Annotated in this window: 111 protein-coding genes, 2 tRNA genes and 1 pseudogene (1 of these 114 running past the window's edge); 64 read left to right on the forward strand and 50 right to left on the reverse strand. The window is 60.4% G+C overall.

The features are described 5' to 3' along the window. Positions 1–723, reverse strand: the 5' portion of a protein-coding gene (gene mepA, locus C7U61_RS00760) for a penicillin-insensitive murein endopeptidase (protein ID WP_106996248.1). Its footprint begins 312 nt before the window's first position; the window shows 723 of its 1,035 coding nt (coding positions 1–723); it begins with the start codon at positions 721–723; the stop codon falls past the left edge of the window. A 138-nt stretch (positions 724–861) separates the two neighbouring features. Beyond that, positions 862–1,431, reverse strand: a complete 570-nt coding sequence (locus tag C7U61_RS00765) for an isochorismatase family protein (protein ID WP_106996885.1) — start codon at positions 1,429–1,431, stop codon at positions 862–864. 36 nt (positions 1,432–1,467) lie between these two features. Between C7U61_RS00765 and C7U61_RS00770 the strand changes: the two genes are divergently transcribed. From C7U61_RS00770 to pncB, 7 genes are all read left to right on the forward strand, one after another. Beyond that, on the forward strand, positions 1,468–2,103 hold the full coding sequence (locus tag C7U61_RS00770) for a TetR/AcrR family transcriptional regulator (RefSeq protein WP_106996249.1): 636 nt from the start codon (positions 1,468–1,470) through the stop codon (positions 2,101–2,103). A gap of 109 nt (positions 2,104–2,212) precedes the next feature. Next, the gene (locus C7U61_RS00775) at positions 2,213–4,066 is read left to right on the forward strand and encodes an extracellular solute-binding protein (protein WP_106996250.1); all 1,854 of its coding nucleotides are present in this window, start codon (positions 2,213–2,215) and stop codon (positions 4,064–4,066) included. 171 nt (positions 4,067–4,237) lie between these two features. Beyond that, positions 4,238–5,329 carry a microcin C ABC transporter permease YejB gene (locus C7U61_RS00780; RefSeq protein ID WP_106996251.1) on the forward strand — a complete coding sequence of 364 codons (1,092 nt, stop codon included), beginning with the start codon at positions 4,238–4,240 and terminating at the stop codon, positions 5,327–5,329. Beyond that, complete coding sequence (locus C7U61_RS00785; protein ID WP_106996252.1) at positions 5,329–6,483, forward strand: ABC transporter permease; 1,155 nt, start codon at positions 5,329–5,331, stop codon at positions 6,481–6,483. The genes C7U61_RS00780 and C7U61_RS00785 overlap by 1 nt, the downstream gene beginning before the upstream one ends. Continuing rightward, positions 6,480–8,117, forward strand: a complete 1,638-nt coding sequence (locus tag C7U61_RS00790) for an ABC transporter ATP-binding protein (protein ID WP_106996253.1) — start codon at positions 6,480–6,482, stop codon at positions 8,115–8,117. The genes C7U61_RS00785 and C7U61_RS00790 overlap by 4 nt, the downstream gene beginning before the upstream one ends. 11 nt (positions 8,118–8,128) lie before the next feature. Continuing rightward, entirely contained in the window at positions 8,129–9,088 is a 960-nt protein-coding gene (locus tag C7U61_RS00795) for a glyoxylate/hydroxypyruvate reductase A (RefSeq protein WP_106996254.1), read from the forward strand. A 177-nt stretch (positions 9,089–9,265) separates the two neighbouring features. Then, on the forward strand, positions 9,266–10,570 hold the full coding sequence (gene pncB, locus C7U61_RS00800; protein ID WP_106996255.1) for a nicotinate phosphoribosyltransferase: 1,305 nt from the start codon (positions 9,266–9,268) through the stop codon (positions 10,568–10,570). Between the two features lie 95 nt (positions 10,571–10,665). Here pncB and C7U61_RS00805 read toward each other — a convergent pair whose 3' ends face one another. Further along, the gene (locus C7U61_RS00805) at positions 10,666–11,583 is read right to left on the reverse strand and encodes a hypothetical protein (RefSeq protein ID WP_245410714.1); all 918 of its coding nucleotides are present in this window, start codon (positions 11,581–11,583) and stop codon (positions 10,666–10,668) included. A 218-nt stretch (positions 11,584–11,801) separates the two neighbouring features. On the opposite strand from C7U61_RS00805, the gene C7U61_RS00810 reads away from it, so the two are divergent. After that, complete coding sequence (locus tag C7U61_RS00810; RefSeq protein WP_106996257.1) at positions 11,802–13,988, forward strand: mechanosensitive ion channel family protein; 2,187 nt, start codon at positions 11,802–11,804, stop codon at positions 13,986–13,988. 5 nt (positions 13,989–13,993) lie between these two features. On the opposite strand, the gene C7U61_RS00815 is transcribed toward C7U61_RS00810, so the two are convergent. Then, the gene (locus C7U61_RS00815; protein ID WP_106996258.1) at positions 13,994–15,052 is read right to left on the reverse strand and encodes a LacI family DNA-binding transcriptional regulator; all 1,059 of its coding nucleotides are present in this window, start codon (positions 15,050–15,052) and stop codon (positions 13,994–13,996) included. A 153-nt stretch (positions 15,053–15,205) separates the two neighbouring features. Here C7U61_RS00815 and C7U61_RS00820 point away from each other — a divergent pair, with 153 nt between their 5' ends. Next, complete coding sequence (locus C7U61_RS00820) at positions 15,206–15,499, forward strand: hypothetical protein (protein ID WP_106996259.1); 294 nt, start codon at positions 15,206–15,208, stop codon at positions 15,497–15,499. A gap of 33 nt (positions 15,500–15,532) precedes the next feature. Here the strand turns inward: C7U61_RS00820 and C7U61_RS00825 are convergent, their stop codons facing one another. From C7U61_RS00825 to C7U61_RS00840, 4 genes are all read right to left on the reverse strand, one after another. Next, a complete protein-coding gene (locus C7U61_RS00825; RefSeq protein WP_106996260.1) occupies positions 15,533–16,261 on the reverse strand; it encodes an SDR family NAD(P)-dependent oxidoreductase in 729 nt (242 codons plus the stop codon). Beyond that, positions 16,258–17,379 (reverse strand): alkene reductase, encoded by a 1,122-nt coding sequence (locus C7U61_RS00830; protein WP_106996261.1) that lies wholly within the window; start codon positions 17,377–17,379, stop codon positions 16,258–16,260. The genes C7U61_RS00825 and C7U61_RS00830 overlap by 4 nt, the downstream gene beginning before the upstream one ends. A 135-nt stretch (positions 17,380–17,514) precedes the next feature. Beyond that, on the reverse strand, positions 17,515–18,321 hold the full coding sequence (locus tag C7U61_RS00835; RefSeq protein WP_106996262.1) for an alpha/beta hydrolase: 807 nt from the start codon (positions 18,319–18,321) through the stop codon (positions 17,515–17,517). 85 nt (positions 18,322–18,406) lie between these two features. Continuing rightward, entirely contained in the window at positions 18,407–19,288 is an 882-nt protein-coding gene (locus tag C7U61_RS00840; protein ID WP_106996263.1) for a LysR family transcriptional regulator, read from the reverse strand. A 99-nt stretch (positions 19,289–19,387) separates the two neighbouring features. On the opposite strand from C7U61_RS00840, the gene C7U61_RS00845 reads away from it, so the two are divergent. The 4 genes from C7U61_RS00845 to C7U61_RS00860 all read left to right on the forward strand — a co-directional run bounded on the left by C7U61_RS00845 (position 19,388) and on the right by C7U61_RS00860 (position 22,201). Beyond that, positions 19,388–20,137, forward strand: coding sequence for a sulfite exporter TauE/SafE family protein (locus tag C7U61_RS00845; RefSeq protein ID WP_106996264.1), 750 nt, complete (start codon positions 19,388–19,390; stop codon positions 20,135–20,137). 119 nt (positions 20,138–20,256) lie between these two features. After that, positions 20,257–20,802, forward strand: coding sequence for an isochorismatase family protein (locus C7U61_RS00850; protein WP_245410715.1), 546 nt, complete (start codon positions 20,257–20,259; stop codon positions 20,800–20,802). A 71-nt stretch (positions 20,803–20,873) separates the two neighbouring features. Beyond that, the gene (locus tag C7U61_RS00855) at positions 20,874–21,323 is read left to right on the forward strand and encodes an Rrf2 family transcriptional regulator (protein WP_106996266.1); all 450 of its coding nucleotides are present in this window, start codon (positions 20,874–20,876) and stop codon (positions 21,321–21,323) included. After that, positions 21,320–22,201 (forward strand): NAD(P)/FAD-dependent oxidoreductase, encoded by an 882-nt coding sequence (locus tag C7U61_RS00860; RefSeq protein ID WP_106996267.1) that lies wholly within the window; start codon positions 21,320–21,322, stop codon positions 22,199–22,201. The genes C7U61_RS00855 and C7U61_RS00860 overlap by 4 nt, the downstream gene beginning before the upstream one ends. Positions 22,202–22,241: 40 nt before the next feature. Here the strand turns inward: C7U61_RS00860 and C7U61_RS00865 are convergent, their stop codons facing one another. Beyond that, on the reverse strand, positions 22,242–22,697 hold the full coding sequence (locus C7U61_RS00865) for a helix-turn-helix domain-containing protein (RefSeq protein WP_106996268.1): 456 nt from the start codon (positions 22,695–22,697) through the stop codon (positions 22,242–22,244). A gap of 109 nt (positions 22,698–22,806) precedes the next feature. Between C7U61_RS00865 and C7U61_RS00870 the strand changes: the two genes are divergently transcribed. After that, positions 22,807–24,117: an MFS transporter gene (locus tag C7U61_RS00870; RefSeq protein WP_106996269.1), complete on the forward strand. Its 1,311-nt coding sequence runs from the start codon at positions 22,807–22,809 to the stop codon at positions 24,115–24,117. Between the two features lie 82 nt (positions 24,118–24,199). Here C7U61_RS00870 and C7U61_RS00875 read toward each other — a convergent pair whose 3' ends face one another. Both C7U61_RS00875 and C7U61_RS00880 read right to left on the reverse strand, forming a co-directional pair. Then, positions 24,200–25,138 carry an NmrA family NAD(P)-binding protein gene (locus C7U61_RS00875; protein ID WP_181315761.1) on the reverse strand — a complete coding sequence of 313 codons (939 nt, stop codon included), beginning with the start codon at positions 25,136–25,138 and terminating at the stop codon, positions 24,200–24,202. Positions 25,139–25,394: 256 nt separating this feature from the next. Next, positions 25,395–26,228 carry a helix-turn-helix transcriptional regulator gene (locus tag C7U61_RS00880; protein ID WP_106996270.1) on the reverse strand — a complete coding sequence of 278 codons (834 nt, stop codon included), beginning with the start codon at positions 26,226–26,228 and terminating at the stop codon, positions 25,395–25,397. A 93-nt stretch (positions 26,229–26,321) separates the two neighbouring features. On the opposite strand from C7U61_RS00880, the gene C7U61_RS00885 reads away from it, so the two are divergent. Further along, entirely contained in the window at positions 26,322–27,218 is an 897-nt protein-coding gene (locus tag C7U61_RS00885) for an SDR family oxidoreductase (protein WP_106996271.1), read from the forward strand. 156 nt (positions 27,219–27,374) lie between these two features. Here C7U61_RS00885 and C7U61_RS00890 read toward each other — a convergent pair whose 3' ends face one another. Together C7U61_RS00890 and C7U61_RS00895 are read right to left on the reverse strand one after the other, a co-directional pair. Beyond that, the gene (locus tag C7U61_RS00890) at positions 27,375–29,429 is read right to left on the reverse strand and encodes an AAA family ATPase (RefSeq protein ID WP_106996272.1); all 2,055 of its coding nucleotides are present in this window, start codon (positions 29,427–29,429) and stop codon (positions 27,375–27,377) included. A gap of 286 nt (positions 29,430–29,715) precedes the next feature. Beyond that, positions 29,716–30,303: a TetR/AcrR family transcriptional regulator gene (locus C7U61_RS00895; protein ID WP_210202916.1), complete on the reverse strand. Its 588-nt coding sequence runs from the start codon at positions 30,301–30,303 to the stop codon at positions 29,716–29,718. Between the two features lie 245 nt (positions 30,304–30,548). On the opposite strand from C7U61_RS00895, the gene C7U61_RS00900 reads away from it, so the two are divergent. The 3 genes from C7U61_RS00900 to C7U61_RS00910 are packed head-to-tail and all read left to right on the forward strand — an operon-like array spanning position 30,549 to position 33,258. Next, complete coding sequence (locus C7U61_RS00900) at positions 30,549–32,117, forward strand: FAD-dependent monooxygenase (protein ID WP_106996274.1); 1,569 nt, start codon at positions 30,549–30,551, stop codon at positions 32,115–32,117. 29 nt (positions 32,118–32,146) lie between these two features. Beyond that, on the forward strand, positions 32,147–32,683 hold the full coding sequence (locus tag C7U61_RS00905) for a dihydrofolate reductase family protein (protein ID WP_106996275.1): 537 nt from the start codon (positions 32,147–32,149) through the stop codon (positions 32,681–32,683). 41 nt (positions 32,684–32,724) lie between these two features. Further along, on the forward strand, positions 32,725–33,258 hold the full coding sequence (locus tag C7U61_RS00910; protein WP_245410716.1) for a TetR/AcrR family transcriptional regulator: 534 nt from the start codon (positions 32,725–32,727) through the stop codon (positions 33,256–33,258). A gap of 17 nt (positions 33,259–33,275) precedes the next feature. Here C7U61_RS00910 and C7U61_RS00915 read toward each other — a convergent pair. After that, positions 33,276–33,365 (reverse strand) — tRNA-Ser (locus tag C7U61_RS00915). Positions 33,366–33,597: 232 nt separating this feature from the next. Between C7U61_RS00915 and C7U61_RS00920 the strand changes: the two genes are divergently transcribed. Beyond that, positions 33,598–33,915, forward strand: coding sequence for a hypothetical protein (locus C7U61_RS00920; RefSeq protein WP_106996277.1), 318 nt, complete (start codon positions 33,598–33,600; stop codon positions 33,913–33,915). On the opposite strand, the gene C7U61_RS19335 is transcribed toward C7U61_RS00920, so the two are convergent. Beyond that, positions 33,885–34,232 carry a hypothetical protein gene (locus tag C7U61_RS19335; protein WP_146143939.1) on the reverse strand — a complete coding sequence of 116 codons (348 nt, stop codon included), beginning with the start codon at positions 34,230–34,232 and terminating at the stop codon, positions 33,885–33,887. The two genes, C7U61_RS00920 and C7U61_RS19335, sit on opposite strands and share 31 nt — an antisense overlap. A 49-nt stretch (positions 34,233–34,281) precedes the next feature. On the opposite strand from C7U61_RS19335, the gene C7U61_RS00925 reads away from it, so the two are divergent. The 8 genes from C7U61_RS00925 (at position 34,282) to deoA (ending at position 42,242) form a co-directional block, all read left to right on the forward strand. After that, complete coding sequence (locus tag C7U61_RS00925; protein WP_106996278.1) at positions 34,282–35,277, forward strand: BMP family ABC transporter substrate-binding protein; 996 nt, start codon at positions 34,282–34,284, stop codon at positions 35,275–35,277. A gap of 80 nt (positions 35,278–35,357) precedes the next feature. Further along, on the forward strand, positions 35,358–36,869 hold the full coding sequence (locus C7U61_RS00930; RefSeq protein ID WP_106996279.1) for an ABC transporter ATP-binding protein: 1,512 nt from the start codon (positions 35,358–35,360) through the stop codon (positions 36,867–36,869). Between the two features lie 7 nt (positions 36,870–36,876). After that, entirely contained in the window at positions 36,877–37,980 is a 1,104-nt protein-coding gene (locus tag C7U61_RS00935; RefSeq protein ID WP_106996280.1) for an ABC transporter permease, read from the forward strand. Between the two features lie 10 nt (positions 37,981–37,990). Further along, positions 37,991–38,962, forward strand: a complete 972-nt coding sequence (locus tag C7U61_RS00940) for an ABC transporter permease (RefSeq protein WP_106996281.1) — start codon at positions 37,991–37,993, stop codon at positions 38,960–38,962. A 3-nt stretch (positions 38,963–38,965) separates the two neighbouring features. Continuing rightward, entirely contained in the window at positions 38,966–39,358 is a 393-nt protein-coding gene (locus C7U61_RS00945) for a cytidine deaminase (protein ID WP_015338405.1), read from the forward strand. Further along, positions 39,355–40,161 carry a purine-nucleoside phosphorylase gene (locus C7U61_RS00950; RefSeq protein WP_106996282.1) on the forward strand — a complete coding sequence of 269 codons (807 nt, stop codon included), beginning with the start codon at positions 39,355–39,357 and terminating at the stop codon, positions 40,159–40,161. Before C7U61_RS00945 ends, C7U61_RS00950 begins: the two co-directional genes overlap by 4 nt. Then, on the forward strand, positions 40,158–40,931 hold the full coding sequence (deoC, locus tag C7U61_RS00955) for a deoxyribose-phosphate aldolase (protein WP_106996283.1): 774 nt from the start codon (positions 40,158–40,160) through the stop codon (positions 40,929–40,931). The genes C7U61_RS00950 and deoC overlap by 4 nt, the downstream gene beginning before the upstream one ends. 3 nt (positions 40,932–40,934) lie before the next feature. Further along, complete coding sequence (deoA, locus tag C7U61_RS00960; protein ID WP_106996284.1) at positions 40,935–42,242, forward strand: thymidine phosphorylase; 1,308 nt, start codon at positions 40,935–40,937, stop codon at positions 42,240–42,242. Between the two features lie 51 nt (positions 42,243–42,293). Here the strand turns inward: deoA and C7U61_RS00965 are convergent, their stop codons facing one another. From C7U61_RS00965 to C7U61_RS00995, 7 genes are all read right to left on the reverse strand, one after another. After that, positions 42,294–42,818 carry a TIGR02281 family clan AA aspartic protease gene (locus tag C7U61_RS00965; protein WP_106996285.1) on the reverse strand — a complete coding sequence of 175 codons (525 nt, stop codon included), beginning with the start codon at positions 42,816–42,818 and terminating at the stop codon, positions 42,294–42,296. A 126-nt stretch (positions 42,819–42,944) separates the two neighbouring features. Continuing rightward, a complete protein-coding gene (upp, locus tag C7U61_RS00970; RefSeq protein ID WP_106996286.1) occupies positions 42,945–43,574 on the reverse strand; it encodes a uracil phosphoribosyltransferase in 630 nt (209 codons plus the stop codon). Between the two features lie 120 nt (positions 43,575–43,694). Beyond that, entirely contained in the window at positions 43,695–44,663 is a 969-nt protein-coding gene (locus C7U61_RS00975; RefSeq protein WP_106996287.1) for an adenosine deaminase, read from the reverse strand. Beyond that, the gene (locus C7U61_RS00980) at positions 44,660–45,880 is read right to left on the reverse strand and encodes a phosphopentomutase (RefSeq protein ID WP_106996288.1); all 1,221 of its coding nucleotides are present in this window, start codon (positions 45,878–45,880) and stop codon (positions 44,660–44,662) included. The genes C7U61_RS00975 and C7U61_RS00980 overlap by 4 nt, the downstream gene beginning before the upstream one ends. A 131-nt stretch (positions 45,881–46,011) precedes the next feature. Continuing rightward, on the reverse strand, positions 46,012–46,602 hold the full coding sequence (locus C7U61_RS00985; RefSeq protein ID WP_245410717.1) for a TadE/TadG family type IV pilus assembly protein: 591 nt from the start codon (positions 46,600–46,602) through the stop codon (positions 46,012–46,014). After that, positions 46,599–47,219: a TadE/TadG family type IV pilus assembly protein gene (locus tag C7U61_RS00990; RefSeq protein WP_106996289.1), complete on the reverse strand. Its 621-nt coding sequence runs from the start codon at positions 47,217–47,219 to the stop codon at positions 46,599–46,601. Before C7U61_RS00990 ends, C7U61_RS00985 begins: the two co-directional genes overlap by 4 nt. Positions 47,220–47,370: 151 nt before the next feature. Continuing rightward, positions 47,371–47,796, reverse strand: a complete 426-nt coding sequence (locus tag C7U61_RS00995) for a pilus assembly protein N-terminal domain-containing protein (protein WP_106996290.1) — start codon at positions 47,794–47,796, stop codon at positions 47,371–47,373. Positions 47,797–48,200: 404 nt separating this feature from the next. Between C7U61_RS00995 and C7U61_RS01000 the strand changes: the two genes are divergently transcribed. The 11 genes from C7U61_RS01000 (at position 48,201) to C7U61_RS01050 (ending at position 58,368) form a co-directional block, all read left to right on the forward strand. Beyond that, on the forward strand, positions 48,201–48,383 hold the full coding sequence (locus C7U61_RS01000) for a Flp family type IVb pilin (protein ID WP_004128206.1): 183 nt from the start codon (positions 48,201–48,203) through the stop codon (positions 48,381–48,383). 246 nt (positions 48,384–48,629) lie between these two features. Further along, on the forward strand, positions 48,630–48,812 hold the full coding sequence (locus tag C7U61_RS01005) for a Flp family type IVb pilin (RefSeq protein ID WP_106996291.1): 183 nt from the start codon (positions 48,630–48,632) through the stop codon (positions 48,810–48,812). Positions 48,813–48,903: 91 nt separating this feature from the next. Further along, positions 48,904–49,416, forward strand: a complete 513-nt coding sequence (locus tag C7U61_RS01010) for a prepilin peptidase (protein WP_106996888.1) — start codon at positions 48,904–48,906, stop codon at positions 49,414–49,416. Positions 49,417–49,566: 150 nt separating this feature from the next. After that, positions 49,567–50,382: a Flp pilus assembly protein CpaB gene (gene cpaB, locus C7U61_RS01015; RefSeq protein ID WP_106996292.1), complete on the forward strand. Its 816-nt coding sequence runs from the start codon at positions 49,567–49,569 to the stop codon at positions 50,380–50,382. Positions 50,383–50,396: 14 nt separating this feature from the next. After that, positions 50,397–51,923, forward strand: a complete 1,527-nt coding sequence (locus tag C7U61_RS01020; protein ID WP_106996293.1) for a type II and III secretion system protein family protein — start codon at positions 50,397–50,399, stop codon at positions 51,921–51,923. Positions 51,924–51,976: 53 nt separating this feature from the next. Beyond that, entirely contained in the window at positions 51,977–52,729 is a 753-nt protein-coding gene (locus C7U61_RS01025) for a CpaD family pilus assembly protein (protein WP_106996294.1), read from the forward strand. Between the two features lie 31 nt (positions 52,730–52,760). Next, entirely contained in the window at positions 52,761–54,032 is a 1,272-nt protein-coding gene (locus C7U61_RS01030; protein ID WP_106996295.1) for a CpaE family protein, read from the forward strand. Between the two features lie 77 nt (positions 54,033–54,109). Beyond that, entirely contained in the window at positions 54,110–55,591 is a 1,482-nt protein-coding gene (locus C7U61_RS01035) for a CpaF family protein (RefSeq protein ID WP_106996296.1), read from the forward strand. 8 nt (positions 55,592–55,599) lie between these two features. Beyond that, positions 55,600–56,607, forward strand: coding sequence for a type II secretion system F family protein (locus C7U61_RS01040; RefSeq protein WP_106996297.1), 1,008 nt, complete (start codon positions 55,600–55,602; stop codon positions 56,605–56,607). A 22-nt stretch (positions 56,608–56,629) separates the two neighbouring features. Next, complete coding sequence (locus C7U61_RS01045; RefSeq protein WP_106996298.1) at positions 56,630–57,607, forward strand: type II secretion system F family protein; 978 nt, start codon at positions 56,630–56,632, stop codon at positions 57,605–57,607. 116 nt (positions 57,608–57,723) lie between these two features. Next, positions 57,724–58,368 carry a LysE family transporter gene (locus tag C7U61_RS01050; protein ID WP_106996299.1) on the forward strand — a complete coding sequence of 215 codons (645 nt, stop codon included), beginning with the start codon at positions 57,724–57,726 and terminating at the stop codon, positions 58,366–58,368. A gap of 92 nt (positions 58,369–58,460) precedes the next feature. Here C7U61_RS01050 and C7U61_RS01055 read toward each other — a convergent pair whose 3' ends face one another. Further along, positions 58,461–59,291 (reverse strand): tetratricopeptide repeat protein, encoded by an 831-nt coding sequence (locus C7U61_RS01055; protein WP_106996300.1) that lies wholly within the window; start codon positions 59,289–59,291, stop codon positions 58,461–58,463. A gap of 150 nt (positions 59,292–59,441) precedes the next feature. On the opposite strand from C7U61_RS01055, the gene C7U61_RS01060 reads away from it, so the two are divergent. The 3 genes from C7U61_RS01060 (at position 59,442) to C7U61_RS01070 (ending at position 62,351) form a co-directional block, all read left to right on the forward strand. After that, positions 59,442–60,833 (forward strand): M17 family metallopeptidase, encoded by a 1,392-nt coding sequence (locus C7U61_RS01060; protein WP_106996301.1) that lies wholly within the window; start codon positions 59,442–59,444, stop codon positions 60,831–60,833. 300 nt (positions 60,834–61,133) lie between these two features. After that, a complete protein-coding gene (locus C7U61_RS01065; RefSeq protein WP_106996889.1) occupies positions 61,134–61,478 on the forward strand; it encodes a MarR family winged helix-turn-helix transcriptional regulator in 345 nt (114 codons plus the stop codon). Between the two features lie 12 nt (positions 61,479–61,490). Next, complete coding sequence (locus C7U61_RS01070) at positions 61,491–62,351, forward strand: NlpC/P60 family protein (RefSeq protein ID WP_181315780.1); 861 nt, start codon at positions 61,491–61,493, stop codon at positions 62,349–62,351. A gap of 55 nt (positions 62,352–62,406) precedes the next feature. On the opposite strand, the gene C7U61_RS01075 is transcribed toward C7U61_RS01070, so the two are convergent. Further along, a complete protein-coding gene (locus tag C7U61_RS01075; protein ID WP_106996303.1) occupies positions 62,407–63,333 on the reverse strand; it encodes a DMT family transporter in 927 nt (308 codons plus the stop codon). 124 nt (positions 63,334–63,457) lie between these two features. Here C7U61_RS01075 and C7U61_RS01080 point away from each other — a divergent pair, with 124 nt between their 5' ends. Further along, complete coding sequence (locus C7U61_RS01080; RefSeq protein ID WP_106996304.1) at positions 63,458–63,937, forward strand: Lrp/AsnC family transcriptional regulator; 480 nt, start codon at positions 63,458–63,460, stop codon at positions 63,935–63,937. Between the two features lie 18 nt (positions 63,938–63,955). Here the strand turns inward: C7U61_RS01080 and C7U61_RS01085 are convergent, their stop codons facing one another. The 12 genes from C7U61_RS01085 to C7U61_RS01140 all read right to left on the reverse strand — a co-directional run bounded on the left by C7U61_RS01085 (position 63,956) and on the right by C7U61_RS01140 (position 79,034). Further along, entirely contained in the window at positions 63,956–65,347 is a 1,392-nt protein-coding gene (locus C7U61_RS01085) for an amidase (RefSeq protein ID WP_106996305.1), read from the reverse strand. Between the two features lie 23 nt (positions 65,348–65,370). Further along, positions 65,371–66,237 (reverse strand): ABC transporter permease, encoded by an 867-nt coding sequence (locus C7U61_RS01090; protein ID WP_106996306.1) that lies wholly within the window; start codon positions 66,235–66,237, stop codon positions 65,371–65,373. Continuing rightward, complete coding sequence (locus C7U61_RS01095; protein WP_106996890.1) at positions 66,234–67,187, reverse strand: ABC transporter permease; 954 nt, start codon at positions 67,185–67,187, stop codon at positions 66,234–66,236. The genes C7U61_RS01090 and C7U61_RS01095 overlap by 4 nt, the downstream gene beginning before the upstream one ends. A 103-nt stretch (positions 67,188–67,290) precedes the next feature. Next, complete coding sequence (locus tag C7U61_RS01100) at positions 67,291–68,820, reverse strand: ABC transporter substrate-binding protein (protein ID WP_106996307.1); 1,530 nt, start codon at positions 68,818–68,820, stop codon at positions 67,291–67,293. Positions 68,821–68,976: 156 nt separating this feature from the next. Next, positions 68,977–69,894 (reverse strand): LysR family transcriptional regulator, encoded by a 918-nt coding sequence (locus C7U61_RS01105; protein WP_106996308.1) that lies wholly within the window; start codon positions 69,892–69,894, stop codon positions 68,977–68,979. A 15-nt stretch (positions 69,895–69,909) separates the two neighbouring features. After that, positions 69,910–70,908, reverse strand: coding sequence for a P1 family peptidase (locus tag C7U61_RS01110; protein WP_106996309.1), 999 nt, complete (start codon positions 70,906–70,908; stop codon positions 69,910–69,912). Between the two features lie 262 nt (positions 70,909–71,170). Further along, positions 71,171–71,365: a hypothetical protein gene (locus C7U61_RS01115; RefSeq protein WP_015338438.1), complete on the reverse strand. Its 195-nt coding sequence runs from the start codon at positions 71,363–71,365 to the stop codon at positions 71,171–71,173. A gap of 510 nt (positions 71,366–71,875) precedes the next feature. After that, the gene (locus tag C7U61_RS01120) at positions 71,876–74,803 is read right to left on the reverse strand and encodes an aminotransferase (RefSeq protein ID WP_106996891.1); all 2,928 of its coding nucleotides are present in this window, start codon (positions 74,801–74,803) and stop codon (positions 71,876–71,878) included. Positions 74,804–74,938: 135 nt separating this feature from the next. Beyond that, the gene (locus tag C7U61_RS01125) at positions 74,939–75,490 is read right to left on the reverse strand and encodes a hypothetical protein (RefSeq protein WP_106996310.1); all 552 of its coding nucleotides are present in this window, start codon (positions 75,488–75,490) and stop codon (positions 74,939–74,941) included. Positions 75,491–75,589: 99 nt separating this feature from the next. Further along, entirely contained in the window at positions 75,590–76,474 is an 885-nt protein-coding gene (gene purU / locus C7U61_RS01130) for a formyltetrahydrofolate deformylase (protein ID WP_106996311.1), read from the reverse strand. 153 nt (positions 76,475–76,627) lie between these two features. Beyond that, complete coding sequence (locus tag C7U61_RS01135; RefSeq protein ID WP_106996312.1) at positions 76,628–77,863, reverse strand: hypothetical protein; 1,236 nt, start codon at positions 77,861–77,863, stop codon at positions 76,628–76,630. Between the two features lie 91 nt (positions 77,864–77,954). Then, complete coding sequence (locus tag C7U61_RS01140; RefSeq protein ID WP_106996313.1) at positions 77,955–79,034, reverse strand: glycoside hydrolase family 5 protein; 1,080 nt, start codon at positions 79,032–79,034, stop codon at positions 77,955–77,957. A 193-nt stretch (positions 79,035–79,227) separates the two neighbouring features. On the opposite strand from C7U61_RS01140, the gene C7U61_RS01145 reads away from it, so the two are divergent. Together C7U61_RS01145 and C7U61_RS01150 are read left to right on the forward strand one after the other, a co-directional pair. Next, a complete protein-coding gene (locus C7U61_RS01145; RefSeq protein WP_106996314.1) occupies positions 79,228–80,892 on the forward strand; it encodes a GumC family protein in 1,665 nt (554 codons plus the stop codon). Between the two features lie 214 nt (positions 80,893–81,106). Continuing rightward, a complete protein-coding gene (locus C7U61_RS01150) occupies positions 81,107–83,089 on the forward strand; it encodes a nucleoside-diphosphate sugar epimerase/dehydratase (RefSeq protein ID WP_106996315.1) in 1,983 nt (660 codons plus the stop codon). 66 nt (positions 83,090–83,155) lie between these two features. On the opposite strand, the gene C7U61_RS01155 is transcribed toward C7U61_RS01150, so the two are convergent. Beyond that, positions 83,156–84,004: a glycosyltransferase family 25 protein gene (locus C7U61_RS01155; RefSeq protein ID WP_245410720.1), complete on the reverse strand. Its 849-nt coding sequence runs from the start codon at positions 84,002–84,004 to the stop codon at positions 83,156–83,158. A gap of 259 nt (positions 84,005–84,263) precedes the next feature. On the opposite strand from C7U61_RS01155, the gene C7U61_RS01160 reads away from it, so the two are divergent. From C7U61_RS01160 to ugpC, 6 genes are all read left to right on the forward strand, one after another. After that, a complete protein-coding gene (locus C7U61_RS01160) occupies positions 84,264–84,596 on the forward strand; it encodes a hypothetical protein (RefSeq protein ID WP_106996316.1) in 333 nt (110 codons plus the stop codon). Between the two features lie 206 nt (positions 84,597–84,802). After that, positions 84,803–85,960, forward strand: a complete 1,158-nt coding sequence (locus tag C7U61_RS01165) for a Gfo/Idh/MocA family oxidoreductase (RefSeq protein ID WP_106996317.1) — start codon at positions 84,803–84,805, stop codon at positions 85,958–85,960. Between the two features lie 13 nt (positions 85,961–85,973). Further along, a complete protein-coding gene (locus C7U61_RS01170) occupies positions 85,974–86,861 on the forward strand; it encodes a sugar ABC transporter permease (protein ID WP_106996318.1) in 888 nt (295 codons plus the stop codon). Continuing rightward, a complete protein-coding gene (locus tag C7U61_RS01175; RefSeq protein ID WP_106996319.1) occupies positions 86,858–87,715 on the forward strand; it encodes a carbohydrate ABC transporter permease in 858 nt (285 codons plus the stop codon). The genes C7U61_RS01170 and C7U61_RS01175 overlap by 4 nt, the downstream gene beginning before the upstream one ends. A gap of 36 nt (positions 87,716–87,751) precedes the next feature. Next, a complete protein-coding gene (locus C7U61_RS01180) occupies positions 87,752–88,981 on the forward strand; it encodes an extracellular solute-binding protein (RefSeq protein ID WP_106996320.1) in 1,230 nt (409 codons plus the stop codon). Between the two features lie 86 nt (positions 88,982–89,067). Next, on the forward strand, positions 89,068–90,201 hold the full coding sequence (ugpC, locus tag C7U61_RS01185) for a sn-glycerol-3-phosphate ABC transporter ATP-binding protein UgpC (protein WP_106996321.1): 1,134 nt from the start codon (positions 89,068–89,070) through the stop codon (positions 90,199–90,201). A 171-nt stretch (positions 90,202–90,372) separates the two neighbouring features. Here the strand turns inward: ugpC and C7U61_RS01190 are convergent, their stop codons facing one another. Genes C7U61_RS01190 through C7U61_RS01200 form a run of 3 tightly spaced genes read right to left on the reverse strand, consistent with a single transcriptional unit; the run spans position 90,373 to position 93,462 of the window. Continuing rightward, a complete protein-coding gene (locus tag C7U61_RS01190) occupies positions 90,373–91,488 on the reverse strand; it encodes a D-TA family PLP-dependent enzyme (RefSeq protein ID WP_245410721.1) in 1,116 nt (371 codons plus the stop codon). Position 91,489: 1 nt separating this feature from the next. After that, positions 91,490–92,965: a M81 family metallopeptidase gene (locus tag C7U61_RS01195; protein WP_106996322.1), complete on the reverse strand. Its 1,476-nt coding sequence runs from the start codon at positions 92,963–92,965 to the stop codon at positions 91,490–91,492. A gap of 11 nt (positions 92,966–92,976) precedes the next feature. Beyond that, positions 92,977–93,462: a hypothetical protein gene (locus C7U61_RS01200; RefSeq protein ID WP_106996894.1), complete on the reverse strand. Its 486-nt coding sequence runs from the start codon at positions 93,460–93,462 to the stop codon at positions 92,977–92,979. 275 nt (positions 93,463–93,737) lie between these two features. Here C7U61_RS01200 and C7U61_RS01205 point away from each other — a divergent pair, with 275 nt between their 5' ends. From C7U61_RS01205 to C7U61_RS01220, 4 genes are all read left to right on the forward strand, one after another. Further along, a complete protein-coding gene (locus tag C7U61_RS01205) occupies positions 93,738–94,601 on the forward strand; it encodes a MurR/RpiR family transcriptional regulator (protein WP_106996895.1) in 864 nt (287 codons plus the stop codon). Positions 94,602–94,629: 28 nt separating this feature from the next. Continuing rightward, positions 94,630–95,406: an SDR family oxidoreductase gene (locus C7U61_RS01210; RefSeq protein WP_106996323.1), complete on the forward strand. Its 777-nt coding sequence runs from the start codon at positions 94,630–94,632 to the stop codon at positions 95,404–95,406. 26 nt (positions 95,407–95,432) lie between these two features. Next, complete coding sequence (locus C7U61_RS01215) at positions 95,433–97,352, forward strand: family 20 glycosylhydrolase (RefSeq protein ID WP_106996324.1); 1,920 nt, start codon at positions 95,433–95,435, stop codon at positions 97,350–97,352. Positions 97,353–97,650: 298 nt separating this feature from the next. Beyond that, positions 97,651–97,917, forward strand: a complete 267-nt coding sequence (locus tag C7U61_RS01220; protein ID WP_106996325.1) for a DUF982 domain-containing protein — start codon at positions 97,651–97,653, stop codon at positions 97,915–97,917. A 62-nt stretch (positions 97,918–97,979) separates the two neighbouring features. On the opposite strand, the gene C7U61_RS19710 is transcribed toward C7U61_RS01220, so the two are convergent. The 3 genes from C7U61_RS19710 to C7U61_RS01230 form a co-directional block, all read right to left on the reverse strand. Next, on the reverse strand, positions 97,980–98,108 hold the full coding sequence (locus C7U61_RS19710; protein WP_015338462.1) for a hypothetical protein: 129 nt from the start codon (positions 98,106–98,108) through the stop codon (positions 97,980–97,982). A gap of 197 nt (positions 98,109–98,305) precedes the next feature. Beyond that, positions 98,306–98,390: transfer RNA gene (locus C7U61_RS01225), tRNA-Leu, on the reverse strand. A 92-nt stretch (positions 98,391–98,482) separates the two neighbouring features. Beyond that, entirely contained in the window at positions 98,483–99,913 is a 1,431-nt protein-coding gene (locus C7U61_RS01230) for a phosphomannomutase (protein ID WP_106996326.1), read from the reverse strand. 178 nt (positions 99,914–100,091) lie between these two features. On the opposite strand from C7U61_RS01230, the gene C7U61_RS01235 reads away from it, so the two are divergent. Further along, a complete protein-coding gene (locus C7U61_RS01235) occupies positions 100,092–100,520 on the forward strand; it encodes a BA14K family protein (protein WP_106996327.1) in 429 nt (142 codons plus the stop codon). Positions 100,521–100,535: 15 nt separating this feature from the next. On the opposite strand, the gene C7U61_RS01240 is transcribed toward C7U61_RS01235, so the two are convergent. Beyond that, positions 100,536–100,829 (reverse strand): SelT/SelW/SelH family protein, encoded by a 294-nt coding sequence (locus tag C7U61_RS01240; RefSeq protein ID WP_106996328.1) that lies wholly within the window; start codon positions 100,827–100,829, stop codon positions 100,536–100,538. Positions 100,830–101,052: 223 nt separating this feature from the next. Between C7U61_RS01240 and C7U61_RS01245 the strand changes: the two genes are divergently transcribed. After that, on the forward strand, positions 101,053–101,787 hold the full coding sequence (locus tag C7U61_RS01245) for a type 1 glutamine amidotransferase (protein ID WP_106996329.1): 735 nt from the start codon (positions 101,053–101,055) through the stop codon (positions 101,785–101,787). Between the two features lie 92 nt (positions 101,788–101,879). Then, on the forward strand, positions 101,880–102,335 hold the full coding sequence (locus tag C7U61_RS01250) for a GFA family protein (RefSeq protein WP_106996330.1): 456 nt from the start codon (positions 101,880–101,882) through the stop codon (positions 102,333–102,335). Between the two features lie 24 nt (positions 102,336–102,359). Here the strand turns inward: C7U61_RS01250 and C7U61_RS01255 are convergent. Further along, a pseudogene (locus tag C7U61_RS01255) lies at positions 102,360–102,524 on the reverse strand (type II toxin-antitoxin system CcdA family antitoxin); the annotation flags it as partial. Between the two features lie 2 nt (positions 102,525–102,526). Next, positions 102,527–104,359, reverse strand: a complete 1,833-nt coding sequence (gene lepA / locus C7U61_RS01260; RefSeq protein WP_106996332.1) for a translation elongation factor 4 — start codon at positions 104,357–104,359, stop codon at positions 102,527–102,529. A gap of 171 nt (positions 104,360–104,530) precedes the next feature. Between lepA and C7U61_RS01265 the strand changes: the two genes are divergently transcribed. The 4 genes from C7U61_RS01265 (at position 104,531) to C7U61_RS01280 (ending at position 107,883) form a co-directional block, all read left to right on the forward strand. Further along, positions 104,531–105,103: a helix-turn-helix transcriptional regulator gene (locus C7U61_RS01265; RefSeq protein ID WP_106996333.1), complete on the forward strand. Its 573-nt coding sequence runs from the start codon at positions 104,531–104,533 to the stop codon at positions 105,101–105,103. Between the two features lie 17 nt (positions 105,104–105,120). Next, positions 105,121–105,642 (forward strand): GNAT family N-acetyltransferase, encoded by a 522-nt coding sequence (locus C7U61_RS01270; RefSeq protein WP_106996334.1) that lies wholly within the window; start codon positions 105,121–105,123, stop codon positions 105,640–105,642. Between the two features lie 202 nt (positions 105,643–105,844). Then, positions 105,845–106,870, forward strand: a complete 1,026-nt coding sequence (locus C7U61_RS01275) for a histone deacetylase family protein (protein ID WP_106996335.1) — start codon at positions 105,845–105,847, stop codon at positions 106,868–106,870. Between the two features lie 98 nt (positions 106,871–106,968). Continuing rightward, entirely contained in the window at positions 106,969–107,883 is a 915-nt protein-coding gene (locus tag C7U61_RS01280; protein WP_181315763.1) for an EamA family transporter, read from the forward strand. Positions 107,884–107,930: 47 nt separating this feature from the next. Here the strand turns inward: C7U61_RS01280 and C7U61_RS01285 are convergent, their stop codons facing one another. Next, positions 107,931–108,515, reverse strand: coding sequence for a TetR/AcrR family transcriptional regulator (locus C7U61_RS01285; protein ID WP_106996336.1), 585 nt, complete (start codon positions 108,513–108,515; stop codon positions 107,931–107,933). 138 nt (positions 108,516–108,653) lie between these two features. On the opposite strand from C7U61_RS01285, the gene C7U61_RS01290 reads away from it, so the two are divergent. Next, a complete protein-coding gene (locus tag C7U61_RS01290) occupies positions 108,654–109,211 on the forward strand; it encodes a DUF308 domain-containing protein (protein WP_106996337.1) in 558 nt (185 codons plus the stop codon). A gap of 90 nt (positions 109,212–109,301) precedes the next feature. On the opposite strand, the gene C7U61_RS01295 is transcribed toward C7U61_RS01290, so the two are convergent. After that, entirely contained in the window at positions 109,302–109,769 is a 468-nt protein-coding gene (locus C7U61_RS01295) for a truncated hemoglobin (RefSeq protein WP_106996338.1), read from the reverse strand. Positions 109,770–110,024: 255 nt separating this feature from the next. Here C7U61_RS01295 and mbfA point away from each other — a divergent pair, with 255 nt between their 5' ends. Both mbfA and C7U61_RS01305 read left to right on the forward strand, forming a co-directional pair. After that, a complete protein-coding gene (gene mbfA, locus C7U61_RS01300; protein ID WP_106996339.1) occupies positions 110,025–111,008 on the forward strand; it encodes an iron exporter MbfA in 984 nt (327 codons plus the stop codon). 247 nt (positions 111,009–111,255) lie between these two features. Next, on the forward strand, positions 111,256–111,438 hold the full coding sequence (locus tag C7U61_RS01305; protein ID WP_106996340.1) for a hypothetical protein: 183 nt from the start codon (positions 111,256–111,258) through the stop codon (positions 111,436–111,438). 121 nt (positions 111,439–111,559) lie between these two features. Here C7U61_RS01305 and C7U61_RS01310 read toward each other — a convergent pair whose 3' ends face one another. Further along, the gene (locus C7U61_RS01310) at positions 111,560–112,159 is read right to left on the reverse strand and encodes a transglutaminase-like cysteine peptidase (RefSeq protein WP_106996341.1); all 600 of its coding nucleotides are present in this window, start codon (positions 112,157–112,159) and stop codon (positions 111,560–111,562) included. Positions 112,160–112,389: 230 nt separating this feature from the next. After that, complete coding sequence (locus C7U61_RS01315; RefSeq protein ID WP_106996342.1) at positions 112,390–113,199, reverse strand: alpha/beta hydrolase; 810 nt, start codon at positions 113,197–113,199, stop codon at positions 112,390–112,392. Positions 113,200–113,298 lie beyond the last annotated feature (99 nt).

Consider the following 113,298-nt stretch of genomic DNA (forward strand, 5'->3'; position numbering starts at 1 on the left):
GCGAAGGCGGATATGGAAATGCGAATCGTGCCCATATTCCGGCCGCAGCTTGCCGAGATTGCTCCGGTCGCCCGTCCAGGTTTCGCACATCTTCTTCTTGATGGCCGGGTTGACGAAGATGCGTTCGACTTCGGGATAGCTCGCCGCCCGCATGAGCAGGCGGGCATGCGCCGGCGTCCAGACCTTGTCATTGATCGTCAGGAACTTGTCCTTGGCGAGCATGGTGGTGAAGGGCAGGGCTTCGCGTTCTTCCGCCGTCATCTTCCGTCGCGGCATCGGCGTCAGCCAGACGTCGGCGTCGAGGCCGATCTGGTGCGAGGCGTGACCGTTGACCATCGGGCCGCCGCGCGGCTGCGAGATATCGCCGACGAGCAGACCCGGCCAGCCGTCGTTCTTGGCTGCATCGCGCGACAGCCGCTCCAGGAGGCTGATCATCTCCGGTCGTCCCCAGCGGCGATTGCGCGACAGGCGCATGGCCTGCCAAGTCGGGCCGTCGGCCGGCAGCGCGACGGCGCCCGCAAGGCAGCCTTTGGCATAGAAGCCGATCGATTGCGGCGGTCCCTGCGTCGGCAGCGTCACGGCGCCGAAGACCGCCTTTGCACTTCCGGGCGAAGGTGCGGCCTGCTGCGCCAGCGCATCGCCGGCGACAACGCCCATCCCGAACGAGGTTGCGAGGGAAAGTTTGCCGATCGTTCGAAAGGCGCGAGCCAGAAGCGAAGCCATGCATATCCTTGAAGGCGGTCGGCCCATGCCGAAGTGATTTGCTGCGAGATTATCCTGAAACGGGATGGAAGTGAATTCGCGGCAATCGCAGGTGGCTACCGGCCGCCTTTCCTCGCATGGACCTTTGCCTCGGCCGGATCAGTTCGCGAGAATTTCCGCCGTCTTGCGGATGCGCGATAGCCTCGGCAGCACTTTCGTGCAGGCGAAATCCTGCATCTCCTGCGAAAGGGTCGTTACGGCATCTTCGGCAACAATGACGGCGTAATTTGCCGCATGGGCATCGCGCACGGTGCCTTCCACCCCGAAATTGGTGGCGACGCCCGTCAGGATCAGCGTTTTGATGCCGCGGCGGCGCAGCTGCAGATCGAGTTCCGTGCCATAGAAGGCGCTCCACTGATGTTTGACGATGGCGACATCCGGTGTCAGCGCCGCTATGTCAGCGGGAGCTTCCAGCGCGGCGGGCGGCAAGCCTCCGGGGGGAAGCGGGAAGCTTTCGTCGGTCGGCTGATTGACAGCATCGATATAGTTTGCCGAAAATCCGAAGGTGACAAACACAGTCGTCCCGCCATCGGCTTTCAGCCTGTTTGCGATGGCGACCGTATTGGCAACGATCTGCTGGGCGGAGTAGGGCGCAAGCGGGCGATTGAGAACAAGGTTTTGCAGATCGATGGAAACAAGAGCGGTGGTCTTGGGATCGTAAAGTGACATCTGGAGGCTCTGAGAAAACATGAGGGTATCCTCACAATGCAAAATATGAGGGCCACCTCACAAAAATCAAGTGAAGAATTGAAGACGCGCGCACCGAAGCGGCAGCGGGGCCACGATCGCGTTGCCGTTCTGCTCGAAGCGGCGGCAAAGGTCTTTGCGCGCAGGGGTTACGATGCGGCAACGATGACGGAGATCGCCGCGGAAGCGCATTCGTCGATCGGCTCGCTCTATCAGTTCTTTCCGACAAAGCCCCTGCTCGCCGAGGCGCTGCATATCGATCGCCTGGAGCGGCTCAAGGCGGAGCTTCGCGGCCTGGCGGAGCGGAGCGCCGGCCTTTCCGCCGCCGGCAGCGGCGAGGCAATCTTCGACGCGCTCGGCGCTTTCATCGAGCAATATCCGGAGTTTCCCGTGCTAGCCGGACGCCGCGATATTCCTAGGGAGCGCAAGGCGCGCTCGCGCGCGGAGTTGAGAGAGCTGATCGCCGCCTTTCTGCACAAGGCTCATCCACCGATCGAGGATGATATCATGCTGATGGCGGGCATCGTGCTCGAATTGCTGCGTATTGCTGTCGTCGTTTCCAGCGACCCGGATGCCGCCGAGGACCGGCGCGTCTTCGCAGAACTGCGGCTGATGCTGCGCAAACGTCTTGAGGATGCTACCGCAAAAGACTGACCCCCGGGATATGGTCTTTAGCCCGTCGGAAAGAGATCAATTGTTGCGTCCTGCTTTTTGCCCTCATTTACCGTATGCTGATTCTTCAGACATCATCAGGAGATCATGAATGGCATTGTCGCGGTTGAAAGCAGGCTTGGTCGTTTCTCTTTTTTGCCTGCTGGCAATGCCTTTATCCTCGCAAGCCGAAGAGCCGCAATTCCGCATCGGCACGGCCATCCTCGGCGACCTGAAATACCAGCCCGGCTTCAAGCATTTCGATTACGTCAATCCGGATGCGCCGAAGGGCGGTGAGGTGAAGCTGTCAAGCAACGGCACCTTCGATACTCTCAATCCGGTACTGTATAAGGGCAACCCCGTTGCGGGGATAAGTTCCCTGGGTGCGGGTCTTGTCTTTGACAGCCTGCTGAAGTCGGCTGATGACGAGGTTTCCTCCTCCTACGGATTGCTCGCTGAGGGCGTTTCCTATCCGGAGGATATTTCCAGTGCTACATTCCGCCTGCGGCCCGAAGCCAAATGGGCAGACGGACAGCCAGTTATGCCCGAGGATGTCGTCTTCAGTTTCGACAAGGCGAAGGAACTCAATCCACTCTTCACCAGCTATTACAGCCATGTGACGCGCGCCGAGAAGACCGGCGATCGCGACGTGACCTTCTATTTCGACGAGAAGAACAATCGTGAACTACCGTCGATTCTCGGCCAGTTTCCGATCGTGCCGAAGCACTGGTGGGAAGGTATGGGGCCGGACGGTAAACCGCGCGATATCTCTCGCACCACGCTCGAGCCTGTCATGGGATCTGGACCGTACAAGATCGTTTCTGTCTCGCCCGGTTCCACCATCCGATACGAATTGCGCGACGACTATTGGGGCAAGGGCCTGCCCGTCAACGTCGGCTTGAACAATTTAAAGACGATCTCCTACACCTACTTCGCCGACAATGATGTGGAGTTCGAGGCCTTTCGAGGCGGCACCATCGACTATTGGCAGGATAATGTCGCAAGCCGCTGGGTCACCGGCTATGATTTCCCAGCTGCCAAGGACGGCCGCATCAAGCGCGAGGAAGTGCCCAATCCGTTGCGTGCCACCGGCGTCATGCAGGCGTTGGTGCCCAATATGCGCCGCGATCAGTTCAAGGACGAGCGTGTTCGCGAGGCATTGAACTATGCGTTCGATTTCGAAGAGCTGAACCGCACCATCGCCTTCAACCAGTACAGTCGCGTCAATAGCTTCTTTTTCGGCACGAAGCTCGCTTCGTCGGGCCTGCCGGAAGGTAAAGAACTCAGCGTTCTCAATGAAGTGAAGGACAGGGTCCCGGCTGAAGTCTTCACGACGCCTTATACCAACCCGGTCGGCGGCGATCAGCAGAAGGCCCGCGACAATCTTCGTAAGGCGCTCGATCTGTTCAAGCAGGCGGGATATGTTCTGAAGGGCAACCAAATGGTGAATGCTCAGACGGGCAAGCCCTTTTCGATCGAGATTCTGCTCGGCAGTCCCTTCGTCGAGAAATGGGTTCTGCCCTATGCCCAGAATTTGAAGAAAATCGGCGTCAACGCGACCGTTCGTACGGTCGATTCATCGCAATATATCAATCGTGTTCAGAATTTCGACTATGACATGATCTGGACCGTTTGGGCGCAAACATTGAATCCCGGCAACGAGCAGATTGATTTCTGGGGATCTGCCTCCGCCAATCGCAAGGGTTCGCGCAATTTCGCCGGCATTTCGGATCCAGGCGTCGATGCTCTCGTCAACAAGGTCATTTTCGCCAAGGACGTCGAGGAGAAGGACGCCACCGCCAAGGCGCTCGACCGTGTATTGCTCGCCCATCACTACGTGGTTCCCCTCTTTTACACGACCAGCTTCCACATTGCTTACTGGGACAAGTTCGAGCATCCAGCTCAGCTGCCCGAATATTCCATCGGCTTTCCCGATGTCTGGTGGTCCAAAAGCGCCGGAAAGTGAGCCTCTCTTGCAATGAGGGCCTTGCTGGCTCCAAATGCTCAAGGCTGATTCGCGTAGTTTCAAGCTGATATGATTGCGCCGGCCTGCATCCGGCGGAAGGGAATGTGATTTGATCGACGGACGGATTGAGGCGAGTGGGACTATATCGCCCTTCGAGGGAGCGGCGGGCTGATGGGCGCCTATATCCTGCGACGCCTCCTGCTGATGATCCCGACCATCGTCGGCATCATGGCGATTTCCTTCACCATCGTGCAGTTCGCGCCGGGCGGCCCGGTCGAGCAGGTCATCGCGCAGCTGACCGGACAGGGCGACAATGCCAATGGCCGTCTGTCCGGCGGCACCGACATGCTGGCCCAGCAATCCTTCGACGACAGCAGCTCGAAATATCGCGGCGCGCAGGGGCTCGATCCCGAGCTGATTGCCAAGCTCGACAAGCAGTTCGGCTTCGACAAGCCGCCGCTTGAGCGTTTCGGCCAGATGATGTGGAACTATATTCGCTTCGATTTCGGCGAGAGCTTCTTCCGCAACACGACGGTCATCGATCTCATCGCCCAGAAGCTGCCGGTGTCGATCTCGCTCGGCATCTGGATCCTGATCTTCTCCTACGCCATTTCCATTCCGCTCGGCATCCGCAAGGCCGTGCAGGACGGATCGACCTTCGATGTCTGGACCTCGGGCGTCATCATCGTCGGCTATGCGGTCCCGAGCTTCCTGTTCGGCATCATGCTGATCGTGCTCTTTGCCGGCGGCTCCTTCTTCGACTGGTTTCCGCTGCGCGGCCTCGTCTCGGACAATTTCGCCGATTTGAGCTGGTGGCAGAAGATCCTCGATTATCTCTGGCATCTGGTGCTGCCGCTGATTTCGCTGTCGCTCGCCGCCTTCGCCACGACGACGCTGCTCACGAAGAATTCCTTCATCGAGGAGATCAAGAAGCAATATGTCATCACTGCCCGCGCCAAGGGTCTTTCCGAGCGGCGCGTGCTCTATGGCCATGTCTTCCGCAACGCCATGCTCATCGTCATTGCCGGCTTTCCCGGCGCCTTCATCTCCGCCTTCTTCACCGGTTCGCTACTGATCGAGAATATCTTCTCGCTCGATGGCCTTGGCCGTCTCAGCTATCTCTCCGTCGTCCAGCGCGACTATCCGGTGGTCTTTGCCACGCTCTTCATCTTTTCGCTGCTCGGCCTCGTCGTCAGCCTCGTCTCCGACCTGATCTACACCTGGATCGATCCGCGCATCGATTTCGAGCGGAGGGACGTGTGATGGACGCAGCCAGCCAACAAGCGGTTCCGGCAACGGTGAAGCCGCCGCGCAAGGGGCTCTTTTCGCCGACCAATGTGCGCCGCTGGGAGAATTTCAGGGCAAACCGCCGCGGCTACTGGTCTCTCTGGATCTTTCTGGTCCTATTCGTCCTCAGCCTCGGCGCCGAATTCATCGTCAATGACCGGCCGATCCTCGTCTCCTACCAGGGCGAGATCCTGATGCCGGTCTTCGTCGATTATCCCGAGGAGAAGTTCGGCGGCTTCCTGGCGCAGACGGATTATCGCGCCCAGGATATCCAGGATGAGATCAATGCCCATGGCTGGATGATCTGGCCCCCGATCCACTATTCCTATCAGACCGCCAACTCCAATCTGCCCAAAGGGATGTCGGCGCCGACGCCGCCTTTCTGGGCGATGAGCAAGGAGACGCGCTGCTCGGGCTATCCCGGCGGTGTTGCCGATCCGAATTGCAACTGGAGCAATTTCAATTGGCTAGGCACCGACGATCAGGCGCGAGACGTGCTCGCCCGCCTGATCTACGGCTTCCGCATCTCGGTGCTGTTCGGTCTGGCGCTCACCATCTGCTCGGCCGTCGTCGGCGTCTGCGCCGGTGCGATTCAAGGCTATTTCGGTGGCTGGACCGATCTTCTGATGCAGCGTTTCATCGAGATCTGGTCGTCCATGCCGGTGCTCTATATCCTGCTGATCATCGCTTCGGTGCTGCCGCCCGGTTTCTTCATCCTGCTCGGCATATTGCTGCTCTTTTCCTGGGTCGGCCTCGTCGGTGTCGTGCGCGCCGAATTCCTGCGGGCGCGCAATTTCGAATATGTGCGCGCAGCCCGCGCACTCGGCGTCAACAACCGCACCATCATGTATCGCCACCTGCTGCCGAACGCCATGGTCGCGACGCTGACCTTCGTTCCCTTTATCCTGTCGGGCTCGATCACCACCCTGACCTCGCTGGATTTCTTAGGCTTCGGTATGCCGCCCGGCTCGCCGTCGCTGGGCGAGATGATCGCCCAGGGCAAATCCAATCTGCAGGCTCCGTGGCTGGGACTTTCGGCCTTCTTCACCATGTCGATCATGCTGTCGCTGCTGATTTTCATCGGCGAGGCCGTGCGCGACGCCTTCGATCCGAGGAAGACGTTCCGATGAGCGAAAATTCCACTCCGCTGCTGTCAGTCCGCAATCTCTCCGTCGCCTTTCATCAGGGCGGGCAGACCTCGATCGCCGTCGATGGCGTCTCCTTTGATATCCGCAAGGGCGAGGTCTTGGCGCTGGTCGGCGAATCCGGCTCCGGCAAATCGGTTTCGGCCAATTCTATCCTGAAGCTGTTGCCCTATCCGTCCGCAAGCCACCCCTGCGGCGAAATCCTGTTCAAGGGCAAGGACCTGCTCAAGGCATCGGACAATGAGTTGCGCGCCGTGCGCGGCAACGACATCACGATGATCTTTCAGGAGCCGATGACGTCCCTTAATCCGCTCCACACCATCGAGCGGCAGATCAGCGAGATTCTGGCGCTGCACCAAGGCATGGTGGGCGAGGCCGCGCGCATCCGCACGCTGGAGCTCCTGAACCAGGTCGGCATCCGCGAGCCGGAAAAGCGGCTCAAGGCCTATCCGCATGAGCTGTCTGGCGGCCAGCGCCAGCGCGTGATGATCGCCATGGCGCTTGCCAATCGCCCGGAACTCCTGATCGCCGACGAGCCGACGACCGCGCTCGACGTTACCGTGCAGGCGCAGATCCTCGAGCTGCTGCGCGAGCTCAAAGGTGCGCACGGCATGTCGATGCTGTTCATCACCCACGATCTCGGCATCGTCCGCAAGTTCGCAGACCGCGTCTGCGTGATGACCAAGGGCAAGATCGTCGAGACCGGCACCGTGGAGGACGTCTTCACCCGGCCGCAGCATGACTATACCCGCCATCTGCTGGCGGCCGAGCCGCGCGGCGAGCCGCCGGCAGGCGATGCGAACAAGCCCGTGGTCATGGAAGGCAGCGACATTCGCGTCTGGTTCCCGATCAAGGCCGGCTTCATGCGCAAGGTCGTCGATCATGTGAAGGCGGTCGATGGGATCGATCTGAAGCTCCGCGCCGGCCAGACGCTGGGCGTGGTCGGCGAATCGGGCTCAGGCAAGACGACGCTCGGCCTGGCGCTCGCCCGGCTCATTTCGTCTAAGGGGCGCATCGCCTTTGTCGGCAAGGATATAGCCGGCTATTCGTTCCGCGAAATGCGGCCGCTGCGCAACCAGCTGCAGGTGGTCTTCCAGGATCCCTATGGTTCGCTGAGCCCGCGCATGTCGGTGGGCGAGATCATTGCCGAAGGGCTCAAGGTGCATGAGCGCTCGCTTTCGGCCGATGAGCGCGACAAGCGCGTCTGCTGGGCGCTGGAGGAAGTGGGTCTCGATCCTTCCACCCGTTGGCGCTTCCCGCATGAATTCTCTGGCGGCCAGCGCCAGCGCATCGCCATTGCCCGCGCCATGGTGCTGAAGCCGCGCTTCGTCATGCTCGACGAGCCCACTTCGGCGCTCGACATGAGCGTGCAGGCGCAGGTGGTCGATCTCCTGCGAGACCTGCAGCAGAAGCACGATCTTGCCTATCTCTTCATCAGCCACGATCTGAAGGTGGTGAAGGCGCTCGCCAACGAGCTGATCGTCATGCGCTTCGGCAAGGTCGTCGAGCAGGGCGCGTCCGCCGATATCTTTCGGGCGCCGAAAGAGGACTACACCAGGGCGCTCCTCGCTGCCGCGTTCAATATCGAGGCGGTGCCGACCGCCGCCATCCAGCAATAGAGACCACCGCCATGCCGGCCAAGAGCCCCGTTCTCGTCGATCTCAAATTCGATTCCGCATCCGTTGCCAAGGCGCTCGAAACGGCCTTTGCCGATCGCGGCAGCATCAATCTGGCCGATCCTGCCAGTAAGGGTGCGGATCTCACCCATGTCGACTACGCGCTTCTATGGAAGCCGGACGCCGATCTTTTCGAGCGTGCGCCCAATCTAAAGGTGATCTTCTCGGGCGGCGCCGGCGTCGATTCGATGATGTCGATTGCCGGCCTTCCCGACATTCCGATGGTCCGCTTCGTCGATCGCAGCCTGACTGTACGCATGAGCGAATGGGTCGTGATGCAATGCCTGATGCATCTGCGCGATGCGCAGGGGCATTTTAGGAATCAGCGCCAGCACATATGGGCGCCGCAGCATGGTCCGGAAGCCGCTGACGTCACCGTCGGCGTCATGGGTCTCGGTGTTCTCGGCTGCGATGCCGCCGCGAAATTGAAGGTCATGGGCTTCAACGTCATTGGCTGGTCTCGCAGCAAGAAAGAGATCGATAGCATGGAAACCTTTGATGCCGGTGGGCTCGATGCGTTCCTAGGGCGCACGGACATCCTCGTCGGCCTGCTTCCGCTGACGCCGGAGACGGCCGGAATTTACAACGCCTCCCTCTTTTCCAAGCTGCATCGCAATGGTGCTTTGGGCAAGCCGGTCTTCATCAATGCCGGCCGCGGCAAGAGCCAGGTCGCGGCCGATATTGCTTCGGCAGTTCGCAACGGCATTCTCGGCGGCGCCTCCCTCGATGTCTTCGCCGTCGAGCCTCTGGCTGCGGACGATCCGCTCTGGGACCTGGAAAATGTCATCATCACGCCGCATGATTCCGCTGTATCGGAGGAAAAGGCACTGATGCGCCATGTCGAGGAGCAGATCGCTCGCTTCGAACGCGGTGAGCCGCTGCAGCATCTGGTAGATCGGAGCCGGGGTTACTAAGTCGATCTTCGGGTGACGGTGGTCGGGGGCCGTCGCAAATGCTACCCATTGGCCCTGGTATCAATTTTCTTTCAGCGACTGGACTTTCGCTCAACATTTTTTGATAACAAGGCGCTACAACCGCATCTCGGTACGAAAGCCGGCGGCGAGCATGACAGGAGACGGGGCAGGAACGACATGACCAAGACGGATATCGCCACCCGCGTCTATAACCATACCTGGAAGCTCGATCCGATCATCCGCAGCCTGATCGATACGGATTTCTACAAGCTTCTGATGCTGCAGATGATCTGGAAGCTCTATCCAGATGTCGACGCCACTTTCTCGCTCATCAACCGCACCAAAAGCGTTCGCCTTGCCGAGGTGATCGACGAAAAGGAACTGCGCGAGCAGCTCGATCACGCCCGCACGCTCCGCCTCTCCAAGAAGGAGGTGATCTGGCTCGCGGGTAACACTTTCTATGGACGCGCCCAGATATTCGAGCCGGAATTCCTCGCCTGGCTGTCGAATTTCCAGCTGCCGGAATACGAACTCTCGAAGCGCGACGGCCAATATATTCTCGACTTCCACGGCTCGTGGAAGGAAACGACGATGTGGGAAATCCCCGCGCTCGCCATCATCAACGAGCTTCGCTCGCGCGCGGCGCTGAAGGCGCTCGGTCCCTTCACGCTCGATGTGCTCTATGCCCGCGCCAAGGCCAAGATGTGGGAAAAGGTGGAGCGGCTTCGCGAGCTGCCGGACTTGCGCATTTCGGATTTCGGCACCCGCCGGCGCCACAGCTTTCTCTGGCAGCGTTGGTGCGTCGAAGCGCTGAAGGAAGGCGTGCCCCACGCCTTCACCGGCACGAGCAACGTGCTGCTCGCCATGGATTCCGATCTCGAAGCGGTCGGCACCAATGCCCATGAGCTGCCGATGGTCGCCGCAGCGCTTGCGAAAAACGATGAAGAACTCGGTAAGGCGCCCTACAAGGTGCTGCGCGACTGGAACCGCCTCTATGGCGGCAACCTGCTCGTGGTGCTGCCCGATGCCTTCGGCACGGCTTCCTTCCTGCGCAACGCGCCGGAATGGGTGGCCGACTGGACCGGCTTCCGCCCCGACAGCGCCCCGCCCATTGAAGGCGGCGAGAAGATCATCGACTGGTGGAAGAAGATGGGCCGCGATCCACGCCAGAAGCTGCTGATCTTCTCCGACGGGCTCGATGTCGATGCCATCATCGATACCTACAAGCATTTCGACGGCCGTGTGCGCATGAGCTTCGGCTGGGGCACCAATCTCACCAATGATTTCGCCGGCTGCGCGCCGACCGAGCTCAAGGGTCTCAATCCCATATCCATCGTCTGCAAGGTCATCGAGGCAAACGGCCGGCCGGCCGTGAAGCTCTCGGACAATCCCCAGAAGGCGACGGGGGAACCTGCGGAAGTCGAGCGCTACCTCAAGTTCTTCGGCGCGGAGGATCGCGTCGATCAGGCCGTATTGGTTTAGGACTATCTTGCGGAAGCGCAACCGCCTTCCATCCGTAATTGGATAAAAACAAAGAGATAGAGCTTTTTCGCGATTCGAAGAAAAGCGAAACGGCTCTAGTGGCGGATCGCCGCTTCCATCCGGGCGACCCGGCGAAATAGCGTCCAGCGGCCATTTTCCCAGCGATATTGATCCGGCGAAATGACATAGGGCACGTCGCTGAGATCGGCGCTGATCAGCTCCAGAAGCTGCAGGCCCTCGGTGTCGTTCTCATGCGTGAAGAACACCTTGTCGCGCGACAGGAAGGCAGCGATCGGCGCGGCACCGCCGGATTGCTCCTGCACCTGCGCCCAGAAATTCGGGAGGAAGGCGATGCTGGACTCGAACTGGCCGTCCACCTCGACATATTGAAACCGGCTGCGTTTGGCGACCTGGACGCCGGTCTTGGCAAGGAACTTCTGTAGGTTGGCCTGTGCCATCTCGGCAAGCTCCCGGACATCGATGCCCCAGTCGTCGAGTGCTCCGGCCATCACGTAGTTGACCGTCGTTTCGCCGTTGACGACGAAGAGCTTGATCAGGTTTTCGGCCTCGTCGAGATAGACGAATTGCGGCGGATTGGGCTCGTCCTTGACGGCCTGCATCATCTGCTGCCGCGCAACCTCGACGAAATCGCGCGCTTTCAGGACCGGCAGCACCTTGGCGAGCTCGCCGCTGTCGACCATGACTTCCGTCATGTTGAGATAGTGAAAGAGCGCCTGCGCGCGCGCAGGCCCGCGTTTTTCGCGCAGCGCCAGCAGCGCATTGCTGAGGAATTTCGTCATCGTATCGCCGTTGCGGCTGTGCAGCGTCAGGCTGCCGGCGGCAGGATCGTAATCGACGCGGATCAGATCGCCGAAAAACGGCAGACGTTCCTGCAGATAGGCGGCAAAGATCGCTTCATCCTGCAAGGCTTCGTCGGGAATGTTGAGATCGAGGGTTTTGGTAGCGGCCGTGCTCTCGGGCTCCTGCATGGGGAAGGCTTGGCTGGGACGCATCTCTGCGCGCTTGCTTCTGCCGAAGAGCCATTTCAGGAAATTGAACACGCACATCCCCGAGTACCGACGGTATTGTAGCAGAACCTAGCGCGGCTGCCCTTGGGGGGCAATGGCGACGGGCGGGGATCGGTGCGGCAAGTGCCTGCTTGCCCGTGTCAAAAACGCGTATAGTCTGCAGAAGCGGGCCGGATGGTCCGAAGGCGGGAAGGGCAGCGCAAATGAAGAATGTCGGGGGCGGCAGTTGGGCGATCGGTGGCCTGCTTTTTTGTCTTTTCGTATTGACCGGGCCTGCGGCGGTCTTCGCGCAGAATGCGGCCGTACCGCAGCCGGCAGCTCCGCCGCCCGATAAGGTTCGCGAGCTGATCCAGCTGCTGAACGAGCCCGATGTCAGGCAATGGCTTACCACCCAGCTCGACAGCAATCCTGCGCCCGCTGGCGACAAGCCCGCAACCGCCAGCGAGCCGGCTCCGGCCGACGGCAATCAGATGTCGGTTCTATCGGGCATGCTCGGCCACACGCGGCATCACCTCGAGCTGGTCTCCGGCGCGGCAATGACGCTGCCCTACCAGGTTATGACCGCATCGGAAAAGCTGGTGGGCGAGGGCGAGTCGGTCGGCCTTATGCGCATCACCGTCCAGATTGTCCTCCTGTTCTTCCTGGGGTTGGTGGCCGAATTCGCCGTTGCCCGCTTTATCAACACCAGGCATATGCAGCGTACTGAGAGGGCTGCCGGTACCGAGACCGAGCTGCAGGCAGCGCGCTTCCAGTTTCTGGGTGGCGTCGTGCCCGCTATCATTCATGGTCTGGTGACGCTCGTTCCGCTTCTTGCCTTCGATTGGCCGCCTGCCATCGAGAACTTCGCCATCGCTTGCGTTATCGCGATGGTATCGATCAGGCTGGCGATCTCCATTGGCAAGCTTGTCATGGAATTGATCGCGATGCGTCGCGCCAACGATGTTCTGGATGAGGACGGCGGTGTCGCCCGCATCGCCGAACGGCGGCGGGTGGCCTCCTATTGGTATCGGCGCTGCATGCTGTTTGCCATCTATTTTGCCTGTGGCTGGGCGATCATACAGGCCGCCACGTCGCTGGGCTTCTCTGCAGGTGCGCGCGATCTCATCGGCTACACGCTCGGCATCGGTCTGTTTCTCATCGCCACGGCTGCCGTGTGGTCGAGGCCGCTCCCGCCCGAAAGGCGCGGTGCGAAGACGGTTTCATGGCTGTTAACGATTTTCTTCGTGGCTCTCTGGTGTCTCTGGGTGGCCGGTTTCGATGGCCTTTTGTGGATTGGAATCTATGCGATATTGCTGCCGCGGGTCCTCTCTGTATCGACAAAGGCAATTGACGCTCTGCACGATGCGGCCGATGGCATTTTCGGCGCCGGCAAGGTCGCGGCCGTATTGCTCGACCGCGGCGTGCGCGCGCTCATCATCACTTTCGCGGCCTTGTGGCTCGGCAGGATGCTTGGGGTCGAGGCCCATGCAATGATGAGCGGCAGCGAATCGGCCGTCGGCCGTATTGCCCGCGGCATTCTCGGCGGTATCGTCATCCTTCTGGTCGCTGATCTTGTCTGGCAGCTGGCAAAAACCTACATCGACGGCAAGGTGATGCAATCCCTGCCTGCTGCCGGCGAATCCGACGAGATACGGGCGAGCCGCGCCCGGCTGCAGACGCTGCTGCCGATCTTCCGCAACATCCTTGCCGTCGTCATCGGCATCATTGCCGTCATGATGGTGCTGTCGGGTCTCGGTGTTCAGATCGGGCCGCTGATTGCCGGTGCCGGCGTTGTCGGCGTCGCCGTCGGCTTCGGCGCGCAGACGATCGTCAAGGATGTCATCAGCGGCATCTTCTATCTCTGGGACGATGCCTTCCGCATCGGAGAATATATCGAAAGCGGCCATTATAAGGGTGTGGTGGAATCCTTCAGCCTGCGCTCGGTCAAGCTGCGCCATCAGCGCGGCCCCTTGGCGACGATTCCCTTCGGCTCGCTCGGTGCCGTCAACAACATGAACCGCGATTGGGCGATCGACAAGATCATCGTCAAGGTCACCTACGATACCGATCTCGTGAAGCTGAAGCGCATCGTCAAGGATATCGGTCAGCGCCTGCTCGAAGATGAGGAGCTGAAGCCGAGTATCATTCAGACGCTGAAGATGAAGGGCGTCGAGCAGTTCGGCGATTTCGCGATCGAGATCAGACTGGCAATCACCGCCAAACCAGACGAGCTTTCCGTCATCCGCCGCAGTGCGCTGGCCTTGATCAAGCAGTCCTTCAACGAGAACGGCATCCAGTTCGCCTTCCCCACAGTGCAGGTAGCAAGCGACAAGGACGCGGCGGCGGCCGCTGCCCGGCAGCTTATCGAGATGCGGGCGGCAAACGTGGATGGCGCACAGCAGGCGAGCTAATCAGGTCATGGTTTCGGAGCCGCCGTGCTGCCGCGCACGATCAGGCTAACGCCAATCATCTCGCGCTCGGCCGGCACGGCATCGTGGAGAACGGCTTGAACCGCGCGTTGCGCGATCTCGGCAAAGGGCTGGGCCATCGTCGTCAGGCCCGGCTCCACCATGCCGCCTTCCGGCACGCCATCGAAGCCGATGACGGAGACGTCCTGCGGGACGGAAAGGCCGCGCGCGCGCAGCCAGTTGATTGCCAGAAGCGCGATATTGTCGGACATGGCAAGAATCGCCGTCGGCGGTTCCGGTGCGGAAAAAAGGTAGCTCATTCCGGCTTCGACGCTTGGCTTGTCGTTGAGGGTCTCGTAGATCGGTACGTGCTCGCGCCGGATGCCGAAGGCTTCGAGTGCCTGCCAGTAACCGAGCGCGCGATTGCGGGAGGTGGAATAGATCCCGCGTTCGATCTCGGCGATGCCGACCGGCCCGACATGGTCATCCGAAAGCTCTGTCGCAAGCACGCCGAAACGCCTGTGGCCCAGTTCCGCCAGATGCCGGGCTGCAACAGCCGCGCCTCCGACATTATCGACGCTGATTGCGGGAATCGACGGATCCTCGTCATTCAAGGCGAGAGCGATGAAGGGTAGTTGCCGCTCGCGCGTCAGTTGCACCAGTTTCTCGCCGCCTTCCACGCAGAGCAGGATGAAGCCGTCCACCAATGCGCTCTTGATGTTCCAGTCCACCGTCTGCCGGTCCTTGGCCGAAACCAAAGCCAAACCGGTGCCGCTGGCATCGCAGACCTGAGACACGGCGGCCAGCAGCGCCCTGGCCCAGGGGTCATTGAAGAAATAGGCAATCGGCTCGGCCGCGGCGACGCCGATCGCATTGACCTTTCCCGCCCGCAGCAGCCGGCCTGTCAGGCTCGGTCCCGCATAGCCGAGCCGCTTTGCCGTCTCGAGCACATGCTCACGCACCTCCTCGCGCACTACTTCGGGCCGGTTGAAAACATTGGAGGCGGTCCCCTGCGATACACCTGCCGCCTTGGCGACATCCGCGAGCTTGATGGTGCCCTTGGCCAATCGAATCCTCCTTAGGTTTCCGCAGGATACTAGCAATGAAGTTGTATCGGTTCAATTCCGCTTGACAGAGGATTTTCTAAGTGTACGATTGAACCGATTCAACAGGAATGCTTTGAAAAAATTTTGAATCGATTCAAAGTGAGGAGTAGAACGATGCTCACCAATTATCTCTTCAAGGATCTCTACGATGATCGATGGGGCGATCCCCGCAATCCGGATGCGGTCGAGCCATCCTTACCGAAGGACAAGGGTGGAGTTGGCCGGAAAGGCTTGCTGGGTCTACTGGCAAAGATTTTCCGCCGCCGCCGGAAACACCCTTCGGCTTGGTCCTTCACGATTCCGAGCGAAGTGCCGGATGCCGAGGTTAAAGCCGAGGTCCGGCAGCGCAACGGGCTTGAAGATCCGAAGTTTCTCGCAATCGCCAAGGCCCTGTCGCGGAATTGCTAGAGCTGCGACAGGAAGCGCTCGAAATATCGGGCCTCAGAAGTTTTCCTTGTAGGGGCGCAGATCAAGCTCCTGCGTCCAGGCCGAAGGATGCTGGCGGTGGATATGCCAGTAGCTCTCGGCAATGGCATCGATGTTCAGCAGCCCATCGGCATCCACATCCGGCCGGCGCGAGCGCAGCCGCTCGCCGTCGATACCGCCATCGATAATGGTGTGGGCGACGTGCAGGCCGAGAGGACCGAACTCACGTGCCATGCTCTGGCTGATCATTCGAAGACCGGCCTTGGCGGCTGCGAATTGCGCAAAGCCCGCCTTGCCGCGCAGGCTCGCGGAAGCGCCGGTGAAGATCACCGTGCCACGGCCGAGCGGCGCCAGATGCCGTGCAGCCTCGCGCCCGACCAGAAAGCCGCCGAAGCAGCAGATGCGCCAGAATTCTTCGAACTGGGCGGCCGTCAGATCGCGAAAGCCGATCGGGCGGTTGATGCCCGCGTTGAAAACGACGAGATCGGGTGGAGCGATGTCATCGCGAGCAGTGAAGGCGTGGTCGAACAGCCGGATCACCGCGGCTTCATCCGTCGCGTCCGTTTCGATTGCTTCGGCGCTGCCGCCGGACGCATTGATGGTGGCTGCCACCTGGTCGATCTTTGCCGCCGTCCGGCCGGCAATAACAACATGATAGCCCTTGTCTGCAAGAAGCCGGCAGAGTGCCGCACCCAGACCCTGCTCGGCACCTACGCCGACAATAATGGCGCTTGGCGTACTCATTCGGCGGCCTCCCTGGCGTTCAGCGTCGGATAATCGGTGTAACCCTCGGCGCCGCCGCCATAGAAGGACGGGCGATGATAGGGACTAAGGGGAGCACCGAGACGAATGCGCTCCGGCAGATCGGGATTGGCGATGAACAGGCGGCCGAAGGCGATGGCATCGGCATGGCCGGCGACAAGTGCTGCTTCAGCCGTATCCGGCCGGAAATTGCCCGCGGCGATCAGCGTGCCCGACCATGCCGGCCGGAACAATTCCGCAGCCGAGGGCACGTTCTTGTGGTCGACTTCGGCCTGGCCGGCACCGCTGGCGCGCGGCTCGATCAGATGCAGATAGGCTAGGTTCAGCCGGTCCAGCTCGCGGATGACATGGCCGTAGAGACGCAAGGGATCGTCCTCGCTGCTGTCATTGGCGATGCCGAAGGGCGAAAGGCGGACGCCGACGCGATCCGACCCCCAGACATCAGAAACCGCCTCGACTACTTCGAGCAGCAGCCGTGTGCGGTTCTCGATCGAGCCGCCATATTGGTCGGTTCGCTGGTTGGTGCGGGCCTGCAGGAACTGCTCGATCAGATAGCCATTGGCGCCATGGATCTCGACGCCGTCGAAACCGGCCTGCTTGGCATTGGCAGCGGCCTGCGCATAAACGTCGATCAAAAGCGGCATCAGGTCGATATCGATTGCCTGCGGCGTCTCGAAGGGCACGCGTTCGAAGGAGGCGGTGAAGGCTTGGCCCTTGGCGGCAATGGCGGAAGGCGCAATCGGTGGAGCACCATCGGGCTGATGCGAGGAATGGGAGATGCGGCCGACATGCCAGAGCTGCAGGAAGATCTTGCCGCCCTTGCAATGGACCGCGTCCGTCACCGCCTTCCAGCCGGCGATCTGTTCGGCCGTGTGGATGCCCGGCGTTGCCGGCATGCCCTGTCCGGCGCGGGAAATTTGCGAACCTTCGGAAATGATGAGCCCGCCCTCGCTGGCGCGCTGGGCATAATATTCCGCATTCAAGGCCGAGGGCACATTGCCGGGCTGGCTCGCCCGCATGCGGGTGAGAGGCGCCATGACGATGCGATGCGCGAGTTCATAAGGACCAATGGAAAGAGGCGAAAACAAAGTGGCTGTCATAAAATTCTCCTGCCTGGAGCCAAATTGCTCCCCGGGGCGGAAGGGCCTGTCAGCGGCGATTCGGTCTCGGGAGTTGGAATAAGATGATGATCGTCATTTATCCGAACGATCGGACTTGCGCAACCGAATCTGATCTCAGGCCGAAATCCGGGCGAGAAAGGCGAGTAGGGCGGCGTTGAACTGCCCCGGCCGCTGCAGCGGCGCGAAATGGCTGACACCCGGCAGGAGGATCAATTCCGCGCCGGAAATATGGCGCGCGAGATAATCGGAATGCTCACGCTTGATGAACTCATCGTGCTCGCTGTGCACGATGGCGACGGGCACATTGATCTCCGCGAGGTCGGCGATGGTGTAGTTCGGCTCAGTCCGCTGCATCAGACCCACGGCCTCGACGAAAGCATCGAACCCCTCTGGCGTGGCTGACAGAGCTGCGTAATCCTTCTTATGGCGAAAGAAACAGCGTTCGATGACAGGTGTCGCCACGAATTCCTTCGTGCCGCTCGGGTCCATATTGCAGGCAAAGAAGAAGACGCCGGAAACGCGCTCCGGATGGATTTTTCCAAGCACCATGCCGATACAGGCGCCATCGCTCCATCCCGCGATCGCCGCCTTGTCGATCTCCAGCCTGTCCATGACGGCGAGAACGTCGGAGGCCATGAGCTCGTAGGTGTATGGCCTCTCGTCGCGCGTGCTGCGGCCATGGCCGCGGCTGTCGACGACGACAACCCGATGGCCGGCATCGATCAGGGCCGGCACCTGATAACCCCAATTGCCGCTGTTTCCGAGCCCGCCATGCAGGAGGATCACCGGAGTGCCGCTGCCATAGGAGGCATACCAGATATGCGCGCCATCATGATCGACATGGCCTCCCACTTTGGTATCCGGCAAGGGTGCCGCTCCTTCGGCTTCGAAGCGGCGAAGCTCATCGTCGTGAAATTCCATACCCACCCCCCATTGCGCCCTCTCCTGCCGGCAGCCGTGCGGCGAGATTAGTCGATCCGGGCTCGGTTTTCCAACAGCGGAGACATCAAGGCGTTGCCAGATGCTCGAAAAGATCGCGAGCCGGCGAGGGCAGCTCTTCGAGAGAGCGGACGCAGATCGAAAGCCGGCGCGTGGCCCATTGGTCGGTGAGGCGAAGAGTTGCAATTTTCGCGGATCGGCTGCAGCGACGTGCCGCCGTTTCCGGCACGATGCCGAGGCCAATGCCTTGGCCTGCCATCCCGCAGATGCTCTCGAAGGTCCGCATGCGCACACGCATTTTCAGCCGGATGCCGAGCCGGGCGGCCTGCGCATCGATATGGTCCTGCAGCGCTCCGCCTGCAAGCCCCACGAAATGCTCGTGCAGGATTTCCGCAAAAACGATCTGCCTTGCCGCGGCAAGCGCATGATCGCTAGATATCACCACCACCAACCGGTCGATCGCGAAGGGTCGCAATACCAAGCCCGACGTATCGACTGCATCCGAAAGGATGCCGATCTCGGCCAGCCCGGCCGAAACGGCACGCGCGATCTCGATGCTCTGACGCTCCCTGACATCGATATCGGTTCGAGGGTGTCTTGCCATCCAGTCGGCAAGGCGCGGCGGCAGGTATTCGGCGATCGCGGCGGTGTTGGCGAGAAGCCGGATGGTCGCGCGCAGGCCGCTTGCATGTTCGCCAAGCTCACCGCGCATCTGTGTCAGTTGCCGCTGGATCATCCGTGCATGATGGGCCAGCGCTTCGCCGGCGGGCGTCGGATTTACGCCGCGCCGCCCGCGTTCCAGAAGCCGCACACCGCCATTTGCCTCCATGTCGCGCAGCCGCTCGCTGGCGGACGGCAGCGAAAGCCCGACATCTGCGGCTCCATGCGTGATGCTGCCGGCATCGACGACGGCGAGGAAGAGGCGAAGGTCGGTCAGATCGAAGCGCATGGAGTTCAGATTACCGCATCTCTAGCCTTCGGAATAGCCGAAGGCTCTCTTCGCATCATCCGCATTGTGCAGGTCCTTGTCCCTGCTAGTGGATGGGGCATGATGGATCATTCGATATGGCTTGTCGTCGCGATCTTCGCGACCTTCTTCGCGGCCGGCATGGTCAAGGGCGTCACCGGCATGGGGCTGCCGACCGTGGCGATGGGCGTCCTGGGTGTGCTGATCTCGCCGCTCACGGCGGCTAGCTTGCTGATCGTGCCCTCCTTCGTCACCAATGTCTGGCAGCTTCTGGCAGGTCCGAATTTCGCCAGGCTCGGCCGCCGCCTCTTCCTTTTGGCCCTCGCCATAACCGCCGGAACATTTGGCGGCTCATATCTTCTCGCCGCCGGCGATACCCGCGTGACCACAATGGCGCTGGGAGCAGCTCTTGTTATCTATGCCGGCCATGCTCTCCTTGCCCGCCAGCTTCGCGTGCCGCCACGGCTGGAGCCGCTGTTGTCACCGATCATCGGTTTGATCACCGGCCTTTTGACCGGCGCAACCGGCGTCTTCGTCGTTCCGGCTGTGCCCTATCTGCAGGCGCTGTGGCTGGAGAAGGAGGAGCTGGTTCAGGCGCTCGGCCTTTCCTTCACGGTCTCGACAGGGGCTCTCGCCGTCGCGCTCGCCTGGCACGGTGCATTCCGCATCGACAATCTCGCGCTCTCTACCCTGGCGATCGTCCCGGCGCTTGCCGGCATGTGGGCGGGCCAGATCATCCGCAATCGCGTCGGCCCTGCCACATTCCGCCGCTGCTTTCTGATCTGCCTTCTGGTGCTTGGCGCCGAGATGGTCGTCAAAGCCGCTTTTTGAGGCGGTCTCATATTGCCGGGTTGCCTTGTGGGTAGCCATATACTTCCGGGTTTGTTTCGAAAGTGAGGTGTCACCGATCGATGGAAGAAGAGCAGCGAGAGATTTCCGATAACAATCCATTGGCCGATGCACTGCTTGTCGTCGATATTCAGAATGCTTTCGTACAAGGACCGAGTGCAGTTCCCGGCCATGTGATGTTGAGGTCGGCGGTGAAGGTACTGCTCGACAAGGCCCGGTCGGCATGGGCGCCGGTGATTTTCCTGCAGAACGATGGTCCGGCGGGTGCGCTGGACGAGCCGCTTCGACCGGGGTGGAAACTCCATTTTCCACCTCTATCCGGCGAAGTGGTTATCAGGAAAACGGAAGATGACGGCTTCGAGGGCACCGATCTTGACACCATTCTGACGGCCTTCGGCGTAAAAAATCTGGTGATCTGCGGCGTGCTTTCGGAAATGTGTGTTGCCGCGACGGCGCGGGCGGCTCTTGAGCGCGGCTATGGTGTGCTGCTGCCGCACGATGCCCACGCGACCTACGATGTTCCCCCCGGGCCCGGTTCGCAGGGCGTGCCTGCCGCTATGGCGGCAAGAGCGGCCGAATGGTCGCTGGGCGACGAGATCACGATCTGCGCCTCGGCGAACGAGGTTCAATTCAGAAAAAGATCTTAACCAAAAATCCAGCCATCCCGGAATCCGGCGGCCTCTTGAACGGCACGTCGAATCGTAATAATTGAAGTTACATGAAACGCGATAGCCGACTTTCTTCCGTTCTCCATGCTCTTCTCCATATGGCCGAGCAGGATGGACCGCTGACCTCCGAAACCCTGGCGCAGTGCATGCACACCAATCCGGTCGTCGTGCGCCGCACCATGGGATTGCTGCGCGAGGTTGGCATCGTCAACTCCGCCAAGGGGCATACCGGCGGCTGGACGATCACTGCCGATCTCAAGACCGTCACGCTGCGGCAGTTGCACGAAGCGCTCGGCGAACCCGCTGTCTTCGCCATCGGCAATCGCAACGAGACGCCGGAATGTCTCGTCGAGCAATCGGTCAATTCCGTTCTTGATGATACCTTTGCCGAGGCCGAGGCCTTGCTGCTCCGGCGCTTCGAAAATGTCACGCTTGCCGATCTCGCCGCCGAATTTGCGCGGCGTCATGCGCACTGGCGCCCGGAAAGGACCCTGTCATGACCCACGACGTCATCGTCATTGGCGGTAGCTACGCCGGCATGGCGGCCGCCCTTCAGCTTCTGCGTGCCCGCCGCAGGGTGCTGGTCATCGATGCCGGCAAGCGGCGCAATCGTTTCACCGAGGAATCTCATGGCTTTCTCGGCCAGGATGGCGTCAACCCCGGCGAGATCGCCCGCAAGGCGCGCGAGCAGCTCTCCACCTATCCGACCTTGACCTGGATCGAAGGCACGGCCGAACAGGCCGAGGGCGAGAAGGACGCCTTTGCCGTCACTACGGCGGACGGCGTGCGCCATGACAGCCGGCGCCTTCTCTTCGCAACCGGCGTCTCCGATTCCCTGCCCGAGATCGAGGGGCTTGGCGAACGCTGGGGCAAGAACGTGTTCCATTGCCCCTATTGCCATGGCTATGAACTCGATCAGGGCCGCATCGGTTGCATCGCCACCGGCCCGATGTCGCTCCACCAGGCGCAATTGCTGCCGGAATGGGGAGATGTGACATTCTTCCTCAACGGCAGCTTTGCTCCGGATGAGGCTGAGCGCGCCGATCTCGCTGCCCGCGGCGTGACGATCGAGGAAACACCGGTAGCAAGGCTGGAAGGAAAGGCCGATGTGCGGCTTGCCGATGGACGCCTGCTGCCGTTTGCCGGCCTCTTCACCGCGACGCGCGTGTCGCCCTCGAGCCCGATCGCCGAGCGGCTCGGCTGCGCAATCGAAGAAACGCTGTTCGGCACCCAAATCCAGACTGACGCCATGAAGGAAACCACCGTGCCGGGCGCCTTTGCCTGTGGTGATGCCGCCCGTATCCCGCATTCAGTGTCGCTCGCCGTCGGCGACGGCGCTTGGGCGGGTGCGCAGCTGCATCGCTCGCTGGTGTTTTAATGCTGGTTTTGGAGGGCTCGGCCCTCCGAAACCGGCGTCCCTATCTATTCCCCTCCGGCACCTTCACGATAACCGTCTCGTCCGGGCCGACGGCACGCCCGTCCTGCGCCCGGATGTCGAGCTGCACCGGCTGACCCGTGGCGCGATCCACCAGCACCGAATGCTCTTCCGCCGGCGCAAAGAGATGGCGCTCGCCGAATTGGCGCAGCGCCACCATGACCGGAAAGAGATCTTTTCCCATCGCTGTCAGCCGATATTCCATGCGCGAGCCGCCTTCGCTTGTCGGCACAAGCTCCAGAATGCCGCTTGCGACGAGCGTACGCAGGCGTTCGGTCAAAATGTTCTTGGCGATGCCGAGGCTCTTTTGAAATTCACCGAAGCGCGTCAGCCCGTCGAAGGCGTCGCGTACGATAAGGAGCGACCACCAGTCGCCGATGACGTCGAGCGATCGCGCGCTCGGGCAGTAATCGCCCTTCAGACTTTTTCGGGCGACCATCGCCTTAGCCTTTTCGGTCTTTTGTCAGTAGAAATGGTTGCATGATTAAACCAATAATGTTACTCGATTGTTGGTTTCATTATTAAACCGAAGAATCGGGAGTTTTGCAATGACGATCGATCAGGACGCGCCGCCGGCCGGTAGCGCGAAGGATGCCGCGCGCCTTGATTCCGTGCGAGAAGGTGCGCTTCAGCATGCCGGACACTCAGGAAAAGCCAACTCCTCGCTTACGCGCGCCCCGATTTTCCTCTTTGCCGTCGCGAGCGGCCTTGCTGTCGCCAATGCCTATTTTGCCCATCCGCTTCTCGATGTGATGGCGGACGATCTCAAGCTGTCGCGCACCATTGCAGGCCTCATTGTCGGGGCGACGCAGCTCGGTTACGGGCTTGGTCTCATCCTGCTGGTGCCGCTCGGCGATTTGGTTGACCGACGCAAGCTCATCATCGTGCAATCGCTGCTGAGTGTTGCGGCACTTCTCTGCGTGGGCTTTTCCGCCAGTGCGATGATGCTGCTCGCCTCCATGGCCGCGGTCGGTTTTCTGGCCGTCGTGACACAGGCGCTGGTCGCCTATGCGGCGAGCCTGGCGCATCCCGCCGAGCGCGGCCATATCGTCGGCATGGTCACGAGCGGCATCGTGCTCGGCATCTTGCTGGCGCGCAGTGTCGCGGGAACGCTGACCGATCTTTCCGGCTGGCGGGCTGTCTACATTGTCTCGGCCGCGCTGACGCTGGTGATCACGCTTCTCCTTTGGCGCGCGCTGCCGAGGCAGGAGAAGCCGAAGAGCGGACTCTCCTATTTCGGTCTCATCCGCTCGCTCGGCACCCTGCTGATCGAAGAACCGGTCCTGCGCATCCGCGCCGTGATCGCCATGCTGATCTTCGCCAATATCACCATGCTGCTCGCCCCTTTGGTGCTCCCGCTGACCGCTCCTCCTTATTCGCTGTCCCATACCGAAGTCGGCCTGTTCGGCCTTGCCGGCGCGGCGGGCGCACTCGGCGCCGTCAGGGCAGGGCGCTGGGCCGATCGCGGCCATGGTCAGCGCACGACGGGCATTGCACTCGCGCTGATGCTCCTTGCCTGGCTGCCGATCTCGATGCTGGATCGCTCGATCTGCTGGCTGATCCTCGGCGTCCTCATCATCGATTTTGGCCTGCAGGCGACGCACGTCACCAACCAGGGCTTGATCTATCGTGTTCGACCGGACGCGCAGAACAGGCTGACCGCCGCCTATATGGTCTTCTACTCCATCGGCAGCGCCATCGGCTCCTCGACATCGACGATCATCTATGCCCATGCGGGTTGGACGGGCGTCTGCATCTCCGGTGCTGCCATAAGCCTTGTGACGCTGCTCTTCTGGGCGCTGACCTTACACGCAACGCCTGAGGTTGCGACGCAGAGCGTCGGTCGGAAAAATAGCTAGCTTTCCGGTGGGGAGGCGGTGCCCAGCTGCTCCTCCAACAATGAGAGCGCCCCGGCCTATTAGGATTGAAGGACCCCGCCGATCAGCCCCGGCCGGATGGCGCTTGGTCCGTATCGAAGAACTGTGCACGATGCTGGCGAACCCATTCTTCGATGCCCGTAGGCTGGAAATCCTCGAGGCCGGCCCGCGGCTTGAAGGGCTCGGCCAGCATCTCATTCGCCTCTTCCGGATGCGACGCGAAGAAGCGGAATTTCGAGGCGACGCGGCGCCCTGTTCCCGGACCCATCGCGGCATCCACATCTCGTTCGAACGCGTCGAGCGGCTGCTGGCGATAGGCAATCCGGCGACCAAGCCCCGCACGGATCCGCGTGACAAGCTCGTTTCCATCAACGCTTTCCGGGCCGGCAATGCAATAGTCGCCGGATGTAATGCCGCGTTCCAAAAGACTGACGGCAGCGCGGGCGCAATCGTCGACCGAGGTCCAGGCGATCCGCTGGGATTCGGCAATCGGTGGCGCAAAGATCCCATGCTCGACTATGTCCTTGCGCGCCGATGGCTTCAAGAGATTGTCGAGATACATTGTAGGGCGGATGATGGCGAAGGGCAGGCTTGAAGCGCGGATGACGTCCTCGACCATCGCGTTGGCGACGAAGCTCGGTTCCGCACAAGGCGCCGGGCGGCTGGCGCTCGCGAGCTTGAGGACAACGGATGTCATGCCGGATGCGAGCGAAGCCGATATCGCATTGTCGGCCTGGATTCGCATATCCTCCTGTGCGCCGATCGGGATCTGCAGCACGGCATGCACAATGCCGACGCTGGCGGCACGAAGCGAGGCGGCATCGCGAATATCCCCCTCGACAAGCTCGACGCCGAGCGCCGAAAGAGCGGAGGCGCGTCTTCGGTCTCGCACAAGCGCCCGCACCTTGAAGCCGCGCCGACGTGCGGCGCGTACGACTGCGCTGCCTTGGACGCCGGCGGCGAGATAGATAAGGATGGGCTGGGATTGATCGATAGTGGACATGGTACGGCTCCTTCGAACATGGTCTGCCGAGGGAGCATCGTCAAATGGCCACCACCGCGCAGACCCGAAACGCGCACAAGGCGCAGGGACTGTCGGGGTATCCGCGCAGGCGCGGAACAGAGCTTCTCCACGGAAGGAAGAAGGGCCTGGGCCTACCGAGACCAAGCCAGCCATTTTCGACGGCCGATATCTAGATTGGCTTTGCGGATGCTGTCAATGGAGAGATGGGCGCCGGCACGCGCGTCACGGTACTTGCCTATGGCCGGGGCAGGAGCGATCTGATCCGCTCGGCATCGTCAGGCGTCACCGGATTATAGACAACCATGCTGAGATCGGTGCGGCCATCGACCGAAAAGGCCGAATATTCAAATGCGAGCGGGCCGAGAACCGGATGGCGTATATGCTTGACGGCCTCGCTATGGACGCCGGGAAAGTCATTGTCGCGCCACATGGCCCTGAATTCCGGACTGAGCCGGCTCAATTCCTCGACGAAAGGTTCGATCTCCGCCGCAGCACCTGCCCGGGCCGCGTCGACGCGGAATGCGCCCAAGGCAAAGCGCGCCACGCTTTCCCAGTCATATTGCATGGCGCGCGCCCGCGGATGGAGAAAGATGTAGCGCAGGATATTGCGCTCCTTGGGCGGCAGCGAGCCGTAATCGATCAGCATCACGGGGGCCGCCCGGTTCCATGCGATGACATCCCAGGTGGCGGTTCGGATGAGGGCAGGGCTCGGTTCCAGCGCATCGAGCACGCGCTGCAGCCGCGGCGTCACGCCGTCATTCTTGCGGTAACGGGCTTCCGGCGGCCGGCCGAGGCCGAGCAGGAACAGATGCTCGCGCTCCACGTCGGTCAGCATCAGCGCGCGGGCAATCCGGTCGAGCACGTCGGCCGAGGGCGCCCCGCCGCGCCCCTGTTCCAGCCACGTGTACCAGGTCGGGCTGATATTGGCGCGCTGGGCCACCTCTTCGCGCCGAAGCCCCGGCGTTCGGCGCCGTTCCCCACCAAAGCCGAGGGTGGATGGGTCGAGTTTCGCGCGGCGGTCCCTGAGGTAGGCCCCGAGCAGGTTTTCCGTTTCGATGAGGTCGGTCATCCTGTTAATGTCTTTACTATGATAAACTCACTACTTTACCAGAATAACCGATAGGTCCAGATTTGTCTCCGACGAAATAAGGAGACTGTACATATGCGCGTATTCGTTACTGGAGCGACCGGAAATATCGGCTCGCATGTCGTCAAGGAGCTGATTGGAGCCGGCCATCAGGTGCTCGGCCTTTCCCGCTCGAAGGAGAAGGCGGTCGCACTTGCCGCCGCCGGAGCCCAGGTTTTGCACGGCACTATCGAAGATGCAGACATTTTGAAAAGCGGCGCCTCGCAATCGGACGGCGTTATCCATCTCGCCTTCAACCACGACTTCTCGAGATTCGTGCAGAATTGCGAGGATGACCGTCGCGTTATCGCGACGCTGGCTTCGGCGCTCGCCGGCTCGGCTCGTCCGCTGGTTATCACATCCGGTACGCCGATCGCCAACACGATTCCCGGCGAGCCGGCCAGGGAGGATAACCCGATTGCAGGTTCCGACGTGCATCCGCGGGCAGCCTCCGAGGAGGCAGGAATCCTGGCAAGCGAGATCGGTGTCAATGTCTCGGTCGTGCGGCTGCCTCAGGTGCATGATCCGGTCAGCCAGGGTCTTATCACGCCGTTGATCGATATATTTAGGCAGAAGGGCGTCTGCGCCTATATCGAAGATGGTCGCGTTCGCTGGCCGGCAGCGCATTTTTCCGATGTTGCCCGTCTCTATCGCCTCGTTGTCGAGCGCGCCGAGCCGAATGCGAAATATCATGCGGTGGCCGAGGAAGGTGTGCCGATGCGCGATATTGTCGAAGTTCTCGGCCGCCGTCTCAATTTGCCGGTGAAATCCGTCGGTAAGGAAGAGGCCCAGGACTATTTCGGCTGGCTCTCGATGTTTGCCACACGCGACATGCTGGCTTCGAGCGCCAAGACGCGTCAGAAGCTCGGCTGGGAACCCAAGGGCCCGACACTGCTCGAAGATCTCGCCGAGCTCAGGGTTGCCGCAGCGTAATGCTAGTGCCAGTAAGCTGACCCATGGCTGGTTTGCGGTCTGACTAAACGTTCGAAAACCCGGCTGGTCTCTTGGCCGGGTTTTGTCGGTTAACGACCGCTCGAATGCCTCGCCGCATTGGCTGCTCGCGTCTAGTGAGCAATGTGCTTGAAAAAACTAATTTGAAATTAGTTGCTTCAGCAGACCTTCAATAGCTCGCCAATTATCAGTGGTGGGAACCCCTCGCATACGTTCCATAATCCGCCGTTTAAATGATCGCAGCGGTATTTTTAGAGTGATGTTCTGCTGAAGTTCACGGAAAAGACGCTTTCCATCGCACCTCTCTTTCCATTCAGCGTCCCAGAGTGGTTGTAATTCCGCCTTGCGTGCTTGGCACTTGCGAACAAATTCACTTTTCCAATTTTGTTCATCAAGGCCGGAAAGTTGCCTAGAAATTCGCTCCAGCCTCGAAAACAGCACATTGGAAGTCTCATCAAAAGATTTACCTGATGTTTCTTTCGGACGTCTGCCCGGATTCTCGTAATTCATGCCTTCATAAACTTCCTTTGCCACGGCATCGTCCAAATGACCTAAAGCTAGCTGCTTTAGCAGGCGGCTTAGCTCCCCTTCGTTGGGTATAGGGGTTTTGACGATATCAGAATCTTTTAGGAGGCTCGTGAGGACGTCAACGTCGATTAGATAGTTTTCTAAGCAGCGTCGATCCCACTGTAAAACCTTGACATTTCGAGAGCTTCTTAAATCTGTTGGAGCTTCATCCTTGTCAAAAATGAAATATCGCGGCGTGAGAGCAGTTCCAGTTCTTTCAGCTTCCTGAAGCTGGCGAATCTGTCTTTCTACCTCAGTTCGGCCGCCGAGATCCTTCAATTTATGCTGGCGCAAAATTGAGCCAAAGCCGAGCTCGAGGATTTCGACATCGTCTTCTCCTTCCACGAATATTGTCGCCTTGTAGAGAAGTCCTTCGCTCTCAGAAGTTCCCAGTTGCCTTAGAGCTTCGCTTACGGCTTCGGAATCAGTTTTTCGTACTCGTGTCAGTAAAGAGCCAGATACTAGGTGAAAGAGCGCACATTCGTCGCGGCCAAAAGTGCCAGCAAGAATTTCAGGGGAATGCGAGCAAAGGATAATTTGAAGATTCTTTCGAACCGCATACGCATCCACTATAAACGAGAGCAGATCTTTGCAGACAGCGGGATTCAGATGCAGCTCAGGTTCGTCAAGCAGGGCTACACCACCTTCCGCCAACGTTCTCTCGATCAATAAGAACGTTAAAATCAAACCCTTTTCGCCACTGCTCATGGCGTCAATGTCAAATACGCGTCCGGACTCTAGATCTTTCACCAATATCGTAAGCAGGCCGTATTGATTTACGCCAGCTCCAACCAATTCTCTTCCTTTTAAAAGGCCCGTAAAGATCCGTTCAAAGTTTTGCCGTATGTGATCTCGCCCTTCCTCTGAACCGACGATTGCGGAAAATATCGTGTTCTTAAGGCGATTGTATTTCGTTTGAGGCTGCGAGTTATGCGATTCAAGTTGCTGTAAAGCATCCTGAATCCCTAATTGAATTGGTTGTTCTCCCCTAGGGAGAGCCCGATCTGCCGGGAAATAGCTAAATTTTGTCGTTTCAGGCGAAAGTGTTTCATCTATGAAGCCTACGATAGCGGCTCCTGTAGGATCTGGGGATGAGATACGACCAGATCCAAAATTTATATGGAGATCAAGGCGACAGACACCACGCATTGCATCTATTCGTTCGAGGCCTTCAGCAATTTCCTTTGAAGTATCGTCGATTGCTTTTTGCCCCACGGGAGAAGATAAATATGCCGCAAAATTTGCGGGAGATAAATTGTCGTTTATTCTGGACCTAACTAGCCGTGTTATGAGCTGAGCTTTCCCGGTTTTTATGTGTGCAATTTCGATTGGATTTAGCTGATAACCGCATTGGATTTTTACTTCTTTTTGCGGATCTCTTGCTATGGCCTCAGCTATGAGCTGCTGGGGATTATGTGGTGACGCTGCACCCATCGAAATTAGCGCCTGAGCCGATTCGTTCTGTGTGCGAGGAGCCAAAATCGCTTTCGGAAGTCGAATTGCCTCTAAGATCGTTGTTTTTCCGATTGCATTTGGGCCGACTAAAACATTTACACGGTCGGTGAATTCGACATCGATTGATTCGATTGCCCGAAAATTCTCTATTTGCAACGTTTTCAAATGCATCGAATACCCTCTCTACCTCTCAGCGCAGATTGATTCGCAATATTCCCACAGCTGAAATATGAATTGCCCCTAAAAAAATATGCAACCTTAATAAATCATTCAGCGATTTTGGCTGCCAGTTTTGACGTGAGACTGAAGTAAATTATTTGCCTAGAGCTTTAGTTGTATCCTGGTAGTCGATGTATACGGCTTTATGCCAGCGGTTTCGCTTTTATAATGAACAAGAATAGTCCTGTCCGTCGACCAACAATGCTGCGGCAATCCATAGGTATTATTGAGCAGATATTCAGATGTACGCCGTTCCGGCAAGAGCGGCGTCGACGCCGGCAAAGCCGCGCTCCATGACATCAAGCAGCGCGGCTTGAGGCTGTCCTTTCTCCCGAAAGACGCGCAGTGCCTTGGCATAGGCGACCACCAGCGTCGACATCAGCATTGCGCCCGCAAGATGCGCGTCCGCATCGGAGCGCGGCCGCCCTGCCGCATCCGACAGCATCGCCGAGAGATCATCGGCAAGCGTCACCTGCAGCCCGCGCGCATATGCCGTCAGCGTCGCGCTTTCGGCTACCATGCGCCAGAACTGGATGGGTCGCTCCGTGATCCTGAAGAGAGGGTGCTGCGTTTCCACCAGGTCGCGCATCAGCGCCTGGAACGCGCGGACTGGCGGCTCTTGGCCGCGATCGGCGAGCGCTTGCCGCACCAGCGTCCGTATTTCGGCTTCACGATCGAAGACCAGATCCTCCTTGCGGCGGAAATAGTTGAACACCGTCTTCCTGGCGACATCGGCCTCCTCGGCGATATCGGTGACGGAGACCTTGTCGAAGCCATGTTCGACGAACAGGCGCGTTGCGACGTCGGAGATCGCCTGACGCGTCATCTCCTTCTTTCGATCTCGGAGTCTGATTGGGTTTGACATGGAGATATTTATACCATAAGTAAATTTATACCGAGTGTAAAAATCGTATTGCAATTGCGAAACCGGTGAAATCTGCACAGGCTTTATGGCCGTTCATGTGACCGGAACCATCGCCGCCCGAATAGCGATGGGCATTTTGCAACCATTCGCGCCGGCTGAGAGTGATCAAGGCCGGAACCAGAGTGCCCTTTGGGTGCGCCGCTCGCTTGAGGAATTCTCTCTTGATCTATGATGTGCTGATTGCCGGCGGCGGACCCGTCGGCCTGTTTCTCGCCTGTGAACTGCGTCTCGCGGGCCTTTCCACAGTGGTTCTGGAGCAGGCGGATGACCCGCGCTCGCCCTTGAAGCGCCTTCCCTTCGGCATGCGCGGTCTCTCGGCGCCGAGCATCGAGGCCTTCTATCGCCGCGGCTTGTTGGAGGACATCGCCGCGCCGAAGCCTGCAAAGGATGCTGCACATTGGATGTATCAGTCGCGCCGGCCTGGCGGCCATTTCGCGGGCATCCAGTTCTTTCACGATAGGATCGACGCTTCGAAATGGCCCTATCGCCTGCCCAGCCCGGTCGGCACCGGCATGATGGTCGAAATGGAAAGCCTCGAAGCTGTCCTTGCGGCGCGTGCGGAGGCCATGGGCATCGAGATCAGGCGCGGCCTCGGCGTCGAGGACTTCGATCAGTCGGAGGAGGAGGTCATTGTCCGCGCTGGTGGCGAGACTTTTCGCGCATCCTGGCTCGTCGGCTGCGATGGCGGCCGCAGCGCCGTCCGCAAGGCCGGCGGCTTCGGGTTCATCGGCACCGATCCCGAATTCACCGGCTATTCTGCCGAAATCGAGATGGCCGACCCGGACAAGCTTCGTCCCGACCGCCATTACACCCCGACAGGCATGTACACTTTTTCACCGCCCGGGACGATCGCGATGGCCGATTTCGATGGAGGCGCTTTCCACCGGACCCAGCCGATCACGCTCGAGCATATGCAGGCGGTGTTGCGTCGCATTTCCGGGACCGATGTCACTGTGACGACGCTCAAGCTTGCCGCCACATGGACGGATCGCGCCTACCAAGTAACCACTTACCGCAGAGGTCGCATACTGCTTGCCGGCGATGCCGCGCATGTCCACTCCCCCTTGGGCGGTCAGGGGCTCAATCTTGGTCTGGGCGACGCGATGAACCTTGGATGGAAGCTTGCCGCCACGATTCGTGGCGATGCGCCGTCCGGGCTGCTCGATACCTATTCCAGCGAGCGACATCCCGTGGGGGCGCAGGTGCTTGATTGGTCACGCGCGCAGGTCGCGCTCATGCGGCCGAGCCGGAGCTCACGCGCGCTCGAGGCGATCCTCCGCGATTTGATCGACACGCGCGGCGCCACCTATTTCGCCGAGCGCGTCTGGGGTGTTTCCATTCGCTATGATCTTGGCGGGAGCCATCCGCTCGTCGGCCGCAACGCTCCCGAGTTCGAGTTGGCCGATGGGACGAGACTTGGCGATCTTCTGAGAGCAGGCAAAGGCCTGTTGCTGGATTTCGATGTCAGCGCATCGCTTAAAGCGCTGGCCAATTGCCGGACTGACCGGATCACCTATGTCGCCAGTGACGTCAAGGATAGGCTTGGCTTGAGTGCTCTGCTTGTGCGGCCCGACGGCGTCGTCGCCTGGGTCGGCGAAGCTGAACCGGATATTGAAGTGGCTGCCGAGGCGGCGTCACGATGGTTCGGCGAACCGATAGAGATTAGCGGCTCTCGCCTTTCATCAGCCATCCTTGACAGCGCCAGCAATCTATAATTATACATTGTATAATTATGGAGATCGAGATGATCACTGGCCATGTTTTCATTGCAACCAGCTTGGATGGGTTCATCGCTCGCGATGACGGCGATATAGAGTGGTTGCTCAGATATGACGCTTCCGGCGAAGACCATGGCTACGATGATTTCATCGAAGACATCGACGCCATCATAATGGGCCGAGGCACCTTCGATGCGGTCCGCGACATGAAGCCATGGTTCTATACCCGCCCAGTGCTCGTTCTTTCGGCCATCCTGGCGGAACAGCCGGTTCCGTCCGAGCTTGCCGGCAAGGTCCGTTTCACAGGAAAGCCGCCGCAGCAAGCCATGGCCATGCTCGAAGCGGAAGGGTGCCGCCGTGTCTATGTCGACGGCGGACGGATCATTCAGTCCTTCCTTCGGGAAGGCTTGATCAGCGATCTGGTGATCACGCGCGTTCCGATACTGCTCGGCAGCGGCCGCCCCCTGTTCGGTCCGCTCGCGCGCGACGTTCATCTCACGCATGTGAGTACTCGTCCGTTTCCTTCCGGTTTGGTGCAATCGGCCTACACGGTTGCGAAATGACCAAGCGAAGCCGAGGCAGGCCACGCGCCGATGAGAACCGCGTGTCGCCGGCAAAAATTCTTTCGGAGGCTTTGGCTCTCCTCGGCAGCGAGGGTTTTGAAAATCTGACGATGCGTGCGGTCGCCACGCGTGCGAACGTCAACCCGATGACGATCTATCACCACTTCCACGATCGGGATGGATTGATCAAAGCACTGGCAGAAAGCGTCTATGCCGATGTTGCCGCGCCTCCTGAGGGAACGGTTCGCTCTCGGATAGAGGGCTTGCTGAAGGCGTATCGGGTAAAGGTGGTGCGCTATCCAGGTCTGACCCTTGCCATCTTCAACCGGCCAGCCGTGTTCCCCGACCATGCCAGGCGGATCACCGACAATCTGACGGATCTGCTGAAAGAACTCGGCCTTTCGCCGTCGCGAACTCTGCTGTGGACGCATATTCTTGTCGATTATACGCACGGTGCAGCCCTTGCCGTGGCGACGGACGCAAATGGCGATGGCCCGCAACCGGCAACAACGGACCGGGAGCATGCGAATTATGAATGCGCAATCTCTGAACTGCTGGATCGTCTGGAGGCGTAGAGCAAACGGTGTTAAAATGGCGGACAGGGAGGGATTCGAACCCTCGGTACGCTTTCACGTACACACGCGTTCCAGGCGTGCGCCTTAAACCACTCGGCCACCTGTCCTTTGGCGTTCGCACCCGGTCAGGAAGCAAATCGTCGGAACGGCCGCGATATATACCGATGAATTCCTGGCAATCAACCCGAATCTGACAGATTTTTGACTTGTCGGCGCAAAACTCCGAATCTCCTCCCCATTGCGCTTGTTTCCCGCGCAACTTATCTAAGAAGATAGATGAGGCGGCATAAGACAGGTCGGCCCGAAAGGGCCTGACGCAGTGAGTATCCGGAGGAGTTTATGCGTTTCCTGTTGCGTTTTGCCAGCCTTGTCGCGCTGGTGGTGGCTGTGATCGCGGGCACCATCGATTCCATTCAATCCGTTGCGGCTTCCGCCGTGGTCATGACCCCGATGGGCGATGCGTGGAACGATGTCAGCCCTTCGTCGCTGGCAAGCCTTCGCTCGACGATCGCCTATTATGTTCATCCCCGCTTCTATGACCTGGCGATGCAATGGCTGCTGTTTCAGCCGGCCTTCGCGGTCTTTCTGGTGATCTCGCTGCTTCTGTGGGTAATCGCCTATAAGCGTCAGCCCGCAGCCGGACGCTTCAGCGCCTGAAAGATGGGATGCCTCCCGGCCTGTGCCATTTGGGGATTTTGGTTGCGCTGGGGGATGATTGGTAATGGGCTTGCGGCAATACCGTGGTGAGCAAAACCGACGATTGCGGCAGACCCACCGGCAGCATTTCTGATCAATAAAATTGCATTTTTAGGCCGAAATTGTTTAAAAAACGGGTCGTTTGGATGGGTTTTCACCAATTCCCACAAATCTTTACCAACTGAAAAATTTCTCGTGAATTTTTCATGCAGCCATGCAAGGATGCGCGCCAGCTTGGCCTCGGGGAGGTCGGCGGTTCCGCAGACTTGCTCGGTCAACGGGCTTGCGGGAGGACCCAACAAGATAGAAACAATAGGGCTGCACCACATGAAAAAATCCCTTTTGACCCTTTTCGCTTTGGCTGCCATGTCGGCAACGGCGCTTGCGGCCGATATCAAGCCGGCGATCGTTTACGGAACCGGCGGCAAGTTCGACAAATCCTTTAACGAAGCTGCCTACAACGGCGCCGAAAAATTCAAGAAGGAAACCGGAATCGCCTATCGCGACTTTGAGCCGACGGGCGACACCCAGGGCGAACAGGCGCTGCGCAACTTCGCCAGCAAGGGCTTCAATCCGGTTATCGCCGTTTCTTTCGCCTGGACCTCGGCTCTCCAGAAGGTTGCAGCCGAATATCCGAAGACCGAATTCGTCCTGATCGACGACAGCCTTGATCTGCCGAACGTCCGGTCGGTCAAGTTCAAGGAAAACGAAGGCTCCTACCTCGCCGGCGTCATGGCTGCCATTGCATCCAAGTCCGGCAAGATCGGCTTCGTCGGCGGCATGGACATTCCGCTGATCCGCAAGTTCGAATGCGGCTACGAGCTGGGTGCGCGTGCCACAAATCCGAAGATCGAAGTCTTCCAGAACATGACCGGCACGACCGGCGCTGCCTGGAACGACCCGGTTCGCGGCGGCGAGCTTACCAAGAACCAGATCGATCAGGGCGCGGACGTTATTTACGCGGCTGCCGGCGCGACCGGCCTCGGCGTGCTGCAGACGGCGGCCGACAACAAGAAGCTGTCGATCGGCGTCGACTCGAACCAGAACTACCTGCATCCGGGTTCCGTTCTGACCTCCGTCGTCAAGCGCGTCGACCTCGCCGTCTACAACGCCTTCAGCGATGCCAAGAACGGCAAGTTCACCCCTGGCACGCAGGAACTCGGCCTGAAGGAAGACGGCGTCACCGTCGCTATGGACGACAACAACAAGTCGCTCGTCACTCCTGAAATGCAGGCTGCCGTGGACAAGGCCCGGACCGATATCGTCGCCGGTACTATCAAGGTCCACGACTATCTGACCGACAACGCCTGCCCGAAGAACTGATATGAAATAAGGGCGTATGACGGGGCAAAAACGTCATACGCCCTTTTCTTATCCGGAAACCGGTTTCTGGAGCCCCTATAGTGAACCAAATCTCCGCCATCGAGCTCGTGGGCATCGACAAGAAGTTCGGTGCTGTCCACGCCAATAAAGATATCAACCTGACCGTCGCCAAGGGCTCGATCCACGGGATCATCGGCGAAAACGGTGCGGGGAAATCGACCCTGATGTCGATCATCTACGGATTCTATCAGGCCGACAGCGGCGAAATCCGCATCAACGGCAAGCCTATCGCCATTCGCGACAGCCAGACGGCGATCGCAGCCGGTATCGGCATGGTGCACCAGCATTTCATGCTGGTCGACAATTTTACCGTCCTTGAAAACGTCATGCTGGGCGCCGAAGGCGGCGCGCTTCTTGCCAAGGGCGTGGCGGCCGCGCGCGCCGAGCTCGGCCGGCTGGAGAAGGACTACGGCCTGGAGGTTGATCCGGACGCGCTGATCGAAGAGCTTCCCGTCGGCCAGCAGCAGCGTGTCGAGATCCTGAAGGCGATGTATCGCGGCGCGGAGATCCTCATTCTCGACGAGCCTACCGGTGTGCTGACGCCGGCAGAAGCCGACAATCTCTTCCGCATCCTTCGCGTTCTGCGCGACCAGGGCAAGACGATCATTCTCATCACCCATAAGCTGCGCGAGATCATGGCGATCACCGACACGGTGTCGGTCATGCGCCGCGGCGAGATGGTTGCCACCCGCAAGACGGCGGAAACCACTGTCGAGGAACTGGCCGAGCTGATGGTCGGCCGCCGCGTGCTGCTGCGCGTCGAAAAAGGTGCTCCCAATCCGGGCGATATCCTGCTGTCCGTGCGCAATCTCACGGTCAAGGATGGCCGCGGCGTCACCATGGTCGACAATGTCTCCTTCGAGGTCCGCGCCGGCGAGATCGTCGGCATTGCCGGTGTCGCCGGCAACGGCCAGTCGGAATTGCTGGAGGCGATCGCCGGCATCCGCAAGCCCGCCTCGGGCGAAATTCTCCTGCATGGCAAGCCGATCGGCAATGCCGATCCCGCCGCGCTACGTGAACTCGGCCTTGCTCATATTCCGGAAGATCGACACCACATGGGCCTCGTCCTCAAGTTCGAAGAATATGAGAATTCCATGCTCGGCTATCATCGCGACCGCAAATACGGGCGTGGCGGAATGCTCGATCTCGATGCCATGCGCAAGGACGCGATCGAGAAGATCGAGAAATACGATATCCGCCCGCCGAACGCGCGGCTGAAGACTGCGAATTTCTCCGGCGGCAACCAGCAGAAGATCGTCGTCGCCCGCGAGATCGAGCGCGACCCGAAGGCTCTGCTGATCGGTCAGCCGACGCGCGGCGTCGATATCGGCGCCATCGAATTCATCCATCGCCGCATCATCGAGATGCGCGACGCCGGCAAGGCGATCCTGCTGGTGTCTGTGGAGCTGGATGAGATCCGCGCGCTTTCGGACCGTATCCTCGTCATGTTCGCCGGCCACATCGTCGGTGAAAAGTCGGCCGAGGCCGGTGAACAAACACTCGGCCTGATGATGGCCGGCATTGCCGCGTGAGGCGTATATGAGCACGGCTTCCGTTCCGCTCCCCAATTGGATCACCTATGGTTTGATCCCCCTTCTCAACCTGATCGTTGCCTTCCTGATTTCCGGCCTTGTCGTCTGGTTTATCGGCGAGAGCCCGCTCGACGCGCTTGTCCTGCTGCTGCAGGGCGCGCTTGGCAGCGGCGAAGGCATCGGCTTCACCCTGTATTATGCGACGAGCTTCATCTTCACGGGCCTCTCGGTCGCCGTCGCCATCCATGCCGGCCTGTTCAACATCGGTTCGGAAGGCCAGGCCTATCTCGGCGGCCTCGGCTGCGCCCTGGTGGCGCTGACCCTCGACCATTATGTGCCCTGGTATGTGACGATGCCCTTTGCCGTCATAGGCGCGGCGATCTTCGGGGCGCTCTGGGCCTTCATTCCTGCCTGGCTGCAGGCCAAGCGCGGCAGCCACGTCGTCATCACCACGATCATGTTCAATTTCATCGCATCGGCGATGATGAACTTCCTGCTGGTGCATATACTGATCGTTCCAGGCAAGATGGCCCCCGAAACCCGCACGTTCCTTGAGGGCGGCCAGCTGCCGAAACTTGGCTGGTTGATGGATATGTTCGGCTCGACCATCGGTGCGGCACCGCTCAACGTCTCCTTCCTGATTGCGTTGGTCATGTGCTTCCTGGTCTGGGTGCTCGTCTGGCGCACCAAGCTGGGCTATGAAATGCGCACGCTGGGCCTCAGCCCTACCGCTGCGGTCTATGCCGGCATTCCCTATGCCCGCACGGTCGTCATCGCCATGCTGCTTTCCGGCGGCCTTGCCGGCATGATGGCGCTCAATCCCGTCATGGGCGCGTCCGCGCGTCTGCAGGTCGAGTTCGTGCTTGGCGCGGGCTTCGTCGGGATCGCCGTGTCGCTGATGGGCCGCAATCATCCCCTGGGCATCATCGCGGCGGCGATCCTGTTCGGCATTCTCTATCAGGGCGGCGATGCACTGTCCTTCGACATGCCGAATATCACGCGCGACATGATCGTGGTGATCCAGGGCCTCGTCATCCTGTTTGCCGGGGCCCTCGAGTACATGTTCCGACCTGCGCTCGTGCGCATCTACCAGACATTCGCCAGGACGTGAGGATCGGACGATGGACTATTATGATCTTCTCATCAGCATATTTGGCTCGACGATCCGCCTGTCGATTCCGCTGATCTTCACCGCGCTGGCTGGCCTGTTTTCCGAGCGCGCCGGCATCTTCGATATCGGCCTCGAAGGCAAGATGCTGGCTTCCGCCTTCGCTGCCGCCTGCGTCGCCTCGATCAGCGGCTCGCCCTGGGCCGGCCTGGGCGCCGGCGTTGTCGTCTCGGTTGTCGTCGGTCTGCTGCACGGCTTCGCCTCGATCACCAATCGCGGCAACCAGATCGTCTCGGGCGTCGCGATCAACTTCCTGATGGCCGGCCTGACCATCGTTCTCGGTCAGGCCTGGTTCGGCCAGGGCGGCCGCACTCCGACCTTGCCGGCCACCGCACGTTTTTCCGGCATCACGCTGCCGGGTGCCGATGCCCTTCGCGATGTTCCGTTCATCGGGCCGCTCTATGCGAATGTCATCTCGGGCAACAATATCCTGACCTATCTGGCCTTCCTGGCGGTGCCGATCTCCTGGTGGATTCTCTATCGGACCCGCTTCGGTCTGCGGCTGCGCGCCGTCGGTGAAAATCCCGGCGCTGTCGATACCGCCGGCATCTCGGTCGAATGGCTGCGCTATCGCTCGCTGATAGCAGCTGGCATTCTCTGCGGCTTCTCCGGCACCTATCTTGCCATTGCGCAATCGGCCGCCTTCATCAACAACATGTCGGCCGGCAAGGGCTATATCGCTCTCGCCGCACTGATCTTCGCAAAGTGGAAGCCGGTGCCGGTCATGTTCACCTGCCTGCTGTTCGGCTTTCTCGATGCCTTCGCCAATTTCATGCAGGGCAAGGCGGTTCCGGGCGTCGGCGAGGTGCCGGTACAGATTTTCCAGGCGCTGCCCTATATCCTCACCTGCATCCTGCTTGCAGGCTTTATCGGCGTCGCCAAGCCCCCGAAGGCCGGTGGCGTGCCCTATACCAAGGAGCGCTAGCCCATGTCGCATGATCTGTTCGAGGCCGCGCGCGGCGCGATGGCGTTCGCGCATGCTCCCTATTCGAAATTTCCGGTGGGCGCGGCGATCCGCGCCGAGGACGGCAAGATCTATACCGGCGCCAATATCGAAAACCTGTCCTTCCCGCAGGGTTGGTGCGCCGAACCGACTGCGATCGGCCAGATGATCATGGGCGGCGCCAAAAAGATCGTCGAGATTGCCGTCATCGCCGAGAAGCTGCCGCTCTGCCCGCCCTGCGGTGGCTGCCGGCAGAAGATCGCCGAATTTGCCAGCAAAGAGACACGCATCTATCTTTGCGACGAAACCGGCGTGAAGAAGACCATGACCATGGACGAGATGCTGCCCTTCAGCTTCGAAACGGAGGTGCTCGGATGAACGCGGCCGTCGATATCCTCACCGAGAAGCTTGGCGAGCTGAAGCCGCGCTATGGCATCATTCTGGGCTCCGGTCTCGGTTCTCTCGTGGACGAGGTCAAGGACGCGCTGCGCATTCCCTATGCCGATCTGCCCGGCTTCCCGCTGAGCGCGGTCTCCGGCCATGCCGGTACGCTGGTGGCGGGCAAGCTCGGCGATGTCCCCGTCATCATGCTCTCCGGCCGGGTGCATTATTACGAAAGGGGCGACGCTAATGCCATGCGGACGCCGATCGAAACCCTGAAGGCGCTTGGCGTCGATACGCTGATCCTGACGAACTCTGCCGGATCGCTGCGGGAAGAGATGCCGCCTGGATCGGTGATGCAGATCACAGATCACATCAACTATTCCGGCATGAACCCCCTGATCGGCGAGGAAAGCGACAGGCGCTTCGTCGGCATGACGAGCGCCTATGATACCGACCTCATCATGCGCATGCGCAGGGCGGCGGAAAAGGCCGAGATCAAGCTGTCGCACGGCGTCTATATGTGGTTTTCCGGCCCGAGCTTCGAAACGCCGGCCGAGATCCGCATGGCGCGCATCCTGGGTGCCGATGCCGTCGGCATGTCGACGGTGCCGGAAGTCATCCTCGCGCGTCTTTTCGGTTTGAGGGTTGCCGCTGCCTCCGTCATCACTAATTATGGTGCTGGCATGACCGGCGGCGAGCTCTCGCATGAAGACACGAAGGACATGGCTCCGGTCGGCGGCGCACGCCTTGCCGCCATCCTGAAAGAAATGATCGCTGACGAAGGAGACCCAGAATGACGGGCCATTCCCTGAGAGAAACGGCAGCCGTTGCGCTTTCCCTTCTCGATCTCACCAATCTTAGGGATGACTGCACCCCGGCTCAGATCGAGGCGCTGTGCGCCCGCGCGCAATCGCCCTATGGCAATACGGCCGCCATCTGCATCTGGCCGCGTTTCGTCGCTCAGGCGCGCGGCATTCTCGGTGTCGATCATGTCATAAAGATCGCGACCGTGGTGAATTTCCCGGCCGGCGACATGGAAGTGGCAGATGTTGCCGCCGAGGCACGCGAAGCCATTGCCGATGGTGCCGACGAGATCGATCTGGTCATCCCCTATCGCGCCTTTCTGGCGGGTAATGAGCAGGCCGTCACCGATATGGTTGCCGCGGTAAAGGTGGAATGCAAAGGCCCGGTCCTTCTGAAGACCATCTTGGAAACCGGCGAAATCAAGGATACCGCTCTCATCCGGCGCGCGTCAGAGCTCGCGATCGATGCTGGCTCCGATTTCATCAAGACGTCCACCGGTAAGGTTGCCGTCAACGCGACGCTCGAAGCCGCTGACATCATGCTGCGCGCCATTCGCGCCAGCGGCCGCAAGGTCGGCTTCAAGCCGGCCGGCGGCATCGGCTCCGTTTCCGATGCGGCTCTCTATCTCAGCCTCGCCGAGACCATCATGACGCCCGATTGGGCCATGCCGTCGACCTTCCGTTTCGGTGCGTCGAGCCTGCTCGACGATATTCTGAACGTGCTGGCCGGCGGCGAGTCCAAGACGGCATCGTCAGGCTACTGATCCATGATCCCGCAGGAGATCATCCGGCAGAAGCGCAACGGCGCTACCCTTTCGGCCGCCGATATCGATGCGTTTATCGGTGCTTTGGGTCGCGGCGAATTGGCTGAAAGCCAGATCGGCGCCTTTGCCATGGCCGTCTGGTTTCGCGGCATGACGCGCGAGGAGACGGTGGCGCTGACGCTCGCCATGGCCCGCTCCGGCGATACGCTCTCCTGGGATGGCATCGGCAAGCCGATCGCCGACAAGCATTCGACGGGTGGCGTCGGCGACAATGTCTCGCTGATGCTCGCCCCCATCGCAGCCGCCTGTGGCCTCGCCGTGCCGATGATTTCCGGCCGGGGTCTCGGCCATACCGGCGGCACGCTGGACAAGCTGGAATCCATTCCCGGCTACGGGATCACCCCGGATGCTGCCCATTTCCGCAGGGTGGTCGAGGAGGTAGGCTGCGCCATCATCGGCCAGACTGGCGCACTGGCGCCCGCCGACGGCAAGCTCTATGCAGTGCGCGATGTTACCGCGACCGTCGATTCCGTTCCGCTGATCACCGCCTCCATCCTGTCGAAGAAATTGGCGGCGGGGCTGGAAACGCTGGTGCTCGATGTCAAGATAGGCAGCGGCGCCTTCATGACTTCGCAGGAAGAAGCGGAGACGTTGGCGCGCTCGCTGGTGGAGGTGGCCAATGGCGGCGGGGTGAAAACCTCCGCTCTGATTACGGATATGAACCAGCCTCTGGCCGATGCGGCCGGCAACGTGGTCGAGCTTCGCAACTGCCTTGATTTCCTGAAAGCCAGCAAGGCAGGCACCCGGCTTGAGACGGTTGTCCTGGCCTTTGCATCCGAAATGCTCGTTCAGGCCGGTATCGCCGCGAACGCTGCCGAGGCGGAGGGCAGGGCGCGCGAGGCTCTGGCCTCGGGCAAGGCGGCAGAGATTTTCGGCCGTATGGTGCATGCGCTTGGCGGCCCCGCGGATTTGCTGGAACATCCGGATCGCTATCTAGCAAGCGCGCCGGTACAGAAGCCGGTTCTCGCCGCTGCCGATGGCTGGCTTGGCGCCTGCGATGCGCGGGGGATCGGAATGAGCGTCATCGATCTCGGTGGCGGCCGCCGCCGCCCGCAGGACAAGATCGACCATCGCGTCGGTTTCAGCGACATTCTGCCGCTCGGCACGAAGGTGAGCAGGGGCGATCGCATCGCCACCGTTCACGCAGCGAACGAGGCAAGCGCGCAGAAGGCTATAACCGATTTATCGGCAAACTATCGCATTGCGGATGCGGCGCCCGCTTCGTCGCCTGTCATTGTCGGAAGGATTTGATGTCAAGGCGGCCGTGGGCCGCTTGGCAATCTCGTAAGATCGCCTTCTATCCTATTGCTTCAGAAGCAGGGTGCCATTCTGCACACCATAGGAGTTGAGCTTCTTCATGAAGCTCATGCCGATGAGCGTCGTGCTCAATGCGCTGTCCTTTGCCACCACAGCCTCGATATCGCGGACCCGGATCGTGCCGATCTCCAGGCGGTCGAGTTTGATGTGGGCGACTTTTGAACTGCCGTTCGCCGTTTGGACTGAGTAGCGATAGTCGAGATCGATGCTGCTGAAGCCGAGGCTGCGCGCGGTGCTCTCGTTCATCGCCACATAGGTCGCGCCGGTATCGATCATCCCGTGCACAGACCGACCATTGATGGTGAAATCGCCTTCATAATGGCCGCCTGCATTGGCGCGCAGCTGAACGCTTCCATAGGAAACGGCGGCTTCCGCCTTCGGAGGGGCAAGCGAAACCGCTTCGACCGGCGCGGGTTTCGCGGTACGTTCGCCATAGCTGCTCACCAGCATCGGCACCTGGGTCGCCGCAATAGCAATGACACCGGCGAAGGCAAGAACACGAACGAGCATCGGCAAGGCCCCTCCTGCGGGCCATGCCATTTATAAGCCGAGAGTGCTGAAAGGATGCTAAAGCAATGAATAAAAAACCCGGCAGTCGGATAACCGCCGGGCGTCATGAAAAGTATAAGAACGGATTTACTTGGTGCCGTACATGCGGTCGCCGGCATCGCCGAGACCCGGCACGATGTAGCCCTTCTCGTTCAGGTGGCTGTCAATGGCGGCCGTGAAAACCGGAACGTCCGGATGCGCCTTGCGGAAATTGGCGATACCTTCCGGAGCCGCCAGCAGGCAGAGGAAGCGGATATTGTGCGCACCGCGCTCCTTCAGCTTTTCGATCGCTGCAATCGAGGAGTTGCCTGTTGCCAGCATCGGATCGACGACGATGATCAGGCGCTCAGAGATATCCTCGGGCGCCTTGAAGTAATATTCGACAGGCTGCAGCGTTTCATGATCGCGGTAGACGCCGATATGCGAGACGCGCGCCGAGGGCACGAGATCGAGCATGCCTTCGAGCAAGCCGTTGCCGGCGCGCAGGATCGAGGCGAAGACCAGCTTCTTGCCCTCGAGGATCGGCGCATCCATCGGCTGCAGCGGCGTCTCGATGGCTTCGATCGTCAGTTCGAGGTCGCGTGTCACTTCGTAACAGAGCAGCGTCGAAATCTCGCGCAGCAGCCGGCGGAAGCTTCCTGTCGACGTGTCCTTCTTGCGCATGATGGTGAGCTTGTGCTGCACAAGCGGGTGATCGATGACAGTGACGCCGTCCATGGTTTCAGCCTTCCAATAATTCCGCGATATGAGATGGTTCTTTCACGGAAATCGCCTCTGGTGCAAGAAAATAGGCCGCTTTTGGAGATTTCATCCCCAATCTGGGCCCAAACCCTGCCTTTAGAGTTTCGCAAGCAACGCCGCCCGTGTCGCCTCGTCCACGAAGGCCGCCTTGATCGCCGTGCGGGTCATGGCGTTGATTTCGTCGTCGCTGAAGCCGAAGGCTGACGACGCCAGTTCGTATTCCCGCTCGAGCGAGGTGTGGAAGAACGGCGGGTCATCGGAATTGATCGTCACCTTCACGCCGGCGTCGCGCAACCTGCGCAGCGGATGCGACTTGAAATCCGGAAAAACATTGAGCGCGATGTTAGAGCCGGGGCAGACTTCCAGCACGATGCCGAGATCGGCAAGGCGCTTGACAAGATCCATGTCCTCGATGGCGCGCACGCCATGGCCGATACGATCGGGGCGCACCAGATCCACCGCGTCGGCGACGCTAAATGCGCCGCAGACCTCGCCAGCATGGATGGTGATGCCAAGTCCCGCCTCGCGGGCAATATCGAAGGCGCGGGCGTAATCGGCGACGCGGCCCATGCGCTCCTCGCCGGCCATGTTGAAGCCGGCGATCAGCGGGTTATCGCTTTTGGCGGCATATTCCGCCGCCTTCACCACGCGCTCCGGCCCGAAATGCCGTTCGCCTGTCACGATCAGCCGCGCCTCGATGCCGGTCTTTGCCTTGGCGGCGCGAATGCCCGCCGAAACGCCCGCCATATAGGCGTCGGCGCCGAGGCCGATGCGGTCGCCATGATCGGGCGAGACGATGAGCTCGCCATAGATCGTCCCGATGCCGGCAAGCTCTTCGAGATAGGTTTCCGTCAGCAGCGCATAGTCTTCCTCGGTGCGGTAAGCCTCGGAGACCTTGTCGTAGCAGACGAGGAATTCGGCAAAATCTTTCCAGAGGTAAACACCGTCCTTGAGGAAGGCACTGGTATCGACCCCGTATTTCTGTGCTTGGGCGAGCGTCAATGCCGGCGGGGCCGCGCCCTCCAGATGACAGTGCAGCTCCACCTTCTTCAGATGCGATGTCAAAGGAAGCTCCTCCCATGCGGCCCGGCCGCTATTTCCAGATGACGCGCAACCGTCTCGCCGATATCCGCATAGGTTTGACGGATGCCAATAGAGCGCGAGCGGATGCCCGGCCCGTAAGCCATGACGGGCACACGCTCGCGCGTATGATCGGTGCCGCGCCAGGTCGGATCGCAGCCGTGATCGGCTGTCAGAATGACGAGATCGCCGGCCTTCAGCTTCTTGTGCACTTCAGGCAAGCGAGCATCGAAGGCTTCGAGCGCTGCGGCATAGCCCGGCACGTCGCGGCGATGGCCGTAGACCATGTCGAAATCGACGAAATTGGTGAAGACCAGATCGCCATCCTCGGCTTCGTCCATGACCTTCAGCGTCGCATCCATCAGCGCCATGTTGCCATTGGCCTTGATGACCCTTGAAATACCTTGATGGGCAAAGATATCGCCGATCTTGCCGACGGCATGCACCGTGCGTTCAGCCTTGACGAGGCGGTCGAGCAGCGTCGGCTCGGGCGGCAGAACGGAAAAATCGCGGCGATTGCCGGTTCGCTCGAATGTCGCCACCGTTTCGCCGACAAAGGGGCGGGCGATGACGCGGCCGATATTGTAGGGATCGAGCAGCGTGCGCACGATCTTGCAGAGGCCGATCAGCCGCTCGAGGCCGAAATGCCGTTCATGTGCCGCGATCTGGAAGACGGAGTCCGACGAGGTATAGCAGATCGGCTTGCCGCTGCGGATATGTTCCTCTCCAAGCCTGGCGATGATGTCGGTGCCGGATGCGTGGCAGTTGCCGAGAATCCCTGGCAGGTCGGCGGCCTCGCAGACGGCCTTCACCAGCTCCGGCGGAAAGGCATCGCCCTCGGTCGGAAAGTAACCCCAGTCGAACATGACGGGCGTACCGGCGATCTCCCAATGACCCGAAGGTGTGTCCTTGCCGCGGGAGACTTCGTTGGCACAGCCATAGAGACCATAGAGCTTCTCCGGCTGCGGCATGCCGGCGGGATAGCTGCCGGTGGCCGTCTTGGCAATTTCCAGCAGCCCGAGCCCGGACATGATCGGCAGGACGAGCGGGCCCTGACGCAGGCCTTCCCGGTCGGCAGCGCCGGCAGCGCAGAACTCGGCGATATGGCCGAGCGTGTTGGCGCCTTCGTCCCCGTAGCTTGCCGCATCCGAGCCGCCGCCCACGCCAAAAGAATCCAGAACGAAGAGAAAGGCGCGCGCCATAGATCACCCGATAAGAATACCGTCGCCCGGCAAGTCTTCCGGGTTATTGGACCTCACCCATATAACGGAGGCGTCGACTTGGCAATTTTCCGGTTGGAAGCGCTGTTTAACACCTCTCAGCGGCGAAGTTTTCAGCAGTCGCTGCAGCTGATCGAAGTGCCGACACGCTGGCGATAGTAATATTGCCGGCTGATGGTGATCTGGTTTGTGCCGCTCGGCAGGAAATTGGCGCCGAAGCTGAGGAGCTGATAGGGCAGGGCAAGTTCGCTGCGGACGAGAAATGTGCTCGCCTGGTTCATGTTGGCGGGCAAAGTGACCGTCGAGCCAACCGTATATGGCCTGGTTCCATCCTGCGCCCAGGACCATGTGACGGTGGCCTTGCCTGAAGCGTCGATGGTGATGCCGGTGATCTTCAGCGTCAGGCCGGCGGTGCTATAGGGTGCGAAGATAGCACCGGCGACAGAGGGCATTGTCGCAAGTATGGACTTTGTGACCGACGATTGCTGCGAAATGATATCCGCAATCGAACCGGCCGAACGGCTGGCTCGCTTCGAGGCGCTGAGGCCGACGGTAAGCTCGAAAGCGCCGAGATAGAGCATCAGCAATACGGGAAAAAGAATGGCGAATTCGATCGCGCCGACGCCACGCTCGTCGCGGCTGAATCGTCTCAGGATGCCGCGGCGCGCACCGTCCCTCCCGGTCATGCTCGCGGGGCCGCTCATGGATAATTCTCGTTCTGAAAGGCCGCCGTTGCGACGATGAGATAGACCGACGCCGAACCGTCGGTCGGATGCACGTTGGTTAGATAGGGGCGCAGCAGATCCGTTATGATCCCCCAGCGATAGTAGGCGCGCACCATGTTCAGCGATTTGGCACCGCCCGGCGCAAAAGTAAAACCTGTGGTGCTGAGGTCGGAATAGGGATCGGTTGACGACTTGCGTGGGATCGTCGTCGGCATGGATGCGAAGCTCGAATAGCTTTCCACATCGAGATAGAGATTTGTCGGCGTCTGTAGTTCGGAAGAAGAGCAGGTAATGAGCACGGAAATCTCATTGCAGAATGCCTGCCGGAATTGCTGTGAGCTGGTATTGGCCGCCGTAATCTGTCCGGTCCGGATCTGACGCGACAGAGTATCGACGGCGTTCGAAACGACTTGCTCCGCGGTAAAGGCGACAAAGGTTTCGATAATGGCGAAGATGATCAGAAAATAGGGAATCGCAAGCAGAGCGAATTCAATCGCCGCCGTCCCATCGCGAGAACGCATGAGCTCGCGCAATCTGCCCCGGGCACGTTGCCGTGCAGGGCTCGTGTTGGCGAGAAGCGCGTTCGCTGGTGTCATAGGTCATCCGCGATGTTTAATGCGGAGACACTAGAGTTGCTTTCTTGATAATCCGTTTCTCTTCTCTATTCATATTTAGAGGAAACTAGATTATCGAGCGTAAGCCAATTCTTATAAAAGTACTTTAGAATATTTTCGTTATTGAATGTTACTATGGCCCTGAGGCGGCGGCCGGCGTCGCCGTATTGTTTTGCTGGGCGTGCTGTTCGCAATTCGGCGTACATGATAGGACGGCTCGATCCGTCTGCCGGAAAACACGAACCGTATTGCCTTCATCAATCGACACCAGAATCTGCTCGTCTACGATCGCATTGCCGTCGGTATCGAGCAGGATGATGTTGGTCGTGCCGAAGCTGCGGCCGGTCAGCACGATGGTTTTCGGATCGGCGACCGTTGCATCCGCGACCTGCGAATTGCCGACAATGACCTTGCTGACGGGGCGATCGAGCTTCAATACGCGCGCGTGATCCATATAAACGCGCAGCATGCTCTCTCCGGCAGCGTGGGAAAGTTGCGGCATGATGCCGGCCACGACAACGATGCAGGCAAGGAATGCTGTTCTGCCGCCGATTGGCATGGCTTGGCCTCTTGGAAAGCTGTGGCGAAAAGAATTTCCGGATAGAATGGGAAAGAATGGTGAATGAACGATTAAGCTGACCTGGCATCGTTCGATTATGGCTCGGATGTCCCATGCACAACCGTCATCGCCACGTCATCGCGACAATCGTGTATTGTTTCGAGACGAAACCTATATCACCCTAATATTCATCCATCTAATAATCTCGATCTGGCTGAAGAAATTCTTTAAAATGCAAGGAAGAACATAAGATGTTTCATTAACTGTTCTATTTTCGCTTTTGTATTTACTATGAGTTAACCTAATTCTTTAAAGCGATGGAAACGGCGCGCGGCTACCGTGCAGTTCATCCGATCAACGGCAACAGTTGGCGGACGTGCTGTCAACAAAGTGGAGTTAAACTTATGTCCAAGCTTTTTTCGCGTTTTCTGAAGGATGAATCCGGCGCGACCGCAATTGAATATGGCCTGATCGCCGCCCTGATCTCGGTCGCCATCATCACCGGCGCGACGACCCTCGGAAATACGCTTAGTAACACGTTCCAGAACATCTCGAACAAGATGAACACTGCTTCGGCAGCGCATTAATCGGTTCTAGTCGTGTAGCGGAGCGCTTAATGGAGGAACCGCTCAGTAAAGTGAGCGGTTTTGCCTTTGAGGTGCGCCAGGTTGGATCATTGTCATTATCGAGGCCGAGGCACTGTTATTTGCCCGCAGTCCATGTCGGTTACGACGATTAGAGCGATGGTAACGGCGCGCAGCTTCAGTACAATTCATCCGATCAACGGCAATAGTTGTTAGACGTGCTGTCTACGAATTGAATGGAGTAAGTTCATGTTCAAGATTTTCTCGCGCTTTTTGAAGGATGAATCGGGCGCCACCGCCATCGAATATGGCTTGATCGCCGCTCTGATCTCAGTTGCGATCATTACTGGCGCAACCACCCTAGGAAATACACTTAGCAACACCTTCCAGAATATTTCGAATCAGATGAATACTGCTTCAGCGGCGCATTGATGGATAGTAGTATTGTAACGGAATGCTTGCGATAAAATCGCTCAGCAAAACGAGCGATTTTTACGTTGTTAACATAGGACTGGATATTGTCGTGGTCGAAGCCGCGGTATTATTTATCTTTCCGCTCTGTATGTCGATCGCGGCGATCTCGGATATGCTGACCATGACGATCCCAAATCGTCTGTCGCTGGCGCTCGCGATATCGTTCTTTGTGCTGGCGCCTCTTGTCGGACTGTCCGTTGCTGAAATCGGCACGCACGTGGCCGGTGCTGGTGCCGTATTCTTTGCCTGTTTCACATTATTCGCACTGAACGTTATGGGTGGTGGTGACGCAAAGCTCCTAGCTGCTGCTGCGCTTTGGTTTGGCTTTGATGCATCGCTCCTAGAGTTCTTGGTCTACGTCGCGTTTATCGGCGGTGTAGTTACAATTTTGATCATGTTGCTCCGCTCGCAGGCCAACACGATCTTGGCCATCGGTCTCCCGCTGCCGAATTCTTTGGTGATCGCCAAGAAAATCCCTTACGGCATCGCGATCGCGATTGGCGGCATTCTCGCCTTTCCGTCTTCACCAGTCTTGATTGCGGCAACACGCGCCTTGGCTTGAGGTGGCGAGAAAAAACAACTCGCATATATATTTCTAATACACCAAGTAATCACGGTTAAATAACAATAAATGTAACCACCCATTAACCATAATTACACCAATTGCCGGTCATTCTGCAGGGCGAAGAATCCTGTTCCTCAAGGAATGACCATGAAACCCGCTCGCATAATGATACTCGCTGTGGCAGCCGTCGCGGCCGGGATGGCCGGTCTGCTGGCGATGCGCCTGGCTAGTTCGCGCGATATCGTTCCCCAGCAGATCGCGGCGGTCGTTGAGAAGGAGGCGACGGTCAACGTCCTTGTTGCCGGTGCCAATCTGCCTGTCGGCGCACGTCTTAACGAACAGTCGGTCCATTGGATGCCTTGGCCTGAAAGCGGTCTGGTCAAAGGCCTCATCACGGAACGCGAACGACCCGATGCGCCGAAAGATCTGACCGGCGCGGTTGTTCGCCTCCCGATCTTCGAGGGCGAGCCCATTCGCGAGGAGAAGGTTGCCGATTCAAACAGCCGTATCCTTTCGTCCTTGCTGCCGGCGGGCAAGCGGGCGGTCGCAACGGAGATTTCCGTCTCCACAGGAGCCGGCGGCTTTATCCTTCCGAACGACCGCGTCGACGTGATCATGGTGCGCAAGGGCTCACAGCAGCAACTCGTCACCGAAACCGTGCTCAGCAACGTTCGCGTTTTGGCAGTCGATCAGCAGATCGAGGAAAAGCAGGACGGAAGCAAAGCCGTCGTCGGCGCAACCGCGACGCTGGAGCTGACGCCGGACCAGACGAAGGTCCTGGCGGTCGCTCATCAGATGGCCGATCGCTTGACATTGGCATTGCGCTCCGTTGCCGACGCACAGCAGCCCGATACGACGGCTGCCGATTATCTGCTGGCCGGCGACAATGGCGGCAGCATGATCCAGGTCATCAAATCGGGAGCGATCGTGACCGACGGCCCCACCGGGCCGAAGCCGCAGTGAGAAGGGGCGAGACCATGTTAAAGACAAGCAAGAAAGCCAGCCTGCCTCTCGCCTTTGGCCTCTCCTTCTCCGTTGCCTTTGCCGGGCTGCCTCTGGGCCCGGCCTTTCTGCGCGTGCCTCGGGCTTTCGCGGGCGGTTCGGATAGTATCGTGACCATAGCCGGCCTCGGCACGAAGCGCACTTTGAAGCTTGGTCTCAACAAGGCACTAGTCGTCGATCTGCCGGCCGATGCTCACGACATCCTTGTCTCCGATCCTAAGATGGCCGATGCGGTGACGCGAACCTCACGCCGCATCTATCTTTTCGGCAAGACTGTCGGCCAGACCAACATCTTCATCTTCGGTGCCGACGGCAAGGAGATCGTCAGCCTCGACCTCCAGATCGAGCGCGATATTGCTGGCCTGCAGGATAACATCAAGCGCTTCATCCCGGACTCCGATATCAACGTCGAGATCATCTCCGACAACATCGTCCTCACCGGCATCGTGCGCACGCCGCAGGATTCGATCCGCGCACAGCAGCTCGCCCAAGCCTTCCTCAAGGGAGGCGAAGCGACGACACGAAATCAGACCGCCTCCGGCAGCGGCGACAACAACGCAGTCGCCATTTTCGCCGAAGGGCGGCAGACTTCGCAGATCGTCAACATGCTGCAGATCGAAGGCGAGGATCAGGTGACGCTCAAGGTGACCGTCGCCGAAATCAAGCGCAGCGTCCTGAAGCAGATTGGTTTCGACAACCTGGTCAGCAATTCCTCTGGCCTGGGCGTCGCTCAACTCGGCAATATCGGAAACAGCGGAACCACAAATTTCCTGGGAGTAAACGGCGATCCCACAAACGCTACCGGGGCGGGTGGTATCTCGACACTCTTCAAATACGCGCTCGGCAAATACAATATCAGCACCTATCTGAATGCTCTCGAGCAGGCAGGTGCCGTGCGTACCTTGGCGGAGCCGACATTGACCGCCATTTCCGGACAGGCTGCCACCTTCAATTCCGGTGGTCAGACGCTCTATTCCACGACCGACAAGGACGGCAACACGACGATTACGCCCTATACCTATGGTATTACGCTGGCCTTCACGCCTGTGGTCCTGGCCGGTGGTCGCATCAGCCTGCATGTGCAGACGCAGGTCTCGGAACCCGTCGCATCGTCATCCACCCCGACCTACAACCAGCGTGCCGCCAATACTTCCGTCGAGCTGCCATCCGGGGGATCGATCGCGCTTGCCGGCTTGCTGAGCGATAACGTGCAGCAGACGACCTCGGGAACGCCGGGTGCATCGAAGATTCCGATCCTGGGTGCTCTGTTCCGTCAGAAGAGCTTCCAGCGGGATGAGAGCGAGCTGGTGATTATCGCGACACCCTATCTCGTGCGCCCCGTAGCGCGTAACAAGCTTGCCCGTCCCGACGACAATTTTTCTCCGACGAACGATGCCGGTGTCTTCTTTATGAACCGTGTCAACAAGATCTACGGCCGCAAGGATGGTCCGCCGGTCGCCGATGCCGATTTCCACGGCACAGTCGGCTTCATCTACAAGTGAGGAGCGGGAGCATGACGCCAGCCTTTTCAACGAGGGCAACGAGAGAGCAAGAGATGGCCAGCCTCGAACGCAATATACCCCGCGGTGCCCGGCCTATACCCTGCGGTGCCCGGCCTCGTTTTTCAAGATCGATGCTGATCCTCCCGACATTGGCGCTGATATCAGCCGTCAGCAGTTGCGCGGGCTCCCCAGATGGCATGACGACGAGCGCCCTCAGGGATGACTATCGCCAACGGCATCCCATCGTGCTCACCGAAAAGGAGCATAGCGTCGATATACCGGTCGCGGCCAGTGATCGGCACCTGACAACAGGCATGCGCGATTCGGTTCGGGGTTTCGTGCAAGATTATCGCGCCCATGCAAGCGGCACGGTGGAAATCCTGTCGCCGCGGCAATCGCCAAATGCCTTCGCCGCATCGGCGCTCGACTCGCAAATCCGTCGGGAGCTGGTCACGAACGGCATTCCGTCGGCGCGAATTGTCAACAGCTATTACCCGGCGGGCGGCCCGGGCGATGCTGCGCCGATCCGCCTGCGCTTTACCGCAACGACGGCGGCCACCAATGCCTGCGGCCAGTGGCCGGACGACCTTTCCGACAACGCTTTCGACAATCAGAACTATTATAATTTCGGCTGTGCGACGCAGCATAATCTGGCGGCGCAGGTCGCCAATCCGACCGATTTGATTTCGCCGCGCGCGATGACGCCGATCGATGCCGATCAGCGCAGCAAGGTCATCAGCGATTATCGCAGCGGCTCAACTCCGACCAGCACGGCGACGGTCGGCGGCTTCGGTAGCGGAAATTGAACGCAAGAGGCCGGCGGAACAGGATGAAATCATGAACGCCATCGAATACGATATCGGCTCGACTGCCTCGGAAGCGGAGGAAGTTTCGCGCTCGGGCAATCTCGACAATCTACGGCCGCTGCCGCGTATCTCCATACATGCCTTCTGCGAAAGCGAACAGTTGCAGCAGGTGATGGATCAGTGCGCCAACGATCGGCGCATGTCCAAGGTGAGCCTTCGCATCACCAGCGGCGGTGTCGCAGCCGCGGCGAATATGTTCTCCTCGGCGCCGACCCCCAATCTGATCATTCTGGAGACGCGCGCCGGTCCGCGCGATCTGCTGGCCGAACTCGAACCGCTCGCCGCCGTCTGCGATTCGAGCACCAAGGTCATCATCGTCGGCTATCACAACGATATTGGCCTTTACCGGGAACTCATCCGCAACGGTATCTCCGAATATGTCGTGCAACCGACCGATATGGTCGATCTGATGACGGCGATAGCGGCGATCTTCATCGATCCCGATGCCGAGCCGCTCGGGCGCAGCATCGCTTTCATCGGCGCCAAGGGCGGGGTGGGTGCATCCACCATCGCCCATAATTGCGCCTTCGGGATTTCAAGTCTTTTCTCCACCGAAACCATCCTTGCCGATCTCGATCTGCCCTACGGCACCGCCAATATCGATTTCGACCAGGATCCCGCGCAGGGGATCGCCGAAGCCGTCTATGCGCCGGAGCGTCTCGACGAGGTCTTTCTCGATCGGTTGCTGACCAAATGTTCCCAGCATCTCTCGCTGCTGGCGGCGCCCTCGATGCTGGATCGCGCCTATGATTTCGACGGGCAGGCTTTTCTGCCGGTGCTCGAAGTCCTCCAGCGCAGTGCCCCGGTCGCGGTTCTCGATGTGCCGCATGTCTGGACGGAATGGACGCGCTCGGTGCTTGGCGCGGTAGACGAGGTCGTCATTTGCGCCGCGCCCGATCTTGCCAATCTGCGCAACGCCAAGAACCTCATCGACGCTCTGCGCAAGTTGCGGCCCAACGACAAGGCGCCGCACCTCATTCTCAATCAGGTCGGCATGCCGAAGCGTCCGGAGATCAATCCTTCGGAGTTTTGCGCGCCGCTGGAGACGGACCCGATCGCCATCATCCCCTTCGACATCAACCTGTTCGGCAATGCCGCCAACAGCGGGCAGATGATCGCGGAAACCGATCCGAAGTCGCCGGTCGCGGAGACTTTCTCGCAGATAGCGCACATCGTCACCGGGCGTGTCGCTTTGAAGAAGGCTAGAAAGGGCGGTTTGCTTGGCCTTCTGAAACGAAAATGATCGTTCGATTTCGCACGGGCTTCCGAAGGCGATCTTTCATGAAGGCCGTGCAGCAGCAGTAGAAATGGATCAGAGAGATGTTTGGCAAGCGCGGAAATGAAGGTCCTGCAAAGAGCGGTGCGATGTCTCCGCCGGCGCCGGCGCGCGTGCCCGCCGCTGGCAGCGGGCCAACGGCACCGACCGTGCTGATAGAGCCGTCCCATGATTCCGCACAGCCGCGTCAGCAGGTCGTACCGCCGTCGATGCAGACGCCCAGCCGGCGTCGCGTGGCGCGCACGGAAGAATATTACGATACGAAATCGCAGGTCTTCTCCGCGCTGATCGACACGATCGACCTCTCGCAGCTTTCCAAGCTTGGCAACGAGGCCGCGCGCGAGGAAATCCGCGATATCGTCAACGATATCATCACGATCAAGAATTTCGCGATGTCGATCTCCGAGCAGGAGGAGTTGCTCGAGGACATCTGCAACGATGTGCTGGGCTATGGGCCGCTGGAGCCGCTTCTCGCCCGCGACGACATCGCCGACATCATGGTCAACGGCGCCGGCCAGACCTTCATCGAAGTCGGCGGCAAGACCGTCGAATCCGAAATCCGCTTCCGCGACAATGCGCAGCTCCTTTCCATCTGCCAGCGCATCGTCAGCCAGGTCGGCCGCCGCGTCGATGAATCCAGCCCCATCTGCGATGCGCGCCTTCCCGACGGTTCGCGCGTCAACGTCATCGCGCCGCCGCTGGCGATCGACGGTCCCGCGCTGACCATCCGTAAATTCAAGAAGGACAAGCTTACCCTCGACCAGCTCGTTCGTTTCGGCGCCATTACGCCCGAAGGCGCGACACTGCTGCAGATCATTGGCCGCGTGCGCTGCAATGTCGTCATTTCCGGCGGTACCGGTTCGGGCAAGACGACGCTTCTGAACTGCCTGACCAATTACATCGACCGCGACGAGCGCGTCATCACCTGCGAGGATACCGCCGAACTGCAGCTGCAGCAGCCGCATGTGGTGCGCCTGGAAACGCGCCCGCCCAACATCGAAGGCGAGGGCGAGATCACCATGCGCGATCTCGTCAAGAACTGCCTGCGCATGCGTCCCGAACGCATCATCGTCGGCGAAGTGCGCGGGCCGGAAGTTTTCGACCTGCTGCAGGCGATGAACACGGGTCATGACGGCTCGATGGGCACGATCCACGCCAATACGCCGCGCGAATGCCTGAGCCGTATCGAATCGATGATCGCGATGGGCGGCTTCAGCCTTCCGGCCAAGACCGTGCGCGAGATCGTTTCCACCTCGATCGACGTGATCATCCAGGCCGCCCGCCTGCGTGACGGCTCGCGGCGCATCACCCAGATCACGGAAGTCATCGGCATGGAAGGCGATGTGATCATCACGCAGGATCTGATGCGTTACGAGATCGAGGGCGAGGATGCGAACGGCCGGATCATCGGCCGGCATGTCTCCACCGGCATCGGCAAGCCGCATTTCTGGGATCGTGCCCGCTATTACAACGAGGAGCGGCGCCTCGCAGCCGCCCTCGATGAGATGGAACAGAAGGCGCAATAGGATTTACGATGTTCGGTATCGATCCGATAGTGCTGTTGATTGTGCTGCTGGCGGCGGTTTCCGCCGCCGCGGTATGCTACGGCATTCTCTATTCGCGGATCGAAACGCAGAAAAGGGCCGAAAGCCGGGTCAATCGGGTCAAGCAGGCCGAGACCGACCGGGTCAAGGTCAAGGCGGCGCGCGACCGCGTTCAGGAAATGTCCAAGCGCCGCAAATCGGTGCAGGATACGCTGAAGGATCTGGAGCGGCGGCAGTCGGAAAACACGAAAAAGAAGCAGTCGCTGAAAGCGCGTCTGGCGCAGGCGGATCTGCCTCTGACCCCGGCACGCTTCTATATTTTCAGCGCGTTGTTCGGCCTGTTCGTCATGCTGATCCTCTTCATTGCCGGAGCGCCTCCCCTCGTTATTCTGGGCATGCTCTTTGCATCCGTTTTCGGCCTGCCTCGCTGGGTCATAAGCTTCCTCATCAAGCGCCGGCGGAACAAATTTCTCGAGGAATTTCCGAACGCGCTCGATCTCATCACTCGCTCCCTTCGCTCGGGCCTGCCGCTCAACGATGCGGTACGGCTGGTGGCCGGCGAGGCGCGCGAGCCGGTCAAGACGGAATTCCGCCGCGTGGTCGAGGCCCAGCAGGTCGGTCTCAGCATGTCTGAGGCCTGCACCCGCATGACGAACCATATGCCGCTGCAGGAGGTGAGTTTCTTCGCGATCGTCATCGCCATTCAGGCGCAGGCCGGCGGCAACCTGTCGGAAGCGCTCGGCAACCTCTCGAAGGTGCTGCGCGAACGCAAGAAAATGAAGGCGAAGGTCAAGGCGCTGTCGATGGAAGCAAAGGCATCCGCCGTCATCATCGGCGCTTTGCCCTTCATCGTCATGCTGCTCGTTTACCTGACGTCGCCGCAATACATGATGATCCTGTTCGCCGATCCGCGCGGCCATCTGATCTTGCTCGGAGCCGGCATCTGGATGTCGATCGGCATCTTCATCATGCGCAACATGGTCAATTTCGAGATCTGAGCGGGAAGGAGCCGCGTAGCCCATGTCCGATCTCGCTGCCCGTTTAACCGATCCCGGCACGCTGATTGCCGTGGCGGTTGCCATTGCCGTTTTCGCCACCTTCTATACGATCGCGATACCGCTGCTGGAGCGCGGCGATCTCAGCAAGCGCATGAAGGCCGTGTCGACCGAGCGCGAACAGATCCGTGCGCGCGAGCGGGCACGGCTGAATGCGGAAGGCGGCAAGGCATCGCTGCGCAGCCACAACAATCGAAACGTCAGACAGATCGTCGAGCGGTTCAACCTGCGCAACGCGCTTGTCGATGCCAATACCGTCAATCGCTTGCGGTCTGCCGGCCTGCGGTCGGAAAATGCGCTCAACATGTTCCTGCTGGCGCGGTTCCTGCTGCCCTTCGTGTTTCTGGCGGTGGCGATCGTCGTCGTCTTCGTTCTCGGCTGGTTCGCCGCAAAGCCTTTGCCGATCCGCCTGCTTGGTGTCATCGGCTTCGCCTATGTGGGCTTCTATGCTCCGAACATCTACATCTCCAATCTGGTGACCAAGCGCCAGAAGTCGATCAAGCGCGCCTGGCCCGATGCTCTCGACCTGATGCTGATCTGCGTGGAGTCGGGCATTTCCATCGAGGCAGGCATGCATCGCGTGTCCGAGGAAATGGCGGAGCAATCCCCAGCACTTGCCGAGGAAATGGTGCTGACCACGGCCGAGCTCTCCTTCCTGCAGGACCGCCGCATCGCCTTCGACAATCTCGCTGCCCGTACGCAGATCGAGCTCGTCAAATCGGTGACGCAGGCGCTCATCCAGGCCGAACGCTATGGTACGCCGCTCTCGCAGGCGCTGCGCGTCATGGCGCAGGAGGGCCGTGACGAACGCATGAACGAGGCGGAAAAGAAAGCTGCCGCGCTGCCGCCGAAGCTCACCGTGCCGATGATCATCTTCTTCCTGCCCGTCTTGATGGCCGTGATTCTCGGACCTGCAATCATCCAGGCGATGGACAAGTTCTGAGCTGCCTGCTTGCCCACGGCGGCGGACATGGTTATGTCATGCAATATCGCCGATTGCGTCGGAGTATCTTCCGGAAAACGCAAGTCGTTCGCATCGGGCGCCCTTGGAGGTCGCGCATGTCATCCCTGGCAATATTTTTCAGCGTCATAGCCGCCGTCTTTATCGGGGCCGTAAGTCCCGGCCCAAGTTTCGTGCTCGTTTCGCGCATTGCCGTTTCGCGCTCGCGCAAGGCGGGACTTGCCGCGGCTTTCGGCATGGGAACCGGCAGCGTCATTTTCGCGACCCTGGCCCTGTTTGGCCTCAGTGCGTTGCTGATGAAAGTCGAATGGCTGTATCTCGCACTGAAAATCGGCGGCGGCCTCTATCTGATCTACGTCGGTATCCGCATCTGGCGCAGCGCGGCGGACGATCTTCCGATCGACGCGCCGGCAACGCCGGTGGAGGGTGGCGTGGTGCGCAACTTCCTCTTCGCGTTAGGCACGCAGCTCAGCAATCCAAAGACGGCCATTTTCTACGGCAGTATCTTCGCCGCACTCCTGCCGGCTGCTCCGGCTGCCTGGCTGCTCTTTACGGTTCCGCCCGCAGTCTTCCTGGTCGAGGTTGGCTGGTATACCGTAGTGACGCTGGCTTTCTCCTCCAACCGTCCGCGTGCACTTTATGTCGGATCAAAGCTCTGGATCGACAGGGTAGCGGGTGCCGTCATCGGCGCTCTCGGAGCACGGCTTGTTGCCGAGGGGCTGCCGCGTCACTTATGGCGTTAAGTGTCTGGAGCTGCCGAGCATACGCCTGAATTGGCGCGCGGCGTCTATCCGAAAGTTGTGCGAGGAGGGCGTCATGGCTGCTCTGCGCAGCCTTATTGTTGTGCGACTTTCCTGCGGTCGCCGCTGGCGGCAAGCTTCTGCCAGGAGTTCTGCTGCGCCAGCATGCCGCGCAGATAGGCGACATTGGCGTTTGCCTGTTGCGGCGTCAGTTCCTGCCGCGCAATTTGTTCGGCTTCCGCAAAGCGGCCTTGCAGGCCGACAACCAATGCCAGATTCTGCCGTACGCGGCTATCGGAGCCCGGCTGCGAAACGGCCGTGCGGAGATAGTTTTCCGCATTCTTGAGATCGCCGGTCAGCACATAGGACATGCCGAGATTGGAAAGGACGGTCGGCTCGTTGGGAGCCAGCATCAGCGCATCCCGATATTTGGCCCGTGCGTCCTGGGAGCGTCCAAGCTGATCGAGGATAGCGCCCTGCGCCGAAACAAGGCGCCAGTCCGGCCGATCCGGAAGCTGGGCGCGGTCGATGGTCGAAAGGGCCTCCTCGAGCTGGCCTGCCGCCGCTTGGGCCTTGCCGTAGGCCGCCAGCACGCCGCGATCGTTCGGATTGGCGATCGCCACCTGCTGCATGACGGCGAGCGCCTGGTCGTTGCGGCCGCTCATGCGCAACGCATTGGCGTAGCTGACGCCGGCATCGCGATCCTTGGGATTGGCATCATAGGCCTTGCCGAACGTTGCCGTCGCCTGAGCGAGTTCGGTGCTGTTCATCGTATCGAGAGATTTCGATGTCTTGGGGACCGAGCCCGTCGTCATCCTGTCCTGTCCGGTCGTCGAGCAGCTTGCGAGCGCGAGCGCCAGAAGCGCGGCCGAAGCTCCCCGGAAAAGAAAGATTCTGAATGAAGACGCAGCTGAGACGGCGGGCATGACGCTTATCCCTGAATTCCTATAGTCTTGCGCCCGGCCTAGAATCGGAACAGGGAAAGGTTCGACGCAATGTTCGCTCCAGCAATAATCTGTTAACCCTAACAGACGGTTAACTCTCGATTCCTCCAAGTCACCCGCCAAAGGATAGTCATGGCCCCCTTTCAATTCATCGAGCGCGCGACGCCCTTCAATTCGAAAGGTGGCGCGACCCTGCCGATCTTTGCCGTCACTCCGGCGCATATCGAGACGGGCACCATCGATCCTATCGCGCTCGATTGGGCACGCAGGGCGGGTTACAAGGCCGAAAGCGGTTCGCTGTTGCTGATCCCCACCGCTGAGGGGCATCTGGGCGGCGCTCTCTTTGGCCTCGGCTCCAATCCCTCGGAACAACCCTTCCTCACAGGCAAGCTGGCGCGCAGCTTGCCGGCCGGCGACTGGCATATCGAGACGGCACCCTTGACGGCAAATCGGCTCTCGCTTGGCTTCGGCCTCGGCAGCTACCGTTTCGATCGTTATAAGTCCGAAAAAGCCGCGGCACCGACACTGATGATCCCTCGCGATGCCGATGCCGCCGATATCAAGCGCCAGCTTGCAGGCGTTTTCCTGGCCCGCGATCTCATCAACACGCCGACCAACGACATGGGGCCGGAACAGCTCGAAGCCGTCTTCCGCGCACTTGCGGTGCATTACAAGGCGGATATGTCCGTCATCATCGGCGACGATTTGCTCAAGGAGAATTTCCCGCTGGTTCATACGGTGGGGCGTGCGAGCGCCGATGCGCCGCGCCTTCTGGAGATGCGCTGGGGCAAGAAGGGCCATCGCCGCATCACGCTGGTCGGCAAGGGCGTGTGCTTCGACACCGGTGGCCTCGATATCAAGCCGGCATCCTCGATGCTGCTCATGAAGAAGGACATGGGTGGCGCCGCCAATGTCATGGGGCTGGCGCTGATGATCATGGACGCCAAGCTCAAGGTCGATCTTCGCGTCATCATTCCCGTCGTCGAGAACTCGATCTCGGCCAATGCGTTCCGTCCCGGCGATATCTACAGGAGCCGCAAGGGCCTGACCGTGCAGATCGACAATACGGACGCCGAGGGCCGGCTGATCCTCGCCGATGCGCTCGCCTATGCCGACGAGGACGCGCCGGACCTGATGATCGACATGGCGACATTGACGGGCGCGGCCCGCGTTGCGCTCGGCCCCGATCTGCCGCCCTTCTTCACCGACGATAGCGAACTTGCCAACGATCTTACGGAAGCGAGCCTGGAGACGGATGATCCGCTGTGGCGGATGCCGCTCTATATGGGCTACGACAAGGATATCCGCACCAAATTCGCCGATATAACCAACGCCCCGGCCGGTGGCATGGCCGGCTCCATTACGGCTGCCCTGTTCCTCAAGCGCTTCGTAACGAAGACGCCGAGCTGGGTCCATTTCGATATTTTCGGGTGGGCGCCGAGCGAGCGGCCGCATTCACCCGGCGGCGGTGAGGCGCAGGCGATCCGGGCGCTATATCACTATATCAGGCAGAGCGTGCGATAGGGGCTATAGTCCCATCTCCCCGCATGTGGCGAGAGGGTTAGGGTGAGGGGCCAGGCATAGGAGCGTCACAGCGACGAACCGACCTGACCACTACGAATAGTAGTCCGAAAAGACGAAGATTTTGATTTTTCGGCTGCTTTCGGGAAAGCCCCTCATCCGAGCCTCCCTTTCGCTTCGCTCAATGTCTCGATCCCACCTTCTCCCCGCACTGCGGGGACAAGGTGTTGGTGAATTCCCCTTGAAACCGCCACGATCTTGGCCGAAACTGGAACGGCAGCGTAACGAATTTCGGGGTTGCCCTTGCCGCTTGAACTCACCGCCTCGCAGGCTCTCGGCCTCTGGCATGGCGTGACGCTTGCTCAGGTGCGCCGCGAGGATCATGATTTGACGCTTCGGCAGACGGCAATTCTGCTGCAGATCTATCTTGTGCCGCCGCCTCATACCGTGCGCGGTCTGGCCGCAACCCTGGGCGTTACCAAGCCGGTCATCACCCGGGCGCTTGACACCATGGGAGAGATGGGGTTGGTCGACCGCGTGCGCGATGACCGCGATCGCCGCAATGTCATCATTAAGCGAACAGTCACCGGCGCGCTCTATCTTGAAAAACTCGGCGATCTCATCATCGAGCATGGCCGAAAATTATAATCCGGGGATTTCATCATGATGCTCGACCGCCGTCTCAATGCTTTCAGGCCTGATCTCGCCGAGGCTTCTCTCAAGGGCAAGGTCGAGGCCGAGCGCTTCGTCGATGGTACTGGCGCACGCGTTGCCGTGCCGGTCATTGCGCTCCGGCCGAAGCCGGATCTCGCCTCGGGCAGCATCGACACCGAGCTGCTGATGGGCGAAGAGGTGGCGATATTCGAGCGCCGCGACGGGTGGTGCTGGGTCAAGGCTCTGTCCGACGGTTACGTCGGCTATCTCCCGGAAACGGCCATCAAGGAGGGTGCGGCGGCCCCGACCCACATCGTCGTCCCCCAGCGCACCTTCCTCTATCCTGAGCCGGAGCTGCGCAAGCCGCATGCTGCAACCCTCTCCATGGGCAGCCTCGTGCATGTGACCGGTACGGCGGAGGCGCGGGGCAATCATTATGTCGTGCTGGAGGATGGAACCGCCATTTTCGCCAAACATGTCCAGCCCATCGGCTATAACAAGGGCGGCGACTTTGTCGATGTCGCCTTGCGCTTCCTGGAGACGCCCTATCTCTGGGGTGGCCGCTCGGGCCTCGGTATCGATTGTTCCGGCCTCGTGCAGTTGGCGCTGTCGATGACGGGCCGTGCCGCACCGCGCGATACCGACATGCAGGCCGCCGGCCTCGGTCAGCCGATCGAACGCGAGGAGCTGAAGCGCGGCGATTTCGTCTTCTGGAAAGGGCATGTCGCGATCATGGAAGATCCGGAAACAATCGTCCATGCCAACGGCCATACCATGACCGTCGCCCGGGAGAATTTTGCCGCCGCCATCGAACGCATCGGTTGGCTCTATGAGCGGCCGACCGGCTATCGCCGTTTCATCGACTGATCGCGCTCCGAAACACTGTAGCGACAACCCTTCCAGCATTTGCCGCGGCAGCAGTCTACGGCGTGCGCGGACGCGCGATCCAGATGCCGGCGACGATGACGATGCCGCCAAGCGCCTGCAGCAGCGTGACGTTTTCGCCGAACAGGAACCAGGCGAAAAGGGCGGCCGCGATCGATTCCAGGAAAATGACGAGCGAAGAGAATACGGTCGGCAATCGTCCGAGCGCCACCGAAAGCAGTCCCTGTCCACCGGCATGGCTGATGAGGCCGAGCGCCAGGAGCACGCTCCATCCCGAGATCGACTGCGGCAGGATACGCGGTTCGAAGAAGAAGGCGATCACGAACAGGATCGCCGAGGTTATGACGCTTAATTCGAAAGTGACGCGCGCGGCATTGGTCCCAGGACGCGCGGCACCGACCGCCAAGAAATAAAGGCCGAAGAAGGCGCCGGTGATGATGGCGAGAGCATCGCCGACGGCGCGGTCCGGATTGAATGCCAGGTTTTGGACGACGAGCGCCGTGCCGCCCGCAAGGCAGACGAGGAGACCGAGAAGAGTGGCGCGGCCGACACGCTGTCTCAAGAGAAGCCAGCCGAAGATGACGACCCAGAGCGGCGCCATCGTCGCGAAGAAGGTGGCGTTGGCAATCGTCGTCCGCATGATCGAGAGATGCCAGAAGAACAGGTCGCCCGTGAAGGCAATGCCGGCAAGGATCGTCGGTATCGCAAAGCTGGAGCGAGGCGCATCGGGCTCCGCCGCCTCACCATATCGCATCCATATCCAAAGGACCGGCAGCGCCAGAAAGACACGCCAGAAGGCGCTGGCGAAAGGCCCGACATCGGCAAGACGCACGAGGCTCGGAGAAATGCTCATGGCCAGCGCCGCGAGGATCATCGCCACAACGCCAAGAAGAAAACCCTTCGTATCTTCGGTTTCACCAAGGCTCGCGCTGCGCATATCGTATTCGGTGTCCGGCTGTGACATTCTCGTGCCTTTGCAAATCAGATGATGTGTGGCGCAAAGCTAGTACATAGGAAAAGAGGACTTGGCTCCATTATGACCGGTTTCATGCAATTTTGTTTCTTCTTTGCGATAGGGATGTTTTGAAATGCGCAAACGCGCCGATCTCGATAGGTTCGACTTGGCAATCCTCGAGGTTGTTCAACGGGACAGCACGGTTCCGCAACGGGAGATCGGTGAACGGATCAATCTGTCGGCGCCCGCCGTGCAGCGGCGCATCAAGCGCATGCAGGAAAGTGGCGTCATTCAGGCCAATATCGCGGTCGTCGATCCGGCGGCCGTGGGCCTGCCGATCACCATCGTCGTCGAGGTGCATATCGCAAACGAGCGGTACGACCTGATCAACACCATCAAACGTAGCTTCCTCGAAGCGCCGGAAGTCCAGCAATGCTACGGTGTCACCGGCGAGGCCGACTTCGTGCTCATCATCGTCGTCCCCAGCATGTCCGCCTATGAGGACGTTGCCCGACGTCTGTTCTACGACAATCCGAATGTCACGAAATTCAAGTCACTTGTGACCATGGACCGGGTGAAGGTCAGTCTGTCCGTGCCGTTGTCCCTGGACTAGCTGGCCTTCAAGCTCGGTTCACGCAGGCCGCTTCGGCCAGTTCGTCACGCCGCCGCTCCAGTCCTCGAAGGCCTTCGAGAGGCGAAGCACCAGCATGTCGCCGAAACGCGGGCCGATGATCTGCACGCCGATCGGCATGCCGGAGCGGGAGAAGCCGCAATTGATCGACGCAGCCGGCTGTTCCGACATGTTCCACGGAACGGTGAAGGCAATGTGCTCGAAAGGCCGCGCAGGATCGTTGGTGGGCGAAGCCCATTCGGCGGGATAGGAGACGATCGGATTGGTCGGCGAAAGGACGGCATCGACCTCTGCGAAGAGCTTGGCGCAGCTCTTGCGCATCTCGTAGGTCTGGTTGAAGCCGCGAACGGCGTCGACGCCGCTGATATCGGCGCCGCCCTGCGCCCAGCTGTATATATAGGGCAGAATGCTGTTGCGGCGTTCCTCGTTCAAGGCCGTGATGTCGCCCCAGAAGCGCGCACGCCAGAAAGCGTCGAGGCCATCCAGCATCTGTCTGGTCAGCACCGGTGCAACGTCGATGACGATGGCACCTGCCTCTTCGAAACGCTTGGCGGCAGCAATGACCGCATCGCGTATCTCGTCCTCGACAGGCAGACCGCAGCCGGCGTCCAGTATGAGGCCGATCTTCATGCCGCGGATGTCGATATCGAGATCCATCCAGTCGATCTCATTTGGCGGCAGGCTGGTGCTGTCGCGCCAGTCTTGCCGCGAGAGCGTCGCCATGGAAAAGGCGGCATCCTCCACCGTCCGAGTCATCGGGCCGGCGCAGCGCCCGAGATAATAGGGATCGATCGGAATGCGGCCATTGCTCGGCTTGAAGCCGAAAATGCCGGTCCATCCTGCCGGCAGGCGTATCGAGCCGCCGATATCGGTGCCGATATGCAGCGGCCCGTAGCCGGCCGCCGCGGCGGCGGACGCACCGGCACTGGAGCCGCCCGGATTTTGGCTGGGGTCCCAGGGGTTGCGGCTGAGCTTGTGAAAGCTCGAAAGGCCGGATGAGAGCATGCCGTAATCGGGGCAGGTGGTTTTGGCGAAAATCACCGCGCCGTCCTCGCGCATCCGGGCGGCGATCGGAGCATCCTCGGCAGCAGGGATCAGATCGACGGCCGCCGTGCCGAGCGGCACCGGCTGACCTTTGGTGGCGATCAGCTCCTTCAGCGTCACCGGAATCCCATCCAGGGTTCCGAGCGGCGCGCCTTTCGCCCAGCGCTCCGTAGAGGCGGCGGCCTGCTTGCGGGCATCCTCGGGATCATAGGCATAGAGAGCAGCAATAGTCGGCTCCCATGCTTCGATATGCTTCTCGAGCGCCAGCCAGTATTCGCTGGGAGACAGGCTCTTGTCGGCAAATTGGCGCCTGAGGTCCCGGATGGAAAGGTCGGTAGCTTCGGTCATGATCCAAACTCTTCATATCTCAATCAGCGTGTCGCCTCGCGGGGGTCGAGGAGATCGCGCAGCCCGTCGCCGAGCAGGTTGAAGCCGAGCACGCAGAGCGCGATGGCAAGTCCCGGCAACAGGGCGAGCCACGGCGCGGCGTGGAAATAGGTCTGCGCATCGGCCAGCATCCGTCCCCAGGTCGGGGCCGGCGGCGGTACGCTCAAGCCCAGGAAAGCGAGTCCGGCCTCCGTCAGGATCGCAAGGCCGAGCTGGATCGTCGCCTGGGCGATGATGCTGCCCATGATGTTGGGCAGGACATGGCGGCGCGTGATGGAAAGCTGCGTATTGCCGATGGCGCGCGCCGCCAGCACATAGTCGCGGCTCCAGGCCTGCAAGGCGGACCCGAGCGCGACCCGGGCAAAGACCGGCACCATGAAAACCGCGATGGCGATGATTGCCGTTGAGCGGCCGGTCCCAAGAAATGCACCGAGGATCATGGCCGAAAGGATCGGCGGCAGGGCGAAGATCACGTCGCAGGCGCGCATCACGAGCGCCTCGAACAGGCCGCGTTGGGCTGCGGCGGAAACGCCGATGATCGTTCCGATCGTTCCGCCGATAGCGACCGATGACACGGAGATGGAAAGCGAATTCCAGCAGCCTGCCATCAGCATCGACAGGACGTCGCGGCCGATCTGATCTGTGCCGAGAAGCCCGAAGCCGAAGGGCGGCTGCAGTTTGTGGAGAATCTGCATCTTCGCCGGCGGCACCGGCGTCCAGAACAGAGAGAGGATGGCGACGCCGACAAGAGCGAGGATGATGAGGGCGCCGAGGATGAGATTCATCCGCCGCAGCGCCCGGAAACGGCGGCGGGAAGACGGCGCGGCACCTCTGGTCTCGACTGCAGTCATTGCGCACCTCCCGCTCGCAATCGCGGATCGATGGCGAGATAGGAGAGATCCACCACAAAGTTCACGACGATGACGAGGCCGGCGAAGAACAGCACGACATCCTGCAGAACGATGATGTCGCGCTGGCTGAGCGCCTGATAGGCGAGGCGGCCAAGCCCGGGCAGGGTGAAGACGTTCTCAATCAGCACGGCACCGGCGACCAGAAAGGTGAATTGCAGCCCGAGAATGGTCAGCACCGGCACCAGCGCATTCGGCACCACATGTCCCCAGAGGACGCGGCTGCGCGACAGACCCTTGGCGATCGCGGTACGTGCAAAATCCTCATGCAGCGTGTCGAGCACGGCCGAGCGCGTCACGCGGGTCAGCACCGCCGCCTGTGGCAGCGCAAGCGCGATCGCGGGCAGTACCAAAGATTTCAAGGAGGGCCAGAATCCGCTGCCCCAACCGGGAAAGCCGCCGGCCGGCATCCAGCCGAGCGAGGTGGCAAACAGAAGCACCAGCAAGAGCCCGACCCAGAAGCCCGGGACGGCAATGCCCATCTGCGAAAACAGCATGGCGACGATATCGAAGAAGCCGCCGCGTCTTGCGGCAGCCGCAGCGCCGAGCGGCACGGCGACAAGAACCGACAACAGGATGGCAAGCAGCGCAAGCGGCAGGGTAACGGCAAGCCGCTCGGCAATCAGGCCGGCGACCGGCACGCCGTAAGTGTAGGATTTGCCGAGATCGCCCGTCAGCGCGCCGACAAGCCATTGCCCGTAGCGCACGATCAGCGGCTGATCGAGTCCCATATCATGACGGAGCGCCGCCAGCGTTTCCGGCGCCGCCGAAGTGCCGAGCGTGATCGCGGCCGGGTCGCCCGGCAGCAGCGCCATGACGGCAAAGACAAGCAGCGAGACCGCGATCAGCGTCAGCACAAGTCCGAGAATCCGGCGGGTGAGCAGTACGATCATAGCAAGTCCATGGCCGATCATGCCCGGCATCGAAATGGTTGGCTTCGAAATGGTTCGCGGCGGGCGAAGCGATCCGCCCATCCGCGCCTGCAGGCAAAAGAGCTCAGTCTTCCCAGGAAACGTTGGTCAGCACGTTGGAAGGGATCGGTTCGTTCTCCCAAAGACCCTTCAGCTTCTTGTCCCACACTCCGAGCTTCGGCATGACGAACAGGAAGAGCGCCGGCACATCCTCGGCAAGAATGCTCTGCGCCTCGCCATAGAGCTTGTTCTGATCGGCGGGATCGGCGGTGAGCTGAATCTTCTTCATCAGCTCGTTGAAGGCCGGGTTCTTGTAGTTGAAGTAATAGGGATCGCGCGAATAGATATCGATATCCATCGGCTCGGCATGCGCGACGATGGTCATATCGTAGTTGCGGCCGGTGAAAACGTCCTGCACCCATTTCGCCGGGAATTCCGTCGGCTCGATGTTCATCGTCACACCGATATCGGCAAACATCGCCTGCATCACCTGGGCGCTGCGCGGCGCATAGGCCATCTGGGGCGTCTTGATGGTGAAGGTGAAACCATTTGGATAGCCGGCTTCAGCGAGCAGCGCCTTGGCCTTGGCAGCGTCGTAGGACAGCGTGCCGGTCAGGTCCTTGTAGCCGGGATCGTTCGGCGTGTAGTGGCTGCCGATCGCCGTGCCGAAGCCGGACCACGCGCCTTCGATGATCGTCTTGCGGTCGAGCGCCATCATCAGGGCCTGGCGCACGCGCTTATCGTCGAAAGGCTTGCGGGTGTTGTTCATGCCGGCTACGACCTTGAGCTCGGTATTGCCGATCTTGGTCGTCAGCCTGGCATCGCCCTCGAAGGAGCTCATGAGCTCCGGCGCGGCGAATTCCGGAAAGGCATCGAGATCGCCGGCCTTCAGCGCCGCGGCCTCCGCCTGCGGCTCGGAAATGAAGCGGAAAGTCACTTTCTCCAGCTTCACATCGACCGATTTGTTCCAGTAGTCGGGATTCTTGACGAGGTCGACATGGTCGCCCTTCGTCCAGGCGGAAAATTTGAAGGGTCCAGTGCCGACGGGTGTCGTCTTGTCGTTGGCGGAGGACTTCGGCCCGACCATGACGGAGCTCGGCCAGCCTAGCCAATAGAGTAGGCTGCCGGTCGGCGAGGACAGATGCAGCACAAGCGTTTCCGCATCCGGCGTGTCGATGGAGGCGATGGTCGAGAAGAAGCGCTTCTGCGGATTGACGGAATCGGCGCCGCGGGCGCGATCGAGCGTAAACTTCGCCGCGGCCGAATCGAAGGCCTCGCCGTCGTGGAATTTCACGCCGGTCTGCAGCTTGAACGTATAGGTGAGGCCATCGGGCGATCTCCCCCAGCTCTTGGCGAGCTGCGGCACGATCTTGCCGTTTTCGTCTATGGCAACCAGGCCTTCGAAAATATTCTGCCAGGTGACCTGGCCGATTGCGACGGGCGCGGCGATCGTCGGGTCGAGTCCCGTCGGCTCGACGCTCATGCCGAGATTGAGTGTCGTCTTCGCGGCCTCGGCCTGTGTCAGCCCCATCAGCAGCAGGCCCGCAGAAACTGTGGCGCCATAGGCAAGCCGGCGCGCGACGTCGCCCAGGCTCGGACGTGAAAACTTGGTCATGTCGGTTCCCTTGCTTTTGCCCGCATGTCCGGCTTCCCTCCGGCCTGCGGTCTTTTTCCGGATAGTGTCATCTCATAGGCGCACACACAATTCCGAAAATGTGTGCTCGGTGTAGCCGAAACCGCTGCACCGCTTTCGTTCTTTACCGCGTTTCGTTCAATCCTGCCTCCTCCCGGCGGAAAGTTGCTGATGCATGAAGCGCTCGATGAAGTCGAGCAGCTTGCCGGCGGCGAAGGAGAGCTGGCGATCGGGCGCGACGCAGAGTTCCACCGGTGTTCGTACCCCTTTGCTGCCCGCAACGGGCCGTGCGACGAGCTGACGGGCCTCGATCTCTCTTTGAACCGTCAGCGCCGGTAGCATGGTAATTGCTGCGCCGCGCAACACCAGTTCCTTCTGCATTTCCAGCGAGCCGGTCTCGAAGACGGGGTCGAGCGCCAAGCCCTCCTGCTCGAACAGCGCGTCGAAGGCCTGTCTTGCGCCGAAGGAGCGATCGGGAACGGCAAGCGCGTGCGCCGCGATTTCGGCAAGCGTGATTTCTTTCGCGGCTGCCAGCGGATGGGAGGACGCGGCGATCACGTCATAGATCAGCTCCGAACGAAGGCGCACCTGAATCCCGGACAGCGGCGGAGCAAACAACGTCACCGCAACATCCGCTTCGGCATTTTTGACGGCTTCGATGGCGCCGCGGGCACTGGTGATGGTCACTTCGAAGCGCAGACGCGGATAGCGCAGGATGAACTCGGCCAGCGCCGGCGCAAGGATATTGGCGACGGACGCGCCATTGGCATAGATGCTGACCGTCCCGCGCTGCAGGCCCTTCAGGTCTTCGATCAACTGGTGAACATGATCCAGCTCGCGCAGCGTCCGGCCGGCGCGCTCCGCCAATAATTCGCCGGCGGCCGTCAATTTGATGCCGCGGGCGCTGCGCTCGACCAGCTGCGTGCCGAAGTAATATTCGAGGTTCTCGATCTGGCGGCTGATGGCCGTCGGCGCCACGTTCAGGTTTTCGGCCGCCTGACGCATCGAATTGGTCCGCACCAACTCGTCGAAATAGATCAGCGCGCGGATCTGCATGCGCGATGCCTCCCGCTAGAGGCCGAGTTTGGCGAAGCGGTCCCGCCACGCCGCTTGCCCATCTTCGACCGGCAGCGCCGTTGCCTCATAGACGCCGCGGGCAATCGCGCGCGCCATGACTGTCGCGGCGAGATGGCAAAGCTCCATGAAACTTGGCATGTCGTCACGGGCATGTTTGCCGGTGGATGCTGCAAACACGGTGTCGCCGTCGAGCGGCAGATGGGTCGGCAGCAGGGCGCGGGCAAAGCCGTCATGGGCTGAGATAGACAGGCGGTGAGCCTCCGCCTTGGTCAGCTGTGCATCGGTGACGACGGCGCCGATGGTTGTGGCAGTGACATTGGTGCCCTTCAGGCGCAGGCGCGAATCGGTCACCTGCGGCATGCCAAGGCCGCCGAATTCGCCGTTTTGCTCGAAGGGAGCCGCCCAGAAATGCGGGCCGTCGCCGATGGTGGCGGAGCCGAGCGCATTGACGGCGACGATGGCGGCGACCCTGTATCCCCTGCTGCTGACGGCACTTGCCGAGCCGAGGCCGCCCTTCACCGTCGCCGTGGTGGCACCGGTGCCGGCACCGACCGTGCCGAGCGCGAACGGTTCTTTGCGTGCCGCCTTGAAGGCCGCATAGCCGAGATCGCGATAGGGCGAATGCAGCCCCCAATCCTTGTCTCCGCCATTGATGAGATCGAAAAGGATTGCCTGCGGCACGATTGGTACCAGTGCATCGCCGACCTTCAGGCCGCGCCCGATCTCTCTCAAACCTGCCTGCACCCCGCCGGCGGCGTCGAGCCCGAAGGCCGAGCCGCCCGAGAGCACGAGAGCATCCACGGTGCCGACCGTCATCGCGGGATCCATCAATGCCGTATCCCGCCCGCCCGGCGCGCCGCCGAGGACGATGCAGGAAGCAACTGCCGGTTCGTCGAAGATGATAGCGGTGACACCGGAGCCGAGCGCAAGGTCGGTCGAGTGACCGACAGCGACGCCTTCGACATCGGTCAGGAGATTGAGGAGGTCAGCCAATGAAAAATCCTTCGCCGTTGCAACGCGAGGCCGTCATGGCGATAGGATCGTAAAGAGGGTGAAAAGACAAGATGGGTTTATTCAACCCAAGCGGTCCGGAACTGAAGGCTTTGGAGCTTCGGTATTTCACAAGGAGCCGGCGCGGAAGCTTCCTTCGGAGGAAGCCATGCGAAAGGCCTCAAATAAGAAACCCCCACCCTGATTTTATCAAAGGGTGAGGGCTGGGATGGGAATTGAGTAAAAGCGCAGGCGATCCGACCCATCAAACATGGATCGGCTTGGCCTGTTGGCGGGAAAGGAGATCGCGGATCGCGAGCTTCACTTCGTCCGCATTTCTGAAATGCTGCTCGTCCAGATCATGGACATGATACTTTACGGCGATGAACTTGAGCCGATCCTGATCGGGAACGACGATGCCGACGGGAACGCCGGCGTATTCGATAACTTGCTTCTTCATAAATAGACTCCCTCTGCGCACGCACGGCGCAGACATGGCGAACTGACTGTCTTATTCCGGGAAGGAGGACGAACGTCACATTCGACAGCACGGGCGGGAGCGCGCGCCCGAACGGTCATTGCCAAGCACGGGCCGCCCAAGGAACGAAGCAATGACTTTTCTATTCAGCATGTCACTTCCTCAATTGGCGTTGTACTTGTCAGGGCTCCAGTGGCGGAGCCCCGCGGTTACTGCACCGTTATCCACTATATTAGTAGATAATAGCGACTTCATCTTCAGAAACATATTCTGAAAGATGTCAAAATATCGACGATCGGGAAAATAAAATTCCGAACCTTGCGGGTCGCAGGGAAGGTTATCTCAATTGCCTTCGCATCGCCACCCGTGCCGGCAAGGCTCGCCGATCACCGGAACACAAATAGGAACTGCCGCGAGATTCGACAATGCCCCGGCGCATTAAAATTCACGCGCCGCTAAAACACCTTAATGGTTAACGGCGCAGCCGGATCGTCAAAATCCATCCTCCAGCACCTTTTCCAGCGCTTTCACGAAAAAATCGGCGCTCTCGGGGGCGAGGCATAGCGGCGGCTTTATCTTCAACACATTCAAGTGATCGCCGGTCGGCTGCATGACGACTCCGAGCTCGAGCAGGCGCTCGCAGATGGCAGCCGTCTCTTCGGTGGCAGGCGCCAGGCTTTCGCGGTCGCGCACGAATTCGACCCCGAGATAAAGCCCGATGCCGTGCACGGCGCCGATCAGCGGGAAGCGATCCATGAGAGCAATCAGCCCCACCTTCAGCCTCTCGCCGACGACGCGAGCGTTTTCCTGCAGGTTCTCATCCTTGAGGATGTCGAGAACGGTGAGGCCGGTAATGCAGCTGACCGGGCTGCCGCCGGCGGAGGAGAAGAAATAGCCTTCCTTTTCCAGCGATTCGGCGATCTCGCGTCGAGTAATGACGGCGCCGAGCGGATGGCCGTTGCCCATGCCCTTGGCGATGGTGATGATATCGGGCATGACGCCCTGGGTTTCGAAGCCCCAGAAATGTTCACCCAGCCGACCGTAGCCCACCTGCACTTCGTCGGCTATACAAAGGCCGCCGCGCTGGCGCACCGCATCATAGACACCTGCAAGATAACCATGCGGCAGCGCGATGCCCCCGGCATTGCCGTAAACCGGTTCGGCAATGAAGCCGGCAAGCCCCTCTCCCTTCTCATCGATGTCCTGCAATTGGGCCGTAACGTCGTTGAGATAATCGATCCCCGAATCCGGACCGCGGAACGGTCCGCGATAAGTATTGGGAGAGAGGACGGGATGCACCCAATCCGGTCGCGTCGTCAGCGCCCGCGGATTGTCGGCAATCGAGGTGGAGACAGCATCGCTCGCAACGGTCCAGCCGTGATAGGCTTCCAGCAGGCAGAGCATGTTCCTCTTGCCCGTGTGCGCCCAGGCGAGACGGATTGCCAGATCATTGGCTTCCGAGCCGCTGTTGACGAGGAAGACGCGGTCGAGTCCATCCGGCGCGAGCGCTGCGAGCCGCTCGGAAAACTCGGCGACGGCCGCGTAATGGAAGCGGGAGTTGGTATTGAGCCGCGACCATTGCTTAGCAATCGCCGCCGTCAGACGCGGATGGGCGTGGCCGAGCGTCGTCACGTTGTTGACCATGTCGAGATAGCAGCGTCCCTGCGTGTCGAACAGGAATTCACGCCAGCCGCGCTCGATCTGCGGCGGGGCATCATAATAATGCTTCTGCGGCTTCGCGAAGCGGGCATTGCGCAGTGACAGCAGCGTGGATGGATCCGGCCGCGGCGCTTCGCATGCCGGATTGAGGAGAACAACAGGCGAGGGGGAGATGGCCGACCAGCCCTCCGCCTGATCCGCCGTGGCAAAGAGCGGCGGCACGAGGCCGGGCACGCGGCAAAGCTGGATGCGCAATCCCCCCATTGCCGAACCCTCGCTGCCGATGGTTCCGATCGCTGCGCCTTGCCCGATGGCCGCGCCGTCCTCGAGAGAACTCTCGATACCGTCGAGATGCAGGCTGATTTCTTCACCGACCAGCACGAAATGCTGGCCCTGCCGTTGCAGAAGGCCCGGGAAGGGAGCCGCAACCGTCGCGCCGGCCGGCAGGCAGATATCGCAATGCAGAGCGAAATTCTGCGGCGGCGCCAGGTTAAGCGGCGCGGCAAGCGAGAGGCGGAATTCACCATAGCGCGTCGCGGCAGCCCCGGAGGCGATTGCCGTCTGGGCAAGCAGCCGCCAGTCCATGTCCGGCTTCCGCCAGTTGCCGTCGGCAAAATCAGGGCCAGTGACGGAAAGATCGATCGCGGCAATCTGCGAGGGATCGATGTCGGGCAGCAGCGGCCCCCAGCCATCGGTCGCGATCGGCGCGACATCGAAGCCGATCGTCTTGAGGATCGCCGCTTCCATCACATCCGGCTGTGCGCCGGTTGCGACATCGAAAATCTCGCGTTCGAAATCGAGATTGCCGCGCACATAGTCGTTGTCCGGATCGATGGCGAGCTGTTGCTCGCCGCTGGCGGCAAGGATGACGGCGCGTGCGACGATCAGGGGCCAAAGCGCCTTGGCCTCCGCTTCCGTCAGCGGATAGACCGCATGATAGGCCTTGATGGCAGGAAGGATGTAGAAGGGGTTGCCGTCCGCGTGGTGCAGCAATGATGCGCAGGTGACGGCGAGATCGCCCACCAGCCAGCCCTGAATGATATCGCCGAAATCGATGACGCCATCGGGGACGGGTTGTCCATGCGCATCCGGATGGCTGACGACGTTGTCGTCCGTGACATCGTGATGCACGGGCTGCACGCGCAATTGGCTTGCAAGCGGCTGGATGCGCTTGACGGCAGCCACCATGGCCTTGGCGATGCGATCGCGTGCCTCGTGGTCCGTGATCGCCGACAGAAGCTGTACGGCGACCGGCCCGGCGCGCCGCAGGTCCCATTGCAGGTTTCGATGAAGGCCAGGATGGTCGAAATCGGCAAGGTCTCGGGCAAGCCGTGCCGAAAGCGCGCCCAGGCCGGCGGCTGCGGCAGGCGGCAGATGCTTGCGCCGCGTCAGCGTCCGGCCCGGGAGAAAGCCGAGCAGGCGAACGAGATAATCCTGTTCGCGAAGGGTAACGGCGAGAATGTCGCGGCCATTGAGAGAGGGCACGACTTCAGGCACGCGCGGCGCATCCGGTTTGGCGTGCAGGTGACGGATGGCGGCATTCTGCGCTTCCAGCTCGACCAGTTCATATTCGGGCCGGCAGATCTTCAGCACATAGGCGTTGTCGCCGGCATCGATGCGATAGTTGCGGTCCTGCTGGCTGCCGAGCTCGGTCAGCGTCCCGCTCAGGCCGTAATGCGTCTGCAGGATTTCGGCTGCCTCTTCCGGCGTCACGTCCGGTCTCGGCAGTTGCATACGGTTCACGAGCGTGGCGTCGGCCATGGCATCCCCCGGACGGTTCATTTGCATCGACACTAAACCATTCCATATTAAAGAAAATTACCCAAAGCAGATAGGGCTGTCGAGCGATGGGGAGGAAGATAGGCCACGGAATGCGGGCCGGCCAGCCGTAACGGCCTATTCGACCTCGATGGAATAGCTGCAACCGGCAAGTGTCTTGCCGGGATGGGTATCGACCGTGGAGACGCTGAGTAAGATGCGCGTTTCCAGCACGGTGTCCGAATTTGCCTGCTGATCCTTGTGTGACAGGATGACCTTCTCGCCGAGAAATTTGTTTGGCTGGTCGATCGAGGCCGTTACGTCTAGCTGTTTGGCCAGCGGAAAAGGATTTGCCTCGTCGAATACCGCAAGCGGTCCGGTGGAGGTAAAGACGATCCTGTTCGTTCGCCGTCCGAAGACGGTCACAGGCGTCGAAAGCTGGAATTCCCGCAAAAACGGATTGTCCGACGGCAGTTCACTAGCCCCCAACTGCTTCATGGCCTTCGTGCTTTCCGGTCCGGTCAGCCACAGGGCGAAATTATTATAGCTCGGCACGTCATAGGTCGTGCATTCGATCAGCTTGGCGAGATCGATCTTGGAAGGGTCCTGTTCCGCCGTTTCGGCATGGGATGCCGGCGCAGATAGCAGGAACGCCGCGAGCAGCAGCGTTCCATTGCGGTAGAATGACATGTCCTCTCCTTGATCTCCGGGGCGATTCGACAGCGGTGATATCAAATCGCACTTCGGAGCGAAAAGGAAAGAAGGTGGCCTAAATCGAGGCTCGGCGCCTCACCCCATGCGCTCTGAGGCATAGGAGCCGGGGCTTGCCGGGAAGACGACGGTGCGGTTGCCGTTGAGGAAGGTGCGGAAATGGATATGCGCATGGATGGCGCGCGCCAGCACCTGGCTCTCCACGTCGCGGCCGATCGAGACATAATCCTCGGCCGACTGCGCATGCGTGATGCGTGCCGTGTCCTGCTCGATGATCGGTCCCTCGTCGAGATCGGCCGTGACATAATGCGCCGTCGCCCCGATCAGCTTCACGCCGCGCTCATAGGCCTGCTTGTAGGGGTTTGCCCCCTTGAAGGACGGCAGGAAGGAATGGTGGATGTTGATGATGCGGCCCGACATCTTCCGGCAGAGCGCATCCGACAGCACCTGCATGTAACGCGCCAGCACCACGAGTTCGGTGCCGGTCTGCTCGACGATATCGAGCAACTGGGCCTCGGCCTGCGGCTTGTTGTCCTTCGTCACCTTGATGTGGTGGAAGGGAATGTCGTGATTGACGACGACCTTCTGGTAATCGAAATGGTTGGAGACGACGCCGACGATGTCGATCGGCAGCGCCCCGATCTTCCAGCGGTAGAGCAGGTCGTTGAGGCAATGGCCGAAGCGCGAGACCATGAGCAGCACCTTCATGCGCTTCTTGGCGTCATGGATCTCAGAAACCATGGCAAACTTTTCCGCGATCGGCTTGAAGCCTTCCACGAGGGCCGCCTCGCCGACGCCTTCTTCCGAGATGAAGGAGACGCGCATGAAGAACATGCCGGTATCGAGGTCGTCGAACTGGCTGGAATCGACGATGTTGCAGCCCTGCTCGGCCAGATAGTTCGAGATCGCCGCAACGATCCCACGTGTCGATTTGCACGCCACTGTCAATACATAGCTCGTCATGTCTCTTCTCTTCTATCCCGAGGATGTCCGTCTGCTTAGATGAAATCGGAGGACTGGGAAATACCTCCCCCCAGCCATGTTTCGACGGATATTTAGGCAGGATGACGGGCAAAAAGCCGTTCCCGTTGCGTCTTCGAACGGCGCATCCCCGCCTTAGCCGGTGGTTGCCAGCGAAAGCTCTTGCGGCCGTTTTGCCAGGCTACCCTCGTTGAATTTGAGGAATCCTACAAGAAGCCAGACGAGCCCGGCCGTCTTCATGGAGAAGATCGCCGTCGAGCCGATCATCAGATTGAGGAAGAGGAAAAGGGAAAGCGCATGGCCGAGGCGCCGCTGATTGACCGTTTCGCCGCCCGGGTAGAGCGAGGCGTAGAGCCAGAACAGAATCAGGCCGAAGATGGTGGCGCCATAGATGATGTAGACATATCCGCTGTCGAAAAAGATGCCGACCTGATCGAGCTGCAGGCCGATCGTGCTCTGCAGGTCCATGCCGAGGAAGGCCTTCACCGTGCCATTGATGCGCCCGACGAAATTGTCGCCGGTCACGTTCGGCTCGAGCGCGTGGATGACGAAACCGGCAACGATGATCCCGGGCATCGTCAGCAGGTCGAGCGTCTTTGGGAGCCATGGATAGATGAAATAGCCGGCTACGCAGATGAGGCTGAAGATCAGCATTGTGCGCGTGTCGTTCGTCAACAGGATCAGCACGACCGTCGAGAAGAATAGCAGCCGTTCCAGCAATCCCAGGCGATTGGAAAAGCTGATCAGATACAGCACCATGACGCCGCAGAAATTGGCGAGCGAGACCTGCTCCAGGAAGATGGAGGACGACCGGTGGTCGATCAGGCCGAAGGAAAACCGGCCCTCGAAACCGAGCGCGCCGCGGAACAGGCCGAGATCGCTGTAGGTCGCCGGCGGCACGCCGCGCGTATTCTGGAAATATTCGGCCGGATGGAAAAGCGCGACATATTCCTTGACCGAGACGATTTCACAGATGAGCACGGCAAGCACGATGAAGCATGAAATCTTGAATGCGAGCTTGACGGTGCGCTCGTTGGCCAGCCGCCCCATGATCGAAAAGGCGAAGATGATCATCACATTGCGAAGATGATCGATATAGGCCTGCTTGTTGATGGCCATGACGAAAACCGTCAACACGATCGTCAGCAGCAGATAGACGAGCGGCGCTATGTCCTCCTCATAGATGCCTTTCGTCAGCAGATAGGTGAAGGCGGCGACCTGCAGCACCACTTCGGACAAGACGACCGCGCTCGGCGTCAGCGGCGTGATATTGTGATTGATGAAGGCCAGGATGCAATTATAGCAGACCGCCAGCAGCGAAATCGTAAGAATGACGAAATTGATCGGCTGCTTTTCGCCTGAACGTTGCATCAGATATCCGGGGTGGTGGCGTCTTCACTGGCGGCGGCAGCATATCAGGCCGATGATTCGCGACAAAGGGCCGCCGGCTGCCCGTCACCGGTCATTTCGCCGTCTTGACCAGCGCGCATGAGGCGGCTAGCGACGCCTTTCGGCTCAGGCTTTCGGCAAGAACCTTCATCTGCGGCTTGTCGCGGCCATTATGCGGCTGGATGTTGAGCGGCTCCTCCGGCGACCACCAGTCGCCGGCAGCCCAGTAGGTCCAGCCGAGCCAGACGTCGCTATTGGTCTCCATGGTCCGGATCACCCGCCTGAGGCCATCGAGGCAATCATCATTGGCGGCGACGCCGAACTCGCCCAGAAATCCGCGTTTCCCGTTCTTGCGCAGCCAGTCGGTGACGTCGTTCATGCCCTTGACCGCATTTTCGGTGCCATCGCAGACCGGGTGCGTGCCGGAACTGTCGGAGTCCAGATATTGGTGGAATTCGAAGGCGTAGAAATCGAGCGTGTCCTGAACGCCGAGCATGACCGTGCCGTTTGCGCCGCCGCCAAGCACATCGGCCGACCAGCTATGCGCGCCCGTCCAGTTCGTGCCTGGAACGAGGATGAGATTGCGTGCGCCGACGGTGCGGATGCTGCGGATCGCAGTATTGGCAAGTTCAAGCCAATCGGGCGCCTTGAGGTCGTGCGGCTCATTCATCAGGCCGAAGGCCACGCCCTTGCGGTTGGAGAATTCGATCGCGAGCCGTGCCCAGAAATCGCCGAATGCCAGGTCCGTCGCCGGAGGCTGCTTGAGCTGGGTCTTGTCGTAATAAGCATAATTATGGGGATCGAGAACGACGGACATTCCGTGTTTCTGGATGAGATCGACGACGTCCTTCAGGCGCTTCAGTTCGTCCCCGTCAAACGGCGCCCCGAGCACCGGCTGAAGCCGTTCCCAGCGGAAGGGCAGGCGGATCGTATTCATGCCCTTTTCGGCAAAATAGCGCACGGTCTGTTCGGACGGATAGGTATAGTTGACATTGATGACCCCGCCGCGTTCGCCATATTCCGCGCCGGAGAGATTGACGCCGCGATAGCACAATTGCGAGGCGGCAAACGCGCCTCCAACGTCGGTCGTGAAAGCAAGCAGAGCGGCCGCCACCAGCAGGCGTCGCAGAGATTTCGTCATCGATGCGGTCATTGCATTGCCCTGTCTTCCACGCGGCTATGGCTTTTCATAGGAAATATGGTGTTGAGCAATGATGAAAGATGGGTTGCTTTGGTGCCGGCGGCACGATTTCCTGGAAGCGTCCTTAATGTTCCGTTAGCCAAACCTTTCTAAACTTCAGGCGTCTGCTGCGTGGAATTCGCCTGCGAAGCACTGAAAGTCTGCAATGAGTTCAATGGAACGAAGCCAGCGATCGGACCGACCTGCGGGTTGGCGCGACACCGAGCCGTCCGATGCGCGGCGCGATGGCGTGCGCCTGCGCAGTCCTGTCTTGCGCCCCCGGGATTTCATTGTCGCAGCCGAGCAGGTTGTGCCGCCGGATCAAGCGGCAGATGCGCATCCTGCCTCGCCCGAAAAGCTCGAGGCCAAGACCGATCGTCAAGAGCCGTCCGCTTTGCATACGGCTGAAGAGCCGGTTGCGATCATTGCGCCGCGGGCTGCCGAACCTGCCGTAGCCCCTCCGATCAATGCCCCGCCAGCGCCGGTTTCGGCTGCGGCCGCGCCATTGCTCGATCTCCGCTCCGCTATTCGTTCAATCTTGGCAAGGAAGCTTCTTATTCTCGTACTCGCGGGTGCCGGCGCTGCTGTCGGCGGCGCTGTCATTCCGAGGATCCCGCAGAAATTTACCGCTGAGACCAGCCTCTATTTCGACCCCCGCCCGGTCGGAGGCGCTGATTCCGCCCAGCAGGCTCCGACGCCGCCTGAATTGATCACGACGATGATCGACAGCCAGACGCAGATCCTGTCTTCGGGCAAGGTGCTCGGCCGCGTGGTTGATGCATTGAAGCTCGATCAGGACCCGAAATTCAACGGCGGCGCCACCGGCGAGGCGGCAAAATATACGGCCGCAGCCGCCCTGGCGAAAGCCATTCAGATCGCCAGAGAATCCAGCACCTATGTCGTGAATGCGAAAGTGACGACGGGTGATCCGCAAAAATCGGCGGCCATCGCCAATCAGCTGGTGACCTCCTTTATCGAGGAGGAGAGCAAGGCGGCCTCGAACAGCTATAAGAGCAGCAACACGGCACTGGATAGTCGCCTCGAGGATCTGCGCCAGCAGGTGCTTTCAGCCGAAAAGGCGGTCGAGACCTATCGCGCCGACAACGATATGGTGGCCGTTCAGGGCAATCTGATCTCCGACAAGCGTCTGACCGCGCTGAACGATCTGCTTGTCACCAGCCAGCAGAAGACGATCGAGGCGAAGGCCCGAGCCGATGCGGCCGGAAAACTCAGCTTCGAGGATGTCGTCTCCAACAATCCTTCGTCGGGGGTGACGTCGACCGCATTGAGCAGTCTGCGGCAGCAATATGCGACGATGGCGGCCAATGTCGGCAGCCTGCAGAGCCAGCTCGGCGCTCGCCATCCGCGCCTGCTTGCCGCGAAGTCGTCGCTGGAAAGTCTCGCCGCGGAAATCCACGCGGAGCTGCAGCGGCAGATGACGTCGGCCCGTGCAGACTACGAGCAGGCACAGAAGGCTGAGCAGGATGTCGCCAAGGAACTTGCCGTGCAGAAGGCCTCGCAGGTCAATACGTCGGGCAAGCTCGTCGGCCTGAACGAGCTGCAACGCAAGGCGGCTGCGGCGCGCGATCTCTACGAATCGCTGCTGAAGCGGTCCGGCCAGGCAAGCGATGCGCATGATCTGTCGCAGAGCAATATCCGCGTGATCTCCGAGGCGGAAGCGCCGCTGAAAGCCGACGGGCCGAGCCGAAAGGTGATGATGGTGGCCGGTCTTATCGCCGGCGCGATCTTGGGTGCTGGTCTCGGCATGGCGTTTGCCGTGCTCCTCGGTCTGTTCCGGCACCCCGTTATCCGCAGCTATTTCGGCAAGTGACCGCCATTCCATCTTTTCGTGCCGCGGGCTTTTTCAGCATTCAGGATGCAATTGCACGCCGACTGTTCTAAATGTAAAGCGGCGCTGGCTATGATCGGATCTTGCTAATGGAAGCGCGATCCGGTCATTAGGCGTTGTGTGGTATTTTGTGAGACAATCTATGCGAGAAAAACGGTGTGCTGCTCCGATGACTGGCGCCAGGAAAGGCTGACGGATGGTGCCCGCGGATAAACTCGTCCTGCCGTTTCTGGCTTTGCCGCGCTCCACCAAGCGCGCGCTTGCGCTGTTGGTCGATGCCAGCCTGTGCGTACTGACGGTTTGGTTCGCCTATTGTCTTCGCCTCGACGACTGGGTCATTCTCGAGGGTGTCGAGTGGCTGCCGGCCATCGTCTCCCTTCTGCTCGCCATTCCGATCTTCATCGTCCTTGGTCTCTATCGCGCCATCTTCCGCTATGCTGGCCTTTCGGCTTTCGTGACGGTCGTAAAGGCGGTGGCGATCTATGCGCTTGCCTTCATGACGATCTTTACCGCGATCAGCGTGCCGGGCGTGCCGCGCACCGTCGGCATTTTGCAGCCCTTGCTGCTGTTGATCGCGATCGGCCTGTCGCGCATGTGGACGCGCTATTGGCTCGGCAATGCCTATCAGCGCCTTCTCAATCGCAATCAGCTTGCCAAGGTGTTGATCTATGGCGCCGGCGCTTCCGGGCGGCAGCTTGCGGGCGCCCTTGCCAATAGCGCGGAGCTGAACGTCGTCGGCTATCTCGACGACGATCGCAATCTGCATGGCAGCATCATGGGCGGACTTCCGATCTACGATCCTGCCGATCTGCCGGCGCTCGTCGTCTCGGGCGAGATCAAGGGCGTGCTGCTGGCCCTGCCCAACGCCACACGGCAGCGGCGCAACGAAATCCTCGAAGATATGCGCAAGGCCCGCGTCACGGTGCGGACCATGCCCGATCTGACGGCACTTGCGCAGGGCCGCGTCGCAGTTTCGGATCTGCGCGAGCTGGACATCGAAGATCTGCTCGGCCGCAACGTGATCGCTCCCGATCGCGGCCTGATCGAGAAGAATATTCGCGGCAAGGTCGTCATGGTCACGGGCGCCGGCGGCTCGATCGGCAGCGAACTCTGCCGCCAGATCCTGAAGAACGGCCCCTCCGCCCTGCTGCTGGTCGAACAGAGCGAGTTCGCCCTTTATGCCATTCATGGCGAACTGGAGAAGATGGCCGCCTCCGCCGGCTATGCGGACATGCGGATAATTCCCTTCCTGGCTTCCGTCCGGGATGGTCAGCGGATCAGGCAGATCATGCAGGCCTGGCGGCCGAAGACCGTCTATCACGCCGCCGCCTACAAGCACGTGCCGCTCGTCGAATACAATCCCGCTGAAGGAATCCGCAACAATGTGCAGGGAACGCAGATAGCGGCCGAGGCCGCGCGCGATCATGGCGTCGAAAATTTCGTCCTCATCAGCACCGACAAGGCCGTGCGCCCGACCAACATCATGGGGGCCAGCAAGCGGCTGGCGGAAATGGTGCTGCAGGCGATGGACGCAGACCGCAAGCCCGGTGCCGGCAGCACGAATTTCGCGATGGTGCGCTTCGGCAACGTGCTCGGCTCTTCCGGTTCGGTCGTGCCCCTCTTTCGCCAGCAGATCCGCGATGGCGGGCCGATCACGCTGACGCATCCGGATATTACCCGTTATTTCATGACCATTCCCGAGGCGTCGCAGCTTGTGATCCAGGCGGGCGCGATGTCGGGCGGTGGCGACGTGTTCCTGCTCGACATGGGCGAACCGGTGCGCATTGCCGATCTCGCGCGTCGCATGGTGGAACTGTCCGGTCTGACGGTGCGGGACCAAAACGAGCCTGATGGCGATATCGAGCTTGAAATCACCGGGCTGCGGCCGGGCGAGAAGCTCTATGAAGAGCTGTTGATCGGCGATAATCCGCAGCCGACCAGTCATCCGCGCATCATGCAGGCCAAGGAGGACTTCCTGCCGTGGCCGGAGCTGTCGAAGCGGCTTGCCGCGCTTGAAGCGGCGCTGGATGAAAACGACATTCCCCTGGCCAGAACCCTGCTGCAAAAGCTCGTTTCCGGCTATACGCCGAGCAGCGAAGTGGTCGATCTGGTTTATCGCGAGCGCGAGGCCGAACTGACGGTCGACCAGCCGAATCTCGATAATGTCGCGCAGCTATAAACGCCTATCCCGCCATGCGGGCGCTCTCAATGCTTTTCGTACTTGGCGTCGCAGCCTTTGCCGCAGCTATCGCTTCATCGCGATGGCGTAGTACCAGCGGCGAACCTGATCGCGGGTGCGGAACCAATGCGCCGTCAGCCGCAAGAGGGGATGGCGCTTTACGGCGCGGTAATGCGCGCGCTTGCCGATCGTGGTATCGGCGCGGTGTGGGCTGAAATCGACCAGATTTTCCAGGGTCGTGAATGTCTCGACGCCGGTCGACCAGCCGCGTTCCAGGGCGACATCATAGGGAAGAAGCATGGGCTTCAGCGTCGTCAGCAGCTTTTTGGCCGCCTTGCGGTTGACGATGTAACAGGCAGCTGACCCCTGCGGCCCATGCATGCAGCGGCCAACGACGTCATTTTCGCTGGTTTCGTGGATCGGTTTGAAGCCGACGAGACGATGGTTGACGAGCTTGACGAGGCGGGCACCCTTGGCGCCGTCCATTGCCGCGATCGCGCGCGGTATCAGCCTGTCGTTGAGCTCGACGTCATCTTCCATGATGATCGCCATCCTGTCGCCGCTGGCGACAAATTGCTCAAGCGCAATGAGATGGCTGCGATAGCAACCGTATTCTCCCGCCAGAAGTTTACGGCCGTTATGATACATGAATGAAGGAGGGTGGAAATCGACCCGGTCCGCGTCAGCGACGAAACGGCCGTCGACGGCGGGAATGCGGGTAATATGCAGATCGAATTCGACAGCCTGCTTGCACAGACGCTCCCAGCGATCACGCGAGCGATCGAGGTTGATGACATAGATGGAGACCTGCTGAGCAATACCGTCAGCGTTGTCGGGGTCAACAACGGGAGGGATGCGATGAATCTGTTCGAGAATGACTGTTACTCCTTCAAACAGAATTCGCGGCGACGGCAACCAAGTGGATAATTTTCATACTATATAACATGCTTATGACTTGTCGCAAACCGCCGCTGCGCGCCTGTGTTGTATTTGCGGATAAAAGCATTTTTTTTGGTGTAACGTAGCGTGAAGGGTTGGCCGCGGTTGGAAGCAAACCGTCGTTTACGCGCGATTTTGATCGGGAACCGGTTGGCGCATGACCGTGGCCCCATTATATCTATGGCATGCGGCGTATGATCGTTGCGCTCGCATGTGTAAAGGAGCGTAGCAGTTCATGTGGATCAGTTCGAAAATCGTCATTGCTGCTCTGTCCCCTGCGGCGCTGATGTCGACCGCCGCCCTTGCCGACAATCCGCTCCTGCCCAAGCCATATGTCGCTCCCGTCTATCCCTACAAGGACCTTCCGGGAGTAACTGCGCCGAAAATGGCTGATGACGAGAAATTTCAATGTCGCACCGCCACCCTGTACTCAGATTATTTTCATGAAGGACCATTCTATCGCGGTCTGCCGCGCCTGGGTTACGTTTGCGATCAGAATGGCGTCATTTCCAGCAGCACCAGAAAGCCGAACTACCAATATTGGCAGTATAACGGTCCGGATCGATAAGTCGCAGGCACTCTGCCGATGGAAGCGGCAGCCTTCATCTTCGGCGCAATCCAAGCGAGCGCGGTTCGCGGGTCAACGTCGCGCAAGTTTTGCGGCACTCTGAAAATAAATTTCATGTTTTTGGTTGAATGCGCGAACGTCGTTGACGAATGCGAAAATTTGCCCCAAGGTTACGAAAATAAATTACGTAATGGGAACTCAAAAGCATGCGCGTTGGAATCATTGGGCTGGGATTCCGCCTGGGCTATCTGGGCTATGTCTTCAAGGCGATCGACGAAAGCTTCGAGATTGCCGGCTATGTCGATCCTGCACCGGCGGGCCTGCCCGGTTTGGCCGAACGAGGCATATCGGCGGGCAAGGCCTATGCGGCGCCTGAGGAACTGATTGCCAACGAGAAGATCGATCTCCTGATGATCGGCTCTCCGAACCACATGCATCTCGATCACATTCGCATCGGCCTCGAAGCCGGCCTCAAGATCTTCTGCGAAAAGCCAATCGTCACGACGATCAAGGACAGTATCGAGCTCGCCCGCCTGATGGCGCAATTCGGCCATGAGCGCCTGAATGTCGGTCTCGTGCTGCGCTATTCGCCGATGTACCGCGATCTCCTGGTCGCCCAGGCCGAGGGGAAACTTGGCCATGTCGTTTCCATCGAGGCGGCCGAGCATATCGAACCCTATCATGGCGCCTTTTTCATGCGTGACTGGCGCCGCTACGAACATTATTCCGGCAGCTTCATGCTGGAGAAATGCTGCCACGATCTCGATCTCTACAATGGTGTGGTCGGTGCGCGGCCGGAGCGGGTGGCAAGCTTCGGCGGCCGCAAGAGCTTCATTCCGGAAAACGATCCGGCAAGGGAAGGCATCAACGATCTCGAGCTCTTTCATCGCAAGCCGAGCGGCTGGATGGGATCGGACAAGGTCTTCGACAGCGATGGCGACATCATCGATTACCAGGTGGCGATCGTCGAATATGCCAATGGTGTGGGCATGAACTTCCACACCAATCTGAACGTGCCGGACCAGTTCCGCCGCTTTGCCATCATGGGTTCGCGCGGCATGGCCGAGGGCGATTTCATCCGCGGCTACCTGAATGTCCACGAGATGCTGACCGGCAACAAGGTGATCGAAAAGACGTACGCGGCCACCACGCTTTCGCAGCATTATGGCGCCGACGAGCAGATGGCGGCCGATATCATCGCGCATGTCAAAACCGGCCTGCACCTGCCGGTCTCGACCCAGAATGCGCTGGAAGCCGGCATTCTGGCGCTCTCGATGGATGAGGCGCGCATGAAGAGGGCCGTCGTCGATCTCCGACCGATCTGGGACGAGTTCGACGAAGCGCTTCATTCAAGAGCCGCCTAGGGAGGGGCGCGGGATGGGTGTTCAACGCAGCACGGTCATCTTCGCCTGGCTCCTGCTTTTTCCGGCTCTCCTCTACGTCACCGTCATCGTCGCCTATCCGCTGGTCGACACGATCATCCTGTCCTTCACGGATGCGTCGTTGAAGAAGGTGACGAATTGGATCGGTTTCGAGAACTACGCGAAGATCTTCAACGACACTTTCGCAGGCGTCATCGTCCGCACCTTCATCTGGACCTTCTTCTCCGTGTCGATCAAGATGATCATAGGCACGTTGGGAGCGGCGCTCTTGAATTCGGCCGTTCCCGGCCGCGCGCTCTTCCGCGTGCTGACCATGCCGCCCTGGATCGTGCCGATGGCGATCGGCATCTTCATGTGGGGCTGGATGTACAATGGCCAGTTCGGCATGATTTCCGGCCTCTTGCAACGCTTCGGCATCGTCGACAGTCCGGTTGCATTCCTCGCCTATGGAAGTTCGGCCTTCTGGGCGACGATCGTTACCGACGTCTGGATCGGCGTGCCGATGGTCACTCTTTATATGCTGGCGGCCATGCAGGCGATTCCGCACGATCTCTACGAGGCGGCCTGGACCGATGGCGCCGGCCGTTTCTATCGCTTCCGCCGCATCACCCTGCCGCTGCTGGTGCCGTCTCTGGTCACCATGTCGATGCTCTCCTTGATCTCGACGTTCAATTCCTTCGACATCATCTGGATTTTGACCCGCGGTGGTCCGAACGGCGAAACGACGACGATGATCATCGATACCTACCGAACGGCGATCGGCTCCTACAAATATGGCGAGGGTGCCGCCCGCGCGGTGCTAATCTGCATCTTCCTGTCGCTCTTCTGCCTCGCCTATTTCCGCCTGACCAGCCGCTTTTCCACGGGAGCCAAGCAGCGATGAGCCACCCTTCGATGATCCATCGCTACAAATGGTATGAGCTTATCGGCATCTACGCCGGCATCCTGCTGTTTCTGACCTTCGTGCTGGCACCCTTCATCGAAGGGTTCCTGGTTTCGCTGAAGCCGCTTAGTCAGCTCTTTTCGTCGCCCTACCGCTTCATCCCCGAGAACGGTTCTTTTGCGGCCTATCGCACGATGTGGACGAGCGTGCCGGGTTTCGGCTGGTATATCTTCAACTCGTTTCTGGTTTCCGGCACAATCACCATCATCGTGCTGGTCCTCGTCGTGCCGGCCGCCTATGCCTTCGCGCGTTTCGAGTTTAGGGGCTCCGGCCTGCTGCTCGGCGCTTTTCTTGCCGTCAAGATGTTTTCCGGCGCCGTGCTGCTCATCCCGCTGTTCCGGCTCATGCGCTCCTTCGGCGTGCTGAACACCTATTTCGCCATGATCGTGCCGGGAGTTGCCTTCATCATTCCAACGGGGATCTGGCTGCTGCACACCTATATCCGGCGCATCCCGCGCGAGCTGGATGAGGCCGCCTATGTCGATGGCGCCAGCCAGTTCTACACGCTGCGCCGGGTCATTCTGCCGATCGCCATGCCAGGCATCGTCGTGGTGGCGATTTCCTCTTTTATCGAGGCATACGCGCAGCAGTTCATCTATGCGCTCACCTTCAATTCGAAGACGGAATACATGCCGCTGCCGGTTGGGCTTTTTGCCTATTTCGGCCGGCAGGAGGTCGTCTGGAACGAACTCATGGCCGCAAGTTTCGTCGGCATCGCGCCGGCTCTGGTCGTGATCTTCTTCCTGCAACGGTATCTCGTCAGCGGTCTGACCGCCGGCGCGGTGAAGCAATAAAATCAATCAACCACCAGAGAGAACGGGAGCTTAAACGTGACATTCCATTTCAAGACAGGGCTTCTCGCCTTTGCTTTGCTCGGCTCCACCGTGCTTGGCGCTGTGAACGCCCAGGCCGCCGACAAGGAAATCAGCTGGATCTATTGCGGGGACAGCATCGATCCGATCCATGTGAAATATATCAAGCAGTGGGAAGACAAGAATCCGGGCTGGTCCGTCAAGCCCGAAGTCGTCGGCTGGGAGCAGTGCCAGGACAAGGCAACGACCCTTGCTGCCGCCGGTACGCCGGTCGCCATGGCCTATGTCGGCTCGCGCACGCTGAAGCAGTTCGCCGACAACGATCTGATCGTTCCGATCCCCATGACGGAAGAGGAGAAGAAGGCCTATTATCCGGGCATCGTTAATACCGTAACCTTCGATGGACAGCAGTGGGGTACGCCGATCGCCTTCTCGACCAAGGCGCTCTACTGGAACAAGGACCTCTTCAAGAAGGCCGGACTTGATCCTGAGAAGGCGCCGACCACCTGGGCCGAGGAAATTGCCGACGCCAAGGCGATCAAGGAAAAGACCGGCATCCCCGGCTACGGTCTCTCGGCCAAGACCTTCGACAACACCATGCACCAGTTCCTGCATTGGGTTTACACCAACAACGGCAAGGTCATCGACGGCGACAAGATCGTTCTCGACAGCCCGGAAGTGCTGGCTGCCCTTCAGGCCTACAAGGACATCACGCCTTACTCGGTCGAAGGACCGACGGCTTACGAGCAGAACGAAATGCGCGCCATCTTCCTCGACGGCAAGGTCGGCATGCTCCAGGCCGGTTCGGGTGCCGCTGCTCGTCTGAAGGAAACGAAGATCAACTGGGGTGTCGCACCGCTGCCGCTCGGACCTTCGGCCAAGGGCCAAGGCACGCTGCTCATCACCGACAGCCTTGCCGTCTTCAAGGGCAGCGGTGTCGAGGAAAAGGCGATCGACCTCGCCAAGTTCATCACGTCTCCCGGCCCGCAGGGCGAATACGAACTCCAGGGCGGCGCCGGCCTCACGCCGCTGCGCCCGTCTCCGATGGTTGACGAGTTCGTCAAGAAGGATCCTTCTTGGAAGCCGTTCATCGACGGCATCGCTTACGGTGGTCCCGAACCGCTGTTCAAGGACTACAAGGGCTTCCAGAACGTGATGATCGAGATGGTTCAGTCGGTCGTAACGGGCAAGGCCCAGCCGGCAGACGCCTTGAAGAAGGCAGCTGCCGATCTCGAGCAGTATAAGTAAGTCTGCAAGTCACCGGGCCGCGTGCGCATCGCGCGCGGCCTTTGGAGCCCTGCCCGCCTGATGGCGGCGCCGCGCGGAGACAGAGTTTGGGAAAGCTGCACCTTAGTCAGGTCAAAAAATCTTACGGTCATTTCGAGGTCATCAAGGGCGTGGAGCTCGACGTCAATGACGGTGAATTCATCGTCTTCGTCGGTCCATCCGGCTGCGGCAAGTCGACCTTGCTGCGCATGATCGCCGGACTCGACGATGTGACCAGCGGCGACATCGAAATCGACGGCGCCCGCGTCAACGATCTGCCGCCCGTCAAGCGCGGCATCGCCATGGTCTTCCAGTCCTATGCTCTCTATCCGCACATGTCGGTGTTCGAGAACATCGCCTTCCCGCTGCGGGTGGAGAAGATGGCGGAGGACAAGCTCAAGGCCAAGGTGGAGCATGCTGCGCGCATCCTGCACCTCGATAAACGCCTGCAGGAAAAGCCGGGCCAGCTATCCGGCGGCCAGCGCCAGCGTGTTGCCATCGGCCGCGCCATCGTGCGCGAGCCGAAGATCTTCCTTTTCGATGAGCCGCTGTCCAACCTCGATGCGGCGCTGCGTGCGGATATGCGTATCGAACTCGCGAAGCTGCACCGCCAGCTACAGGCAACCATGATCTATGTGACGCATGACCAGGTCGAGGCCATGACCATGGCCGACCGGATCGTCGTCTTGAACGCCGGGGAGATATCGCAGGTCGGCGCACCCCTGGAGCTCTATCATAAGCCGGCAAATACTTTCGTCGCCCGCTTCATCGGCAATCCGAAAATGAACTTTCTGCCTGTGACCTGCACGGGCGTCAGCGATGCGGGCATGGAGGTGGACTATAAGGGGCAAAAGGCCCTGCTGCCCGTGACGCCGCGCCCCGCCTTTATCGGCAAGCCGCTGACGCTCGGCATCCGGCCGGAACATGTTCAGCTCGGTGACGGCGATCTGACCCTGACCATCGTTCCGACGGTCGTGGAGCGCCTTGGCGCCCAAACGGTCGCCTATGCCACGGCTGATGGGATCGACGAGAATTTCTGCGCGACGCTGGAGGGCAGTGCGGCCATCCGCATGGACGCCCCGCTCAAGACCGGCGTCCGCCTCGGCGATTGCCACCTCTTCGATGAGAACGGCCAGGCATTCGAGCGGCGCGTGGAACTGGCGGAAATCGACATGGACCTGCTGAACCGGGCCGCCTCCTGACGAGGTGGGTTGCTGACCATCCTCACCCTTCGACAAGCTCATGGTGAGGATGGAACAAACCTGGTCGTCGATACGGCTTACCGTTCTTTGGCTACGGCGCAGAGAATCAGCTCTCTTGGTGAGGAAGCCCAAAGGGCCGTCTCGAACCACGAGGGCGGATGAGGGATCGCCCTACCAGACCAGACCGCGAGCCGCCACGTCTTCGACGCGGGTTACAACGCCATCGCGATGGAATACCATCTGGTCGAAGAGATTGGAAACGACGCAGGTGTGGTTCGGGATGATGCGGATCTTGTCGCCGATCTCAGGGCGAGGGCCGGCGCAGTTCGACAGGTCGATCACGCCATGCTCTTCCGAAAGCCCCTTGATGATGGCATCGGGATATCCGACCACCTGACCGTAATCGGCAAAACCGAGAAGGTCGGACGTCAAAGCCTTCGAGCCGGCATCGATGACGGCGCGGTCTTCGGTCGGCCTGGAGACGACGGTGGCGAGGATGTGCATGGCGCAATCCTCTTCCCGGCAATGGCCCGCACGCACCATCGAGCGGTCATTATAGATATAGGTCCCGGCACGATGCTCGGTGGCGGCGGTGACGAGATGCGCCTCGAAAAGGCTCGGCGTGCCGCCATTGCTGACGATCGGGCACTTGATGCCATCATTCTTCAGCAGGGCTACGGCTTCACTGAGGAAAGCCTGTGTCGCGGCGGCATCGCTCGGCTTTGGATAGCTCATCAAGCCGCCGAAGACGAGGCCGGGCTTGCCGGCGATATGCTTGCCGAGAGCGGCCGCCTGCTCGGGCGATTGAACGCCGCAGCGCGCGCCGCCGGTGTCGCACTCCACCAGCACGGTCAGCGGTTTGCGGGCGGTGAACCAGTCGGAAAGTCGGTCGACCGTTACTGCGCTGTCGGCCACGACCTTGAGGCCGGCAATACGGTCGTTCAAAGCCGAAAGCCGCGCAAGTTTTTCAGCCCCGAGAATATTGAAAGTGATCAGGATATCCTCGAAGCCCGCCTTGGCGAAGACTTCCGCCTCGGTAATCTTCTGGCAGTTGATGCCCTTGGCCCCCGCGGCGACCTGGGCGCGTGCCAGCGCGGGGATCTTGTGCGTCTTGATATGCGGGCGGAAGTTCAGTCCGTGCGCATCCATGTAGGACTGCACGCGGGCAATGTTCGCAGCCAGCCGGTCTTCGTCGATGATGGGGCGCGGCGTGGAGAGGCTGCCGATCGTGTCGCCCGGCTTGGGGCTGATTTCCACGGCGATGTCGTGAGCGATACTGGGAGCCATGTCAGGCATCTTTCCGTTCTTCTGCAAAGGGGTCCGCCACCATCGGCCAGATATCTTTTCGCGCGCGGCGGTAGGGCGTGCGCGCTGGATTGTTGGGATAAGGCGTTCCCGCGGAGCAGTAAAGGATCTGCGATGCGATCTTGGAGAAGGACGCGTAGAAATGATTGGTCGATTTGATGACCAGGATCTTTTTCGTTCTGGGATCGATGCCCATCACGGAAAACAGGCTCGGGTCGAAGCTCTGGGCGCGCGTCGAGTTCAGGATGATGTCGATTCCGTCGAGCTGAATATGCGCGGCATCGCCGAAAGGAGCGAAGCTCTCGCCGAAGCGCATCTCGGCATTCGGAACAAGGCGAACGATCTTGACGAGACCGTCGATCGGATTGCCCGTGCCCGGCGCCGATTTCGCGCCGAAGCGCAGCGGGATTTCCGCGCCTTCGCCGGCCGCCATGCAGATCTGCACCGCCATCGGATCCCAGATCGTGCCGATCGCAGTATCGTTAGCGCCGCGATCGAGCAATTCCTGCAGGATGACCGTTGCGTCGCCTGCCGTGCCGCCCCCGGGATTGTCCCAGAGATCGGCGATGACGACCGGGCCTGCGGCAGCAGCCATCGCCTCGCTCACCGCCTGCTTCTCGTCGATCTGCGGCATAATGAAAGTGCCGCGCCTGGAAAAGAGTTCCAGGCCGAGATCCCGGGCGAGCGCGGAACCTTTATCCGGCTTATTATCTGTAACGACGAGCAGCTTCGTGCCCATTTCGGGCACGTCGCCCGCCATGAAACCATGAATGACCGAAATCGAGAGGATATCGGTATCGGACATTTCCATCGCCATGATCTTGTCGACGAAGGAGCGCATGGGGTCGCGCGAGGTCGGAAAGACATCGATCATGCGACAGTCGAAGACGGACATGACCGGCTTCACGCGGCCTTCCAGCGTATCGATGGCGATCCGCCAGAGGTCCTCGGCGCGGTCGACGAAATCCGTATGCGGGAATTCCTTGAAATAGACGAAGAAATCGGCGGCCGCGAGGCGCTTCGCCGTCAGATGGCTGTGCGGATCGAGCTCGGCGCAGACCAGGATATCCGGCCCGACGATCTCGCGCACGCGCGACAGGAAATCGCCTTCCGTATCCTCATAACCATCCGCAACCATGGCGCCGTGCAGTCCGAGAATAACGGCATCGACAGGCATCGCCGCGCGCAATTGCCCAAGAATTTCGTCGCGCAGTTCCTCGTAGGTCCGGCGATTGACCAACCCGGCCGGGTCGGCCCAGGTGGCGGTACCCTCGATCACCTCCCAGCCCTTTTCGACCGCAATACGCCGGCCGACCGTGATCGGTGCCGAACACAGCGTCGGCGTTTCCGGATGCATGCCGGGCGGCGCATAAAGAGAGGCTTCGAAAGCGCGCCGGTCGACGCAGATGGGAGAGAAGGTATTCGTCTCGGTCGCAAGGGCCGCGGTGAAAATGCGCAACGCTGTCGCCTCTATTCCATGGGATTCGGCAGGTAACCGGTGAAGCCGCAGATCTTCCAGCGCCCCTCGTGCAAGCGGCAATAATAAAGCGTCTGCCACTTCAGGACATCGATGCCGCCATCCGACTTCCTCAGGCTGCCGTCGAACTTCTTGCGCACCAGGGCCATATCGCCCTCGATTTCGATGTCTTCGAGCGTCGTGGTGGTAAAGATGGCCGTGCGCGGATCTTCGGCGAACGACTCGGTGGCGAAGTCGCGCGCCTGGCGCAGCCACTCGTCGCGATAGGCCGACAGCGTCGGGAAGGCGAGACGCCATTTATCCGGGCTGACCTCGCGCTTGCCGTCGATGCCGATGAAGCCTTCCTCGACGAAATCGCCAGCGACTATCGACCAGTCGGCGGCAAGAAATGCATCGATATCGCGCGGAACGAGCATCTCCCAGATCGAATGCCGGGCGGTATCGCTGGCAGGGAAGGGATTTCTGAAAGGATCACGCATGGTAGCCGCGGTCATTTAAATTCTTTTCATAATTTGCGATTTTCACTGGCCAAATTCTGCTTTCTATGGTCATTTGTCAACTTATCAAGAAAATAATTTGCAGGAACCGCATGGTGACCATCGCATGTCACGGTTCCGGTGAAATGGGAACGAACGACAAGCCGCATCTGCGCCCAGGCCTGTCCACAGGCGCCGGCGGGACCGGGAAGATTGAGATGGATCGCGTCGCTGACTACGTGTCAAACGTGGGTGAACCAGCGACAAAGGGGGGGCTGATGGATATCTTCACGACCATGCAGGACGAGAGGGGCCGGCTCTCGCAATCGGAAATCCGCATCGCCGATATCGTCCTCAATGATTTCGAATTCGCGGTCAATGCTTCCATTATCGAGCTTGCGGGCAAGGCGGATGTCTCGCCGCCGACGGTGACGCGTTTCTGCCGGCGCCTGGGCTGCGAGAGCTTTTCCGATTTCAAGGTGCAGCTGGCGCGCACCGCCTATGTTGGCATGCGCTATCTGAAGCCGGAGCCGAAGAGCGTTGCCCCGGCCGATGTCGCACAGGACATTATTACCAAGGCGCAGAACGCGCTCTTCCTGCTGCATCGCGGCCTGGACGTCTCCGCCATCGAGCGGGCGGCAAACCGGCTTGCTGGCGCGGAGATGATCTATGCCTTCGGCTCCGGCGGCAATTCCTCGATGATCGCGACCGAGCTGCAGAACCGCCTGTTTCGGCTCGGCCTTCGCATTACCGCGAGCTCCGACCATAGCATGCAGCTGATGATGGCGGCTGCCTCCAAGCCGACGGACGTGTTGATCGGCTCATCCTTCTCGGGCCGGAACGCCGAGCTGGTGCGCGCCTTCACGCTGGCGCGCGAAGCCAAGGTTCCGACCATCGCGCTGACGCAGAGCGAAAGCCCGGTGGCGCGTGCCGCCGAGATCACGCTGCCCGTCGATTTGCCGGAAGGGGACAATATCTACCGGCCGACATCGACGCGCATCGCCTATCTCGCCGTGGTGGACATTCTCGCCAGCCTGGTCGCCTACCGTATCCAGCCGCAGGCCACGGTGACGCTGCGCCGCATCAAGCAGCAGCTCGTCACCCATCGCGACGGCGACGATCGCCAGCTGCTAGGAGATTAGCCTTAAAGACCTGATCAGAGGGAAGCATATGAGCAAATCCGTTGCCATCGTCACAGGGGCTGCCGGCGATATCGGCCGGGCGATCGCAAAGCGACTGGCGGACGACCACGATATTATCCTGCTCGTCGATATCGACGAGGCCGCCATGCAAAAGGCGGTAGGAGAACTTGGTCCGGCGGAGCGTTTCGTCACGTTCAAGGCGGATATCACCAGGGATGCCGATGTAGCCGCGATGGCAAAAGCAGCATCGGATCTCGGTGGAGTGAAGGTGCTCGTCAACAACGCCGGTGCTGCCCGCGCCGTCAGCCTTCATGATACGACACCCGCCATCTGGCGCGCCGACAATGCCCTTAATCTCGAGGCCGCTTTCCTGTGCTTCCGTGCTGTCGAGGATATGCTGAAGGCGTCGAAGGGGTCGGTGATCAACATCGCCTCCGTCAATGGCATGGCCGTCTTCGGCCATCCGGCCTATAGCGCAGCCAAGGCCGGGCTCCTGCATTTTACCCGGCTGGTCGCTGTCGAATACGGCAAGTTCGGCATCCGCTCGAATGCGGTGGCACCCGGCACTGTGCGTACCCAGGCCTGGGAAGTCCGCGCTGCGGCCAATCCAAATGTCTTCGAGGAAGCCAAGCGCTGGTATGCGCTGCAGCGCGTCGTCGATCCCGCCGATGTCGCCAATGCCGTCTCCTTCCTCGCAAGCCCGCTCGCCGCGGCGATCACGGGCGTCTGCCTGCCCGTCGATTGCGGCCTGACGGCGGGGCAGGCGGAACTCGCCCACACCTTCTCGCAATCCGAACATTACTGAAGCGCACTGCCAAAAAGGGGAACATAATGCAGCCTTCCTCCTATCATCTCGAAAACACCTGGTCTCCCGAAGGCGGAAAGCATGGTCGGATGAGCCTGACGCTTTTCAATTTCTCAGATGCGCCTCTTGCGAATTTTCGCCTTGCCTATACGACCCTGACGCGCCTCGTCGATCCGCAAGCCTGCGACAACGCCGTCTTCCTGCGCCGCAACGCCAATTTTCATGAAGTTGCGCCGCCGGCCGGCCTGTCCATCGCACCCGGAGGCAGCTGGACGTTCACGGTCTCTGCACTTCACCGCGTAGCGCGCCATTGCACCGATGGCGCCAAATCCGCCTATGTGACGCTGGAAGACGGCACGCATGTCACGGTCTTCACCTCGGATCTGCTGCTTGCCGACCGCGTCAGCGAGCCGCCGCCGGTCTTGCTGCCGGAAGGCAAGCTGGAGCTTCCCTACGCAATCCAGCCCTGGCCGGCGGAGATCGATGTCAAGCCGGGCGGGGACTTTCCAGTCGCACTCTACCCAGCCAAGGGTTCCGATGCCGCAAGCGTCAAGGCGCTGGCTACGGCACAGGCGCTCTTCCGCCGCCTCTTTCCGTCCAATCACATTCCTTTCAGCCTCATTGCCGCGCCGCAGGGCAGGGCGCTGCGTTTCGTCGAGCGGCCGGCGCTGGCCCGGGAAGCCTATGAGCTTTCCTTCTCCGGCGATGAGGTCGCGCTCGCTTTCTCCGCCGAAGCGGGCCGCCTCTACGGCCTGACGACGCTGGCGCAGCTTCTCGATGGCACACGGCGCCAGCCCGGCAAGTTCCGCTTTCCCGCATCGGGCGTGATCGCCGATCGGCCGCGTTACGGCTGGCGCGGCTGCCATCTCGACGTATCCCGGCAGTTCACCCCGAAGGACGATGTCCTGCGCCTGCTCGACATTCTGGCCTGGCTGAAGCTCAATATTTTCCACTGGCATCTGACCGATGACGAGGCCTGGCGGCTGGAGATCCGCGCCTATCCGCAGCTGACCACCACGGGCGTTCTGCGCGGACCAGACGAGCCTTTGCTGCCGCAGCTCGGCAATGCTGCCGAGCCAGTCGGCGGTTTCTATTCGCAGGATGATGTACGGGAGATCGTCGCCCACGCCACGGCGCTCGGCATCGAGGTGATCCCGGAAATCGACATTCCCGGCCACAGCACCGCCACCCTTGTCGCCCTGCCTCACCTGACGGATGGGCAGGAGGCTCCCGATAGCTATCATTCCGTACAGGGCTTCCCGAACAATGCGCTGAACCCCGCCATCGAGCTGACCTACGAGTTCCTCGCCAAGGTCTTCGATGAAATGGTCGAGCTCTTTCCGTCCGAATATATCCATATCGGCGGCGACGAGGTCGCCAATGGTTCCTGGCTTGCTTCACCGCTCGCACGCAAGCTCATGGAGAAGGAAGGCATATCGGGGACCTTCGCGCTGCAGTCCTACTTCTTGAAGCGTATCAAGGGTATGCTCACCGCCCGCGGCCGCAAGCTTGCCGGCTGGAATGAAGTTGCCCATGGCGGCGGTGTCGATCCTCAAGGCACTTTGCTGATGGCCTGGGAGAAGCCGGAGGTCGGCATCGAGCTGGCGCGCGAAGGCTATGAGGTGGTGATGACGCCGGGCCAAGCCTATTATCTCGATATGGTGCAGGCCGATGCGTGGCAGGAACCGGGCGCAAGCTGGGCGGGCACGGTGCCGCCGGCCCATACCTATGCCTATGAGGCCGAGGGGGATTTCCCCGATGAGCTGAAGCATCTGATGAAAGGCGTACAAGCCTGCATCTGGCAGGAGAATTTCATCTCCCGCGACTATTTCAACCGCCTCGTCTTCCCGCGCCTGCCGGCCATCGCCGAGGCGGCATGGACGCCGAAGGCACAGAAGGACTGGCTGCGCTTTGCCGCCATCGTGCCGCTGAGCCCGAAGCTTTAGGGCATGTCGCGCGAAAGCATGCAGCGGTTTTGCGACAACGCGACGCGTAGAAGGGGCGACCGCGGCGGTTAGGTTACCGCAATAGGGCGCGCGGCAAGCGGCCGGAGGCCGGGAGGCCCAAGAAAATCCGGCGGCACATCCGCGGCCAGGAACATCTCGCCGCCGCCCCCGTTAACGCCTCATGGCGTCAGCGAGGAGTTGATTTCATGCATTATTCTAGGACATCAGCCGCAGGGGGCGGCACCGGGTCGCGTCTAGCTTCAGTATTGGCGGCGTTCGATATTGAGGAGGCGTGACGATGGAATATGGCGATTGGAACAATCCCGTCATAGTCGATCTCGGCGGCGCGGGGCATTATGCGATCATAACCAATGCGCTCGATGCGGCGAACTGCATGAGCGAAGAATGGCCGGTGGTGGGCGGGCCTGTCGTGGACGAGGCGGTGCTCGTATGCCTCGATGCCGTGCTTGGAAGGGCCTCCGCCGAGGAATCGCGGAGAGCTTTTCTGGAGGCGGCGCAGGAGGCGGGGCTTAGCGTCAGGCCGGACCCCGGAAGCCTTCATTAGATCGATATGCATCACGGGGCCGGACGAAATGAAGCGGCCCGGGCCGTCGGGATCGGGAGCGCTCAGATCATCCAGAAGATCAGGCTGAGGATCACGATCACGGCGAGGATGAAACCTATTATCCTTCCGAGCCCTTCATTGACGTTGCCGTTGCCGACGATCAGATCGTACCAGTCGCTCTTGTGATCCATCGAAAATCCCTCGAGGTTTGCTCTATTAGGTCGATCTCTTCTTCGGTAGTCAATGATTTAAGATGGGCCTCAGAGCGGCTGCCATCATGTTTCAAAACACGAGCCCAACCGCGCTTCCAGCGAACCGGAATGCGTATTGAAACTATCTGCTATGTTTTGAAATCTTTGAGAAAATCCACGTTTCTCAAGAAAGGAAATGGTGCCCAGAAGAGGACTCGAACCTCCACGCCTCGCGGCACAGGTACCTGAAACCTGCGCGTCTACCAATTCCGCCATCTGGGCGACGGACACGCATGTAAGGGGGTGGCCGTCCGGTGTCAACAGGGTTTTTGAAGTTTTCGTGGCAATCGCGAAAAAAGCGGTTGGAGCCCGGGTCAAACCCGGGCCGCAGCCCATGCGCCGATGAGGCCAAGTCCCTGTTCCAACAGGTTCTTTGCCTCGCTTTCGCTCGATGCTTCGACATAGCAGCGCATTTCCGGCGCATTGCCGGAGGGGCGGAAATGGATGTTTCGGTTATCCACAAGCGTGACCCTCAGCCCGTCTATATCGCTCTTCGAAGCCACGGCCGCGACGGGTTTGAGGAAATCTGCAAGATTGGCGTCAGAGGCGCGCAGATAGGCCATGAGCGCCGCGCTGGTCTCAACCGGGAAATTCTCCAGCCGGTCGGCCGCGGCAAAGGGCAGGCGATAGCTGCCGGCGACGGCTGAAAGTGGTTTCTTCGCCAGCGCCGCGGCGTAGAGCGTTGCCAGGATCGGCAGGAAGCTGTCGCGCGTCGGCAGCGGCTCGAAGGGTTTTCCTTCGACTGTGAAGCGGCTGGCCGTCAGCGTGCCGCCATTGGCCTCGAAACCCATGACATTGGCCTTGCCGGCGGCAATGGCTTCGTCCATGCCGGCGATCACATAGGGGGAGCCGACGCGGGTGCGGGTGACGGCGTAGGAGCCGGCCGATTCGATGCCGGAATTGGACGTGACGGGAGTCACGACCACATCCGCGCCGAGGAAATTTGCGGCGATGAGGCCGAGCAGATCGCCGCGCAGCGGCTCGCCGGTTTCGTCCGCGACCAACGGCCGGTCGCCGTCGCCATCGGCCGAAACGATGGCATCGAGGCCATGTTCTGGCGCCCAGGCCTTCATGAGGCGGATGGTCTCGGCCGAGACCGCTTCGGTATCCACCGGAATGAACCTCTCGGAGCGGCCGAGGGGGACGACCCGGGCGCCATAGTGGGATAGAACCTCACCGAAGAGATCGCGCGCGACCGTGCTGTGCTGGTAGACGCCGATGGTGAGGCCCGCAAGACTGCCTGATGGCAGCAGGTCCTTGTTGCGCTGCAGGAACAGCGCCTCAGTCTCCGCCGTGCGGTTTTCCGCTTCTGCTGAGGTTTCGTCGAGGATCGAATCGCCGATGGCAAGCGCTTCCTCGCTGATCGCCACCTCGTCGCGCTTGTCGATTTCGCCGTCGGGGCGATAGAATTTAATGCCGTTGCGGTCGGCGGGGATATGCGAGCCGGTGATCATCAGCGAGGCCGCCTTTAGATGCAGGCCGTAAAGCGCCAGCGCCGGCGTCGGCAAGGTGCCGCAATCGATCGGCGTCAGGCCGGCCCGCTTCAAGGCGCCGATGCAGGTAGCCGAGATCGCCGGGCTAGATTCGCGGAAATCGCGGCCGACGAGGATGAGATCGCCCGGCTTGGCATGGCCGCTCTTCAGCAGATGGCGGGCAAAGGCCGTGGCATAGAGCGCCGATGCACGTCCGGTGAGGTCTGCGGATAGGCCGCGAAGGCCGCTGGTGCCGAATTTCAAGCTGCTCACTGGCGATCTCCTAGAAATGATTGCGCTGTTATGGCGCAAGCAGCGGCAACGATCAACTCATCGTGGATCGAAGCGTTCCGGTTGCGGCAACACTGGTTTTGCCACTGGCAGACCCCAAGTAAGATGGGAGACGCTGCCGCTGCACACCGGTTCATGGCGTCCGGAACAGGAGCTTGTCATGGCTGTTTTTCAAAGGCTTGCGCTTGGTTGCGCTTTCGCGCTCGCCTCGCTGTCGCAGGCGGATTTCGCTGCCGCCGCCTCGGACTCCCGGAACCTCATCACTCCGCCGCGCACCAATACCGTTATCTGCGATTCCCGTGGCTGCTTCGGTTTCGGCCAGCGGCAGTTCTATACCCGTCCCGGTCAGCCGCTCCCGATCACACCGCCCTATGCCGGCGGGCTCAATGGCTATGGCAGTCCGCGAGTTCAGGTTCCCCCGCGCGAAACCTATACGCCGCCGCCGAGGGCTCTCTATCCGTCGCCGGCCCAGAAACTGAGACAGCATCAGACCTGGTGCGCAGAGCGCTATCGCACCTATAATCCGGGCACCAATCGCTATACGACGATCAACAACGGCACCAAGCCCTGCCGTTCGCCTTTTGACTGATGCCGCAGCCGGAGTTCAGCTTTCCAGCGATCCGCGGTCGGTGTGGCCGAGATCGCGTTCGGGGTCGATGATATCGCGTACCCGCTGCTTCAGTTCCTTCGGCCCGGGAAAGCCGCCGTCGCGCTTGCGTTCCCACAAGAGTTCGCCGTCGATGCGGATTTCGAAAACGCCGCCAGTGCCCGGTATCAGCGCCACTTCGCCAAGAGTGTCCGTAAAAGTTTGCAGCAATTCCTGCGCCATCCAGCCGGAACGGAGCAGCCAATTGCATTGGGTGCAGTAAAGAATGGTGATGCGGGGCTTGTCGCTCATGGTCCGATCCTTGTTGTTTGCTGAGATCTAGGCTCAACTTTACCCCGCTGCAAGCCAAGCAATTCCGGGAAATGTGCCAGGCGTTTTTCCGTCCGGAATTGCGTGAGGGCAAATGGCCGGAGCGGTTCGGCATCTCCGTGGAACGCTGCAACGCTCTGGCCACTTGCCTCTCCCGCCGCCTCATGTTCATCTCCAGTGGGAACATCGCTCGGGAATCAACGGTATGCGCGTCGCCATCATCGAGAATATGAAGAACACCCCGCTCGGCGCTCTCGGCATAGCGCTGGAAGAGGCTGGAGCCGAGCTCGACTGGTTCCGCCCCTGGAGCGGCGAGGCCCTGCCGAAGGACACGTCGTCCTACGACGCGCTGGCCGTGCTTGGTGGCGAGCAGAGCGCCCGCGACGACGATACCCATCCCTATCTGCCGGAGCTGGCGCGGCTGATGCGCCGTTTCGAGGGCGAGGACAAGGCCGTGCTCGGCATCTGCCTCGGCAGCCAGATCCTGGCGCGCGCTTATTGGGCGGAAAATCTCTTGGGGACCGCCCATGAATTCGGCTGGACGACGGTCGGCCTGACTGACGAGGGGAAGAAAGACCCGCTGCTGGCCGATATCGGCGATGAATTCACCATCTTCGAATGGCATGGCGACACCTTTACCTTGCCTGTTGGAGCCACACGCCTTGCCGCCAACGACGTCACGCCGAACCAGGCCTTCCGCATCGGCCGCGCCACCTATGGCACGCAGTTCCACTTCGAGGCCAATGCCGCCGTGGTCGAGCGCTGGCGTGGCGAATTCAAGGAAACCATCGAGCGCAAGGAGCCCGGCTGGCTCGACCGTTATCCGGAGCTTGTCGCCAGGCATGCTCCAGCGGCGGAAATGGCCGGTCTTGCGATCGCTCGCGCCTGGGTACGGACGATTAAGGTGCAGGCAGAGCTTCCGCAGGCCGCGGAGGCTTGAAGATTGCAAGAGGCTGCAAGGTGTCCGACTGGCGCGCAACCGATTAGCCCGCGTCGTGCAGCAGAAATCATGGAATGAGAGGAGATGACATCATGAGCGCACTGGAACTACCCTGCGAAGGCGGCTGCCGTTGCGGACAGGTGCGGTTGAAGATCAGCGCCAAGCCGATGCTCACCATGGCTTGTCACTGCACCGGCTGCCAGCGCATGACCGGCGGCCCCTATTCGCTGAGCGCCGCCATCCCCTCGCAGGGCTTCGAGGTGACGCAAGGCGAGCCTGTCATCGGCGGCCTGCACGGCGACACTATCCATCACTATTTCTGCCCGCATTGCATGAGCTGGCTGTTCACAAAGCTCGAAGGCGTCGACTGGTTCGTCAATGTCCGCGCCACCATGCTCGATGACACCAGCTGGTTCACGCCCTTCATCGAGACCTGGGCGAGCGAAAAGCTGCCCTGGGTGACGACGCCTGCCAAGCACAGCTATGCTGCACTACCGGCGATGGAGGAGTATGAGGGGTTGACGAAGGAGTATATGGGGCAGGCATAATGCTGAAGCTGCGGAGTTGTGCCGTCAGAACCGACGATATTGCGCGAAAGGCAGACCGTGTCTTTCGACATAGGCATTGGCTGTGGCAATTGCCTTTGCATTTTCAATGAGCCAGAGGCGCTCGCGCTCAACTTTATTGGCGCGAGTAGCCTTTTCCTTGATAGGCGCTGAGATATCGCTCTTCGGGTCGCTCACTCATCCCCCATCTTCAGCGCGGCGATAAACGCTTCCTGCGGGATTTCGACCTTGCCGAACTGCCGCATGCGCTTCTTGCCTTCCTTCTGCTTGTCGAGCAGCTTGCGCTTGCGGGTGGCGTCGCCGCCGTAGCACTTGGCGGTCACGTCCTTGCGCAGCGCCTTCACCGTCTCGCGCGCGATAATGCGCCCGCCGATGGCAGCCTGGATCGGGATCTGGAACATGTGCTGCGGGATCAGGTCCTTCAGCTTCTCGCACATGACGCGGCCGCGCTTTTCGGCGGCCGAGCGGTGCACCAGCATGGAGAGCGCATCCACCGGCTCGGCATTGACGAGGATCGACATCTTGACGAGATCGCTCTCGCGATAGTCGGTCAGGCTGTAGTCGAAGGAGGCATAGCCCTTGGAGATCGACTTCAGGCGATCGTAGAAGTCGAAGACGACTTCGTTGAGCGGCAGGTCGTAGGTGATCATGGCGCGGTTGCCGACATAGGTCAGCTCGGTCTGGATGCCGCGGCGGTCCTGGCAGAGCTTCAGGATCGAGCCGAGATAATCGTCCGGCGTCAGGATCGTCGCCTTGATCCATGGCTCGCGGAATTCGGAAATCTTGACGACGTCGGGCATGTCGGCCGGGTTATGCAGCTCGATCTCGGTGCCGTCCGTCATGGTGAGCTGATAGACGACGGAAGGCGCCGTCGCGATCAGGTCGAGGTTGAATTCGCGCTCCAGGCGCTCCTGGATGATTTCGAGATGTAAGAGGCCGAGGAAGCCGCAGCGGAAACCGAAGCCGAGAGCGGCAGACGATTCCATTTCGAAGGAGAAGCTGGCGTCGTTGAGGCGCAGCTTGCCCATGGCCGAGCGCAGGTCTTCGAAATCGGCGGCATCGACCGGGAAGAGGCCGCAGAACACGACGGGCTGTGCCGGCTTGAAGCCCGGCAGGGCTTCGGCGGTCGGGCGCTTGTCTTCGGTGATCGTATCGCCGACGCGGGTGTCGGCCACTTCCTTGATCGAGGCGGTGATGAATCCGATCTCGCCGGGGCCGAGGCTGTCGACGGCAACCATCTTCGGTGTCAGAACGCCGACGCGCTCGATCTGATACTTCGCGTCCGTGCCCATCATGCGGATGGTCTGCCCCTTGGTCAGCGTGCCGTCGATGATGCGCACGAGAACCATGACGCCGAGATAGGTGTCATACCAGCTGTCGACCAGCAGTGCCTTCAAGGGCGCCTTCTCGCCGCCCGCGCTCTTCGGCGCCGGCAGCTTGTGAACAATGGCTTCGAGAACATCGGGAATGCCAAGACCGGTCTTGGCTGAAATCAGCACGGCGTCGGAAGCATCGATGCCGATCACTTCCTCGATCTGCTCCTTGATGCGGTCGGGTTCGGCAGCCGGCAGGTCGATCTTGTTGAGGACGGTGACGAGCTCGTGATTGTTGTCGATCGCCTGATAGACGTTGGCAAGCGTCTGCGCTTCCACACCCTGCGACGCATCGACGACAAGCAGCGAACCCTCGCAGGCCGACAGCGAGCGCGAGACTTCATAGGCGAAGTCGACGTGTCCGGGCGTGTCGATCAGGTTGAGGATATAGGTCTCGCCATTCTGGGCCTTGTAGTGCAGGCGCACGGTCTGGGCCTTGATGGTGATGCCGCGCTCGCGCTCGATCTCCATATTGTCAAGCACCTGTTCCGACATCTCGCGCTCGGCAAGCCCGCCCGTCGTCTGGATCAGACGATCGGCCAGCGTCGATTTGCCGTGGTCGATATGAGCCACGATCGAGAAGTTGCGGATATGCGAAAGCGGAGTGGTGGAATTGGTGCTCATGCGCGCCATATAGCAGCGCCGCCCCGCGCCGCAAAGCGGAAAAGCGGGGTTTTGGCGGCTATCTTCACGTTATGTTAGCCTTTGCCGGCCCGCCGCCAACACGTGTCGAAGCGCTCTTGATTCCATTATGAGATCGTGTATTTCTCATATAGTGGAATATCGAGGTGAGAGACGCAGAGAATGGCGGATGAAGATCTGGAACTGGCGATCGGCGCGCGCATCAAGGAATTGCGCATCGCCCGCGGTCTGACACTGGATGAGCTTGCCAATGCCTCGGCCGTCAGCCGCGCCATGATCTCACGCATCGAGCGGGCGGAAGCGAGCCCGACGGCCTCGCTGCTGTCGCGGCTCTGCGCAGCGCTTGGTCTCTCCCTTTCCGCCTTCTTTGCCGAGGAGGACGAGGAAGTGTCGCCGCTTGCCCGGCGCGATCAACAGGCGATCTGGCGCGACCCCGGAACCGGCTATGTCAGGCGCGCCGTCTCGCCGCCGGGAACCGAATCGAAGGTCGATGTCGTCGAAGTCATTTTCCCCGCCGGCGCGCGCGTCATCTTCCCGCCGAATACGGCAAGTGCCGGCATGACCCAGCACGTCTGGCTCTTCGAGGGCGAGATGGAGGTGACCCATCGCGACATCGCGCACCGACTGACGTCTGGCGATTGTCTCTTCATGGGCGTCGGCGATGGCCACGCCTTCCATAATCCCGGCGAGGTGCCGGCGCGCTACGGCGTCATCCTCGATCGCGGCCGTTCATAACACCCAAGGACCTTCTCATGCCCGATATTCGTCTTCTCTCCGCCGTTGAGGCTCGCACTGTCCTGCCGGATCTCTGCGATGTGCTTGCCGATTGCGTCAATGGCGGCGCTTCCGTCGGCTTCATGCAGCCTTACATGCCTGCCGACGCATTGCCTTATTGGCAGAGCGTCGCAGACAGCGTCGAAAGCGGCGGGACATTGCTTTTGGTCGCCGTGATCGAGGGCAGGGTCGTAGGCACGGTGCAGGTGGGCGCAGCCCAGATGCCGAACCAGCCGCATCGCGGCGATCTGAAGAAGCTGCTGGTTCACAGCTCCGCGCGGGGCAGGGGACTTGCCCGCCTCCTGATGGAAGCGGCGGAGCGCGAAGCCGCCCGCATCGGCAAGACCCTGCTTGTGCTCGATACGGCAACCGGCAGCGATGCCGAGGCGATCTATCCGCGTCTCGGCTGGCAGCGCGTCGGCGTCGTGCCGGATTATGCCCTATGGCCGGAGGGCGGCCTTTGCGACACGACCATTTTCTACAAGCGTATTGCCGGCTGAGGGTTCTCCTAAGGGGGAAAGGAATTTCCGGTGCCCGATCCACCCCATATGCGATACCCTTGCCCTTATAGGGGAGATGTCGCGACAGCGACAGAGGAGGGATCAGCCGGCTTTAAGGCCAAACCCGCTCTTTTTTCCGAGGCGCGATGCATGTAAGCCTTCGTGTCGTTAGGATAACAAGCCGACGATGGAGGAGAGAGCGATGCGGGTCATCTATTCGGAGGATCACAAGCTCAGGGACGCCAAGACCGAACTGCATGATGGCCAGCTCGTCACGCCCTTCGAAGCACCCTTCCGCGCCGAATGGATTCTGGCCGCCGTCAAGGATGCGGGCTTTACCGATGTCGTCGCGCCCGAAGCCCATGGGCTGGAGACCGCGCGCAAGGTCCATGATCCGGCCTATCTCGATTTTTTCGGCGCGGTCTGGGAGCGTTGGATCGCCGCCGGTTACACGGGCGAGGCGATCGCAAATTCCTTCCCCGTCAGGCGCACCAGCCAGCGCGTGCCTGACAATATCGTCGGCATGATCGGCCACTATGCCAACGCCGCCGATACCTCGATTACCAAGGGGTCCTATGAGGCGGCGCTCGCCTCGATGCGCTGCGCGCTGACCGGTGCCGACTGGCTCAACGCCGGCAACCGCTTCGCCTTTGCGCTCTGCCGTCCGCCCGGCCATCACGCCGGCATCGATCTCTTCGGCGGCTATTGCTTCATCAACAATGCCGGCGTTGCTGCTCAGCGCCTGCGCGATCATGGTGCGGGCAAGGTTGCCGTACTCGATGTCGATTTCCATCACGGCAACGGCACGCAGGACATATTCTACCGGCGCAGCGATGTCTTTACGGCGTCGCTGCATGGCGATCCCATCCATGCCTTTCCTTATTTCCTCGGCCATGCCGACGAGAAGGGCGAGGGGAATGGCTTGGGTGCCAACCGCAATTATCCCATGCCGCGCGGCACGCGTTGGCAGGCCTGGTCGGCGGCACTCGACGATGCGCTTGCCCGTATCAAGCTGTTCGGCGCGGAGGCGATCGTGCTCTCGCTCGGTGTCGATACGTTCGAGCGCGATCCGATCTCCTTCTTCAAGCTGACCTCGCAGGATTTCGTCCGCATGGGCGAGAGCATTGCCGCCGCGGGTCTGCCTGTCCTCGTCTGCATGGAGGGTGGCTATGGCGTCCCCGAGATCGGCCTTAACGTTGCCAATGTGCTGAAAGGCCTCGAGGCTTGAACGACTCTTGCATCAAAGCGCCTGATCGCAGGATGAAAAGTTTGAATTTGCCAGCACAAGTTAGAGCTTCTACAAAACTTCGCCTGATGGGAGAGGTTATGGAACAGAAACTTGTCGAGAGTGGCACGGATGGCGGCGCGGCCCTGATGTCGCAGCCGGATGTTGCGCCATCGACCGGCGGCATTGCCGCCGGTGTGCTGATGTGCGTCATGTCCATGTCCTGTATCCAGTTCGGTTCGGCGCTATCGTCCCCTATCATCAATGCCTATGGACCGGTGGGTGCCACCTGGCTGCGGCTCGTCTTCGCCTCCATCGCGCTGGCGATCATTGTCCGGCCTAAGGTCATGAGCTACAGCCGCTCGCAATGGCTGGGCGTGCTGGCGCTCGGCACCGTATCGGCGCTGATGACGACCCTCTTCTTTTCGGCAATCGCGCGCATTCCGTTGGGCCTTGCCGTTGCCATCGAATTTCTCGGGCCGTTGCTGGTCGCGACCCTCGGTTTCGGGTTGAGCCGCCAGCTTCTCTGGCCGATCCTTGCGGCAATCGGCGTTCTGCTCCTGGCCTATGACGGTGAGGAGTGGGTCGGCAATCTCCCCGGCATTCTCTTTGCCATCGGTGCCGGAGCGGGATGGGCCTGCTACATTCTTTTGACGAAGAAGGTCGGCAATGCCTTTCAGGGGCTTGAAGGGCTTTCGATGTCGCTGCTGGTAGCGGCAGTCGTCTCCACGCCCTTCGGCTATGCCTCTGCTGTCCCTAATCTGACTGCCTTCGGCCTTCTTGAAATTGCCGGCCTGGCGCTGCTCGTGCCGCTGCTGCCCTATGTACTGGAAATGGTAGCGCTCAGGCGCATGCCGACATCATCCTTCGGCATCCTCATGAGCCTCGAACCCGCCATCGGCGCCTTTGCCGGTTTTGTCATTCTGTCGCAACCGATGACGCCGTCACAGATGTTCGGCACGGCGCTCGTGGTGTCCGCCAGCATCGGGGCGACGATCTTCGCCACCAAAGCCTGAGGCTGCCGCTAAAAGCTCTCTTATTTGAATTTGCGCGATATTCCCTGTTAATCATCCGCCTGGAGCCTGGCGATTTGAAGCGCAACGATTGAGATGAACAGCCCGGGATCGCCGAGAGCTCTTGCAGAGAGCATTGCTCCATGAACCGAGGCCATCAGCATTTGCGCCTCTTCGTCAGGCTGCTTCTCCAGCCGGAACTGACCATCCTCGGCCCCAGCTTGCAGCACCGATGTAAGCCACCCGGCGAGGCTATGAAAATGGCCACGCACTTGGGATGCAACCTGCTCGGGCAGCATCTGCATTTCGCTGGCCAGCATCGCGCAGACACAGAAGGGCAGCGAGGCGTCCCGAATGCATGAATTCCAGTAGGTCACATAGGCCGCCAGCTGTCCTGCGGGGCTGGAGATACCTTCGCGCAGAGACTTCAGACCGGCCTCCGTCTGTTGTCTGTAGCGGTCCACCAGCACCGAGACCAGTTCGGCCTTAGTCGGAAAATGATGATGGATGCTCGCCTTGCGAATACCGATCGCGGCGGAGATGTCGGCGTAGCTGAAGCCGTTGTAGCCTCCCGCAACGATGAGAGACTGCGCGATGTCGAGAATTTTTTCGGAGGTCGAAGTCATTGATTTCATGTCGCTGCCTACCTTTTGGTAGGCTGGCTGTCAAGATGCCGCAGCGTTTCTGCTTCTCACAAAAGGGTGTTCGAACCTCGTGTTGACCTCGCAAGATTGTCTCCCTACTAGTAGGTAGATAAATAAGGAGCCTATCGAATGCAAAGCCATACTTCGCCGCGGCCCAACTGGCTGCAATCCTACTACTTCACACGCGCAATATTCTCGATTGTATGGATCGCTACGGCGGTTCTCGCCGGCGGAAAGCCGCTTCCCGCGGCCGTTCTGCTTGTCGTTTACCCCCTATGGGATGCCCTTGCTAATCTCGTCGACGCCCGGGTTAACGGCGGCCTTAAGGTCAATCCGTCGCAGGCGCTGAATGTTGTCGTCAGCATCGCTACGGCGCTGGCCGTTGTGGTGGCCGTCTATAATAGCACCTATGCCGTTCTGGCCGTGTTTGGGGCTTGGGCGATCCTCTCGGGCCTGCTGCAGCTCTATACTGGAGTGAGACGCTGGCGTGCCTATGGCACACAATGGGTGATGATTTTAAGCGGCGCGCAGTCGGCCCTCGCCGGCGGTTTCATGCTGAGCCGCTCCCTTGGCACGGTTGCGCCGACCATTCTGGATATCGTGCCTTATGCGGCATTCGGAGCGTTCTACTTCCTGTTTTCCGCGATCTGGCTGATGGTCGCGACCTATCGCAAGGCACATGCATAGGCTGCCTGACTTGCGGCGGCGAGTTTGAAGTGACTTGCCGCTGTCGATCGCCGGCATCCGCCGCCGAACTCGGCATTTTCACGGTCTGCCTTAAACCGTCTTCCGTGCGGGATCGTCCAGCGCCGGATTATAGAAGAGCGAGAGTGTCAGGCTCTTGGCGATGCGCTCGGCCGTTGCCATGAACCAGTCTTTTGCTTCCAGAGAGGGCGCGATGTCGTCAAGCGTTTCGGAAAAGAGCGTCAGCCACTCCGGAAAGAGGTCGGCGGCCATGCCCTGGACGCCCAGATGCGCCTGCACCGGCTTGCCGCCATAGGCGCCGTTCTTGAAGGCAACGGAAGACCAGAAGCGTTTCATCTTTTCCATATGGTCCGGCCAGCGTCCGGCAAGGCGTCCGTCGAAGACCGGTCCAAGCCGGGGATGTGCTTGCACGCGTCCGTAAAATGTATCGACCAGCCTGTCGATGAAGGCCGCATCGATACCCATAGCGGCCATTTCCGCCTCGGCTTTTTCGCGAATGCCGGCAAGGTGAGCCGCGCGAACCTTTAATTCCTGTTCCATAATCGTCTCCTGGGCTCGGGCGAGGCATCGCCGCAAATCCCATCTGTTCCCCTCTATGTAAGCAATTTGCCCGCCAGACCCAAGGCGTCATCGAATGTTGCGGCAATCTGTCAAACCATCGCGCAATTTGCTGACGTTGTCGCAATGGAATCGTGAAATCTTTGGCTCAGGGCACATGGCAGCACATCCCCGCTTGACCGGCGCATCGGCTGACTTTAGATTTAGAATAATTCTAAAGTTATAAGGTTACCTCCGATGCTTCTAGGCCTGTTCCGCCCGTCCAAACGTCCTTTTACGTCGCTTTCCGAACAGGAGATTCTGGCGATCGCCATCGCGGCGGAAGAGGATGATTCGCGCATCTATCTCGCCTATGCCGATACGCTCCGTCCGCACTATCCGGAGTCCGCCAAGGTCTTCGAGGATATGGCCGAGGTCGAGGATAGCCATCGCAAGACGCTGATCGATATGCATCGCCGCCGCTTCGGCGAGCGCATTCCGCTGATCAGGCGCGAGCATGTGAGCGGCTTTTACGAGCGCAAGCCGGAGTGGCTGCGCAAGAACCTCTCCCTCGAAGCCATGCGCAACGAGGCCGAGGCCATGGAACAGCAGGCCTATAATTTCTATGTCGAAGCGGCCAAGCAGGTATCCGATGCCTCGACAAGGCAGCTTCTCGGCGATCTCGCGCTTGCCGAGCAGGGCCATGAAGACGTCGCCCGCATGCTTGGCGAGAAGCATACGCCGGAAGAGGTCAAGCACGAGGAGGATGCACAGGCGCGCCGGCAGTTCGTGCTGACCTATGTGCAGCCGGGTCTCGCCGGCCTGATGGATGGCTCCGTCTCGACGCTGGCGCCGATCTTTGCCGCCGCCTTCGCCACGCAGCAGACCTGGCAGACCTTTCTCGTCGGCCTGTCGGCATCGGTCGGCGCCGGCATTTCGATGGGTTTTACCGAGGCGGCCCATGACGATGGCAAGATTTCCGGTCGCGGTTCGCCGGTCAAGCGCGGTCTTGCCTGCGGCATCATGACGGCGCTCGGCGGCCTCGGCCACGCCTTGCCCTATCTCATTCCGCATTTCTGGACCGCGACGATCACCGCGGCCGTAGTTGTGTTCTTTGAGCTCTGGGCCATCGCCTTCATTCAGAACAAGTATATGGAAACGCCCTTCCTGCGGGCTGCCTTCCAGGTCGTCCTCGGGGGCTCGCTGGTACTGGGTGCCGGCATTCTGATCGGAAATGGGTGAGACACGATCGGCGTAGCCGGCGAAACGATCCGGTGAATCGTTTCGGCCGTCGGACGCCCCTTCGGCGAGCTCAGGATGCCCAAGCGAAGGGCCGGCGGCGAGGGATGGGCAATGTTTGGCCGACGCTTCGGAGGGGCGAAGACACTCTGCGATCACGAAATGTTAAAAGTCGGAACGCCTTCCACCGCCATTGGTTAGCAATACGAGGCTGCTCTTGGCCTCGACAGCAAACCAAAGGAGATATCCAATGGCAAACCAAGGTGGAACCCACGAACAACATGTCAAGGCTGGCCAGCAAAGCCACAAGAACATGGAGAACAACACCCGGAATGCCTCTTCTGGCTCCCGCGAGCAGCACACTGGCGGCTCCCGAGGTGGTTCCCATGAACAACACGTCAAAGCAGGCCAGCAGAGCCATAAGAACAGTTGACGTTCGTGGTGATGACCTATTCGCCCTTACCGGAAAGTAACGGACGTCTTCATACCCGATGAAAAAACGAAAAGCCGGTCCGATGGGCCGGCTTATCGGCGTTTAACCCTGTGGCTTTCGCTTACTTGACGGCGCCGACGAGGACGTCGTTGCCGTTTTCGATGGTCACCCAGCGGCCGGCGTTGAAGCTCGCTTGGCGCTTCAGGTAGGAATAGGGAGTCTGGTTCCAGACCTTGATCTCGTCTTCGAGATTGTCGAGGATGAAATCGCCCTGCTTGGTGCGCAGCGTCAGCACCGCATGTCCCTCGCCATCGGGCTTGCGCACGACCGTCATCAGCAGATTGGAGGCGGAAATGCCGCTCTGCATCAGAAGCCTGCGCTTCAGCAGAGCAAAATCCTCGCAATCGCCGGCGGTTTTCGGATATTCCCAATATTCTTCCTGACCGTAGACTTCCATGTCGGTCGCGGGGCGGATGGTCTTGTTGACGCGCAGGTTGATCTGATTGACCAGCGCCCAGGCGGCGGCGTTCATGTCGACCGGGCCGACATTGCGGGTCGGGCCGCACTCGTCGGTATGGCTCTGACAAAAGTCGTAGTGCCCGATCGGCTGGGAAGTCACGTTGCCGACGGTCATCGAAGCGCCCTGCTGAGGTGCCGGCATCGCCGCCGATGACATTGCAACTATAGCAGCGAAGGCAATCAACAAGCCCTTAATACGCACGCCCACTATCCTTGTATCGTCCCTGCATTTGTTAACAAATTGTTAATGTAGGGGGGCGCGCGAAGTCAATCGTTACTTAAGTGTTAACGCGGGAACCAGCTCATATGGTTAATTTCGGCACAATCGAGGGGATAGCCGCCGTAATTCTCTGCTGCCTGCGATGATGCACGCGCACGCGTCGGCCGGCAAAGGAGGCCGCGCGATAAGAGTATTGCGGCTATCTCATTGTTTTATGGCATATTATGCAGCGCCGCCGTCTCGGCGACGGCGAGCATGCGCTCCAGATCCTGCGGCCGCGACAGGCGGTGATCGCCATCGCGCACAAGTGTTAACACCACATCGTCGGCCGGCAGGTGTTCGACCAGCTTTAACGAATGCGAGAAAGGCACGTCGGCATCCTCCATGCCTTGTAGGATGTGAACGGGGCAGCCGGTTTCGATGATGCCGGTGAGCACGCGATTGGCCCGGCCGTCCTCGATGAGTGCGCGGGTGAAGATATTGGGCTCGGGGCTGTATTCCGACGGCTCTTCGAAATAGCCGCGCTCTGCCAGTGAGCGCCGCTCGACATCGGAAAGATTGGGCTCGATGAGGTCGATGGTGAAATCGGGTGCGGGCGCAATCAGCACGAGGCCTGCAATAATGGGGGACTTCTTGCGCTTGCGCAGTTCCTGGATGAGCCGGAGCGCGATCCAGCCGCCCATCGACGAGCCGACGAGAACGATCTTCTTCGGCTTTGTATGGTCGATGACGGCAAGCGCCTCCTCCAGCCAGCGCGAAATCGTGCCGTTGGTGAACTTGCCGCCGGATTGGCCGTGGCCGGAATAGTCGAAGCGGATGCAGCCGATACCGAGCCGCGCCGCCAACGCATCCAGTTCCAGCGCCTTGGTTCCGCTCATGTCGGACCGATAGCCGGATAACCAGACAAAGCTGACATTCCTGGCACCCTTGCCGGCAGCACGCTGGATGATGGCGATCTGGCGCTCGCTGTCGCCAGTGCCGACGGGAAGGAAGGTCGGTTGGATGGTTGCGGTCTCGGACATGAAAAGCTCCCGGATTTTCTGCCCTATAAAACAGATTCGCGCTAGCGTGACCTGAAAAATCCTCAAACTTTTCGCTGGGCTCTCTATATAATTGCCGAA

The sequence above is a fragment of the Rhizobium sp. JAB6 genome, assembly GCF_003024605.1.
Taxonomy (GTDB): domain Bacteria; phylum Pseudomonadota; class Alphaproteobacteria; order Rhizobiales; family Rhizobiaceae; genus Rhizobium.

Excerpts from the sequence above, each read along its gene's own strand:
- C7U61_RS00765 (WP_106996885.1), bottom strand. The coding sequence starts at position 1,431 with ATGTCACTTTACGATCCCAAGACCACCGCTCTTGTTTCCATCGATCTG.
- C7U61_RS00770 (WP_106996249.1), top strand. The coding sequence starts at position 1,468 with ATGCAAAATATGAGGGCCACCTCACAAAAATCAAGTGAAGAATTGAAG.
- C7U61_RS00775 (WP_106996250.1), top strand. The coding sequence starts at position 2,213 with ATGGCATTGTCGCGGTTGAAAGCAGGCTTGGTCGTTTCTCTTTTTTGC.
- C7U61_RS00780 (WP_106996251.1), top strand. The coding sequence starts at position 4,238 with ATGGGCGCCTATATCCTGCGACGCCTCCTGCTGATGATCCCGACCATC.
- C7U61_RS00785 (WP_106996252.1), top strand. The coding sequence starts at position 5,329 with ATGGACGCAGCCAGCCAACAAGCGGTTCCGGCAACGGTGAAGCCGCCG.
- C7U61_RS00790 (WP_106996253.1), top strand. The coding sequence starts at position 6,480 with ATGAGCGAAAATTCCACTCCGCTGCTGTCAGTCCGCAATCTCTCCGTC.
- C7U61_RS00795 (WP_106996254.1), top strand. The coding sequence starts at position 8,129 with ATGCCGGCCAAGAGCCCCGTTCTCGTCGATCTCAAATTCGATTCCGCA.
- pncB (WP_106996255.1), top strand. The coding sequence starts at position 9,266 with ATGACCAAGACGGATATCGCCACCCGCGTCTATAACCATACCTGGAAG.
- C7U61_RS00805 (WP_245410714.1), bottom strand. The coding sequence starts at position 11,583 with ATGCGTCCCAGCCAAGCCTTCCCCATGCAGGAGCCCGAGAGCACGGCC.
- C7U61_RS00810 (WP_106996257.1), top strand. The coding sequence starts at position 11,802 with ATGAAGAATGTCGGGGGCGGCAGTTGGGCGATCGGTGGCCTGCTTTTT.
- C7U61_RS00820 (WP_106996259.1), top strand. The coding sequence starts at position 15,206 with ATGCTCACCAATTATCTCTTCAAGGATCTCTACGATGATCGATGGGGC.
- C7U61_RS00825 (WP_106996260.1), bottom strand. The coding sequence starts at position 16,261 with ATGAGTACGCCAAGCGCCATTATTGTCGGCGTAGGTGCCGAGCAGGGT.
- C7U61_RS00830 (WP_106996261.1), bottom strand. The coding sequence starts at position 17,379 with ATGACAGCCACTTTGTTTTCGCCTCTTTCCATTGGTCCTTATGAACTC.
- C7U61_RS00835 (WP_106996262.1), bottom strand. The coding sequence starts at position 18,321 with ATGGAATTTCACGACGATGAGCTTCGCCGCTTCGAAGCCGAAGGAGCG.
- C7U61_RS00840 (WP_106996263.1), bottom strand. The coding sequence starts at position 19,288 with ATGCGCTTCGATCTGACCGACCTTCGCCTCTTCCTCGCCGTCGTCGAT.
- C7U61_RS00845 (WP_106996264.1), top strand. The coding sequence starts at position 19,388 with ATGATGGATCATTCGATATGGCTTGTCGTCGCGATCTTCGCGACCTTC.
- C7U61_RS00855 (WP_106996266.1), top strand. The coding sequence starts at position 20,874 with ATGAAACGCGATAGCCGACTTTCTTCCGTTCTCCATGCTCTTCTCCAT.
- C7U61_RS00860 (WP_106996267.1), top strand. The coding sequence starts at position 21,320 with ATGACCCACGACGTCATCGTCATTGGCGGTAGCTACGCCGGCATGGCG.
- C7U61_RS00865 (WP_106996268.1), bottom strand. The coding sequence starts at position 22,697 with ATGGTCGCCCGAAAAAGTCTGAAGGGCGATTACTGCCCGAGCGCGCGA.
- C7U61_RS00870 (WP_106996269.1), top strand. The coding sequence starts at position 22,807 with ATGACGATCGATCAGGACGCGCCGCCGGCCGGTAGCGCGAAGGATGCC.
- C7U61_RS00875 (WP_181315761.1), bottom strand. The coding sequence starts at position 25,138 with ATGTCCACTATCGATCAATCCCAGCCCATCCTTATCTATCTCGCCGCC.
- C7U61_RS00880 (WP_106996270.1), bottom strand. The coding sequence starts at position 26,228 with ATGACCGACCTCATCGAAACGGAAAACCTGCTCGGGGCCTACCTCAGG.
- C7U61_RS00885 (WP_106996271.1), top strand. The coding sequence starts at position 26,322 with ATGCGCGTATTCGTTACTGGAGCGACCGGAAATATCGGCTCGCATGTC.
- C7U61_RS00890 (WP_106996272.1), bottom strand. The coding sequence starts at position 29,429 with ATGCATTTGAAAACGTTGCAAATAGAGAATTTTCGGGCAATCGAATCA.
- C7U61_RS00895 (WP_210202916.1), bottom strand. The coding sequence starts at position 30,303 with ATGACGCGTCAGGCGATCTCCGACGTCGCAACGCGCCTGTTCGTCGAA.
- C7U61_RS00905 (WP_106996275.1), top strand. The coding sequence starts at position 32,147 with ATGATCACTGGCCATGTTTTCATTGCAACCAGCTTGGATGGGTTCATC.
- C7U61_RS00920 (WP_106996277.1), top strand. The coding sequence starts at position 33,598 with ATGCGTTTCCTGTTGCGTTTTGCCAGCCTTGTCGCGCTGGTGGTGGCT.
- C7U61_RS00925 (WP_106996278.1), top strand. The coding sequence starts at position 34,282 with ATGAAAAAATCCCTTTTGACCCTTTTCGCTTTGGCTGCCATGTCGGCA.
- C7U61_RS00935 (WP_106996280.1), top strand. The coding sequence starts at position 36,877 with ATGAGCACGGCTTCCGTTCCGCTCCCCAATTGGATCACCTATGGTTTG.
- C7U61_RS00940 (WP_106996281.1), top strand. The coding sequence starts at position 37,991 with ATGGACTATTATGATCTTCTCATCAGCATATTTGGCTCGACGATCCGC.
- C7U61_RS00945 (WP_015338405.1), top strand. The coding sequence starts at position 38,966 with ATGTCGCATGATCTGTTCGAGGCCGCGCGCGGCGCGATGGCGTTCGCG.
- C7U61_RS00950 (WP_106996282.1), top strand. The coding sequence starts at position 39,355 with ATGAACGCGGCCGTCGATATCCTCACCGAGAAGCTTGGCGAGCTGAAG.
- deoC (WP_106996283.1), top strand. The coding sequence starts at position 40,158 with ATGACGGGCCATTCCCTGAGAGAAACGGCAGCCGTTGCGCTTTCCCTT.
- deoA (WP_106996284.1), top strand. The coding sequence starts at position 40,935 with ATGATCCCGCAGGAGATCATCCGGCAGAAGCGCAACGGCGCTACCCTT.
- C7U61_RS00965 (WP_106996285.1), bottom strand. The coding sequence starts at position 42,818 with ATGCTCGTTCGTGTTCTTGCCTTCGCCGGTGTCATTGCTATTGCGGCG.
- upp (WP_106996286.1), bottom strand. The coding sequence starts at position 43,574 with ATGGACGGCGTCACTGTCATCGATCACCCGCTTGTGCAGCACAAGCTC.
- C7U61_RS00980 (WP_106996288.1), bottom strand. The coding sequence starts at position 45,880 with ATGGCGCGCGCCTTTCTCTTCGTTCTGGATTCTTTTGGCGTGGGCGGC.
- C7U61_RS00985 (WP_245410717.1), bottom strand. The coding sequence starts at position 46,602 with ATGAGCGGCCCCGCGAGCATGACCGGGAGGGACGGTGCGCGCCGCGGC.
- C7U61_RS00990 (WP_106996289.1), bottom strand. The coding sequence starts at position 47,219 with ATGACACCAGCGAACGCGCTTCTCGCCAACACGAGCCCTGCACGGCAA.
- C7U61_RS00995 (WP_106996290.1), bottom strand. The coding sequence starts at position 47,796 with ATGCCAATCGGCGGCAGAACAGCATTCCTTGCCTGCATCGTTGTCGTG.
- C7U61_RS01000 (WP_004128206.1), top strand. The coding sequence starts at position 48,201 with ATGTCCAAGCTTTTTTCGCGTTTTCTGAAGGATGAATCCGGCGCGACC.
- C7U61_RS01005 (WP_106996291.1), top strand. The coding sequence starts at position 48,630 with ATGTTCAAGATTTTCTCGCGCTTTTTGAAGGATGAATCGGGCGCCACC.
- cpaB (WP_106996292.1), top strand. The coding sequence starts at position 49,567 with ATGAAACCCGCTCGCATAATGATACTCGCTGTGGCAGCCGTCGCGGCC.
- C7U61_RS01020 (WP_106996293.1), top strand. The coding sequence starts at position 50,397 with ATGTTAAAGACAAGCAAGAAAGCCAGCCTGCCTCTCGCCTTTGGCCTC.
- C7U61_RS01025 (WP_106996294.1), top strand. The coding sequence starts at position 51,977 with ATGGCCAGCCTCGAACGCAATATACCCCGCGGTGCCCGGCCTATACCC.
- C7U61_RS01030 (WP_106996295.1), top strand. The coding sequence starts at position 52,761 with ATGAACGCCATCGAATACGATATCGGCTCGACTGCCTCGGAAGCGGAG.
- C7U61_RS01035 (WP_106996296.1), top strand. The coding sequence starts at position 54,110 with ATGTTTGGCAAGCGCGGAAATGAAGGTCCTGCAAAGAGCGGTGCGATG.
- C7U61_RS01040 (WP_106996297.1), top strand. The coding sequence starts at position 55,600 with ATGTTCGGTATCGATCCGATAGTGCTGTTGATTGTGCTGCTGGCGGCG.
- C7U61_RS01045 (WP_106996298.1), top strand. The coding sequence starts at position 56,630 with ATGTCCGATCTCGCTGCCCGTTTAACCGATCCCGGCACGCTGATTGCC.
- C7U61_RS01050 (WP_106996299.1), top strand. The coding sequence starts at position 57,724 with ATGTCATCCCTGGCAATATTTTTCAGCGTCATAGCCGCCGTCTTTATC.
- C7U61_RS01055 (WP_106996300.1), bottom strand. The coding sequence starts at position 59,291 with ATGCCCGCCGTCTCAGCTGCGTCTTCATTCAGAATCTTTCTTTTCCGG.
- C7U61_RS01060 (WP_106996301.1), top strand. The coding sequence starts at position 59,442 with ATGGCCCCCTTTCAATTCATCGAGCGCGCGACGCCCTTCAATTCGAAA.
- C7U61_RS01075 (WP_106996303.1), bottom strand. The coding sequence starts at position 63,333 with ATGTCACAGCCGGACACCGAATACGATATGCGCAGCGCGAGCCTTGGT.
- C7U61_RS01080 (WP_106996304.1), top strand. The coding sequence starts at position 63,458 with ATGCGCAAACGCGCCGATCTCGATAGGTTCGACTTGGCAATCCTCGAG.
- C7U61_RS01085 (WP_106996305.1), bottom strand. The coding sequence starts at position 65,347 with ATGACCGAAGCTACCGACCTTTCCATCCGGGACCTCAGGCGCCAATTT.
- C7U61_RS01090 (WP_106996306.1), bottom strand. The coding sequence starts at position 66,237 with ATGACTGCAGTCGAGACCAGAGGTGCCGCGCCGTCTTCCCGCCGCCGT.
- C7U61_RS01095 (WP_106996890.1), bottom strand. The coding sequence starts at position 67,187 with ATGATCGTACTGCTCACCCGCCGGATTCTCGGACTTGTGCTGACGCTG.
- C7U61_RS01100 (WP_106996307.1), bottom strand. The coding sequence starts at position 68,820 with ATGACCAAGTTTTCACGTCCGAGCCTGGGCGACGTCGCGCGCCGGCTT.
- C7U61_RS01105 (WP_106996308.1), bottom strand. The coding sequence starts at position 69,894 with ATGCAGATCCGCGCGCTGATCTATTTCGACGAGTTGGTGCGGACCAAT.
- C7U61_RS01115 (WP_015338438.1), bottom strand. The coding sequence starts at position 71,365 with ATGAAGAAGCAAGTTATCGAATACGCCGGCGTTCCCGTCGGCATCGTC.
- C7U61_RS01120 (WP_106996891.1), bottom strand. The coding sequence starts at position 74,803 with ATGGCCGACGCCACGCTCGTGAACCGTATGCAACTGCCGAGACCGGAC.
- C7U61_RS01125 (WP_106996310.1), bottom strand. The coding sequence starts at position 75,490 with ATGTCATTCTACCGCAATGGAACGCTGCTGCTCGCGGCGTTCCTGCTA.
- purU (WP_106996311.1), bottom strand. The coding sequence starts at position 76,474 with ATGACGAGCTATGTATTGACAGTGGCGTGCAAATCGACACGTGGGATC.
- C7U61_RS01135 (WP_106996312.1), bottom strand. The coding sequence starts at position 77,863 with ATGCAACGTTCAGGCGAAAAGCAGCCGATCAATTTCGTCATTCTTACG.
- C7U61_RS01140 (WP_106996313.1), bottom strand. The coding sequence starts at position 79,034 with ATGACCGCATCGATGACGAAATCTCTGCGACGCCTGCTGGTGGCGGCC.
- C7U61_RS01145 (WP_106996314.1), top strand. The coding sequence starts at position 79,228 with ATGAGTTCAATGGAACGAAGCCAGCGATCGGACCGACCTGCGGGTTGG.
- C7U61_RS01150 (WP_106996315.1), top strand. The coding sequence starts at position 81,107 with ATGGTGCCCGCGGATAAACTCGTCCTGCCGTTTCTGGCTTTGCCGCGC.
- C7U61_RS01160 (WP_106996316.1), top strand. The coding sequence starts at position 84,264 with ATGTGGATCAGTTCGAAAATCGTCATTGCTGCTCTGTCCCCTGCGGCG.
- C7U61_RS01165 (WP_106996317.1), top strand. The coding sequence starts at position 84,803 with ATGCGCGTTGGAATCATTGGGCTGGGATTCCGCCTGGGCTATCTGGGC.
- C7U61_RS01170 (WP_106996318.1), top strand. The coding sequence starts at position 85,974 with ATGGGTGTTCAACGCAGCACGGTCATCTTCGCCTGGCTCCTGCTTTTT.
- C7U61_RS01175 (WP_106996319.1), top strand. The coding sequence starts at position 86,858 with ATGAGCCACCCTTCGATGATCCATCGCTACAAATGGTATGAGCTTATC.
- C7U61_RS01190 (WP_245410721.1), bottom strand. The coding sequence starts at position 91,488 with ATGGCTCCCAGTATCGCTCACGACATCGCCGTGGAAATCAGCCCCAAG.
- C7U61_RS01200 (WP_106996894.1), bottom strand. The coding sequence starts at position 93,462 with ATGCGTGATCCTTTCAGAAATCCCTTCCCTGCCAGCGATACCGCCCGG.
- C7U61_RS01205 (WP_106996895.1), top strand. The coding sequence starts at position 93,738 with ATGGATATCTTCACGACCATGCAGGACGAGAGGGGCCGGCTCTCGCAA.
- C7U61_RS01210 (WP_106996323.1), top strand. The coding sequence starts at position 94,630 with ATGAGCAAATCCGTTGCCATCGTCACAGGGGCTGCCGGCGATATCGGC.
- C7U61_RS01215 (WP_106996324.1), top strand. The coding sequence starts at position 95,433 with ATGCAGCCTTCCTCCTATCATCTCGAAAACACCTGGTCTCCCGAAGGC.
- C7U61_RS01220 (WP_106996325.1), top strand. The coding sequence starts at position 97,651 with ATGGAATATGGCGATTGGAACAATCCCGTCATAGTCGATCTCGGCGGC.
- C7U61_RS19710 (WP_015338462.1), bottom strand. The coding sequence starts at position 98,108 with ATGGATCACAAGAGCGACTGGTACGATCTGATCGTCGGCAACGGCAAC.
- C7U61_RS01235 (WP_106996327.1), top strand. The coding sequence starts at position 100,092 with ATGGCTGTTTTTCAAAGGCTTGCGCTTGGTTGCGCTTTCGCGCTCGCC.
- C7U61_RS01240 (WP_106996328.1), bottom strand. The coding sequence starts at position 100,829 with ATGAGCGACAAGCCCCGCATCACCATTCTTTACTGCACCCAATGCAAT.
- C7U61_RS01245 (WP_106996329.1), top strand. The coding sequence starts at position 101,053 with ATGCGCGTCGCCATCATCGAGAATATGAAGAACACCCCGCTCGGCGCT.
- C7U61_RS01250 (WP_106996330.1), top strand. The coding sequence starts at position 101,880 with ATGAGCGCACTGGAACTACCCTGCGAAGGCGGCTGCCGTTGCGGACAG.
- lepA (WP_106996332.1), bottom strand. The coding sequence starts at position 104,359 with ATGGCGCGCATGAGCACCAATTCCACCACTCCGCTTTCGCATATCCGC.
- C7U61_RS01265 (WP_106996333.1), top strand. The coding sequence starts at position 104,531 with ATGGCGGATGAAGATCTGGAACTGGCGATCGGCGCGCGCATCAAGGAA.
- C7U61_RS01270 (WP_106996334.1), top strand. The coding sequence starts at position 105,121 with ATGCCCGATATTCGTCTTCTCTCCGCCGTTGAGGCTCGCACTGTCCTG.
- C7U61_RS01275 (WP_106996335.1), top strand. The coding sequence starts at position 105,845 with ATGCGGGTCATCTATTCGGAGGATCACAAGCTCAGGGACGCCAAGACC.
- C7U61_RS01280 (WP_181315763.1), top strand. The coding sequence starts at position 106,969 with ATGGAACAGAAACTTGTCGAGAGTGGCACGGATGGCGGCGCGGCCCTG.
- C7U61_RS01285 (WP_106996336.1), bottom strand. The coding sequence starts at position 108,515 with ATGAAATCAATGACTTCGACCTCCGAAAAAATTCTCGACATCGCGCAG.
- C7U61_RS01290 (WP_106996337.1), top strand. The coding sequence starts at position 108,654 with ATGCAAAGCCATACTTCGCCGCGGCCCAACTGGCTGCAATCCTACTAC.
- C7U61_RS01295 (WP_106996338.1), bottom strand. The coding sequence starts at position 109,769 with ATGGAACAGGAATTAAAGGTTCGCGCGGCTCACCTTGCCGGCATTCGC.
- mbfA (WP_106996339.1), top strand. The coding sequence starts at position 110,025 with ATGCTTCTAGGCCTGTTCCGCCCGTCCAAACGTCCTTTTACGTCGCTT.
- C7U61_RS01305 (WP_106996340.1), top strand. The coding sequence starts at position 111,256 with ATGGCAAACCAAGGTGGAACCCACGAACAACATGTCAAGGCTGGCCAG.
- C7U61_RS01315 (WP_106996342.1), bottom strand. The coding sequence starts at position 113,199 with ATGTCCGAGACCGCAACCATCCAACCGACCTTCCTTCCCGTCGGCACT.